General features: G+C 68.7%; 106 protein-coding genes and 1 pseudogene (2 of these 107 only partly in view). 59 read left to right on the top strand and 48 right to left on the bottom strand.

The window, feature by feature from the left end; translation table 11 throughout:
• Window positions 1–376, bottom strand: partial view of a hypothetical protein gene (locus tag ACQE3C_RS03335; RefSeq protein WP_434537781.1) — the 5' end (the start) only. It extends 404 nt beyond the left edge of the window; only the first 376 of its 780 coding nucleotides appear in the window; its start codon is at window positions 374–376; its stop codon lies off the left edge, out of view.
• Window positions 377–528: 152 nt separating this feature from the next.
• Entirely contained in the window at window positions 529–1,893 is a 1,365-nt protein-coding gene (gdhA, locus tag ACQE3C_RS03330; protein WP_434537780.1) for an NADP-specific glutamate dehydrogenase, read from the bottom strand.
• 182 nt (window positions 1,894–2,075) lie between these two features.
• Between gdhA and ACQE3C_RS03325 the strand changes: the two genes are divergently transcribed.
• From ACQE3C_RS03325 to ACQE3C_RS03315, 3 genes are all read left to right on the top strand, one after another.
• On the top strand, window positions 2,076–3,161 hold the full coding sequence (locus tag ACQE3C_RS03325; RefSeq protein ID WP_434537779.1) for a branched-chain amino acid aminotransferase: 1,086 nt from the start codon (window positions 2,076–2,078) through the stop codon (window positions 3,159–3,161).
• Window positions 3,162–3,224: 63 nt separating this feature from the next.
• The gene (locus ACQE3C_RS03320; RefSeq protein WP_434537778.1) at window positions 3,225–3,413 is read left to right on the top strand and encodes a DUF5302 domain-containing protein; all 189 of its coding nucleotides are present in this window, start codon (window positions 3,225–3,227) and stop codon (window positions 3,411–3,413) included.
• A gap of 176 nt (window positions 3,414–3,589) precedes the next feature.
• A complete protein-coding gene (locus ACQE3C_RS03315) occupies window positions 3,590–4,906 on the top strand; it encodes a hypothetical protein (protein WP_434537777.1) in 1,317 nt (438 codons plus the stop codon).
• Between the two features lie 76 nt (window positions 4,907–4,982).
• Here the strand turns inward: ACQE3C_RS03315 and ACQE3C_RS03310 are convergent, their stop codons facing one another.
• The gene (locus ACQE3C_RS03310) at window positions 4,983–6,248 is read right to left on the bottom strand and encodes a CapA family protein (protein WP_434537776.1); all 1,266 of its coding nucleotides are present in this window, start codon (window positions 6,246–6,248) and stop codon (window positions 4,983–4,985) included.
• Window positions 6,249–6,502: 254 nt separating this feature from the next.
• Between ACQE3C_RS03310 and ACQE3C_RS03305 the strand changes: the two genes are divergently transcribed.
• A complete protein-coding gene (locus tag ACQE3C_RS03305; protein ID WP_434537775.1) occupies window positions 6,503–8,740 on the top strand; it encodes a 6-phosphofructokinase in 2,238 nt (745 codons plus the stop codon).
• 166 nt (window positions 8,741–8,906) lie between these two features.
• Entirely contained in the window at window positions 8,907–10,196 is a 1,290-nt protein-coding gene (locus ACQE3C_RS03300; protein WP_434537774.1) for an FG-GAP repeat domain-containing protein, read from the top strand.
• A gap of 70 nt (window positions 10,197–10,266) precedes the next feature.
• Here ACQE3C_RS03300 and ACQE3C_RS03295 read toward each other — a convergent pair whose 3' ends face one another.
• The 4 genes from ACQE3C_RS03295 to fumC form a co-directional block, all read right to left on the bottom strand.
• Window positions 10,267–10,521: a FeoC-like transcriptional regulator gene (locus ACQE3C_RS03295; RefSeq protein ID WP_434537773.1), complete on the bottom strand. Its 255-nt coding sequence runs from the start codon at window positions 10,519–10,521 to the stop codon at window positions 10,267–10,269.
• Entirely contained in the window at window positions 10,518–12,521 is a 2,004-nt protein-coding gene (feoB, locus tag ACQE3C_RS03290) for a ferrous iron transport protein B (protein WP_434537772.1), read from the bottom strand. The genes ACQE3C_RS03295 and feoB overlap by 4 nt, the downstream gene beginning before the upstream one ends.
• Entirely contained in the window at window positions 12,518–12,769 is a 252-nt protein-coding gene (locus ACQE3C_RS03285) for a FeoA domain-containing protein (protein WP_434537771.1), read from the bottom strand. Before ACQE3C_RS03285 ends, feoB begins: the two co-directional genes overlap by 4 nt.
• 122 nt (window positions 12,770–12,891) lie before the next feature.
• Complete coding sequence (fumC, locus tag ACQE3C_RS03280) at window positions 12,892–14,292, bottom strand: class II fumarate hydratase (RefSeq protein WP_434537770.1); 1,401 nt, start codon at window positions 14,290–14,292, stop codon at window positions 12,892–12,894.
• A gap of 162 nt (window positions 14,293–14,454) precedes the next feature.
• Here fumC and ACQE3C_RS03275 point away from each other — a divergent pair, with 162 nt between their 5' ends.
• The 3 genes from ACQE3C_RS03275 (at window position 14,455) to ACQE3C_RS03265 (ending at window position 17,885) form a co-directional block, all read left to right on the top strand.
• Window positions 14,455–15,090, top strand: coding sequence for a TetR/AcrR family transcriptional regulator (locus ACQE3C_RS03275; protein WP_434537769.1), 636 nt, complete (start codon window positions 14,455–14,457; stop codon window positions 15,088–15,090).
• Window positions 15,091–15,204: 114 nt separating this feature from the next.
• A complete protein-coding gene (locus tag ACQE3C_RS03270) occupies window positions 15,205–16,488 on the top strand; it encodes a citrate synthase (RefSeq protein WP_434537768.1) in 1,284 nt (427 codons plus the stop codon).
• A gap of 116 nt (window positions 16,489–16,604) precedes the next feature.
• Complete coding sequence (locus tag ACQE3C_RS03265) at window positions 16,605–17,885, top strand: hypothetical protein (protein WP_434537767.1); 1,281 nt, start codon at window positions 16,605–16,607, stop codon at window positions 17,883–17,885.
• A gap of 192 nt (window positions 17,886–18,077) precedes the next feature.
• On the opposite strand, the gene ACQE3C_RS03260 is transcribed toward ACQE3C_RS03265, so the two are convergent.
• Window positions 18,078–19,463 carry an ATP-binding protein gene (locus ACQE3C_RS03260; protein ID WP_434537766.1) on the bottom strand — a complete coding sequence of 462 codons (1,386 nt, stop codon included), beginning with the start codon at window positions 19,461–19,463 and terminating at the stop codon, window positions 18,078–18,080.
• Window positions 19,460–20,125 carry a response regulator transcription factor gene (locus tag ACQE3C_RS03255; RefSeq protein WP_434537765.1) on the bottom strand — a complete coding sequence of 222 codons (666 nt, stop codon included), beginning with the start codon at window positions 20,123–20,125 and terminating at the stop codon, window positions 19,460–19,462. Before ACQE3C_RS03255 ends, ACQE3C_RS03260 begins: the two co-directional genes overlap by 4 nt.
• Before the next feature lie 145 nt (window positions 20,126–20,270).
• Here ACQE3C_RS03255 and ACQE3C_RS03250 point away from each other — a divergent pair, with 145 nt between their 5' ends.
• The gene (locus tag ACQE3C_RS03250; protein WP_434537764.1) at window positions 20,271–22,241 is read left to right on the top strand and encodes a penicillin-binding transpeptidase domain-containing protein; all 1,971 of its coding nucleotides are present in this window, start codon (window positions 20,271–20,273) and stop codon (window positions 22,239–22,241) included.
• Window positions 22,242–22,304: 63 nt separating this feature from the next.
• On the opposite strand, the gene ACQE3C_RS03245 is transcribed toward ACQE3C_RS03250, so the two are convergent.
• The 5 genes from ACQE3C_RS03245 to ACQE3C_RS03225 form a co-directional block, all read right to left on the bottom strand.
• The gene (locus ACQE3C_RS03245) at window positions 22,305–22,427 is read right to left on the bottom strand and encodes a hypothetical protein (RefSeq protein WP_434537763.1); all 123 of its coding nucleotides are present in this window, start codon (window positions 22,425–22,427) and stop codon (window positions 22,305–22,307) included.
• A 115-nt stretch (window positions 22,428–22,542) separates the two neighbouring features.
• Window positions 22,543–23,691 carry an ABC transporter ATP-binding protein gene (locus tag ACQE3C_RS03240; protein ID WP_434537762.1) on the bottom strand — a complete coding sequence of 383 codons (1,149 nt, stop codon included), beginning with the start codon at window positions 23,689–23,691 and terminating at the stop codon, window positions 22,543–22,545.
• Window positions 23,688–24,443, bottom strand: coding sequence for an ABC transporter permease (locus ACQE3C_RS03235; RefSeq protein ID WP_434537761.1), 756 nt, complete (start codon window positions 24,441–24,443; stop codon window positions 23,688–23,690). The genes ACQE3C_RS03240 and ACQE3C_RS03235 overlap by 4 nt, the downstream gene beginning before the upstream one ends.
• 52 nt (window positions 24,444–24,495) lie before the next feature.
• Entirely contained in the window at window positions 24,496–25,251 is a 756-nt protein-coding gene (modA, locus tag ACQE3C_RS03230) for a molybdate ABC transporter substrate-binding protein (protein ID WP_434537760.1), read from the bottom strand.
• 3 nt (window positions 25,252–25,254) lie between these two features.
• Window positions 25,255–25,641 (bottom strand): TOBE domain-containing protein, encoded by a 387-nt coding sequence (locus ACQE3C_RS03225; RefSeq protein ID WP_434537759.1) that lies wholly within the window; start codon window positions 25,639–25,641, stop codon window positions 25,255–25,257.
• A 112-nt stretch (window positions 25,642–25,753) separates the two neighbouring features.
• Here ACQE3C_RS03225 and ACQE3C_RS03220 point away from each other — a divergent pair, with 112 nt between their 5' ends.
• From ACQE3C_RS03220 to moaA, 3 genes are read left to right on the top strand one after another with little or no spacing between them, the layout of a single operon-like run.
• Complete coding sequence (locus ACQE3C_RS03220; RefSeq protein WP_434537758.1) at window positions 25,754–26,230, top strand: MogA/MoaB family molybdenum cofactor biosynthesis protein; 477 nt, start codon at window positions 25,754–25,756, stop codon at window positions 26,228–26,230.
• Entirely contained in the window at window positions 26,230–26,709 is a 480-nt protein-coding gene (locus ACQE3C_RS03215) for a molybdenum cofactor biosynthesis protein MoaE (RefSeq protein WP_434537757.1), read from the top strand. Before ACQE3C_RS03220 ends, ACQE3C_RS03215 begins: the two co-directional genes overlap by 1 nt.
• Window positions 26,709–27,704 carry a GTP 3',8-cyclase MoaA gene (moaA, locus tag ACQE3C_RS03210; RefSeq protein WP_434537756.1) on the top strand — a complete coding sequence of 332 codons (996 nt, stop codon included), beginning with the start codon at window positions 26,709–26,711 and terminating at the stop codon, window positions 27,702–27,704. The genes ACQE3C_RS03215 and moaA overlap by 1 nt, the downstream gene beginning before the upstream one ends.
• 19 nt (window positions 27,705–27,723) lie before the next feature.
• On the opposite strand, the gene ACQE3C_RS03205 is transcribed toward moaA, so the two are convergent.
• Window positions 27,724–28,239 (bottom strand): hemerythrin domain-containing protein, encoded by a 516-nt coding sequence (locus ACQE3C_RS03205; RefSeq protein ID WP_434537755.1) that lies wholly within the window; start codon window positions 28,237–28,239, stop codon window positions 27,724–27,726.
• On the bottom strand, window positions 28,212–28,511 hold the full coding sequence (locus tag ACQE3C_RS03200) for a DUF2249 domain-containing protein (protein WP_434537754.1): 300 nt from the start codon (window positions 28,509–28,511) through the stop codon (window positions 28,212–28,214). The genes ACQE3C_RS03205 and ACQE3C_RS03200 overlap by 28 nt, the downstream gene beginning before the upstream one ends.
• Before the next feature lie 56 nt (window positions 28,512–28,567).
• Here ACQE3C_RS03200 and ACQE3C_RS03195 point away from each other — a divergent pair, with 56 nt between their 5' ends.
• Window positions 28,568–29,311 carry a helix-turn-helix transcriptional regulator gene (locus ACQE3C_RS03195; RefSeq protein WP_434537753.1) on the top strand — a complete coding sequence of 248 codons (744 nt, stop codon included), beginning with the start codon at window positions 28,568–28,570 and terminating at the stop codon, window positions 29,309–29,311.
• Between the two features lie 15 nt (window positions 29,312–29,326).
• On the opposite strand, the gene ACQE3C_RS03190 is transcribed toward ACQE3C_RS03195, so the two are convergent.
• The 10 genes from ACQE3C_RS03190 to ACQE3C_RS03145 form a co-directional block, all read right to left on the bottom strand.
• Window positions 29,327–29,566 carry a MoaD/ThiS family protein gene (locus ACQE3C_RS03190; RefSeq protein WP_434537752.1) on the bottom strand — a complete coding sequence of 80 codons (240 nt, stop codon included), beginning with the start codon at window positions 29,564–29,566 and terminating at the stop codon, window positions 29,327–29,329.
• Entirely contained in the window at window positions 29,567–30,499 is a 933-nt protein-coding gene (locus ACQE3C_RS03185; protein ID WP_434537751.1) for an NTP transferase domain-containing protein, read from the bottom strand.
• Window positions 30,489–30,968, bottom strand: coding sequence for a cyclic pyranopterin monophosphate synthase MoaC (gene moaC, locus ACQE3C_RS03180; protein ID WP_434537750.1), 480 nt, complete (start codon window positions 30,966–30,968; stop codon window positions 30,489–30,491). Before moaC ends, ACQE3C_RS03185 begins: the two co-directional genes overlap by 11 nt.
• Window positions 30,968–32,200, bottom strand: coding sequence for a molybdopterin molybdotransferase MoeA (locus ACQE3C_RS03175; RefSeq protein WP_434537749.1), 1,233 nt, complete (start codon window positions 32,198–32,200; stop codon window positions 30,968–30,970). Before ACQE3C_RS03175 ends, moaC begins: the two co-directional genes overlap by 1 nt.
• Window positions 32,193–32,957, bottom strand: coding sequence for a HesA/MoeB/ThiF family protein (locus ACQE3C_RS03170; RefSeq protein ID WP_434537748.1), 765 nt, complete (start codon window positions 32,955–32,957; stop codon window positions 32,193–32,195). The genes ACQE3C_RS03175 and ACQE3C_RS03170 overlap by 8 nt, the downstream gene beginning before the upstream one ends.
• A 138-nt stretch (window positions 32,958–33,095) precedes the next feature.
• Window positions 33,096–33,866: a respiratory nitrate reductase subunit gamma gene (gene narI / locus ACQE3C_RS03165; RefSeq protein ID WP_434537747.1), complete on the bottom strand. Its 771-nt coding sequence runs from the start codon at window positions 33,864–33,866 to the stop codon at window positions 33,096–33,098.
• Window positions 33,863–34,588: a nitrate reductase molybdenum cofactor assembly chaperone gene (gene narJ, locus ACQE3C_RS03160; protein ID WP_434537746.1), complete on the bottom strand. Its 726-nt coding sequence runs from the start codon at window positions 34,586–34,588 to the stop codon at window positions 33,863–33,865. The genes narI and narJ overlap by 4 nt, the downstream gene beginning before the upstream one ends.
• The gene (gene narH / locus ACQE3C_RS03155) at window positions 34,585–36,360 is read right to left on the bottom strand and encodes a nitrate reductase subunit beta (protein ID WP_434537745.1); all 1,776 of its coding nucleotides are present in this window, start codon (window positions 36,358–36,360) and stop codon (window positions 34,585–34,587) included. Before narH ends, narJ begins: the two co-directional genes overlap by 4 nt.
• A 28-nt stretch (window positions 36,361–36,388) precedes the next feature.
• Window positions 36,389–40,099: a nitrate reductase subunit alpha gene (locus tag ACQE3C_RS03150; protein WP_434537744.1), complete on the bottom strand. Its 3,711-nt coding sequence runs from the start codon at window positions 40,097–40,099 to the stop codon at window positions 36,389–36,391.
• Window positions 40,096–40,911, bottom strand: a complete 816-nt coding sequence (locus tag ACQE3C_RS03145; RefSeq protein WP_434537743.1) for a helix-turn-helix transcriptional regulator — start codon at window positions 40,909–40,911, stop codon at window positions 40,096–40,098. The genes ACQE3C_RS03150 and ACQE3C_RS03145 overlap by 4 nt, the downstream gene beginning before the upstream one ends.
• Window positions 40,912–41,159: 248 nt before the next feature.
• Between ACQE3C_RS03145 and ACQE3C_RS03140 the strand changes: the two genes are divergently transcribed.
• Window positions 41,160–42,566 carry an MFS transporter gene (locus ACQE3C_RS03140; RefSeq protein ID WP_434537742.1) on the top strand — a complete coding sequence of 469 codons (1,407 nt, stop codon included), beginning with the start codon at window positions 41,160–41,162 and terminating at the stop codon, window positions 42,564–42,566.
• Between the two features lie 2 nt (window positions 42,567–42,568).
• On the top strand, window positions 42,569–43,975 hold the full coding sequence (locus ACQE3C_RS03135; RefSeq protein ID WP_434537741.1) for an MFS transporter: 1,407 nt from the start codon (window positions 42,569–42,571) through the stop codon (window positions 43,973–43,975).
• Window positions 43,976–44,205: 230 nt separating this feature from the next.
• Here ACQE3C_RS03135 and ACQE3C_RS03130 read toward each other — a convergent pair whose 3' ends face one another.
• Window positions 44,206–47,304, bottom strand: coding sequence for a VWA domain-containing protein (locus ACQE3C_RS03130; protein ID WP_434537740.1), 3,099 nt, complete (start codon window positions 47,302–47,304; stop codon window positions 44,206–44,208).
• Window positions 47,305–47,676: 372 nt separating this feature from the next.
• Here ACQE3C_RS03130 and ACQE3C_RS03125 point away from each other — a divergent pair, with 372 nt between their 5' ends.
• From ACQE3C_RS03125 to ACQE3C_RS03110, 4 genes are all read left to right on the top strand, one after another.
• On the top strand, window positions 47,677–48,558 hold the full coding sequence (locus ACQE3C_RS03125) for a mechanosensitive ion channel family protein (RefSeq protein ID WP_434537739.1): 882 nt from the start codon (window positions 47,677–47,679) through the stop codon (window positions 48,556–48,558).
• A 326-nt stretch (window positions 48,559–48,884) separates the two neighbouring features.
• Window positions 48,885–49,628, top strand: a complete 744-nt coding sequence (locus ACQE3C_RS03120) for a PadR family transcriptional regulator (protein WP_434537738.1) — start codon at window positions 48,885–48,887, stop codon at window positions 49,626–49,628.
• Window positions 49,629–49,742: 114 nt separating this feature from the next.
• Window positions 49,743–50,231, top strand: a complete 489-nt coding sequence (locus ACQE3C_RS03115) for an RNA polymerase sigma factor (protein ID WP_434537737.1) — start codon at window positions 49,743–49,745, stop codon at window positions 50,229–50,231.
• Window positions 50,228–51,430 carry a hypothetical protein gene (locus ACQE3C_RS03110; protein WP_434537736.1) on the top strand — a complete coding sequence of 401 codons (1,203 nt, stop codon included), beginning with the start codon at window positions 50,228–50,230 and terminating at the stop codon, window positions 51,428–51,430. The genes ACQE3C_RS03115 and ACQE3C_RS03110 overlap by 4 nt, the downstream gene beginning before the upstream one ends.
• Before the next feature lie 196 nt (window positions 51,431–51,626).
• Here the strand turns inward: ACQE3C_RS03110 and ACQE3C_RS03105 are convergent, their stop codons facing one another.
• Complete coding sequence (locus tag ACQE3C_RS03105; protein ID WP_434537735.1) at window positions 51,627–52,913, bottom strand: O-acetylhomoserine aminocarboxypropyltransferase/cysteine synthase family protein; 1,287 nt, start codon at window positions 52,911–52,913, stop codon at window positions 51,627–51,629.
• Window positions 52,914–53,065: 152 nt separating this feature from the next.
• On the opposite strand from ACQE3C_RS03105, the gene ACQE3C_RS03100 reads away from it, so the two are divergent.
• Together ACQE3C_RS03100 and ACQE3C_RS03095 are read left to right on the top strand one after the other, a co-directional pair.
• Complete coding sequence (locus ACQE3C_RS03100) at window positions 53,066–54,820, top strand: PQQ-binding-like beta-propeller repeat protein (protein WP_434537734.1); 1,755 nt, start codon at window positions 53,066–53,068, stop codon at window positions 54,818–54,820.
• Window positions 54,817–56,739 (top strand): hypothetical protein, encoded by a 1,923-nt coding sequence (locus ACQE3C_RS03095; protein WP_434537733.1) that lies wholly within the window; start codon window positions 54,817–54,819, stop codon window positions 56,737–56,739. Before ACQE3C_RS03100 ends, ACQE3C_RS03095 begins: the two co-directional genes overlap by 4 nt.
• Window positions 56,740–56,853: 114 nt before the next feature.
• Here the strand turns inward: ACQE3C_RS03095 and ACQE3C_RS03090 are convergent, their stop codons facing one another.
• Window positions 56,854–57,675, bottom strand: coding sequence for a sulfite exporter TauE/SafE family protein (locus ACQE3C_RS03090; RefSeq protein WP_434537732.1), 822 nt, complete (start codon window positions 57,673–57,675; stop codon window positions 56,854–56,856).
• A gap of 130 nt (window positions 57,676–57,805) precedes the next feature.
• On the opposite strand from ACQE3C_RS03090, the gene galE reads away from it, so the two are divergent.
• Together galE and ACQE3C_RS03080 are read left to right on the top strand one after the other, a co-directional pair.
• A complete protein-coding gene (gene galE / locus ACQE3C_RS03085) occupies window positions 57,806–58,795 on the top strand; it encodes a UDP-glucose 4-epimerase GalE (RefSeq protein WP_434537731.1) in 990 nt (329 codons plus the stop codon).
• A 72-nt stretch (window positions 58,796–58,867) separates the two neighbouring features.
• Window positions 58,868–58,996: a DLW-39 family protein gene (locus ACQE3C_RS03080; RefSeq protein WP_434537730.1), complete on the top strand. Its 129-nt coding sequence runs from the start codon at window positions 58,868–58,870 to the stop codon at window positions 58,994–58,996.
• A 47-nt stretch (window positions 58,997–59,043) separates the two neighbouring features.
• Here ACQE3C_RS03080 and ACQE3C_RS03075 read toward each other — a convergent pair whose 3' ends face one another.
• The gene (locus ACQE3C_RS03075) at window positions 59,044–60,969 is read right to left on the bottom strand and encodes a hypothetical protein (protein WP_434537729.1); all 1,926 of its coding nucleotides are present in this window, start codon (window positions 60,967–60,969) and stop codon (window positions 59,044–59,046) included.
• A gap of 393 nt (window positions 60,970–61,362) precedes the next feature.
• Between ACQE3C_RS03075 and ACQE3C_RS03070 the strand changes: the two genes are divergently transcribed.
• From ACQE3C_RS03070 to ACQE3C_RS03050, 5 genes are all read left to right on the top strand, one after another.
• Window positions 61,363–62,793, top strand: a complete 1,431-nt coding sequence (locus tag ACQE3C_RS03070) for a sensor histidine kinase (protein ID WP_434537728.1) — start codon at window positions 61,363–61,365, stop codon at window positions 62,791–62,793.
• The gene (locus tag ACQE3C_RS03065; protein WP_434537727.1) at window positions 62,790–63,449 is read left to right on the top strand and encodes a response regulator transcription factor; all 660 of its coding nucleotides are present in this window, start codon (window positions 62,790–62,792) and stop codon (window positions 63,447–63,449) included. Before ACQE3C_RS03070 ends, ACQE3C_RS03065 begins: the two co-directional genes overlap by 4 nt.
• Window positions 63,450–63,788: 339 nt before the next feature.
• A complete protein-coding gene (locus tag ACQE3C_RS03060) occupies window positions 63,789–64,580 on the top strand; it encodes an ABC transporter ATP-binding protein (protein WP_434537726.1) in 792 nt (263 codons plus the stop codon).
• The gene (locus tag ACQE3C_RS03055; RefSeq protein ID WP_434537725.1) at window positions 64,580–66,997 is read left to right on the top strand and encodes an ABC transporter permease; all 2,418 of its coding nucleotides are present in this window, start codon (window positions 64,580–64,582) and stop codon (window positions 66,995–66,997) included. The genes ACQE3C_RS03060 and ACQE3C_RS03055 overlap by 1 nt, the downstream gene beginning before the upstream one ends.
• A 241-nt stretch (window positions 66,998–67,238) precedes the next feature.
• The gene (locus ACQE3C_RS03050) at window positions 67,239–67,853 is read left to right on the top strand and encodes an RNA polymerase sigma factor (RefSeq protein ID WP_434537724.1); all 615 of its coding nucleotides are present in this window, start codon (window positions 67,239–67,241) and stop codon (window positions 67,851–67,853) included.
• Between the two features lie 189 nt (window positions 67,854–68,042).
• On the opposite strand, the gene ACQE3C_RS03045 is transcribed toward ACQE3C_RS03050, so the two are convergent.
• The 4 genes from ACQE3C_RS03045 to ACQE3C_RS03030 all read right to left on the bottom strand — a co-directional run bounded on the left by ACQE3C_RS03045 (window position 68,043) and on the right by ACQE3C_RS03030 (window position 71,062).
• Entirely contained in the window at window positions 68,043–68,423 is a 381-nt protein-coding gene (locus ACQE3C_RS03045) for a hypothetical protein (RefSeq protein WP_434537723.1), read from the bottom strand.
• 123 nt (window positions 68,424–68,546) lie between these two features.
• Window positions 68,547–68,999 (bottom strand): hypothetical protein, encoded by a 453-nt coding sequence (locus tag ACQE3C_RS03040; protein WP_434537722.1) that lies wholly within the window; start codon window positions 68,997–68,999, stop codon window positions 68,547–68,549.
• A gap of 12 nt (window positions 69,000–69,011) precedes the next feature.
• Complete coding sequence (locus ACQE3C_RS03035) at window positions 69,012–69,635, bottom strand: FMN-dependent NADH-azoreductase (protein WP_434537721.1); 624 nt, start codon at window positions 69,633–69,635, stop codon at window positions 69,012–69,014.
• A 47-nt stretch (window positions 69,636–69,682) separates the two neighbouring features.
• The gene (locus ACQE3C_RS03030) at window positions 69,683–71,062 is read right to left on the bottom strand and encodes an MFS transporter (protein ID WP_434537938.1); all 1,380 of its coding nucleotides are present in this window, start codon (window positions 71,060–71,062) and stop codon (window positions 69,683–69,685) included.
• 388 nt (window positions 71,063–71,450) lie between these two features.
• Between ACQE3C_RS03030 and ACQE3C_RS03025 the strand changes: the two genes are divergently transcribed.
• The gene (locus ACQE3C_RS03025) at window positions 71,451–73,253 is read left to right on the top strand and encodes an FG-GAP-like repeat-containing protein (RefSeq protein ID WP_434537720.1); all 1,803 of its coding nucleotides are present in this window, start codon (window positions 71,451–71,453) and stop codon (window positions 73,251–73,253) included.
• Window positions 73,254–73,344: 91 nt separating this feature from the next.
• On the opposite strand, the gene ACQE3C_RS03020 is transcribed toward ACQE3C_RS03025, so the two are convergent.
• The gene (locus ACQE3C_RS03020; RefSeq protein WP_434537719.1) at window positions 73,345–73,962 is read right to left on the bottom strand and encodes a DNA-3-methyladenine glycosylase I; all 618 of its coding nucleotides are present in this window, start codon (window positions 73,960–73,962) and stop codon (window positions 73,345–73,347) included.
• A 467-nt stretch (window positions 73,963–74,429) separates the two neighbouring features.
• On the opposite strand from ACQE3C_RS03020, the gene ACQE3C_RS03015 reads away from it, so the two are divergent.
• The 9 genes from ACQE3C_RS03015 to ACQE3C_RS02975 all read left to right on the top strand — a co-directional run bounded on the left by ACQE3C_RS03015 (window position 74,430) and on the right by ACQE3C_RS02975 (window position 82,658).
• Window positions 74,430–74,723, top strand: a complete 294-nt coding sequence (locus ACQE3C_RS03015) for an META domain-containing protein (protein ID WP_434537718.1) — start codon at window positions 74,430–74,432, stop codon at window positions 74,721–74,723.
• Complete coding sequence (locus ACQE3C_RS03010; RefSeq protein WP_434537717.1) at window positions 74,684–74,833, top strand: hypothetical protein; 150 nt, start codon at window positions 74,684–74,686, stop codon at window positions 74,831–74,833. The genes ACQE3C_RS03015 and ACQE3C_RS03010 overlap by 40 nt, the downstream gene beginning before the upstream one ends.
• Window positions 74,834–74,862: 29 nt before the next feature.
• The gene (locus tag ACQE3C_RS03005; protein ID WP_434537716.1) at window positions 74,863–75,357 is read left to right on the top strand and encodes a GNAT family acetyltransferase; all 495 of its coding nucleotides are present in this window, start codon (window positions 74,863–74,865) and stop codon (window positions 75,355–75,357) included.
• A gap of 11 nt (window positions 75,358–75,368) precedes the next feature.
• On the top strand, window positions 75,369–76,856 hold the full coding sequence (locus ACQE3C_RS03000; RefSeq protein WP_434537715.1) for a CCA tRNA nucleotidyltransferase: 1,488 nt from the start codon (window positions 75,369–75,371) through the stop codon (window positions 76,854–76,856).
• Between the two features lie 37 nt (window positions 76,857–76,893).
• Window positions 76,894–78,939 carry a DUF6049 family protein gene (locus ACQE3C_RS02995; RefSeq protein ID WP_434537714.1) on the top strand — a complete coding sequence of 682 codons (2,046 nt, stop codon included), beginning with the start codon at window positions 76,894–76,896 and terminating at the stop codon, window positions 78,937–78,939.
• A gap of 69 nt (window positions 78,940–79,008) precedes the next feature.
• Complete coding sequence (locus ACQE3C_RS02990; protein ID WP_434537713.1) at window positions 79,009–81,105, top strand: protein kinase family protein; 2,097 nt, start codon at window positions 79,009–79,011, stop codon at window positions 81,103–81,105.
• Window positions 81,102–81,686 (top strand): RNA polymerase sigma factor SigM, encoded by a 585-nt coding sequence (sigM, locus tag ACQE3C_RS02985; protein ID WP_434537712.1) that lies wholly within the window; start codon window positions 81,102–81,104, stop codon window positions 81,684–81,686. The genes ACQE3C_RS02990 and sigM overlap by 4 nt, the downstream gene beginning before the upstream one ends.
• Window positions 81,683–82,261, top strand: a complete 579-nt coding sequence (locus tag ACQE3C_RS02980) for a hypothetical protein (RefSeq protein WP_434537711.1) — start codon at window positions 81,683–81,685, stop codon at window positions 82,259–82,261. The genes sigM and ACQE3C_RS02980 overlap by 4 nt, the downstream gene beginning before the upstream one ends.
• A gap of 121 nt (window positions 82,262–82,382) precedes the next feature.
• Window positions 82,383–82,658, top strand: coding sequence for a hypothetical protein (locus tag ACQE3C_RS02975; protein WP_434537710.1), 276 nt, complete (start codon window positions 82,383–82,385; stop codon window positions 82,656–82,658).
• A 192-nt stretch (window positions 82,659–82,850) separates the two neighbouring features.
• On the opposite strand, the gene glpK is transcribed toward ACQE3C_RS02975, so the two are convergent.
• Entirely contained in the window at window positions 82,851–84,365 is a 1,515-nt protein-coding gene (gene glpK, locus ACQE3C_RS02970; RefSeq protein WP_434537709.1) for a glycerol kinase GlpK, read from the bottom strand.
• Window positions 84,366–84,581: 216 nt separating this feature from the next.
• Between glpK and ACQE3C_RS02965 the strand changes: the two genes are divergently transcribed.
• On the top strand, window positions 84,582–85,532 hold the full coding sequence (locus ACQE3C_RS02965) for a sugar-binding transcriptional regulator (protein WP_434537708.1): 951 nt from the start codon (window positions 84,582–84,584) through the stop codon (window positions 85,530–85,532).
• A 4-nt stretch (window positions 85,533–85,536) separates the two neighbouring features.
• Here the strand turns inward: ACQE3C_RS02965 and ACQE3C_RS02960 are convergent, their stop codons facing one another.
• Window positions 85,537–86,472: an LppM family (lipo)protein gene (locus ACQE3C_RS02960; protein ID WP_434537707.1), complete on the bottom strand. Its 936-nt coding sequence runs from the start codon at window positions 86,470–86,472 to the stop codon at window positions 85,537–85,539.
• A gap of 95 nt (window positions 86,473–86,567) precedes the next feature.
• Here ACQE3C_RS02960 and ACQE3C_RS02955 point away from each other — a divergent pair, with 95 nt between their 5' ends.
• From ACQE3C_RS02955 to ACQE3C_RS02945, 3 genes are all read left to right on the top strand, one after another.
• A complete protein-coding gene (locus ACQE3C_RS02955; RefSeq protein WP_434537706.1) occupies window positions 86,568–86,780 on the top strand; it encodes a hypothetical protein in 213 nt (70 codons plus the stop codon).
• Entirely contained in the window at window positions 86,777–87,376 is a 600-nt protein-coding gene (locus ACQE3C_RS02950) for a hypothetical protein (protein ID WP_434537705.1), read from the top strand. The genes ACQE3C_RS02955 and ACQE3C_RS02950 overlap by 4 nt, the downstream gene beginning before the upstream one ends.
• Before the next feature lie 63 nt (window positions 87,377–87,439).
• Window positions 87,440–88,333, top strand: coding sequence for a GTP-binding protein LepA (locus tag ACQE3C_RS02945; protein WP_434537704.1), 894 nt, complete (start codon window positions 87,440–87,442; stop codon window positions 88,331–88,333).
• Window positions 88,334–88,352: 19 nt separating this feature from the next.
• Here the strand turns inward: ACQE3C_RS02945 and ACQE3C_RS02940 are convergent, their stop codons facing one another.
• A complete protein-coding gene (locus ACQE3C_RS02940; RefSeq protein ID WP_434537703.1) occupies window positions 88,353–89,294 on the bottom strand; it encodes an NADP-dependent oxidoreductase in 942 nt (313 codons plus the stop codon).
• Between the two features lie 113 nt (window positions 89,295–89,407).
• Between ACQE3C_RS02940 and trxB the strand changes: the two genes are divergently transcribed.
• From trxB to ACQE3C_RS02925, 3 genes are read left to right on the top strand one after another with little or no spacing between them, the layout of a single operon-like run.
• Window positions 89,408–90,388 carry a thioredoxin-disulfide reductase gene (gene trxB, locus ACQE3C_RS02935; protein ID WP_434537702.1) on the top strand — a complete coding sequence of 327 codons (981 nt, stop codon included), beginning with the start codon at window positions 89,408–89,410 and terminating at the stop codon, window positions 90,386–90,388.
• 41 nt (window positions 90,389–90,429) lie between these two features.
• Window positions 90,430–90,753, top strand: a complete 324-nt coding sequence (trxA, locus tag ACQE3C_RS02930; RefSeq protein ID WP_434537701.1) for a thioredoxin — start codon at window positions 90,430–90,432, stop codon at window positions 90,751–90,753.
• Between the two features lie 4 nt (window positions 90,754–90,757).
• A complete protein-coding gene (locus tag ACQE3C_RS02925; protein ID WP_434537700.1) occupies window positions 90,758–91,453 on the top strand; it encodes a hypothetical protein in 696 nt (231 codons plus the stop codon).
• Here the strand turns inward: ACQE3C_RS02925 and ACQE3C_RS02920 are convergent.
• Complete coding sequence (locus ACQE3C_RS02920; RefSeq protein WP_434537699.1) at window positions 91,440–92,045, bottom strand: hypothetical protein; 606 nt, start codon at window positions 92,043–92,045, stop codon at window positions 91,440–91,442. The genes ACQE3C_RS02925 and ACQE3C_RS02920 overlap by 14 nt on opposite strands.
• Window positions 92,046–92,129: 84 nt before the next feature.
• Between ACQE3C_RS02920 and ACQE3C_RS02915 the strand changes: the two genes are divergently transcribed.
• From ACQE3C_RS02915 to ACQE3C_RS02900, 4 genes are read left to right on the top strand one after another with little or no spacing between them, the layout of a single operon-like run.
• Window positions 92,130–93,500, top strand: a complete 1,371-nt coding sequence (locus tag ACQE3C_RS02915) for a PLP-dependent aminotransferase family protein (RefSeq protein ID WP_434537937.1) — start codon at window positions 92,130–92,132, stop codon at window positions 93,498–93,500.
• A 36-nt stretch (window positions 93,501–93,536) separates the two neighbouring features.
• The gene (locus ACQE3C_RS02910) at window positions 93,537–94,520 is read left to right on the top strand and encodes a D-alanine--D-alanine ligase family protein (protein WP_434537698.1); all 984 of its coding nucleotides are present in this window, start codon (window positions 93,537–93,539) and stop codon (window positions 94,518–94,520) included.
• Window positions 94,517–95,251: an SURF1 family protein gene (locus ACQE3C_RS02905; RefSeq protein ID WP_434537697.1), complete on the top strand. Its 735-nt coding sequence runs from the start codon at window positions 94,517–94,519 to the stop codon at window positions 95,249–95,251. Before ACQE3C_RS02910 ends, ACQE3C_RS02905 begins: the two co-directional genes overlap by 4 nt.
• A gap of 25 nt (window positions 95,252–95,276) precedes the next feature.
• Complete coding sequence (locus ACQE3C_RS02900; protein WP_434537696.1) at window positions 95,277–95,711, top strand: DUF3817 domain-containing protein; 435 nt, start codon at window positions 95,277–95,279, stop codon at window positions 95,709–95,711.
• A 42-nt stretch (window positions 95,712–95,753) separates the two neighbouring features.
• On the opposite strand, the gene ACQE3C_RS02895 is transcribed toward ACQE3C_RS02900, so the two are convergent.
• The 8 genes and pseudogenes from ACQE3C_RS02895 to rpmH form a co-directional block, all read right to left on the bottom strand.
• The gene (locus tag ACQE3C_RS02895; protein ID WP_434537695.1) at window positions 95,754–96,677 is read right to left on the bottom strand and encodes a ParB/RepB/Spo0J family partition protein; all 924 of its coding nucleotides are present in this window, start codon (window positions 96,675–96,677) and stop codon (window positions 95,754–95,756) included.
• Window positions 96,677–97,642 carry a ParA family protein gene (locus tag ACQE3C_RS02890; protein WP_434537694.1) on the bottom strand — a complete coding sequence of 322 codons (966 nt, stop codon included), beginning with the start codon at window positions 97,640–97,642 and terminating at the stop codon, window positions 96,677–96,679. Before ACQE3C_RS02890 ends, ACQE3C_RS02895 begins: the two co-directional genes overlap by 1 nt.
• 115 nt (window positions 97,643–97,757) lie before the next feature.
• Window positions 97,758–98,384 carry a 16S rRNA (guanine(527)-N(7))-methyltransferase RsmG gene (rsmG, locus tag ACQE3C_RS02885; protein WP_434537936.1) on the bottom strand — a complete coding sequence of 209 codons (627 nt, stop codon included), beginning with the start codon at window positions 98,382–98,384 and terminating at the stop codon, window positions 97,758–97,760.
• A gap of 74 nt (window positions 98,385–98,458) precedes the next feature.
• Window positions 98,459–99,025, bottom strand: coding sequence for a protein jag (locus tag ACQE3C_RS02880; RefSeq protein WP_434537693.1), 567 nt, complete (start codon window positions 99,023–99,025; stop codon window positions 98,459–98,461).
• A 96-nt stretch (window positions 99,026–99,121) separates the two neighbouring features.
• Window positions 99,122–100,192 (bottom strand): membrane protein insertase YidC, encoded by a 1,071-nt coding sequence (yidC, locus tag ACQE3C_RS02875; RefSeq protein WP_434537935.1) that lies wholly within the window; start codon window positions 100,190–100,192, stop codon window positions 99,122–99,124.
• A 91-nt stretch (window positions 100,193–100,283) separates the two neighbouring features.
• Window positions 100,284–100,533: pseudogene (gene yidD, locus ACQE3C_RS02870) on the bottom strand (membrane protein insertion efficiency factor YidD); the annotation flags it as partial.
• 11 nt (window positions 100,534–100,544) lie between these two features.
• Entirely contained in the window at window positions 100,545–100,937 is a 393-nt protein-coding gene (gene rnpA, locus ACQE3C_RS02865; RefSeq protein ID WP_434537692.1) for a ribonuclease P protein component, read from the bottom strand.
• A gap of 10 nt (window positions 100,938–100,947) precedes the next feature.
• The gene (rpmH, locus tag ACQE3C_RS02860; RefSeq protein WP_434537691.1) at window positions 100,948–101,085 is read right to left on the bottom strand and encodes a 50S ribosomal protein L34; all 138 of its coding nucleotides are present in this window, start codon (window positions 101,083–101,085) and stop codon (window positions 100,948–100,950) included.
• 434 nt (window positions 101,086–101,519) lie between these two features.
• Between rpmH and dnaA the strand changes: the two genes are divergently transcribed.
• From dnaA to ACQE3C_RS02820, 8 genes are all read left to right on the top strand, one after another.
• Complete coding sequence (gene dnaA / locus ACQE3C_RS02855) at window positions 101,520–102,974, top strand: chromosomal replication initiator protein DnaA (RefSeq protein WP_434537690.1); 1,455 nt, start codon at window positions 101,520–101,522, stop codon at window positions 102,972–102,974.
• Between the two features lie 464 nt (window positions 102,975–103,438).
• Complete coding sequence (gene dnaN / locus ACQE3C_RS02850) at window positions 103,439–104,599, top strand: DNA polymerase III subunit beta (protein WP_434537689.1); 1,161 nt, start codon at window positions 103,439–103,441, stop codon at window positions 104,597–104,599.
• Window positions 104,600–104,633: 34 nt separating this feature from the next.
• The gene (gnd, locus tag ACQE3C_RS02845; protein WP_434537934.1) at window positions 104,634–105,563 is read left to right on the top strand and encodes a phosphogluconate dehydrogenase (NAD(+)-dependent, decarboxylating); all 930 of its coding nucleotides are present in this window, start codon (window positions 104,634–104,636) and stop codon (window positions 105,561–105,563) included.
• 51 nt (window positions 105,564–105,614) lie between these two features.
• Window positions 105,615–106,826, top strand: coding sequence for a DNA replication/repair protein RecF (gene recF / locus ACQE3C_RS02840; RefSeq protein WP_434537688.1), 1,212 nt, complete (start codon window positions 105,615–105,617; stop codon window positions 106,824–106,826).
• A gap of 35 nt (window positions 106,827–106,861) precedes the next feature.
• Window positions 106,862–107,473: a DUF721 domain-containing protein gene (locus tag ACQE3C_RS02835; RefSeq protein ID WP_434537687.1), complete on the top strand. Its 612-nt coding sequence runs from the start codon at window positions 106,862–106,864 to the stop codon at window positions 107,471–107,473.
• A 6-nt stretch (window positions 107,474–107,479) separates the two neighbouring features.
• Window positions 107,480–108,928 carry a hypothetical protein gene (locus tag ACQE3C_RS02830; protein WP_434537686.1) on the top strand — a complete coding sequence of 483 codons (1,449 nt, stop codon included), beginning with the start codon at window positions 107,480–107,482 and terminating at the stop codon, window positions 108,926–108,928.
• Window positions 108,928–109,500 carry a hypothetical protein gene (locus tag ACQE3C_RS02825; protein ID WP_434537685.1) on the top strand — a complete coding sequence of 191 codons (573 nt, stop codon included), beginning with the start codon at window positions 108,928–108,930 and terminating at the stop codon, window positions 109,498–109,500. Before ACQE3C_RS02830 ends, ACQE3C_RS02825 begins: the two co-directional genes overlap by 1 nt.
• The gene (locus ACQE3C_RS02820; RefSeq protein WP_434537684.1) at window positions 109,497–110,012 is read left to right on the top strand and encodes a hypothetical protein; all 516 of its coding nucleotides are present in this window, start codon (window positions 109,497–109,499) and stop codon (window positions 110,010–110,012) included. The genes ACQE3C_RS02825 and ACQE3C_RS02820 overlap by 4 nt, the downstream gene beginning before the upstream one ends.
• Before the next feature lie 19 nt (window positions 110,013–110,031).
• Here the strand turns inward: ACQE3C_RS02820 and ACQE3C_RS02815 are convergent, their stop codons facing one another.
• Window positions 110,032–110,730: a hypothetical protein gene (locus ACQE3C_RS02815; RefSeq protein ID WP_434537683.1), complete on the bottom strand. Its 699-nt coding sequence runs from the start codon at window positions 110,728–110,730 to the stop codon at window positions 110,032–110,034.
• Window positions 110,731–111,057: 327 nt separating this feature from the next.
• Between ACQE3C_RS02815 and gyrB the strand changes: the two genes are divergently transcribed.
• A complete protein-coding gene (gyrB, locus tag ACQE3C_RS02810) occupies window positions 111,058–113,091 on the top strand; it encodes a DNA topoisomerase (ATP-hydrolyzing) subunit B (protein WP_434537933.1) in 2,034 nt (677 codons plus the stop codon).
• A gap of 47 nt (window positions 113,092–113,138) precedes the next feature.
• Window positions 113,139–113,515 carry the 5' end (the start) of a DNA gyrase subunit A gene (gyrA, locus tag ACQE3C_RS02805; RefSeq protein ID WP_434537682.1) on the top strand. It continues 2,278 nt past the right edge of the window, so the window shows 377 of its 2,655 coding nt (coding positions 1–377); the start codon lies at window positions 113,139–113,141; the stop codon falls past the right edge of the window.

Raw genomic sequence — 113,515 nt, 5'->3', positions numbered from 1 at the left:
GGGTGGGGGCGGCCGAGATGGTCAGCGTGTTGTTGACCTTGGCGCGGGTCAGGTTGACGTAGTCGGTGCAGCTGACGGCGTCGAGGGTTTCCCACACGATCTTGACCATGGGCCGGTACTCGCGCTCGGTCCACCAGTCGCCGACCAGGTTGATGCCCCAGTTCTTCTGCAGCAGGTTCTTGATGTGCGCCAGCGACGCGTCGGCCGGCCACGGGTGAGTGGCCACGCACGGGTCGGGAATGCCGGTCACGGCCACTGCCTTCTCGGGCGCCACGGGCAACGACGGCAGCGCGGCGGCCCGGCCGGGCGTCACCACGGTCGCGAGGAGGACAAGTACTGGCAGCACGACCCCGACCAGCCAGCGGCGCAGACGCATCTCAACTTCTCCTCATGGTGACCCAACACGCCAAGTCTAAGAGATTCTCAGACTTTCTTCAAAGTCGGGTCGTCCCGCACACCATTGTCCTCGCGCTGCTGCCCGGGGACAAGGTGTCCGGTTCAGATCGTCCAGCCCCCGATAACCCTGGCTCAGATCACACCGAGCGCGAGCATGGCGTCGGCCACCTTGATGAACCCGGCCACGTTGGCGCCGGTGACGTAGTCGCCCGGGCGGCCGAACTCCTCGGCGGTGTTCACCACGTCGTCGTGGATGTCGATCATGATCTGGCGCAGTCGCTCCTCGGTGGTCTCGAAGTCCCACGAGTCACGGCTGGCGTTCTGCTGCATCTCCAGGGCGCTGGTCGCCACGCCACCGGCGTTGGAGGCCTTGCCGGGGGCGTACAGCACGCCGGCCGACTGGAACAGGGCCATCGCGCCGGGGGTGGTGGGCATGTTGGCGCCCTCGGCCACCAGCTTCAGGCCGTTCTTCACCAGGGTGCGGGCATGGGATTCGTCCAGCTCGTTCTGGGTCGCGCACGGCAGCGCGACGTCGGTGGGCACGTCCCAGATCGAGGAGCCCTGGCCGGTGGGGGTGTGCACCGCGTGGGGCCGGCCCTCGACGTACTCGTGCAGGCGGCCGCGGTTGACCTCCTTGAGGGTGATCAGCGCCTCGAGGTCGAGGCCGTCCTCGTCCACCACGAAACCGGACGAGTCGGAGCAGGCGACCACCTTGGCACCGAGCTGGGTGGCCTTTTCGATGGCGTAGAGGGCCACATTGCCGGAGCCGGAGACGACCACCCGCTTGCCCTCGAAGGAGTCGTTGACCCGGCGCAGCATCTCGTCGGCGAAGAAGACGGTGCCGTAGCCGGTCGCCTCCTTGCGGGCCTGGGAACCGCCCCAGGTGATGCCCTTGCCGGTGATGACCCCGGCCTCGTAGCGGTTGGTGATGCGCTTGTACTGGCCGAACAGGTAGCCGATCTCACGCCCACCCACACCGATGTCACCGGCCGGCACGTCGGTGTACTCACCGATGTGGCGGTACAGCTCGGTCATGAACGACTGGCAGAAGCGCATGACCTCGCCGTCGGAGCGACCCTTGGGGTCGAAGTCCGAGCCGCCCTTGCCGCCGCCGATGGGCAGGCCGGTCAGGGCGTTCTTGAAGGTCTGCTCGAAGCCGAGGAACTTGATGATCGACAGGTTCACCGACGGGTGGAAGCGCAGGCCGCCCTTGAAGGGGCCGAGCGCGGAGTTGAACTCGACCCGGAAGCCACGGTTGATCTGGATCTCGCCCTTGTCGTCGACCCACGGCACCCGGAAGATGATCTGGCGCTCGGGCTCGCAGATGCGCTGGACGATGGAGCGCCCGGCGTAACGCTTGTGGGTGCCCACGATCGGGCTCATGCTCTGCATGACCTCGAAGACGGCCTGCTGGAACTCGGCTTCGCCCGGGTTGCGCTGCAGCACGGTCTCGAAAGTGGGCTGCAGGATCGGGTGCAGGCTACTGGTGTCGTTCATGGTCATCCTCAGGACGGGCCCCGCGACAACGCCCAAGGCATCGAGAGGGCCATGGTCGGGACGCCGTGGGGCTGCGGTCAGACCTGCTCACAATACCCAGCGCCGGTCTGTGGCGAAATCATGGCCGGTCAATGGATGATCGTGCGACGGCTGGTGCGGCAGGGAAGACTAGCCTGTCCCTCATGGCACATTCCCCTGCAGGCGCTTTCCCGGTCACCACCAACTCCTCTGCCGTGACTGAGGCGCAGCTCTGCGAGATCATGACCAACCCGGGCTTCGGCGCACACTTCACCGACCACATGGTGCTGATCGACTGGGAAGAGGGACGCGGCTGGCACGACCACCGCATCGTCCCCACCGGGCCGCTGCCGATGCACCCGTCCTCGGCGGTGCTGCACTACGCCCAGGAGATCTTCGAGGGGTTGAAGGCCTACCGCCACGATGACGACTCGGTCTGGCTGTTCCGGCCCGAGATGAACGCGGCCCGCATGTCCCGCTCGGCCGAGCGGATGAGCATGCCGGCGCTGCCGGAGGCGACCTTCCTCAACGCCGTGCGCCAGCTGGTCGACCTGGACCGGCGCTGGGTACCGGGCAACAAGCACGAGGAGAACCTCTACATCCGTCCGTTCACCTTCGCCACCGAGCGGCTGATCGGGGTGCGCCCGGCGAAGTCGTACACCTTCTGTGTGCTGATGACCCCGGCCGGCGCCTACTACAACGAGCCGATGAAGCTGTGGCTGACCCCGAACTACTCCCGGGTCGCCCCCGGTGGCACCGGCAAGGCGAAGACCGGCGGCAGCTACGCGGCGTCCCTGATCGCGGCGGACGAGGCTGCTGAGCAGGGCTGTGGCCAGGTGCTGTGGCTCGACGGGGCCGAGCACCGCTGGCTCGAGGAGTGCGGCACCATGAACATCATGTTCGTCACCTCCGACGGCGAACTGCTCACCCCGAAGTCGCCCTCGATCCTCGATGGGGTCACCCGTGACTCGATCCTGCAGTTGGCCGGCGACCACGGCCTGACCGCGGTCGAACGTCCGATCGAGGTGGACGAACTGCGCACGCGCCTGGGCGACCAGACGATCACCGAGGCCTTCGCCTGCGGTACCGCGGCCGTGGTCACCCCCATCACCGGCTTCAAGGCCCCCGACTGGGAGGCCGACGTCGCCGACGGGCAGGTCGGCCCGAAGACCCAGGCGATCCGCGCGACCCTGCTCGACATCCAGTACGGGCGCACCCCCGACACCCGGGGCTGGACGCAGCGAGTCTGAGCACCGCCGGTCGGGCCGCAATAATCCCTTCCCACGCCGCGGCGGGGGTGGCAGGGTTGCTTCATGAGTGATCCGCAGACCCACCAGGACAGCCCCGACCCGCGCGAGGCGATGCGTGAGGCGCTGGAGCGCAAGAAGCAGCACCACCACGGCTCGCCCGCCGCCGGCCCCACCAAGGGTTCATCGGTGCCCGGCGGCCCCCACGGCCAGGCCGGTGGCAAGCGCACCTTCCGCCGCAAGAGCGGCAGCTGACCCCACCCGCCCCGAAACCCACCCATCCCCGAAACCCACACGATCCACAACATTGTTGCGGGGCGTCGCAACCCGGCGCCGCCCCCCGACGTATCAGTGTGCAAAGACTCCGTTCCTGCTAGGTACCGGCTCCCCTGTGGGCCCGGTCCCAGCACCCCACAACCAGGAGTGGTCCGATGCACGCAACACATTCACGTCCCGCCGCCCAGCCCCTCCCCGACGGACGACGTCGTCCGCTGCGCCTGTGGCGCCGAGCCCTCGCGCTCGTCGCCGGCGCAGCCCTGGCCCTGACCAGCCTCGCGGCGTCACCCGGCACCGCCACCGCTGCCGTGCCACAGCCCGGCACAGTGCCCTGGGTCAACTTCGGTGACCCGGCCACCCGCAGCGGGGTCTACCTGAACGTGGGCTACCCCCAGGCCTACTCGGGGCACTGGCGCACCAGCGTCACCGTGTGCAACTACACCGGTGCCCCGCTGCCGGTGGGCCCGTACACGTTCAGCTACACCAACTACAACTTCGGCACGTTCTTCTTCACCGACGGCTGGACCGGCGCGATGCCGAACCAGACGATCAACAACTCCGCCTGCACCAGCGGCTACCTGCACAGCTCGGCCGAGCCCATGCAGATGGCCTTCCACTTGATCCTGCTGGGCCAGACCCGCATCGACATCCTGCCCGCCACCGAGTGGGGGGCGATCTTCAACATGCGCGAGCCGAAGTCCTCGGGCACCAGCGGGGTCTACGGCGACTACAACAACGACAGCCGCGCCGACATCAACGGCTCCTTCGGCTACCACTACTACGCCTTCCGCACCGTGACCGGGCCGAACACCGCCCTGCCGAACATCGCGCACCAGACCATTCCCGGCACCACCTGGAACTGGATGTCGAAGGTGCCCGACCTCGACCAGAACGGCTCGTCCGACCTGCTCGTGCGGCGCATCGACGGCACGATGGCCTACCAGCGGATCATGGAGAACGGCAGGATCGGGTTCTCCAACACGGTCGGCACCGGCTGGAACAGCATCACCCTGATGACCGTGGTGCCCAAGGCCCCGCTGGATGCCGACCCGTGGATCCTCGCCAGGGCCGCCAATGGTGACCTGATCAGGTACCAGATGGCCCCCACCGGCATCTACGGCGCCGCCAAGATCGGCCAGAACTGGAACAGCATCAGGCACCTGTTCAGCGTCGGTGACTTCTCCGGCGACGGCGTGCCCGACCTGATGGCCATCGGCACCAACGGGCTGCTCTACCGCTACAACATGACCAGGACCGGCGGCATTTCCTCGGTCAACGTCGTCGGACGCGGCTGGAACAACTTCGCCACCGCCTTCAGCCCCGGTGACATGAACGGCGGTGGGCGTTGGGACATGATCGGGGTCCGCAACGACGGCCTGATGTTCTTCTACTCCAACAACGGCCCCGGGCGGTGGAGCGCTGCTCGCCAGCTGAGCGGCACCAACTGGAACGCCCTGCAGGCGATGGGCTGAGCCCGACCCGCTGAGCCCACCCTGCCACTCACCACCCGAACCGGGGCCCACGCGGTCCCGGTTCGGGTGTGGTCGCTCAGGCCTCCACCAGGCCGGCCGGGGGCTGCAGTGACAACACGGCCTGCCGGGTCCGCTCGAGCGCGGTCTGCAGCCGGGCGGTCGGGCCGGTGCCGACGCGCAGCGCCTCGTTGACCGCGTACAGCCTGGCCGCACCATCGCTGAGGTGGCTGGTCACCAGGCTGGGGATGTACTCGGCCTTGCTGACCTCGAATCGCCCGAGTTTGCCCGGCAGGGGCTCGTCGCGTTCGGCCCAGGTGAAGCGCACGGTGATGCCCTCGTAACCGCGCGGCACGCTGGCCAGGTGCTGGGCGACCATGTTGCCCATGCCGTAGACCACCCAGGTGCCGTTGATCATGGTGATCGGCTGCACCACGTGCACGTGCTCCCCGAAGACCAGGTCGATCTCCGGGGCCCCGGCCAGGGTGGTGGCCCGGCTGACCTGCTCCTGGCTGGGCGCCACCTGGTACTCCTCGCCCCCGTGCAGGTGGGCCAGCACGATCTCGGCCCCGGCCGCCCGGGCGGCGCGCGCGTCGGCGAGCATCCTCTCGACCTGCCACATGTCGACGCACCAGGGCTTGTCCTGGGGCAGCGGGATGCCATTGGTGCCGTAGGTGCCGCTGACCACGGCGACCTTGACGCCGGCCTTCTCGACGATGACCGGGGTGTTGGCCGCGGCCTCGGTGGCGTAGGTGCCCACGACGGCGAGTCCGGCGTCCTGCAGCAGTTCGGTGGTGCGGGTCAGCCCGGTGAAGCCCTGGTCGAGGCTGTGGTTGGACGCGGTGGTGGCCATGTCCCAGCCCATTGTCGCCATCCAGGCGGCGATCTGCGGTGGGGCGGCGAAGGTCGGGTAGCCCAGGTAGGGGCCGCCGGGCTTGGCGAAGGGCACCTCGTTGTGGGCGATGGCCAGGTCGGCCCCACTGATGATCGGCTTGACGGCCGCGAACATGGGGTCGAAGTCAAACTCATCGCCCTTGCCGGTGCGGCGATGGTCGTTGGCGGCGGTGAACCACAAGGTGTTGTGCCACAGCAGGTCACCCGACATCACCGTGGTCAGCGAACGCTGCCGGTTCACCGGGGCCGTGGATGTGGGGCTGCTGGACGGGCTCTCGCTGGGGCTGGCAGTCGTGGCGGACGAGGACGCCCCGCCGCTCGGCGAGGACGACCCGGTCGGTGAGGACGAGCCGCTCGGTGGGCCTTGCCCGAAGTCCGACTGGGCGCACCCGGCCAGACCGGCCACGGCGGCGGCACCGAGCAACCCTCGTCGGGACAGCGGACCGGTCATGGTGGTTCCTCCTGCTGCCCCGTGGGTCGGGAGCGCTGGCCTCAGCTTAGGCCCCCCCCGGGCACCGGCACACCGCAGGGCCCCGATTCGCCACTGGTGGCCGGCAGTGTGCATCGACCGGGGTCGCAAGCCCGATCGCAGCCGCGGTGGGCCCGGTCGATGCACGTTGCTGGGTGGGCGTCGATGTGTTCCGACGTGAACCCCGGTGGAACTTCTGGCAACCCCTGTGGTCGTCCCATGGGGCCGGTGTTTGAATGGGTCACGTGACTGAAGACCTCTCCTCACGTCCACGACTCGGCATCCTCACCAGCGGCGGCGACGCCCAGGGCATGAACGCCGCCGTGCGCGCCGTGGTGCGCAGCGCCCTCACCCTCGGGGCGCAGGTGTTCGCCATCTACGAGGGCTACCAGGGCATGATCGACGGCGGTGACGGCATCCGCGAGTTCGGCTGGGACGATGTCGGCTCGATCCTGAACAAGGGCGGCACCGTCATCGGCACCTACCGCTCCCCCGACTTCCGTGAACGCGACGGACGACGCCGCGCCGCCCGCAACCTCGTCGAACGCGGCATCGACCACCTGGTCGTGATCGGCGGCGACGGGTCACTGTCCGGCCTGGACCTGTTCCGGCAGGAATGGCCCGAACTGCTGGCCGAGCTGGTCGAGGCCGGTGACCTGTCACAGCACCAGGTCGAGGCACACCCGAGCCTCAAGATCGCCGGCCTGGTCGGCTCGATCGACAACGACCTCGTCGGCACCGACATGACGATCGGCGCCGACACCGCACTGCACCGCATCGTCGATGCGATCGACTCCCTCACCAGCACCGCCGCCAGCCACCAGCGCCGGTTCGTGGTCGAGGTGATGGGCCGCCACTGCGGCTACCTCGCCCTGATGGCCGCGATCGCTGGCGGCTGTGACTACGTGTTCATCCCCGAGAACCCCCCGGCCGAGGGTTGGGAGGTCTCGATGTGCGAGGGCCTGCGCAAGGGCCGCGCCGCCGGACGACGCGACTCGATCGTCCTGGTGGCCGAGGGGGCGCGCGACCTGGCCGGTGAGCCGATCACCGGTCAGCGGGTCGCCGATGCCATCCAGGAACAGACCGGTGAGGACGCCCGGGTCACGATCCTGGGCCACGTCCAGCGGGGTGGTGCTCCCAGTGCCTACGACCGCTGGTGCAGCACCTGGCTCGGTTACGAAGCCGCGCGCACCGTGCTCGAGGCGACCCCCACCAGCGAGGCGAAGGTGCTCGGCATCGGCGGCAACCGGGTGAAGACCCTGAGCCTGCAGAAGTCGGTGGCCGACACCCGCCGGGTGCCCGACCTGATCAAGGCCGGCGACTACACCGGTGCGATGGCGCTGCGCGGATCGAGCTTCGCCACCTGTGCCCAGATCCACTCCGAACTGATCTCCACGAAGATCACCGAGGCGGCCCCGGGCTCGAAGCGGATCGCGATCCTGCACGCGGGTGGCCTGGCCCCCGGCATGAACACCGCCGTGCGGGCCGCGGTCCGGTTGGGCATCTCGCGCGGCTTCACCATGCTGGGTGTGCGCAACGGCTACGAGGGCCTGCGCAAGGGCGACATCCAGGAGATGACCTGGCGCGAGGTCGAGGGCCTCAGCGGTGAAGGCGGCTCGGTGCTCGGCACCCGCCGCACCGTGCCGACCGTCGAGGAGATGTACGCCATCAACCGGGCCCTCGAGGACCACCAGGTCGATGCGCTGCTGGTCATCGGCGGCTTCAACGCCTATGAGGGTGCCTGGCAGTTGCACAACGAACGCAGCCGCTACCCCGCCTTCAACCTGCCGATCGTGTGCATCCCGACCAGCATCGACAACAACCTGCCGGGCTCCGAACTGTCGATCGGTACCGACTCGGCCCTCAACGCGATCGTCGACTCGATGGACAAGATCAAGATGTCCGGGTCTGCCGCCCAGCGCTGCTTCGTGGTCGAGACCATGGGCCGCTACTGCGGTTACCTGGCGATGATGGGTGGCCTGGCCAGCGGCGCCGAGCGGGTCTACCTGCACGAGGAGGGCATCACCCTCGATGCCCTGACCGCCGACGTGCACTGGCTCAAGGACGAGTTCGAGAACGGACGACGGCTCTTCCTGGCCGTGCGCAACGAGAACGCGAACGAGCACTTCACCACCGACTTCCTCACCCGCCTGCTCGAGGAGGCCGGCGGCGACGCCTACGACGTGCGCCAGTCGATCCTCGGCCACATCCAGCAGGGGGCCAACCCCTCGCCGTTCGACCGGTTGCTGGCCACCCGGCTGGTGAGCCGCGGCATCGACATCCTCAGCGAGGAACTCGCGTCGTCCGAGCCCGCCGAGAGCTGGTACATCGGCCAGGTCAGCACCGGGATCGAGAAGGCGCCGCTGCAGCACATGCACGACCTGCTCGACCCGAAGTTCCGCCGGCCCAAGAAGCAGTGGTGGATGGCGCTGCGGCAGGTCCACGAGGCGGTCTCGGAGGGCCCGGCGAAATAGTCCCAGGAGGGCTGGGCCACCGGGCTGCTGTTCGCCTGATCCCAAGAAGTTTTAAGGATGCAAATTGTCACAAGCTATTCCCCGTGGAGGCGCGGGGGTGTGATGATTGGCCGCGGGATGCCCATCAGCTGGATCCCCTCGAAGATTCCTCATGGGAGTGTGTGTCATGCTGCTGACTTCCCTTCGCGACCGGCGCCCGGGGCGCTCGTCGATTCTCCGACTTTTCACGTCGGTCACGCTCACCCTTGCCGTGATGTGTGGGCTGACAATCACCGCGCCCGCGCAGGCCAGGGCCGCCGTCCCGCAACCGGGACAAGTGCCTTTCATGAACTTCGGTGGGGTCAAAACCTGGGCCGGAGTGACCCTGCGGGTCGACTACCCCGAGCGGGAGGGCTCCAATTGGCGCATCTGGGTTTCCGTCTGCAACTCCACGGGTTCCCCCCTTCCAGTAGGCCCCCACGCCTTCAGCTATACCAACCAGGACTACCTGACCTGGTACTTCGAGGCGGGCTGGCACGGCGCGCTGTCGGACCAGGTCCTGCAGAACAACGGTTGCGCCTCTGGTTTCCTGAAGAGCAATGAATCGCCGTGGCAAATGGCCTTCCACAAGGTCTTTACGGTTGACCAGCGCATCGATATCCTGCCTGCCACAGAATGGGAGGCTATCGCCAAGGTAAGCGAGCCCAGGTCGTGGACGAACTCGGGCCGGTTCGGCGACCTCAACGGCGATCTGGTGGCCGACCTGATGGCCTCGACGGGAACCACCCTGCACACCTTCAGCACGACCCTGCCCAATCAGACCCCACAGCTGCTTCTCACGCAGAGCACGACGACCCGGTGGACGTGGATGTCAAAGGTGCCGGACCAGGACAGGAACGGCGTCTCCGACCTGTTGGTCCGCAAAGCAGATGGGACGATGAGCTTCATCAGGATGATGGAGTTCGGGCGCCTCGGTTTTGAGAACCGGGTCGGTACCGGGTGGAATGGCATCACGTTGATGGGTGTCGTCCCGAAGGAGGGGGACTCCCACCTGCATCCGTGGCTGGTGGCCCGCGCCGCCAACGGTGACCTCATCCGGTACCAGGTCAGCGCACAGGGCATCTACAGCGCCTCGAAGATCGGAAAGAACTGGAACAGCATCAGGCACCTGTTCAGCGTCGGTGACTTCTCCGGTGACGGCATTCCCGACCTGATGGCCATCGGCACCAACGGGCTGCTGTACCGCTACAACATGACCGCGACCGGCGGCATCTCCTCGGTCAACGTCGTGGGACGGGGCTGGGGCAACTTCACCACCGCCGTCTCCGCGGGGGACCTGAACCGGGACGGCTTCTGGGACATGGTCGGCATCCGCAACGACGGGAACGTGTACGTCTATTTCAAGCTGGGCCCCGGGCGTTGGGGCGCCGGCCGCCTGGTCGCCAGCAACTGGTCAAGGTTCGAACTCTTCGCCTGACCCCCCACAGCACTGACTCCGCACTGCTGCCACAGCGGCAGCAGTGCGGAGTCACGTGGTTCGTCCGGGTTCAGCTGCTGGCCCGGGGCGATTGTGCGCACCGCCCCGTTCGTCCGGGCGAGGCGGGGGCGAGCGGGCAGGAGCCGCAGCCCTGCGCGGGGCAACCCGCCACCAGCGGCAGGGTGGCGACCCGCCCGGTGCGGACGAGGTGCTCCAGCGCCGCCGCGACGACATCCGGCGCGAGCCGGGTGTCGGCGACGACCTCGCCCTGGGTGCGGGCGCCCGCCTGAACGGCCCGGTGCACCAGCAGCAGCGGGCCGCTCACCAGAACAACCTTCCGACCTGGAAGATGGCCACCGCGAGACCCCAGGCCACAACCAGCTGCAGGGCGACGCCGAACAGGGTCCAGCGCCAGCCGATCTCGCGCCATTGCGCCGCCAGGGTTGCCACGCAGGGGGTGTAGGCCAGCAGGAAGACCATGAACGCCCACACCGCTGGCAAGGGGTGCCCGCCCGACGACTCGTCGAAGGCCCGGGTGATCTCGGCGCCCAGGGCGCTGCCCCCACCGGTGGCCCCCGGGTCGTCGGTGGAGTAGGTCTGCGCCCACGACGAGATCACGGCCTCCTTGGCGACGAAGCCGGTCACCAGCGCGCCGGTGGTCTGCCAGCTGTCGAACCCGGCCGGGGCGAAGACCGGGCTGATCGCGCGGGCCACCGACGCGTAGGCCGAGTCCTCGACGGGTGCCTCACCGAATGCCGAGTCGCCCTGCACCGGCCAGGCCTGCAGGGCCCAGACCGCCGCGACCGTGACCACGATGATGCCGGTGGCGGTGCGCAGGAAGCCCTTGAGTCGCACCCAGGTCGAGGCCGAGACCAGCCGCAGCGTGGGCCGCTGGTAGGGCGGCAGGTCGATGATGAGGGGCTCCTTGCCCATGGTGCGCCACAGGGTGCGGCGCAGCAGCGTGCCCGTGCCCACCACCAGCAGGATCGAGGCCAGGTACATGACGAACACGGCGGTGCCGGCATGGTGGGGGAAGAAGATGCTGGCCATCATGACGTAGACGGTCAGCCGGGCCGAGCAGCTGGTGAACGGCACCAGCAGGCAGGTCAGCACCCGCTGGCGCCACGAGCCCATCACCCGGGTGGCGCTGATCGCCGGCACGTTGCAACCGAAGCCGACGATCAGCGGCAGGAAGGCCTTGCCGGGCAGCCCGATGGCCCGCATCAGCCGGTCGGTGACCACCGCGGCGCGGGCCATGTAACCGGAGTCCTCGAGCAGGGCCAGCAGCACGAACATCAGGGCCATCAGCGGCACGAAGGTGAGCAGCATGCCGACGCCGGCGACCAACCCGTCGACGATCAGGCCCTGGCTGATGGGGTGGTCAAACGGGGTCGCCGCCAGCAGGCCGGCGATGCCGCTGCTGAGCGGCCCGGCGACCAGCGTGTCGAGCCCGTCCTGCAGGGGGGCGGCGACCGTGGTGGTGATCTGGAAGACGAGCCACATCACCGCCAGGAACAGCACCGGGCCCCACAGCCGTGACAGGGCCCAGCGGTCGATCAGCGCCGTCCAGTCCCGGGCGCTGCTCGGCTGCTGGGCCACGGCCCGGTCGACGGCCTCGGCGACCCAGGCGAAGCGGGCATCGGCGGCTTGGAGGTCGTCGAGGCCACGCTCGTCAGCATCGTCCGTCACGGGGACGGCAGCGGGGCAGCAACCCTGCAGGACGGCGTCGACGGCCACGCCGAGCTCGGCCAGGCCGCGGCGGGCCCGCGGGTCGACCGGCACCACGGGGCACCCCAATGCCTCGGCGAGCGCGGCGGCGTCGACCAGCAGGCCACGGCGGGTGGCGACGTCACCCATGGTCAGGGCCACCACCATGCGGTAGCCGTGCTCACGCACGTGGGCGACCAGGTAGAGGCTGCGGGCCAGGTGGGCGCTGTCGACCACGACCACCACCAGGTCGGGCCCCTCGCCAACCGGCACCTCGACGAGCAGGGCCCGGGTGAGTTCCTCATCGGGTGAGGCGGGATCGAGTGAGTAGGTGCCGGGCAGGTCGAGCAGGTCGACGGTGCGTTCGCCCCGCCAGACACCGCGGCCGACATCGACGGTGGTGCCCGGCCAGTTGCCCATCGTCCGCCGTGCCCCGGTCAGGGCATTGAACAGGGTCGACTTGCCCACGTTCGGTGAACCGAGCAGGGCGACCACCGGGGAGCCGGGCGGTGCGGTGGCGCCGGTGCGGTCGTCGTGGCAGCTGGGCACCCCGGGCTTGCTGGGCGTGGCGGGCTTGCTGGGCGTGACGGGCTTGCTGGGCGTGACGGGGGCAGTCATGGCCGCACCCGCAGCAACCGCAGCAGGTCTGGGTCCAGCGCCAGCCGGGTGCCGTCGACACCGATCACCCTGCCGCCTCCGGGGGTGTTCTGGCCGACCACGATGCTGGCGCCGCGGCGAAGTCCCAGCTCCGCCATCCGGCGCAGCGGGGCGCCCAGGCCGGGGGCGGGCAGCACCTCGGTGATGGTGCCCTTGACTCCGGTGGCGCAGTGGCGCAGGTCGAGCAGGGGGGAGGCGGTTTCGCGCATGGCAAAACACTAGGCTCGCAGGTTAGGCAACCCTAACCCAGGGGTGGCAAATAAGCTCCCGGTCTGCTGACTCTGTGTCAGCAGACCGGGAGCAGCAGCAAAGCCCCTCGTCCGGCGGCGGTTCAGCCCTTCGACGGGTGGGTCATGTCGGCGGGCACCACCCAGGCGTCGAACTCCTCGGCGGTGAGCGCACCGGAGTCCAGCGCCGACTCCTTGAGGCTGATGCCCCGCTTGTGGGCATTCTTCGCGATCGCAGCGGCCTGGTCGTAGCCGATGTGGCGGTTCAGCGCGGTCACCAGCATGAGGTTCTTTGACAGGTTCTCATCGATCACGGCCTGGTTCGGCTCGATGCCGACCGCGCAGTTGGCGTGGAAGCTGCGGCAGCCGTCCGAGATCAGCCGGATCGACTCGAGCACGGCGTGGGCCATCACCGGCTTGAAGACGTTCAGCTGGAAGTTGCCCTGGCTGGCGGCGAAACCGACGGTGGCGTCGTTGCCGAACACCCGGGTGGCGACCATGGTCAGCGCCTCCGACTGGGTGGGGTTGACCTTGCCGGGCATGATCGAGCTGCCCGGTTCGTTCTCGGGGATGACCAGCTCACCGATGCCGTTGCGGGGGCCCGAGGCGTACCAGCGCACGTCATTGGCGATCTTCATCAGCGCCATCGCCAGGGTCCGCAGCGCCGAAGAGACCTCGGCCAGCGCGTCGTGGGCACTCAGCGAGGCGAACAGGTTCGGCGCCTGGACGAACTCGGTGCCGGCCTCCTCGCTGATCTTCTTGGCGGCGAGCTTGCCGAAGTCGGGGTGCGAGTTCAGCCCGGTGCCGACGGCGGTGCCGCCGATGGCGAGTTCACGCACGCCACCCTCGGCCTGCTTGACGGCGTTGATGGCGAAGTCGATCTGGGCGACCCAGCCGCCGATGACCTGGCCCAGCAGCACCGGGGTCGCGTCCTGCAGGTGGGTGCGCCCGACCATCACGATGTCGGCGAACTGTTCGGCCTTGCCGGCCAGGCCGTCCCGCAGCTCAGCCACGCTCGGGTACAGCTTCTCGACCAGGTCGAGCACCACGGCGATGTGCATCGCGGTGGGGAAGGTGTCATTGGACGACTGGCCGCGGTTGACGTGGTCGTTGGGGTGGACGGGGCTCTTCGAGCCCATCTCACCGCCGGCGATCTCGATCGCCCGGTTGCTGATGACCTCGTTGGAGTTCATGTTCGACTGGGTGCCCGACCCGGTCTGGAAGACGACCAGGGGGAAGTGGTCGTCGAGCTTGCCGGCAATCACCTCGTCGGCGGCCTGGCTGATCAGGTCGGCGACGTCGGCGGGCAGCTCGCCCAGTTCCCCGTTGGCCTGCGCGGCGGCCTTCTTGAGGATGCCCAGGGCACGCACCATCGAGCGGCCCCACACGAAGGTGTCGCGGCCGATGTCGAAGTTGTGCAGGGAGCGCTCGGTCTGTGCGCCCCAGTAGCGGTCGGAGGCCACATCAATGGGGCCCATGGAGTCCTTTTCGACACGAGTAGTCATGGGGCTGAGCCTATTGCGTGGGGGTTGCCCCCACAGCAGCGGGGCCCACCTCCCGGACCCTCACCACCCCCCTCGGCAACCTGAGGAAACGCTGAGACAGAACACCGTTTTTCTTCGTTCCGCGCCTGAGGTCCTTGGGAAGGGTGACTAGACTAACCAATTATGGCCCGACCGAAACTGCACGACGAGAACCTCCGCCAGCGCCTCCTCGAGGCGGCGACCGACCTGGTCGCCGAGAAGGGTGACACGTTCGCCCTGCGCCCCCTCGCGGAGTCCCTCGACACGTCGACCACCGCGATCTACTCGCTGTTCGGCTCCCGCGACGCCCTGCTCGAGGCCGTCGCCGAGCAGGCCGCCAAGAGCTTCGCCGACGCCCTGGAGGCGGTCCGCCACGACGACTCGCTGACCTGGATCCTGAGCCTGGGTGTCGGTTACCGCCGCTGGGCGCTGGAGAGCCCGTCCCGCTTCCACATCGTCTCGACCGCCCAGGTCGATTCCGAGGACCTGCGCTCGGTGCGTGCCATGTCGCTGCGACCGCTGGGTGAAGCAGTGCAGCAGGCGATGGACGAGGGCTACGTCCAGGGCAACGTCGAAGACATCTGCACCACCTGGTACGCCGGCGTGCACGGATTCATCCTGCTCGAGATCAGCGGCATCCTCACCGGCGGGGACGAGCAGTTCCTGCGCCTGGCCGACAGCCTGTTCCTCGCCCACGCCACCCCCAAGGGAGTGGAGCGCCTGCGCGAACAGTCGTTCATCGACCTGCACCCGAAGGTCGTGGCCGTCGAGCTGGTGTGAGTTCGCGAGTTTGAGCAATTTTTCACACGTGAGGGCCTGCGCGATAGTGTGTGCACCACGTGACCCGTGGGCGTTCCCGTGCGGGTCGTCTCGTTTCAAGGAGGACTCGACCCCATGACAGAAGCAACTCTCCAGTTGGGCGACGCCACCGTCCAGATGCCCATCATCCCCGCCACGGCGGGACAGCACGGTTTCGATGCTTCCAAGGTGCTCGCCAAGACCGGTCACGTGGCCCTGGACGTCGGCTTCGTCAACACCGCCTCGTGCGCCTCGTCGATCACCTTCATCGATGGTGACGCCGGCATCCTGCGCTACCGCGGGTACCCGATCGAGCAGCTGGCCGAGAAGTCGACGTTCATCGAGGTGGCCTACCTGCTCATCTACGGTGAGCTGCCCACCGCCGAGCAGCTGGAGACCTTCCAGGGCAAGGTGTCGCGCCGCATGATGCTCGACGAGCGCCTCAAGGAGGTCTACCGGGCCTTCCCGCGCGGCACCCACCCGATGATGGTGCTGGCCGCCGGTGTCATCGGTCTCGGCGCCTACAACCGCAGCACCCTCGACCCGCACGACCCCGAGCACATCGAGGAGTCGACCCTTCGCCTGCTCGGCTCGATGCCGACCCTGGCCGCCTACGCCTACAAGAGCTCGGTGGGTGAGCCCTACCTCTACCCGAAGACCCAGCTCAGCTACGTCGAGAACTACCTGCGGCTGTCGTTCGGCACCCCGCAGGAGGAGTACGAGCTCGACCCGGCCGTCGTGCGCGCCTTCGAGACCCTGTTCATCCTGCACGCCGACCACGAGCAGAACTGCTCGACCTCGACCGTGCGCATGGTGGGCTCCTCGGACGCCAACATCTACGCCTCGATCAGCTCCGGCGTGAACGCCCTGTCCGGCCCCCTGCACGGCGGTGCCAACCAGGCCGTGCTCGAGATGCTGGCCCAGATGCGCACCGAGGGCATCGACACCAAGACCTTCGTCAGCCAGGTCAAGGACAAGAAGTCGGGCCGCAAGCTGATGGGCTTCGGTCACCGCGTCTACAAGAACTACGACCCCCGCGCCAAGATCATCAAGGGCCACGCCGACGAGATCCTGCGTGCTTCGGGCAAGTCCAACGCCCTGCTCGACATGGCCCTGGAGCTCGAGGAAGCGGCGCTGAACGATGAGTACTTCATCGAGCGCAAGCTGTACCCGAACGTCGACTTCTACACCGGCCTGATCTACGAGGCGATGGGCTTCCCGGCCCAGTTCTTCACCGCCCTGTTCGCGCTGGGCCGCCTGCCCGGCTGGATCGCCCAGTGGCGTGAGCAGCAGGCCGACCCGGCCCGCAAGATCGGTCGTCCGCGTCAGGTCTACACCGGCGAGGTCCTGCGCGACTACGTCGAGATCGAAAACCGCTGATCGCACCCAACGGGTCCCGCGCCGCACGGCCGGGGCCCGTTGGCGTTCCCGGACGAGTACCGGCGACACCGGCGCTGGGTAGCCTTGGGGCAGATCAGCCGGGGTGGAGGAGTGAGATGAAGTCGTGTGGATCGATCCTGTTGGTCGGCGCCATCGTCCTGGGGATCGGTGTCGCCTTCGTCGGCGGTGAGACCCCCGGCTGGTTCATCACCGTCCTGGTGGTGATGGGCGCAGCCGGCCTGATCATCCAGAGCGCCGGCAAGAAGAAGCCGGACGCGGCCGGCTCGGGTGCAGGGCAGTCGAAGCCGGCCCTGCGGTCGGGTCGTGGTCCCCAGCTGCCGGGCGGCTGGGCCTACACCGAGCGCAGCGATGCGCTGGCCTCGGAGTGGAAGAACAACCACCCGATCCTGCCCAACAACGGCCTGTGGTCGGTGCGCACCGGCAAGGCCCACCGTCGCCAGGTCTCGGTCTTCCAGTCCTCGCGGTTCCCACCCACCTCGACCTTCATGGTCTTCCGGATGCCCGAGTACAACGGGCCGCAGTTCACCGCCACCAGTGACGGGCGCAGCGAGATCACGGTGAGCGGCACCATGGCCAAGGGCCTCTCGGAAATGCTGACCTCGATCGGGCCCAGGGCGTTCAAGCGGCTCGGCGTGACCGGGCGCCTGTTCTGGGTCGACCTGGGCACCATGGCCGAGGCCGAGGTCGACACCTTCATCTCCAAGCGCCTGCCCGGCTTCGTCCACCAGGTCACCGAGCACCTCACCCCCGACCGTGGCTCCGGTGCTCAGGCCGACACCCCCCAGCAGGCCGCCCCGGCGCCGGCCCAGCGTCCCACCCAGCAGGCGCCGCGCCAGCCCCAGCCCGCGCAGCGCGTGTCGTCCGGACGACCGCAGACTGCGCAGCGCCAGCCGGCCCAGCGCCCAGCGGCCCAGCAGCCCCGGCAGCCCCGGCAGCCCCGGCAGCCCCGGCAGCCCCAGCCCACGATGCGCCAGGCCCCCGCTCGCCCGCAGACCGCCGCCGGCGGGGTGCCACCGACGATGCCGACCACCAAGCTGCCGCATGACCTCGGCCCCGACCCGGACGACATCCTGCAGACCGGGCCGATCGAGCTGAACGAGCGCCCGGCGCTCAAGCCCGCCCAGGCCGACCCGATCTCGCGAAGCCTGGAGAACCCGGAGCTGGTCGCCGGCTGGGCGCCGATCGAGTGGACACCGACCCCCTTCGAGCTCACCGCCCCGATGGGCCTGGGCGAGACCCCGTCCGCCAGCCAGGAACTGGCCGGCGGGTGGAAGCCGCGGGAATGGTCGGCCCCCGACTACGGCTCGTCCCAGCTCGGTGAGTGGAAGCCCGCGGAGACCTGGCAGCCGAACTACAACACCACCAGCAGCGACTAGCCCCACTCACCCTCTCCGCGGATGCGCAGGTTCCTGCCTGGAATCTTCACTGGTGGCAAGGATTTCGGGACGAAACCTGCGCATCCGCGAGTTCGGGGAGTGTGTTGGGTCGCTCGGACGATCGGGGCCCTGCGCATCCGGCGGTATGCGGAGCACTGCGCGCTCGGACGATCGGCTACCAGCCGGGTCGGGTCACTCGGCCAGCGGCGCCCAGGCGAGGAAGACCGCGCCGACGGGGCCGGGCAGTTCGACGCCCTCGGGCACCTCGGCATGCCTCACGTCGCCGCCCATCGCCCGCGCATACCCGCGGGCGATCGCCAGGCCGAGCCCGGACCCCTTGGTGGAACTGGCGGTGCTGGGCAGTCGCACCAGCCGGTCGAAGACCCGTTCCCGGTCCTGTTCGGGGATACCCGGCCCGGAATCCATCACGTAGACCTCGACCATGGGATGACCTGCATCGCCCTCGCCCTCACGGCACAGGACCCTGACCCAGGCGGGGGTGCCGGCGACGGTGGCGGCGGTCGCTGCGTTCTCAATGAGGTTGCGCAGCACGCTGGTGTAGCCGTTGCGGTCCCCGAGCACGGTCAGGTCGTCGCCTGAGACCTGCACGTCCAGGGCCGGACGAGCCAGTTCCACCCGCCGACGTTCGGCCTCCAGCAGCGGCATCACGTCCAACTCCACCGGTCGCAGCCGCAGGCCGGCATCGACGTGGGCGGCCTCGAGCAGGCTGGTGACCAGGTGGCCACCCCGGTTGGCCTCGCGGGCCAGCAGGTATTCCAGGTCCTCCCGCTCACTGCTGGGGGCGTCGTCGGGCAGGTGCATGAGCGCTTCGGCGGCGGCCTGGATCCCGGCCAGCGGGGTCTTCAGTTCATGCGCCGCGTCGGCCAGGAAGGTCTGCATCTGCGCATGGGCCTCCACCGCGTCCATCTCGGCCGACATCGCCCGGGCCTCGGACTGCTCAAGCTTGTCGAGCATGGTGTCGATGGCCTCGACGGTCTTCATCACCTCCGGCGGGCCGGGGGTCTCCCCCATCCGGATGCCCCGCTCCCCCGAGCCGATCCGGCGGGCCCGGTCAGCCATTTCGTCCAGCGGCCGCAGGGCCGCATTGGTGACCAGGATCATCAACAGCACCGAGGCGATCAGGGCAGCAGCCCCCACCACCGCCAGGATCCGCTGCAGCCGGTAGTGCTCGGCGAGCACCAGATCGGCCGACACCCACAGGGTCGCGGTGGCCTGGTGCAGTTCCCCACCGCCGTCGATGTTCACGATGCGGTAGCGGTAGTCGACGCTGTTCAGGTCCGGCGGCAGGGGCACCCCGAGCTGGCGGCCGTCAACGGTGGTGATGCTGACCTGGATGATGTTCTGCCCCAGCCGCTCGGCCAGGGTCGCGTAGTCGGGTGACTCGGCAGCGGTCTCGACCACGTTCTCGGCGCGCGCATCAAGCGTGGCGGCAATGGGTCGTTCGATCGCCGCGGCATGGGTGCGGGTCGCGGCATACATCACCAGGGCATTGGTGATGACCAACACCGTGCACATCGCGACAAGGATCCGGGCCCGCATCGAGGCCCGGCGGGTCACGGTTGCTCCAACTTGTACCCGCGCCCGCGCACGGTGTGGATGATGCGGGGCCCGTGGGCTTCCAGGCGTCGCCGCAGTGACGAGATGTGCACCTCGACGATGTTCTCGTCGTAGCCGTCGTAGCCCCAGATGGCGGTCAACAGGTGGGTCTTGGACACCACCCGGCCCGGGAAGCGGGCCAGTTCGGCCAGGATCTTGCGTTCGGTCTCGGTGAGGCTGACCTCGACACCGTCGCGTTCCACCTTGGCGGCGTCGTCGGCCACGGTGAGGTCACCGATGGTTATGGCGTGCCCGCTCTGGCCGACCCGGCGCAGCAGCGATTCCACCCTGGCCAGCAGCTCGGCCATGTTGAACGGCTTGGAGATGTAGTCGTCTGCCCCCTGGGTGAGGCCCCGGACGCGGCTCTCGACCTCGTCGCGGGCGGTCAGCATGATCACCCCGGTGCGGCTGAGCCGCCGCACCACCTTCAACAGTTCGAAGCCGTCGCGGCCACCGGGCAGCATCACGTCCAGGATCACGACGTCCGGACGACCCTGCACCAGCACTGATTCCAGGTCGGTGCCGTCGGGCAGCGCCTTGACCAGGTGGCCCTGGGAACGCAGTGCGGACGCCACGGCAGCTCGGATCACGTCCGAGTCCTCGACGACCACTACCCTGCTCACGGCCATCATTCTGCCCTGCCGCCCGTGATCGCGCCACGCCCGGGCATTATCCGGTTCGCCGACGCCCCCGGGGCTCGGCGGGGTCGTCCACGAGCTTGCCCGGCGGGAACTATCGTGGGGGTCACACATGACGAAGGGGCCACCGATGCCTGCTGCCGTTGCCGTTCGGACGACCGCCCGCCTGCGCTGGGTGGCGGTGCTCGTCGCGCTCGCCGTCGTGCTGGGCAGCTGTTCCCGGATCGGGCTCGACCAGCCGGACGAGGAGACCTCGACCACCGGGGTCACCCACGGCCAGCCCCCCGAGGGGGAACCGGATGCCGTCGCGGTGGCCGAGGCCCTGGCCCAGGCCTTGCAGACCGGTGACCTGTCCACCGTGCCGTTCGTGGGTGACCCGGCCACGGCCCCGAAGGCGGCCGCCGACGACTACGCAACCATCATGTCGGGCATGGACGGGTTCACCCCCGAGGTCACCCTGCAGCCCATCGAGTACAAGGGCAACGGCGTCGCCCAGGTCAGCCTCGAGCAGACCTATTCGATGGGCACCGAGCCGTGGACCTTCACCTCCGTCGCCGGGCTGAACCTGGTCGCCGGGCAGTGGCGGGTGGTCTGGCGTCCGTCGATCGTCCACGAACAGGTGACCGCCACGACGCGCCTGCGGCACACCCGCGAGTTGCCGGCCCGGGCGCCGATCCTCGATGCCCAGGGCAAGGCCGTGATGGAGTCCCGTGACCTGTCCCAGGTCGGCCTGGACAAGCAGAACACCCCGCCGAACCAGTGGTCCGACTCGGCCCGGCGCATCGCCGAGGCGATGGGCATCGACGTGGCCGCCTACCAGCGCAAGGTGGCCGCCCACGGCCCACGGGCGTTCGTCCTGGCGGTCACCGTGCGCCGCAGCGAGGTGCCCGAGGCCATCGCCACCATCCCGGGAGCGATCACCCTCACCGAACAGGGCACCGTCGCGGTGACCAACGGGTTCGCCGCCTCCCTGCTGGGCACGGTCGGCAAGGTCACCGAAGAGCAGGCCAAGGCCAGCAACGGCGCCCTCGAGGTCGGTGACCAGATCGGCCTGACCGGGCTGCAGGCCCGCTACGACGAACAGCTGCGCGGCACCGCCGGCCACCTGGTGATGCTGGTCAAGCGTCGTGACGCCCCCTCGCCGGGCCCCTCGGACGAACCCCATGTCGACCTCACCCTGTTCGCGCAGGACCCGGTCGAGGGTGAGCCGTTGCAGACCTCGCTGGACACCGGCTGGCAGCACCGGGCCCAGGGCGTGCTGGCCAATGAGACCCGGGTCGCCGCGATCGTGGCCGTCAACTGGAAGACCGGTGGGGTGCTGGCGGCCGCCGAGTCACCGGCCGCGAAGGGCCAGCCCTACTCGACCTTCGGCCAGTACGAACCCGGCTCGACCTTCAAGACGGTGACCGCGCTGGCGATGGTGCGCCAGGGACTGAGCGCCCAGACCATGGTCGACTGCCCGGCCACCACCGTGGTGAACGGACGAAGCTTCAAGAACTACAGCGACTACCCCTCGTCCAAGATCGGACGAATCACCCTGGCCGATGCCTTTGCCCACAGCTGCAACACCGCCTTCATCCGGGCCGCGGCCGACCTGCCCGACGGCGCGCTGGCTGAGGCGGCCGCCTCGCTCGGGTTCGGCGTCGACTTCGATGCCGGGTTCCCGGTGTTCTACGGGCAGGTGCCGGCCACTGACGACCCGGTGGTCAACGCCGCCAACGCCATCGGGCAGGGACGCATCCTCGCCTCGCCGCTGGCCATCGCGGGCATCGGCGCGTCCATCGCCGGCGGGAAGACCGTCATCCCGTGGCTGGTGGCCGGCCACGAACCGACCTCGACGGCGCCTCCGTTGAGCCAGAACGAGACCGCCCAGCTGCAGGCGCTGATGAAGGCCACCGTGGCGAGCGGCTCGGCCTCGTCCCTGGCCGGGGTGGTGACCGGCGCCAAGACCGGCACCGCCGAGTGGGGCAACCAGAACCCACCGCAGACCCACGCCTGGATGGTGGTCTACCAGGGTGACCTGGCGATCGCGGTGCTGGTCGCCGGCGGCTCATCCGGCTCCGCCGACGCGGCCCCGCTGGTGCGGGCATTCCTGCGCTGAGCCCGACTGCCCGTGTTGGGCTCAACCATGCTCAACGTCGGTTCCTGGGCAATCAGCGGCGCGTCACCGGGCGAGGCCCAGAAAGACCATGGTCGCGCGTTCGACCTCGACCAGGTTCTCCGGAGTCAGGCTGCCGATGCGGGACCCGACATTCTCCCGCCTCACCGTGGTGATCTTGTCGACCATCAGTGCAGTGACCCAGGCGAATGCGTTACCAGCCCCAACTGGCGTTCAGTCGCGACCGCTTGGCCCGGTCTCTTGCTGGTGATCGCAGGCGTCGGCCTCTTGGCTGCGGGGTTGGTCAGGCCGCGCCGTCGCCAGCCTCGGCCCGGTGGGCATCGGCTACGCAACTGACCTGGGCGGCCTTCACCGCCGCCAGCAGCCGCACCGACCCACCGGACGACCCGGCGACCCCGTCGGCGACGGTGCCGATACCGAGCTCCGCGACGCTGCGGGCGGTGACATCGGCGGCCACCAACTGCCCGTCGTCCAGCTGGGTGCGCACCCGCACCAGCGCCCCGCGGGGTTCGACCCCGATCACCTCGACCGGCCACACGTTGCGGGCACTGCCCTGGGGCTTGTCGTCGGCCGGGTGCAGTACCACCGCCGAGGGGTCGAACAGCGCCATCGCCGCAGAACCGTCCCTGGGCGGGTCGGCCTCGGAGGCCACCCCCACCACCTCGAGGTCACCCACCCGGACGACCTCGGGCGAGGACGCCACCCCGAGCAGGCGGTTGGTGCCCAGCAGGCCGGCCAGGAAGCCGGTCGCCGGCCGCTGGGCGACCTCGTCCAGTGAGCCGCGCTGGCGCACTCGTCCGGCCTCGATCACCAGCACGTCGTCGGCCAGGGTCCACAGGTCGAGCGGGTCGTGGGTCACCAGCAGCGCGGTGCGCCCGCGCAACCGCTGGGCCAGCAGGGCACGCATGTGCAGCGCGGCATCGACGTCGAGCGCGGCCAGCGGTTCGTCCAACATGACCACCGACGGGTCGGTCGCCAGCGCCCGGGCCAGCGCCACCCGTTGCGCCTGACCACCCGAGAGGTGACGCGGACGACGGCCGGCCAGGTCGGCCAGGCCCACCGCCCCCAGCTCGACCATGGCCCGTTCGGCCGCTTCCTTCTTGGGGGTGCCCTGCGCCCGCACGCCGAAGGCGACGTTGTCGAGCACGCTGAGGTGGTCGAACAGCAGTGAGCGCTGGGTGAGCAGGCCGACGCCGCGCTTGTGCACCTCGACCATGGTCCCGGGCCCCGACACCGTGCGCCCGGCGATCTCGACGCTGCCCTCGTCGGGGCGGACGAGGCCGGCGACCAGTTGCAGCAGGGTCGACTTGCCCGACCCGTTGGGCCCGACCACCGCGAGCGTGCGGCCCTGGTCGAGGTCCACGTCGAGCTGGACGTTGCGCACCGCCACGGTGGCGGCCACCCGCAGCGTGGGGGTGGTGCCCGCGGTCATCGGGTGCTCCAACGGCGTTGCACCAGGGCCGAGGCACCCATCAGCACCACGGCCACCGCGATCAGCACCATGGCCAGCGCCAGCGCGGCGTCCATGTCGTCCTCACGTTTGAGGTAGATCTCCAGCGGCATCGTCCGGGTGGTGCCCTGCAGTGACCCGGCGAAGGTCAGCGTGGCCCCGAACTCACCCAGGGAGCGGGCGAAGGCCATCGCGGCCCCGTTGACGACCGCCGGCAGCACCATCGGCAGGGTGACCCGCCGCAGCACCGTGGTCGGGCGGGCACCCAGGGTGGCGGCGACCACGTCATGGTCGGGGTCGAGGGTGCGCAGCGCCCCCTCGACGGCCACGATGAAGAAGGGCATCGACACGAAGGTCTGGGCGATCACCACGGCGGTCGTGGTGAACCCGATCTGGATGCCGATCAGGTCGAGGTAGCGCCCCAGCAGGCCCCGGCGCCCCAGGGTGACCAGCAGGATCAGGCCGGCCACGACCGGCGGCAGCACCATCGGCAGCAGCGACAGGGTGCGCACCAGGAACGCGGATCGTCCCGATGCACGGGCCAGGTAGAGCGCCACGGGCAGCCCGAGCACCACCGAGAGCAGCATCGAGACCGCGCTGGTGCGCAGGCTCAGCCACAGCGCAGCCTGCGCAGATCCGGCCGACAACAGTTCGGGCAGTTCGGTCCAGGGCAGCCGGACGAGCAGCCCGATCAGGGGAATCGCGAGGAAGGCGATCCCGAGCAGGGCCGGCACCGCCAACCATCGCGGTAGTCCAGGTCGCACGAGGTGGGTTCCCCCTCGCCGATCAGGGCTTGGCGAAGCCGTACTTGGCCAGCACCGCCTGGCCCTCGTCGCTGAGGACGAAGTCGACGAACTCCTGCCCGGAGGCACTGTTGGCAGGCTCGGCGGTCAGCGCGATCGGGTACTTGTTGACGACCTGGTCGGCGCCCTCGATCTGGATGGTCTCGACCTCGGAACCCGCGTTGCTGGCGTCGGTGGCGTACACGACGCCGGCATCGCCCTCACCGGTGGTGATCTTGGCGAGCACGTCGCTGACCTTCTCCTCCTTGGAGACGGGGTTCAGGGTGACGCCGAGCTGTTCGGCCAGGGTATTGGTGGCGTTGCCGCAGGGCACGACCTCGTCGCAGATGACCAGCTTCTTGCCCTCGAGTGAGGAGTCCAGGCCGGTGATGCCGGCCGGGTTGCCGGGCGGGGTGACAATGACCAGGGTGTTGGCGGCGAAGATCTTCGACTCCCCGACCAGGTTCTGCTCGGTGGCGCTGGTCATCGACTTCTCGTCGGCGGTGGCGAGCACGTCGGCCGCGGCGCCACCGGCGAGGTTCGAGACGAGATCCTGCGAGCCGAGGAAGCTGAAGGTGACCTCCGTGCCGGTCTTCTCCTTGAACAGCGGGGCCATTTCCTCGAAGGAGCCCTTGAGCGAGGCCGCGGCGAACACGGTGATGGTGCCACCACCGGTCGAGTTGGAGCCGGTGGTGTCGTCGGAGCCGCAGCCGGTCAGCAGCAGCGCGAGGCCGGCGACGAGTGCGATGAGTCGTTTCATGGTTCAGTCCTGACGGTCGACGACCACATTGGTGGCCTTGATGCGGGCGGTGGCGATGGAGCCGGGTGCGAGCCCGAGGTCCTTGACGGCTTCGGTGCTGACCAGGGCCATCACCCGGTAGGGCCCGCACTGCAGTTCCACCGAACTCATCACCTGGTCGCTGACGACCTTGGTCACCAGGCCGGTGAAGGCGTTGCGTGCCGAGGTGCCGTGGGGGCGCTCGCTGTTGGCCCGCTCCTGGGCGAAGTGGGCCAGCTCAGCCCCGTCGATGACCTGACGTCCCGAATCGTCGGGGAAGGCGGTCAACTGGCCCTGGTCGATCCACCGGCGGACGGTGTCGTCGCTGACCCCGAGCAGGTCGGCGGCATAGCTGATGCGAATCTGCGTCATGGACGAGACACTAGCACCGCGTTTGCGGATCATTCACCCAGGGTTCTCCGTAGGCTCGGGGCGCCTCGGGGAGCCACGTTTTCCACAGGCGCCGCACGGTAGGTTGGGGGGTATGTCCAGCACCCCCGCGACGGTGATCACGGTGTCGGACCGCAGCGCCTCGGGACAGCGCGAGGACCGCTCCGGCCCGGTGGCCGTCGAGCGCCTGACCGATGCCGGGTACCGGGTCGAACTGCGCGTCGTCCCCGATGGCGTCGAGTCGGTGGCCGAGGCCCTGCGGGCCGCAGTGGCCGCCGGGTCGCGGCTGGTGATCACCTCGGGTGGCACCGGCATCGGCCCGCGTGACCTGACCCCGGAGGGCACCCGGCTGGTGGTCACCCGCGAGGTGCCCGGCCTGGCCGAGTTGCTGCGACTGCGGGCCATCGAGGTGGCCCCCCATGCCGCCCTCGGACGAGGGGTCGCCGGGGTGGTCGGGCAGTGCCTGGTCGTCAACCTTCCCGGCAGCCCGACTGCGGTGGGCGAGGGCCTCGACGTGCTGGTGCCGCTGCTGCCCCATGCCCTGTCCCAGTTGAGCGGAGGAGACCACTGATGCCCGTCGTGCATGCCCAGGTGAGTGAGGACGCCATTGACCCGGAGGTGCTGCGCCGCCTGGTCGACTCCCCCGCTGCCGGCGCCGTGGCCGTGTTCGTGGGGCAGATCCGCAACCACGACGCCGAGGCCACCGGCGAGGTCGAGAGCATCGACTATTCCGGCCACCCTGACGCCGACGCCATGATCGGCCCGATCGTGTCCAGCCTGCTGGACGAACTGGACCCGGCCGGCGAGACGCTGGTCGCCGCCCAGCACCGGGTCGGCCACCTGCTGGTCGGGGAGGTCGCCATCGTGGTGGCGGTCTCGTCCGGGCACCGTGAACTGGCCTTCAGGGTCTGCTCCCAGGCCGTTGAACGGATCAAGGCCGAACTGCCGATCTGGAAGCACCAGAAGGAGGTAGGCGGGCGGAAGGTCTGGTCGAACCTGGGCCTCGACGACACCGCGGCCGACCTGAGCCCGGACGGGGGTGGGGCGTAGTGGCGCTGGAGGACAACTACGGTCGCATCCACCGTGACCTGCGGATCTCGCTGACCGACCACTGCAACCTGCGCTGCACCTACTGCATGCCCGCCGAGGGCGTGCCGTGGCTGCCGCGGCAGTCACTGCTGAGCCCCGAGGAACTGATGCGGATCGTGCGCATCGGGCTGAACGAGGGCATCACCGAGGTGCGCCTCACCGGTGGGGAGCCGCTGCTGCGCCCCGACGTGGTCGAGATCGTCGCCCGGATCGCGGCCCTGCGCCGGCCCGACGGCAGCCATCCCGAGGTGTCGATCACCACCAACGGCATCGGCCTGTCGAAGATCGCACCGGCGCTCAAGGACGCCGGGCTGACCCGGGTCAACATCTCGCTGGACACCCTGGACGCCGAGCGCTTCCACAGGCTCACCCGCCGCAACCGGCTCGCCGACGTGATCGCCGGGATCGATGCCGCCATCGCGGCAAACCTTCGTCCGATCAAGATCAATGCGGTGCCGATGCGCGAGGTGAACCTGGACGAGGTCGGCGCACTGCTGGACTGGTGCCTGGCCCGCGGCCTGGAGCTGCGCTTCATCGAGCAGATGCCGCTGGATGCCGGCAAGATCTGGGACCGACGCACCATGGTCACCCAGGCCGAGATGATCGAACTGCTGTCGAGGGACCACGAACTGACCCCGATCCAGGACCGTGGCGCCGCCCCCGCGGAACGGTTCCTGGTCGACGGCGGGCCGGGCGTGGTGGGCATCATCGCCTCGGTCACCGCCCCGTTCTGCGGGGCCTGCGACCGGCTGCGGCTGACCGCCGACGGCCAGCTGCGGTCGTGCCTGTTCGCCCGCGGCGAGAGTGACCTGCGTGGCCCCCTGCGCGAGGGGGCATCGGACGAGGAGTTGGCGCAGGTCTTCCACACCTGCCTGGCCGGCAAACTGCCCGGGCACGGCATCAACGAACCCGGCTTCCTGCAGCCGGATCGTCCGATGAGCGCCATCGGCGGCTGAGCGGACCTGCTCGTGTGACTCAGTGAGACGTCAATCCGGGACCATGATCGTGAGCGATGCCCATGCGGTGATCATGGTCGTGGGTGAGGGCGTCGACCTGGTCCCAATCCGGGCCCACCAGTGACACCGCGGCGGCCGGGAACAAGGAGTTGTCCTCCCGGTCGATGTGTTCGCGCAGGGCATCCTCGAAGACCCCGACCAGGTCGCGTCGTCCCTCGGCGACCTGCGCGAGCAGACCGTCCAGGGTGACGTGTTCGCCGCACAGCTGGGTGATGTAGTCGACGAACTCGTCCTGCTGCTTCATCACGCTGAACAGGCCCACCTCCTCAGCGCCGGTGTGCGGGCCCAGCAGGCCCGCCACCGTGGCGGCGTGCGCGCGCACCGACTCGTCCGGCTCACCGGCCTCGACTGCGCGGCGCAGCTGGCCGGTGGCGTTGATGATCTCGACGTGTTCGTTCATGAACCGCCCGATCACCTCGATGGCGTCACAGCCGCAGTAGCTGCACATCAGCCGCGCACCAGCTTCAGGCGCCACACCTCGGGGCCCTCCTCCACATAGCTGACCTCGACGGTGCCATTGAACTGCTGGTCGATCTGGCGCAGCAGCGGCAGCGGGTCGTGCGGGGCGGCCAGGATCATCGCGGCACCCGGGCCGAGCTGGCCCAGGGCGCCCAGGATGGCGCCGTGGCGAATCGCGTGCGGGATCGTCCGCGCATCGAGTTCGGGCAGCTGGTGGTCGTGGTCGCCGCACCCGCAGGAGTGCTTCTCGGTAATGGACAGGGGGCTGGTCAGGGAGTCATTGCTCATGGGCGTATATTAATTAAGACCACATGTAGTAACTCCGGGGGGTAGGGGTCATGGCCATGCAGACCGAGAGCGCGCCACGGCGCCGGGTTGGGCGACGGATGTCAGCGGCCCGGGAGCGCGTGCTGCGCGCCGTGGCCGACCTGGGCGCCCGGAACTCCGGCGCACACGATGGCGACTCCGGCGCACCCCCGGGGTGGGTCAGCCTGGAGCAGGTGGCCGAACACCTGGGTGGCCACCCGAACACCTCACGCCAGCAGCTGACCGCACTCGCCGACGACGACATGGTCGAGATCTCCACCTTCCCCACCGGACGACCGGGTCGGCGACCGCAGGGGTTCCGGGCCACCTCACGGGGGTGGGCGGCGCTGGCCGACCATGACCAGGTCAACGAGTATCGAGACCTGGTGGGCGCTTTCGCGACCTTCCTGGTGCAGGACGACCAACACCGGGCCCCGGAAAAGGCCCGCGCAATCGGACGCATCTGGGGTGACCAGCAGGCAGAGCAATTGCCCGAGTTCACCCACCCCACCGACCACCAGCCCCTCGACGGCCTCGTCGAGGTGCTCGACATGCTGGGCTTCTCACCCACCCGCGTCGCGACCGAGCAGGGCGAGACGCTGACGTTGGGCACCTGCCCGCTGATTGACCTGGCCGAATCCCACCCGAATGTCATCTGCGAGATGCACCAGGGCATGATCGACGCCGTGCTGCACAATCTTGGTGCCCGCGAGGGCGTCGAACTGCTGCCCATGGCCGACGCCGAGGGCTGCCGGGTGCAGCCCCGAGGACGCGGCGCCTGACCAGGGCGAAAGGCCCTACCCCCCGGCGAAGGGCGGCAGCACATCCAGCTTGGCATTGGCCGCCACCGGCGTCTCGGGGTCGCTGACCTTGGCCCCGTCGAGCAGCAACGAGCAGCGGGTGACCACCTCGGCCAGACGCTCACCGTGGCGCTCGGCCATGGCGGCCAACACCTCGGCCAGGGTGCCTGGCTCCAGGCTCTCGGCGGTGGTGCCCGCAGCATCGGCGGCGGCAGCGAAGTAACGCACGGCAATCATTCATGACTCCTTGTCAGGATCGGTTTCGGGTTCATTCTCGGCGCCGTCCCCGATGGCACCGCCACCCGGCGGCATCGGCGCGGCGGTGGCGGCATCCTCGACCACCCGCGCCAGGTAGTCCGGGTCACCGCCGGCCCCCACGGCCACCCCCAGGATGTAGGCGCTCACCGGCGCCATCGCGCGGGCGCCTGCGTGGGCGACCTCGCGGGTCAGGTCGAGCACGGCGTCCTCGTCGACCAGGTCGGGGTCGACCCCCACCGCGGCGCAGACCCGCTCGATGAACGGGCGCCACGGGGTACGGTCCTCCGGCGGGGTGCCGGTGCGCAGCCGGATCGCGGCATTCCACCGGGCATGGTCACTCCAGGTGTCCAGGTCATGGGCCGCATTGGGCAACTCGGGTTCGACCACCACCGGGTTCAGCGGGCCCACCATGCCGCGCACCGACCGGTCCCTCGGGTCGCCATAGGCCTCGACCGCAGCCAGCAGCGCCGAGGTGCGGTAGATGCCGAACAACCACTCCGGCTGGCCCGACTCCCGGGCCAGGCAGTAGGCATCGGCCTCGGCCGAACCCTCGACCACCAGGGCCAGCAGCTGGTGCACAGCCAACGGCGCCCCCGGCAGGTCACAGGCCAGCAGCAACGTCCATTCGGCGTGTTCACCGACCACCGCCAGCCCGGCGGCGATACCAGCCGCAGGCCCGGTGCCGGGCGGGTCCTCCCGGGTGACCAGCACTCCTGCGGGGGCGTCGACCGGGCCGACCACCACGGTCGTCCGGGCCCCGGCGGCGGCCTCGAGCACCCGGTCGAGCAGTCGCACGCCACCGACCTTGAGCGCAGCCTTGTCGACCCCACCCAACCGGGAACCCTTCCCCCCGGCCAGGACGACAGCGTCGAAGCCCGCCTGCCGGCTCACGACCGCGAACTCACTGGTCACGGCGCCAGACCCCCGATCGTCCGCCCTCTTTCGACAGCAGGCGCACATTGCTGATCGAGGCATACCGATCGGTGCCCTTGACCATGTCGATGACCGCCAGCGCGGCGACCGTGACACTGGTCAGCGCCTCCATCTCGACACCGGTGCGATCAGCGGTGCGCACGGTTGCGGTGATCTCGACACCATGATCAACAACTTCCAGGTCGACCACCGCCCCGTGCACCCCGATGACATGCGCCAATGGCAACAGCTCGGCGGTCTTCTTCGCGGCCTGGATGCCGGCCACCCGCGCCACGGCGAGCACGTCGCCCTTGGGCACCCGGCCCGAGCGCAGCAGGTCGACCACTTCGGGGCTGCACAGCACGGTGCCAGCGGCGGTCGCGGCGCGCACGGTCGGCTGCTTGGCGGTGACATCGACCATCCGCGCCGACCCGGCGGCGTCGAGGTGCGTGAACGGGTGCTCAGCCATCACAGCCCCCTGACCCGGACGATGTCGCCGGCCTCGACCCGATCGACCTCGGTGGGCACGTCAACGATTCCGTCGGCCCAGGTCAGCGCACTGACCATGTGGGACGCCGAACCGCGGCGGTGGGCCGGGCGCACCAACCGCCGACCGGTCTGGTCGTGCTCGACGCTCACCGGGATGAACTGGCGTCGTTCGGGTGGGGCGTCCCAGCCCTCGGCGGCGACCGCCGCCGACCACGGCCGCTCGGGCCGGCCCAGGAACTTCTCGATGATCGGCCGGACGAACAGGTGGTAGCTGATGGCGGTGCTGAGCGGGTTGCCGGGCAACCCCAGCACCGGGGTGCCGTTCCAGCGCGCCCAGCCCTGCGGTTTGCCCGGCTGCATCTGCACATGCCGGAAGGTGCCCTCGGCGCGCTCACCCAGGGCGATCCGCACGACGTCGTGGTCGCCGGCGCTGACCCCACCGCTCATCACGATCAGGTCGGCATCACCCGCCGCACCATCGAGCCCGGCACTGAACGCCGCCGGGTCGTCGGGCAGCCACAGCCGCTGGACGACCTCGGCCCCGTCAGCCTGCAGCGAGGCCGCCAGCTGGGTCAGGTTCGACTCATGGATCTGCCCCGGCCGCAGGTCACCGCCGGGGGGCACCAGTTCGTCGCCGGTGGCGACCACGACCACCCGCGGACGACGCACGACCTGCACCTCGCCGGCACCACTCGAGGCGGTCAGCGAGACGTGGTGGGGCCCGAGCAGCGCGCCGGGTTCGATCAACACCTGGCCGACCTGGAAGTCCTCCCCGGCGTGGCGCACATGCAGGCCCCGGCGCGCCGGCAGCTGGTTGACCAGCACCCCGGGTTGGCCGGGGGCGAAGGCGTCGGGCAGTTCGGTGACGAACTCACGCTGGATGATCGTGTCGGCCCGGCTCGGTACGGGGGCGCCAGTCATGATCCGCACGCACTCCCCCGGCCCCAGGTCGGGGTCGAGCCCCGACCCGGCGGGCACGTCACCGACCTCCCGCAAGGTGTCGCCGACCCTGATGCCGTCGAACTGCACCGCGAAACCATCCATGGCCGAGTTGTCGAAGCCGGGCACGTTGACCCGGGCGGTGACCGGCTCGACGAGCGTGCGCCCCGCCGCCGCGGCAATGGGCACCGACTCGGGCTCGTCCAGCGGGTTGACCAGGGCCAGCACCTCGGCCAGGTACTCCTCGACCTCGAGGCGCACCCGCTCAGCCATGGTGGGCCACCAGGGGCACGACCTGGGGGTCGGCGGTGAGCGCATCGAGGTAGAGCACCCGCCCGATCAGTGGGTCACCGATGCCACAGATCAGCTTGACGGCCTCCACGGCCATCCAGGAACCGGCGATGCCGGTCAACGGCGCGAAGACGCCGACATCGTCCAGCTTGGTGACGCCGGGCTGCTGGTCCTCGTCGAGCAGGTCACGCAGGCCGATGCCCCACGACTTCCGGAAGACGGTGACCTGCGCGCGGGTGCTGCTGACCGAGCCGTAGACCACCGGCAGGTCGAGCTGTTCGGCGGCGTCGGCCATGGCGAAGCGCACGGGCAGGTTGTCGGTGGCGTCGACCAGCAGGTCGTGCCCGCCGAGTTCGGCCAGCGCATTGGTGGGGTCGAGCCGCAGGTCGCGTTCGACGATCTCGACCTCGGGGTTGAGGTCACGCAGCCGGTTGGCGGCGCTGGTCACCTTCGGCACACCGACGGTGCCGGTGCCGTGCACGACCTGGCGCTGCAGGTTGTGCACCTCGACCACGTCGTTGTCGATGATGGTGAGCCGCCCGATGCCGGCACCGACCAGGTAGGTCAGCACCGGGGATCCGAGCCCACCGGCGCCGACCACCGCCACCGAAGCGGCCCGCAGCCGGGCCTGGGCCTGCTCACCGAACGCGGGGATCGCGATCGTCCGACTGTGCCGGTGGAGTTCGTCGGGGCTCAGCGCGCGCGCCTCGGCGACCAGCGCCTCGGGATGTGTCTTCACCGTGGGTTCTCCTGTGTCGTCGCTGACGGGGTCGTCCCGGCCAGCCTACCGATGCCCGGCACCTGCCTCAGTTGGGAGGCGCTGCCCCAGTTCGAAGCAGGGCAGGGCGTGGAACTGAGGCAGACGGCGCGGCCAAGGTCAGGACCCGGTCTTCTCGCCCTTGCGGGTGCCCGGGCGCTGCCCGTCCCAGCCCGGCTTGTCCCACAGGTGCTCCGGCGTCGATCCGAGGGCGCCGCCGCGGTGGCCGGCCGAGCGGTAGACGATGTAGGGCCGGGTGAGGTAGCCGATGGGGGCGCTGAACACGTGCACCAACCGGGTGAACGGCCAGATCAGCACCAGCAGGAAGGCCGAGATGCCGTGCAGCTTGAACTGCAGCGGGGCGTCGGCCATCAGCTCAGGCTGCGGGTTGAAGGTGAAGATGCTGCGGAACCACGGCGAGACGCCCTCGCGGTAGTTGTAAGTGTCGTCGAGGGTGGTGCCGATGGTGTTCCACATGCCGGTGACGATCACGATGCCCAACAGCAGGTACATGATCTTGTCGTTCCAGGTGGTGGCGTTGAACACCGCCTTGGTGGTGCGGCGGCGGAACACCAGGATCGCGAAGCCCACGACGATCATCACGCCGGCCACCAGCCCACCGACAACCGCGACCAGGTGGTAGGTGTGCTGGTCGATGCCCATCCAGTCGGTCCACGACTTGGGAATGAGCAGGCCCATCGCGTGCCCGACGACTGCGAACAGGATGCCGAAGTGGAACAGCGGGCTGCCGATGCGCAGCAGCTTCGACTCGTACAGCTGCGAGCTGCGGGTCGTCCAGCCGAACTTGTCGTAGCGGTAGCGCCAGACCAGGCCGACCACGAAGACGGCCATGGCGATGTAGGGGAAGATGGCGAACAGCAGGGTATTCATGACAGCACTCCCTCGGCGTCGAGGTCGGGGTGGGGGTTGAGCCGCGGGTCGAGGGAATAGGCGTCGAGCCCGACTTCCTCGTCCGGCGGGCCCTGGATCATCAACTGGTGCACGGCCTGTTCCTGCTCACCGGCCAGAGGCGGCATGGTCGCCAGCAGTGATTCGACGGCATCGACCCACGGTGAGGGTCGCGAGACCAGCCCGCGGTAGAGCAGTTCCAGGCCGGCCCGGTGGTCGTTCAGCAGCTTCCAGCAGGTCTGCGGGGCATTGCCCAGCGACCCGAACTCGAGGACGACACCGAGGTGGTCGGGCAGTTCGTCCTCGGTGACCTCGAGGCCACCGCGCCGGAACGCCTGCTTGAACTGGACGAGCGCGATCCCGCGCTTGCGGGTGTCGCCGTAGGAGTAGTACGTCAGGTGCAGGGCGCAGCGCCGGGTGGTGTCGAAGGTGTCGACGTAGTCACTCTGCAGGGCCTTCAACTCACCGGCCTCGAGGTGGTCCATCAGCCGGCCCAGCGGTTCCCGCACCGGCCCGGGCAGCCCGGAGGCAGCCCGGCGCAGCAGCGGGATGCGCGTGATGCCCTCACTGGTGGGGTAGTCGAGCAGCAGGGAGATGACCTGCCAGGCCGTGCGCAGGTCGGCCTCGCCCAGCTCGGGGTCGGGGTGCTTGCGCCGGGGTGCGACCGCCTGGCGGCGGCGCAGGGTGGGCAACCATTCCTTCATCGCGGACCACCCTCGTCCAGGCCGCGGCGGGCACCGTTGGCTCCGGCGGTGCCGGGGTCACCGTCCAGCCGTGGGGCGCCGGCCATGAAGGGGTGGCTCTCGCTGGAGGGCACCGCGCCGGGGATGCCCTGGCGGTGGGCGACCTGCTCGGGGCTGTCCTTGCCGGGCATCCCGCGCCCGTCCCATTCCAGGTAGGAGACCGAGCCGGGCACCTGCGACATCTCGTCGGCCTGCATGCGGGCCTTGGTCTCGCGCAGGGTCTGGATGGCCACCGGCACCGGGCCACCACCCGAGCCGCCGCCGAACAGGCCCGAGCGACCGGACTTGCCCTCACCGACCGGGCAGTCGGTGGCCAGTTCCTCGAGCGAGTGGGCCTGCTCCTTGTGGGCGCTGGGAATGACGTAGCGGTCCTCGTACTTGGCGATGGCCAGCAGCCGGAACATGTCGCGCATCTCGGCGCCGGTCATGTCGACGGCGTTGGCGATCTGTTCCTGGGGTTCCCGGTCGAGGTTGATGTCGCGCATGTAGCTGCGCATCGCCGCCAGCTTGTCGAGCACCGCCCGCACCGGCTTCACGTCACCGGCGGTGAACAGGTTCGCCAGGTACTCCTGGGGAATGCGCAGCGCATCGATGGCACCGAACAGGTTGCCGGCGTCCTCGGCGTCGTGACCGGTGTTGCGCAGCGCGTCGACGACCGGTGACAGCGGCGGGATGTACCAGACCATCGGCATCGTCCGGTACTCGGGGTGCAGCGGCAGCGCGACCTGGTAGTCCTGGATCAGCTTCAGCACCGGCGACTTCTTCGCGGCCTCGATCCAGTCCAGCGGAATGCCCTGGCGTTCGGCCTCGGCGGCGATCGCCGGGTCCCGGGGGTCGACGAAGACGTCGCGCTGGGCCTCGTAGAGCTTGGCGTCATCGCGGGTCGAGGCCGCCGCCAGCACCCGGTCGGCGTCGTAGAGCATCAGCCCGATATAGCGCAGCCGCCCCACGCAGGTCTCTGCGCACACCGTGGGGATGCCCACCTCGATGCGGGGGTAGCAGAACGTGCACTTCTCTGCCTTGCCGGTGGAGTGGTTGAAGTAGATCTTCTTGTACGGGCAGCCCGAGACGCACATGCGCCAGCCGCGGCAGCGGTCCTGGTCGACCAGAACGATGCCGTCCTCGGAGCGCTTGTAGATCGCCCCCGAGGGGCAGGACGCCACGCAGCTGGGGTTGAGGCAGTGCTCACAGATGCGGGGCAGGTAGAACATGTAGGTCTGCTCGAACTCGAACTTCACCTTGTCCTCGATGCCCTTGAGCATCGGGTCGTCGTGACCGGTGGCGTAGGTGCCGCCGAGGTCGTCGTCCCAGTTGGCACCCCATTCGGGCTTCATGGGCTTGCCGGTCAGCATCGAATGCGGACGAGCGACCGGGAAGTTCGGCTGCGCCGGGGCGTTGAGCAGGTTCTCGTAGTCGTAGGTCCACGGTTCGTAGTAGTCGTCGATGTCGGGCATCTTCGGGTTGGAGAAGATGTTCAGCAGCTTGTTGAACCGGCCGCCGCCCTTGAGCTTGAGGCGGCCGTTCTTCTTGAGTTCCCAGCCGCCCTTCCACTCGTCCTGGTCTTCGTAGCGGCGGGGGTAGCCGAGCCCGGGTCGGGTCTCGACGTTGTTGAACCAGACGTACTCGGTGCCGGTGCGGTTCGTCCAGGCCTGCTTGCAGGTCACCGAACAGGTGTGGCAGCCGATGCACTTGTCGAGGTTCATGACCATCGCCATCTGGGCCATGATGCGCATGTCAGTGTCTCTCTTCCCGGTCGGTGTCTCAGTAGGTGACGTTCTGCGAACGGCGCCGAATCATGGTGACCTCGTCGCGGTTGTTGCCGGTGGGCCCGGTGTAGTTGAACGCGTAGGCCAGCTGGGCGTAGCCGCCGATGATGTGGCTGGGCTTGATCAGGATGCGGGTCATCGAGTTGTGGATGCCGCCGCGGCGACCATTGGCCTCGGTCAGCGGCACGTCGATCAGCCGGTCCTGGGAGTGGTACATGAACACCGTGCCCTCGGGCATGCGGTGCGAGACGATCGCGCGGGCGTTGACCACGCCGTTGCGGTTGACCAGTTCGACCCAGTCGTTGTCGCCGATGCCGACCTTCTCGGCGTCCTGCACGCTCATCCACACCTGCTGGCCGCCACGCGAGAGCTGCTGCATGAACCAGTTGTCCTGGTACTGCGAGTGGATCGCCCACTTGAAGTGCGGGGTCAGGTAGCGCACGCTGACGCCGAGTTCGTTGGTCTGCCCGATCGGGGTCTCGTCGAACATGCGGCTCATGTTCAGTGGGCCGCGGTAGGTCGGCAGCGTCTCACCCAGCGCCTGCATCCAGTCGTGGTCGACGTAGAAGTGCTGGCGCCCGGTCAGCGTGTGCCAGGGCTTCTTGCGTTCGACGTTGATCGTGAAGGGGCTGTAGCGCCGGCCCCCGGACTCGGAGCCGGACCATTCCGGTGAGGTGATCACCGGGGTCGGCTGGCCGACGATCTCGTCGAAGGTGATGATCTTGCCCTCGTGCTCGGCGGCCAGGTCGTGCATCTGGTGGCCGGTGCGCTTCTCGAGGGTCTTGAAGCCCTGGGTCGCCAGGTGGCCGTTGGTGGTGCCCGACAGCGCCATGATCGCCTCGGCGACATTGATGCCGGTGACCAGCTTCGGGCGCCCGGCGTTGACCCCGTCACCGCCGTGGACCCCGTTGCGGCCCTTCAGGTACTCGACCGCACCGTTCACGTCGACGGTGACCGCCTTGGTGGTGGTGCCGAGCTTGTCGAGCAGCGGGCCCACCGAGGAGTACTTCTCGCCGATCCTGGTGTAGTCACGTTCGACCAGTGCCAGCTTGGGCATGGTCACCCCGGGGACCGGGTCGACCTCACCCTTCTTCCAGTCGGCGGCGATGCCGTGGGCGTTGGCCATCGCGTCAGGGCTGTCGTGCATCAACGGCGTGGCCACCACGTCGGTGCGGGTGCCCAGGTGGGTCACCGCCAGTTCGGACAGCTTGTCGGCGAGCAGGCCGAAGATGTCCCAGTCGGTCTTGGCCTGCCAGGGCGGGTTGATCGCCGGGGTGAAGGGGTGCACGAACGGGTGCATGTCGGTGGTGTTGATGTCGTGCTTCTCGTACCAGGTGGCCGCCGGCAGGATCACGTCGGACATCAGCGTCGAACTGGTCATCCGGAAGTCGAGGGTCAGGACCATGTCGAGCTTGCCCTCGGGGGCCTTCTCGCGCCACTTGATCGAGGTCGGACGGAGGTGTTCCGGTGCCTCGGCGGCGGTCACCGCGCTGTCGGTGCCCAGCAGGTGCTTGAGGAAGTACTCATCACCCTTGGCGGAGTTGCCGAACAGGTTGGCCCGCCACAGGGTCAGCGCGCGGGGGAAGTTGTCCTCGGCATCGGGGTCGTCGACGGCGAAATTCAGCTCGCCGCTCTTGAGCTGTTCGCTGACGTAGTCGCCGACGCTCTTGCCGGAGGCGGCGACGTCGTCGCCCAGCTGCAGGGAACTGCGGTCGAAGGTCGGGTAGGAGGGCATCCACCCCGAGCGGGCCGACTGCGCGAACAGGTCGGCGGTGACGCAGCCCTTGAACAGGTCGTTGCCGACGGCCTTGGCCGACAGCGACTCGGCCGAGAAGGTGTCGTGGCGCCACTGGTCGGTGTTGATGTACCAGTAGCCGGTCTGGATCATCTGCCGCGGGGGGCGGCTCCAGTCCAGCGCGAAGGCCATGTTCGCCCACCCGGTGATCGGACGAGCTTTCTCCTGCCCGACGTAGTGCGCCCAGCCGCCGCCGTTGCGGCCCTGGCAGCCGGTGATGGTGGTCAACATGATCATGGTGCGGTAGATCACGTCGGAGTGGTACCAGTGGTTGGTGCCGCCCCCCATCAGGATCATCGAGCGGCCCTTGGTGTCTTCGGAGTTCTGCGCGAACTCGCGGGCGATGCGGGCGACGACCTCGGCCTTCACACCGGTGATCGGCTCCTGCCAGGCGGGGGTGTAGGGCACCGTCGAGTCGTCGTAGTCGGCCGGCCACACCCCGGGCAGCCCCGGCCGGGCGACCCCGTACTGGGCCAGCAGCAGGTCGAAGACGGTGGTGACCACGCGGTCACCGACCCGGCGCACGGGCACCCCGCGGCGCAGTTCCTGCACATCGCTGATCGAGTCGTCGAAGGCGGGCAGCACCAGTTCGGCGGTCTCGGTGGTGCGCTCGGCCAGCGTGAGGCTGGGCTGCAGGTCACCGAGGTCGAGGTTCCACCTGCCGACGCCCTGTTCACCGAAGCGGTCACCCAGGGTGCCGCCGGGCACGGCCGGGCCGTCGGTCGCGCCGTCCCACAGCGCCGGCTTCCACATCGCGTTCTCGCCGGCCTGCTCCGGGCCCTGGAAGTCGCCGGCGACCAGGAACTTGCCCGGCTTGTAGGACCCGTCGTCCTGCGGGTCGAGGGTGACCAGGAAGGGCAGGTCGGTGTACTGCTTGCAGTAGCCGTCGAAGAAGTCGACGGTGCGGTCGACGAAGAACTCCTTGAGCACGACGTGGCCCATGGCCATGCCCAGGGCGGCGTCGGTGCCCGGGGCCACCGGCAGCCATTCGTCGGCGAACTTCACGTTCTCGGCGTAGTCGGGGCTCATCACCACGACCTTCTGGCCGCGGTAGCGGGCCTCGGTCATCCAGTGGGCGTCCGGGGTGCGGGTCAGCGGCACGTTGGAGCCCCACATCAGCAGGTAGCCGGCGTCCCACCAGTCACCCGACTCGGGCACGTCGGTCTGGTCACCCCAGATCTGGGGGCTGGCCATCGGCAGGTCGGCGTACCAGTCGTAGAAGCTCAGCATCGAGCCGCCGATCAGGCTGGTGTAGCGGGCGCCGGAGGCGTGCGAGACCATGCTCATCGCCGGGATCGGGGAGAAGCCGGCGATCCGGTCGGGGCCCCAGCGCTTGATCGTGTAGGTGTGGGCGGCGGCCACCATCTCGATCGCCTCGTCCCAGCTGGAGCGCACCAGGCCGCCCTTGCCGCGGGCACTCTTGTACCGCTTGGCCTTGGCCTCGTCCTGGACGATGGAGGCCCAGGCCAGCACCGGGTCGCCGTGTTCGGCCTTGGCGGCGCGGTACAGCTCGAGCAGCACCCCGCGGATGTAGGGGTAGCGCACCCGGGTGGGCGAGTAGGTGTACCACGAGAAGGCGGCACCGCGGGGGCAGCCCCGCGGCTCGTACTCGGGCTTGTCGGGCCCGGTGGAGGGGTAGTCGGTCTGCTGCGCCTCCCAGGTGATGATGCCGTCCTTGACATAGACCTTCCAGGAGCACGACCCGGTGCAGTTCACGCCGTGGGTCGAGCGGACGACCTTGTCGTAGGCCCAGCGGTCACGGTAGAAGGCGTCGGAGCGCCCGCCCTCGTTGAAGATGGCGCGCTTGTCCTCGGAGACCTCGGCGCGGGTGAAGAAGCGCCGGGTCGAGACCAGTGCCTCGGTCAGCGGGTCGTCCAGGCCCTCCGGGCGGCGTGACTGGATGTCGGTCATGATGACTGGCCTTTCTCGGGGGAAGCCGGCTTCTCGGGGGTGGCTCGGTGCTGGGTGAGGTCGTGACGGGTGGTGATCCGGGCGAGGCAGACGTCGGGGGCCGCCATCGGGGTCAGCCTGAGTTCGGCGTCACCCTCACCGATCGCCTCGAGGGTGCCCTGGATGATGCCGCGGTGGACCCCGCAGGCGACATCGGGCTGGGTGTCGACCAGGTCACGCAGGGGGCAGTTGTGCAGCTGCAGTTCGGCGGTGTGGCCGGCGTTCAGGGTGGCCAGTTCGGGGGCGTACCCCCACTCGTCGAGCACGTCGACCAGTTGGCCGATCTTGGAGAACCACTCGGCGCGGTTGTGGGCGGGCTCCTGGGCGGGGGCGTTGATGATGTCGGTGGCGTGGGTGGCCAGCCAGAAGCGGCCGGCCTCCTCGGCGGTGGCCAGGTCACCCTCGGTCTGCAGGGCGCTGGAGAGCATCTCCTCCAGCCGCTGGTAGGACTCGGTGCGCTGCACGTCGGGCAACAGGCCGGGACTGGCGGTGTAGCGGCGCTTGGGTCGTCCGACCTGGCCGCGTTCGTCGTGGCACGAGACCAGGCCGACCTCGACCAGCTGGTCGACGTGGAAGCGGACGGTGGTGACGTGCAGGTCGAGCCGCTGCCCCAGCTCGGCGGCGGTCAGCCCGCGGGTGCGGGTGAAGGACTCCGAACCGGTGGGAACCCGCGGCAGGTTCGCCAGCACGTCGAGGATGTCTCGACGCACCGGCGAGGACAGCACACCGAGCGCATGCGGGGCGGACTGGCCGCCTGGGTTGCCTGCGCTCATGCCCTGCTCCACTCCGTCGGGGTGCGGATGATTTGACGACGTTCAACAGTATTTAGCGGAACGTCTGTGCGATGATGCAATCACATCACAGGATCGCCCTGCAATCCGTCGAATCCTTCAAATTCCGTGGTCACGAGGGCATCGCGGATTTAGCACCCCCCGCCGGTCGGAACCCTCGGGCTGTGCCAAAGTGGCCGCAGTCATGCCGATTTGGCGGAAACCGCCCGTTGACGATTCAAGGACCCTCAATGACCGCTCCAACATCCCCCTCGTCCCCATCGTCCGCGCCGACTGACGTGGCGACGAACGGCCCCGACGCTGCGCCTGCAGAACTGCCCGGCTCCGGCCGGGTGCTGGCATGGTCGACGATCGCCTTCACCGTGATGTTCGCGGTGTGGCTGATGTTTGGCATCCTCGGTGTGCCCATCAAGGAGGAGTTCGGCCTCACCAACTCGCAGCTGACCTGGATCAGTTCGCTGGCCGTGCTGAACGGGTCGATGTGGCGGCTGCCGGCCGGCATGCTCGCCGACCGGATCGGTGGCCGCAAGGTCATGCTGGGGCTGCTGCTGTTCGGTGCGGTGGCCTCGCTGGCGGTCTCGTTCGCCCAGACCTACTCGATGCTGCTGGTGCTGGCCTTCCTGGTCGGCTTCGTCGGCAACAGCTTCTCGGTGGGCGTGTCCTGGAACTCAGCCTGGTTCAGCCACCGCCGCAAGGGCTTCGCCCTGGGCCTGTTCGGGGCCGGCAATGTGGGCGCTTCGGTGACCAAGTTCATCGGCCCGGTCATCATCACCGCCACCGCCGGCACCACTTTCTTCCTCGGCATCCAGGGCGGCTGGCGACTGATCCCGGTGATCTACTCGGCGCTGCTGCTGGTCCTGGCGGCGTGCATCTTCTTCGGCACCCCCCGGCAGGACCGGGTGCCCGGCGAGGCCAAGCCCGTCCGTGAGATGCTCCAGCCCCTCAAGGACGTGCGGGTGTGGCGGTTCAGCCTCTACTACGTCGTCGTCTTCGGCGCCTACGTGGCGTTCTCGGCCTACCTGCCGAACTACTACGTGAGTGTCTTCGGGGTGAGCCTGCAGACCGCGGCACTGCTGACGGCCACCTTCATCTTCCCCGCCTCACTGCTTCGTCCGCTCGGTGGCTGGGTCAGCGACAAGTGGGGTGCCCGCCGCGCGATGTATGCCACCTTCGCCGTGCTGCTGGTGACCTCTGGAATCCTGATGATGCCCAACGGGCACCTGGTGGTGGCCATGCCCGACGGCAGCGAACGGACCTTCCTGCCCTGGACCATGAATGTCTGGCTGTTCGTGGTGCTGGTCTTCTTCATGGGCTGCGCGATGGGCATCGGCAAGGCCGCGGTCTACAAGCACATCCCCACCTACTTCCCCGACAATGTCGGCTCGGTGGGTGGATTGGTCGGAATGCTGGGCGGCCTGGGCGGATTCTTCCTGCCCCTGATGTTCAGCTACGGGCAGGAGCTGACCGGCATGTGGTCAAGTGCCTTCGTCGTCCTGTTCGGCTTCACCCTCGTGTCGCTGCTGTGGATGCACTGGACGATCCACCGCATGCTGCACGACCAGTCCCCGCAGTTGGAGGACGAAATCGACATCCGCGTTGCCGAGGAGCCCGTCCTCGCCACGACTGAAAAGGCATGACGATGAGTACATCAACCAACCCGGCCGCCGGCCGCAGCAGCGAATGGCTGGAGTCCTGGGACCCCGAGAACGAAGAGACGTGGGACAGCAAGCTGGCCTGGCGGACGCTGTGGATCACCACGTTCAGCCTGACCATGTGCTTCGTCACCTGGTTCCTGCCCAGCGCGATCATCCCCAAGCTCAATGCCATCGGCTACGACTTCACCAAGGGCCAGCTGTACTGGCTCGCGGCCACCCCCGGCCTGGCAGCAGGTCTGCTGCGACTGGTCTGGATGGTGCTGCCGCCCATCATGGGCACCCGCAGGATGGTCGCCCTGACCACCCTGCTGCTGTTCTTCCCGGTGCTCGGCTGGGGTGTGCGGACGATGCTGCCGGGTACGGCCCCCTACTGGGAACTGCTGGTGCTGGCCTTCCTGGCCGGTATCGGCGGCGGCGCGTTCTCGGGCTTCATGCCCTCGACGTCGTACTTCTTCCCCAAGCGCATGTCGGGCACCGCCCTGGGCCTGCAGGCCGGCATCGGCAACTTCGGTGTGTCGCTGGTGCAGCTGCTGACCCCGTGGATCATCGGCTGGGGCATGTTCTGGTGGATGGGCATCAGCCAGCAGATGTCGTTCCCCGGCCAGCCCGACCAGGAGGTCTGGTACCAGGCGGCGTCGTACGTGTGGCTGCCGTTCATCCTGATCTGCGCCTGGCTGGCCTGGAAGTACCTCAAGTCGGTGCCGATCAAGGCCAACATCAAGCAGCAGTTCGACATCTTCCGCAACCAGGACACCTGGTGGATGACGATCCTCTACATCATGACCTTCGGCACCTTCTCGGGCCTGTCTGCCCAGTTCGGCCTGCTGATGAGCAACCTGTACGGCTCGGGCAACCCCGACATCGTCGAGGGCAGCGGACCCACTGCGCAGATCCTGGTGGCGGGTTATGACCTGCCCGACCCGGTCAAGTACGTCTTCCTGGGCCCCCTGATCGGGGCGGGTGCGCGGGTGCTGTTCTCACCGTTGACCGACCGCATGGGTGGGGCCATCTGGACGCTGATCTCGGGCGTCGGCCTGATCGGCTCGATCTGGTGGACGATCGGTGGACTCACCCCTGACACGTCCTCGGCCGAGGCCCTGTCGTCGGGCTTCAACCAGTTCCTCTGGGGGATGCTGCTGATCTTCCTGTTCTCGGGCATCGGGAACGCGTCGACGTTCAAGCAGATGCCGATGATCTTCGAGAAGCGCCAGGCCGGCGGTGTCATCGGCTGGACCGCCGCAATCGCCGCCTTCGGGCCGTTCCTGTTCGGCATCGGCCTGACCACCATGGGCGTGGTGCCCTTCTACATCATCGGTGTCGTGTGGGCCGTGATGTGCGTGGTCATCACCTGGGTTCGCTATGCCCGCCCCGGAGCCCCCAAGCCCGGCTGATCCCCCGCCTAAGCCCCTCGTCCGCCGACAGGAACGGGGGGCTGGGTTCAGCGCCTGCCTCAGTTCGACGCCTTGCCCCGCGTTGAACTGAGGCAGCAATGCACAAGCAGGGCAGACGGGGCAAGCCGAAGGGCTGAGCACAGGGGAAGGCGGCCCGGTGTGATCACCGGGCCGCCTTCTTGGTGTTGCGGCAGCTACTGCGATTCAGCTAGCTGCTGGTCGCTCCCTCCTCAGGCCTGGTTGCGACGCAGGCGGCTACCGAGGATCAGCAGCCCACCGAGCACCAGACCGCCTGCCAGGCTGGACAGGCCGATCGGGTTGCCGGTGTCGGGCAGCTTGACCGGCTTCTTGATGGCACACACCTTCACCGTGGCCGTGTCGGTCACCGCAACCCCGTCATCAGTCAGCGATGCGACGTTCGGGTAGTCCACACAGCCGGGCGCGGTGGGCGTCCAGACCAGGTCGTAGGTGATCACCGTCTGGCCGTCAGTGGCCTTCAGGGTCTGGGTGAGGTTGCCCAGGTCATCGGTCAGGACGACCTCGGCGTCGGTCTCGGTCGGGGTGACCGTGGTGAAGTCGACATCAGCCGATTCGTCCGCGGACTCGACCGTGGCCGGGTCGGGGTCACCCTCCCACACCACCGTGGCCACGGTGGTGACGGTGTCACCAGCGCTGACCCCGGTCAGGGTGCAGGTGTAGTCCAGGGTGACCGAACCACCGGCCGGGATGGTCAGGCCGTCACCGTCGACCACCACACAGGTGCCCTCGGGCAGGGTGACCGTGACCGTGACCCCGTCGATGTCGATCGCGTTGTCGTTGGTCACCACCGTGGTGCCGGTCAGGCGGAAGTCGGAGTCGATGGTCGACGGGGTGGCGGTCAGCGTGTACTTGGCCACCCCTTCCTCGCCCACCGTCACCAACAGGTTGGTGGTGTTGACGTCCTTGGTCAGCGTCCAGTCGTGGTCACGGTCGAAGTCACCGGTCACCGTGTTGGTGATGGAGACGTCGAGGGCGGTGCCACAGACCGTCACCGTCCGCGAGACTGGGTCGGGCACGCTCGCCGCACCCAGTCCGGTCGGCACCAGCTGGATGCCGGTGATCGTCGCGGTGTTGGTGTACGGGACGCACGACAGTTCGGTCGCCTCGTGGGCCAGCGTGTAGGTCACGGTGAACACACCGTCGGCCGCCTGGATCGTCCACGTGGTGCCGGCCAAGTCGTCCTCGACCGTCACCTCGGGGTCGGTCTCGTACGGGGCCACGGTGGTGAAGTCCACGCTGGTGTCGGAGTCAGCCGCGTTGGGTGGGTTGGTCGGGTCGGTGTCACCCTCCCAGGTGACCACTGCCGTCGTGGTGAAGGTGTCACCATCGGTGGCACCCGGCAGCGAGCAGGTGTAGCTGACCAGCAGGGAGGCCCCCGCCGCGATGGTCAGGTTGCTGCCACTGGGCACCGTGCAGGTACCACCGGGCACCGTCACCACCACATCGATGCCACTCAGCGAGATGGTGTTCGAGTTGGTCACCGTGGCGGTGCCGTGGATCTCGAAGTCCGAGTCCACCGAGGTCGGGGTCGCGGTGATCGTGTACTCGAAGTCAGCCGTGGACCCCACCGGGATGGTGGCGCTGTCCTGGTCGACGTCCTTGGTCAACGACCAGTCCCAGTCACGCTCGAAGGAACCGTTGGCCGCATTGGTGATGCCCACGCCCGTCGCGGTGCCACAGACCGTCACCGTCTGGGTGTCGGTCAGCGCCGGCACCTGGGTCTGCAGTTCCTTCAGGGTCGCGGTGTTGGTGAACTGCTGGCAGGCCAGCGCGGTCGACTTGTGCTGCAGGGTGTAGTTCTTGGTGAACACACCATCGGCGGCATCGGCCGTCCAGGTCTGCCCGGCGAGGTCGTCACTGACGGTGATCTGGGAACCGACGGTGCTCGGGGTCACCCCTGCGAAGTTGAACGGGTCGGTGTCGGAGTTGCTGCCACCCGTCCAGGTGACCAGCGAGACGATGTTGCCCGATCCCGGGTTGCTCGCCGCCGTGCAGGTGAAGTTCAGGTTCACCGACGCGAAGGCGGCCACATTCACGTTCTGCGGCGCAGAACAGTTCACCCCGGGCGGGGCACCATGACTCACCGATCCCGCCACCGCGGCAGCCCCGGGGTTGGTCACCGTCACGGTGCCGTTGATCAGCCAGCCCGAATCGGTGTGGGTGGGGGTCGCGGTCACCACATAGTTGAACGAGGCGCTGCTGCCCACCGGCACGGTCTTGGTGGCCTGTTCACCCGGCGCCAGCGACTTGTCCAGCGTCCAGTCGTAGTCCCGGACGAACGTCGGCGTGATTGTTTGCGCGATCGTCAGCGACGGCGGGTCCAGCTTGTTGACGACCTTGCAGGTGACCACGTCATTGCGGCCGACCGAGACGGTGAAGCCATTGGTGACGTTCGCGGTGGTGACCGTCGCACCGGTCTTGTTGTTGGTACAGACGGCGTTGCTGCCCGATTGTTGCTGCATCGTCCAGCCCGGCTTCTGGGCCTCGGTGATGGTCGTCGAAGCGGTGTTCGCGCCGTCGGGGATGTCCACCTCGAAGTTCAGCGCACCGTTGGCGTCGGTCTGCCCGCTGGCCGGGGTGCCGTTGCTGTTGTTGAAGGCCCAGTTGGCGTGCTGGTTGATGACGGTGCCGTTGTGGTCCTGGGTTTCCTTGATGACACTGACGGTGCCTTCACAGGCCTTGTAGGCGATGGTCTCCAGGGCCGCCGTCAGGGCCTCGTAGTTGCCGATCAGGTACCAGTCCGTGTTCTGCACCGGGCCCGAGATGGCCTGCAGGTTGACCTGGTTGACCCCACTGCCGACCCCGAGCCCGATGATGAACGTGCCCGCAGCCTTGTGGGCGTCGGCCTGGGCAATGGCCGGGCTCAGGTGGTCACCCCCGGTGCCGCCAGTGTTCGGGTAACCGTCGGTGACGAAGACGATGATGTCGTACTGGCTCTTCGGTACCTGGCTGAAGCCCTGCACCCAGTTCGTCAGACCGTTGGTGTAGGTGAGGCCATCGATGTGGTTGCGTACGGTGTTGGCCCCGGCAGTGTTGGCCACCGAGGTCTTGGCGAGCTCGTTGCCGGGATCAGCCGTGGTCGAGAACGTGTAGATACCGACCGACGACGGGGTTCCCTCCAGGGCGCTCACGAAGTCCTTGGAGGAATTCTTGGCGGTGGTGAAGGCGCCGCTGCCGATGGAGCCCGACGCGTCCAGCACGAGGGCGATGTCGACGCCACATCGGTCGGGCAGCGGCGGCTGCGGCGCGGCGGCCTGGGCGGTGGCGGGGTTGAGGACAAGTCCCAGCATCGCCAACAGGGACATGATTGCTGTGAGGGCCGCAGCCCTGACAGCTCTGGTAGGTGGTCTCTTCATGGTCTCCAGCTCCAGTGGTTGAGGGGCACCGCGCTCATGGCACCCAGGTGGCCGGCCTGCCGACCCGTGCCGGGGCCGACTGACCCCGATGCTGCTGACACTATTGATGACAGCGTTGCAATTGAAGACTTCACAGCCGATTCTTAGTCGTCGCTAGAGAGGATCTGACTCTTTTGGCACATCGTTCTGTAACGGCGTTGACCACAATCTAGGCCCGGGCGGCCACTTTGGGAAGGGGGCACACGCTCCCACTCGTTCGGGATGGGCTGGGCGCTCACAGTCGGTGGGCGCGGCAGAATGGGGCGCATGATCAGTTCCTGGACCTGGCCCGACACCCTCATCGAAGTCGGGGTCATCATGGCGGTCATGGCCATCACCTGGCAGCTGGCCAGGGTGCTCTCGCGCCGCCTGGTCCGGATGGCACTGGTCAACCAGCAACGACACCTTCCCCTGCCGGGCCTGTCGAACACCCGCACCCGCCGCCTGCTGGGCCTCGACCACCCCCGCCAGGCCCAGCGGACGAAGACGCTGGGCTCGATGGTCAGCTCGGTGGCCGGGTTCCTGATCGTGTTCATCGGGACGATGATGATCCTGTCCACCCTGGGCTTCCCGATGGGGCCGCTGCTCACCTCGGCCGGCATCGGTGGTGTGGCCATCGGTTTCGGCGCGCAGACCCTGATCAAGGACTTCCTGTCGGGGCTGTTCCTGATCGCCGAGGACCAGTACGGCGTCGGTGACATCGTCGACCTCGGTGAGGTCAGTGGCACCGTGGAAGAGGTCGGCCTGCGCGCCACGAAGGTGCGCGACGCCAATGGCCAGGTCTGGTACGTCCGCAACGGCGAGATCGTCCGGGTGGGGAATGTGAGCCAGGGCTGGTCGAACGCCGTGGTCGACATCCCGGTGGGCTACCAGGCCGATCCCGACCGGGTGATCGAGATCATCACCGGCGTGGTCACCGGCATCGCCGAGGAGGACCAGTGGAAGGAGACCCTGCTGGAGACCCCGACCGTGCTCGGCGTGGAGTCCCTCAGCGGCACCTCGATGACCTTCCGGGTGACGGCCAGGTGCGTGGCCAACCAGCAGTGGGGCGTGCAGCGCGAGATCCGGGAGCGCAGCAAGGTCGCCCTCGACAAGGCCGGCATCCCGGGCCCCGCCGTCCCCTTCGGCGGCTCGGGCGGCCTGACCTAGGTCGGCCCCGCTGCGGGCCCCTCGTCCGCTCAGCCCCCTCGTCCGTGCAGGCCCGTCGTCCGCCTCGAGCCCCAACCCCGCGGATGCGCAGGTTCCGTCACGGATCCTTCACTGGCGGCGTGAATTCCGGGCAGAAAGCTGCGCATCCGCGGGATTGGGGGGCGGGATCGCGGGGGCGGGGACGGGGCCGCGGACGGGAACGGGGCGGGCCGGCTCGGGGTCCGGGCCCCGAGCACGGTCAGGGTCGAGTCAGGGTCCCACTGCTTGGCACCAAGACTTCTTTCGATATATCGTTGAGCTATCGAGCGATCTACCAAGGAGTCATCATGACCTACGACGAACACGAATCACACGAACCTCGCGGACGACGCGGCCGCGGACCCCGCGGCGAACGACGCGGCGGCGGACACGGTCGTCCGCACCACCACGGCCCCGACCAGGGCTTCAACCCCGATCAGGACGACCGCGTCCCCGCCCCGGGCTTCGGCTTCGGCGGTTTCCCGATGCCGCCCGCCCCGCCCTTCGGCGGTCCGCACCCCGGCGGGCACAAGGGCTTCGGACGACGCGGTCGACGCGCCGGCCGAGGAGACGTCCGGATGGCCGTGCTGCACCTGCTCGGTGAGCAGCCCCGCAACGGCTACCAGATAATCCAGGAGCTGGCCGAACGCACCGACGGACTCTGGAAGCCGAGCCCCGGTGCGATTTACCCCGCGATGTCCGCACTCGAGGACGAGGGACTGATCGTCCCCGATGCCGACAACCCGAAGGTGTTCACCCTGACCGACGCCGGCCGTGACGCCGTCGCCGCCTCTCCCGAGGCACCCTGGGCCAGTTTCCAGGATGCCGGCCGCGACTTCCGGGCCAGTGAGCACGGAACCCTGTGGAAGGAGTTCGGCAAGCTCGCCGATGCCCTGCGTGCCGTGGCCACCAATGCCACCGGCGACCAGGTCAGCGCCGCCGCCGACATCCTCGCCCGCACCCGCCGCGACCTGTTCAGCCTGCTCGCCACCGAGCCGGCCGGGTCCGCGGAGGCGTCCGAGCCCGTCACCGACACCGACGACATCAGCTGACCGGCTGACGTGGGGCCGGCCCGACCACGGCCGGCCCCGCACCCCGTGGGTGCACCCCGCAGCAGAATCACGCACGCCTGCAACACCGGGGGCCTCGCGTGCGTGAATAGGGGTATGCAGGCATTCGACGACTGGGTTGCCGCGCACCAAGCGCGGCTGGTCTCCTACGCCTACCTCGTCTGCCACGACCGCGAAGATGCCCGCGACATCACCCAGGACGTGCTCATCGCGATGCTGCGCCGCTGGGACGAGCTCACCGGTGACCCGCTCGCCTATGCCCGCCGTTCGATCACCAATGCCGTCATCGACCAGTGGCGTCGCCACGGACGACACCGCTCCGGCACCCCGGTCGGTGACGATCCCCCCACCACCGATGCCACCCCGGACGACACCACCCGCAGCACCGACGCCGCCCTCGCCTGGCAACTGTGCCGCGAGCTGCCGCCCCAGCAGCGGGCCGTGGTGGTGCTGCGGTACTGGGCCGACCTGCCCCACCGTGACATCGCCGACCAGCTCGGCATTCCCGAAGCCACCGCCCGTTCCCACCTGCGCCGCGCCCTGGCCGCCCTGGCGCCGCGACTCACCGCCGAGGACCTGTCATGACCGACCACGAGACCCCGCCCGCCGACGCCGTCAACCCAGCCGACGCCGCCAGCCCAGCCGACCCTGACGATCCCGGGTTCGCCCGGGCCGAGAGCGCCCTGCGAGCAGCCCTGGCCGAGCACGCCGGCGATGTCGACGCCCCCGATGCCACCCAGAGCCCGACCCCGCCCGCACCCCGCCGGCAGTGGCGTTGGTGGGCCGTGGCGGCCATCGTCGTGGTCACCGCCCTGCTGGTCGCACTGATCGTCCAGCAGGTCGGCCGGGACACCGAGCTGACCCCGCCGGAGGTGGGCAGCGGCCTGCCTGAGCCCGAACCGGGGTTCCAGTGGGTCTCCAGCAGGGATGTCGCCGTCCAGGTGCCCACCGAGTGGGGCTACCGCGGCGCCCCGGGCCCCGACTGGTGCGCCGGCACCCAGGACCACTACCCCACCAGCCCCTACTACGACTCGTTCACCGGCGACCGGGTCATTCTGTCCATCGGCTGCCCGGGGCCCTTCCCCCGCAACCAGGACGTCATGCACCTGTCCATGTACGACGCCACGACCGGTGCCCCCGAGCTGCCGGAATGGCACCAGACCCGCCGGCTCGGCAACGTGGTCGTGTCGGTGTCAGTCCCCAGCGGCACCCCGGACGACGAGGCCCTGGCCCAGCAGGTCCTCGCCAGCGCCACGGCCTTCACGATCGACCAGGCCGGCTGCGCCCCCAACTCCCCGATCGAGAAGTGGGACTGGGTGAGCCCCACCGACAGCTTCGACCTGGGCACCATCGACCAGGTCAGCGCCATCAGCCTGTGCCAGTACGAGAAGTCCCAGCTGCCGGAGGCCGAGGCGGTCCCCGGCCCGAGGTTGGTCGTCTCCCGCCAACTTGTCGACCAGGACGCCCGACAACTACTGCTGGCCCTGAAGCAGGCACCGATCGGGGGTGGCCCGAACGACCCGGAAAACTGTTCGGAGGACTACCACGATGCCCAGGCGATCGTCGTCCGGTTGTGGACGCAGCAGGGTGTGCGCGACGCGTTCGCCCATGTCGGCAACTGCCGGCACAACGGCATCGACGACGGCACGAACGTGCGTACGGTCACCCGCGAGTGGTGCCTGCCCCTGTTCACCCGACCCGTGCAGTGGACGAGCATGAGCGGCAGCGTGGCCGGGCTGTGCTCACCCGCCGACCAGGTGCCCAGCCCCACCACCACCAAGTGAGCGCCCGGCCGGTGACAGCAGCACGCGCAGCAACTAGGTGCCGTCGACCGCGGCGACGGCGAGGGTTCTTCGTGGTCAGCATCACCTGCAGCACGACCAGGTAGGCGACCACCCCGAGGACGAGGACGCCGAGCGCCCCCGGGCCCAACCAGCGGTGGAGGCGGGTGTCCCGGGGGCGCTCTACGGTGTGCTCACCTCAGGAGAGCTTCGCCAGGGCCTGGTCGAGGTCGGCGATCAGGTCGTCGACGTTCTCGATGCCGATCGAGAGGCGCACCATCTCCGGCGGCACCCCGGCCGCCTGCAGTTCCTCTTCGCTGAGCTGCGAGTGGGTGGTGGTGGCGTTGTGGATCACCAGCGACTTCGCATCACCGATGTTGGCCAGGTGGCTGAACAGTTCCAGCCCCTCGACCACCGCCTGACCGCCCTCACGACCCGACTTCAGGCCGAAGGCGACCAGCCCACCGAAGTAGCCGTCCTTCAGGATGCGCTTGGCGACCTCGTGGTAGGGGCTCGACTCCAGGCCGGGGTAGTTGACCCATTCGACGGCCGGGTGCTGCTCCAAGTACTTCGCCACCGCCAGGGCGTTGGACGAGTGGCGCTCCATGCGCAGGTGCAGGGTCTCGATGCCCTGCAGGAACAGCCACGAGTTCATCGGGGTGATGGCGGCACCGGTGTTGCGCAGCAACACGGTGCGAGCCCGCAGGATGTAGGCGGCGGCACCGGCGGCCTCGGTCCACACGACGCCGTGGTAGGCGCCGTCGGGGCCGGTCAGGTTCTTGAACCGGTCGGCGTGCGCGGCCCAGTCGAACCGGCCGGAATCGACAATGATGCCGCCCATCGAGGTGCCGTGCCCGCCCAGGTACTTGGTGGCGGCGTGCACCACGACGTCGACCCCGTGGTCGAAGGCGCGGGTGAGGTAGGGGGTCGGCACGGTGTTGTCGACGATGAACGGCAGGCCCTGCGCGTGGGCGGCGTCCGACCAGGCGTCGAGGTCGACGACGTTCAGGTTCGGGTTGCCGACGGTCTCACCGAAGACCAGGCGGGTGTTCTCGTCGACGTGCTGGGCGAGTTCCTCGGGCTTGTTCGGGTCGACGAAGCGGGTCTCGATGCCGAACTGCGGCAGGGTGTGGGCGAACAGCGCGTAGGTGCCGCCGTACAGGGTCGACAGGGCGACGATGTTGTCGCCGGCGCCGGCCAGGTTCAGCACGGCGTAGGTCACCGCCGCAGCGCCCGATGCGGTGGCCAGTGCCCCGATGCCGCCCTCCAGGGCGTTCACCCGCTCCTCGAACACGCTCTGGGTGGGGTTCATGATGCGGGTGTAGATGTTGCCCGGCTTGCGCAGGGCGAACAGGTCGGCAGCGTGCTCGGTGCTGTCGAAGACGTAGGAGGTGGTCTGGTAGATCGGCACGGCCCGGGCATTGGTCACCGGGTCGGCGGTCTCCTGACCGGCGTGGACGGCAAGGGTTTCAGGACGAAGAGTCATGCGCCCCATCGTTGGGCCAGTTCGGGGCGGCGCGCCAGTGGGGTCCACGATTTGGCTGTTCGCCGGTGGCGAAGCCACCCCGGCCGGACGACCGCGGACGATCCCTTCCAGAACACTGTTCCGCTAGACCGCTACGGCGTTACCCTTGGCCCATGTCGCAGCCGCCGCAGTACTACCCGGTGCACCACGAGCCGCCGGGCATCGCGGCGGCGCCACGCCCCCGGCGGATCTCGCAGTGGTGGGGGGTGATCGGGGTCAGCCTGGCCACGGTCGCCTCCCTGGGCCTGGCCAGCTCGGTGCGGCCGGCACCCCTCTACCCCGACGTGCCGGTCTCGCAGTACGTGGCCGCCTCGGGGCACCGCGCCGTCCTCGAGGGCGAGGAGGGCACCATCGTGGTCGAGACCTCCCACCTGGTCGGCGGGCAGGCCTGGGCCGACCAGACGCCGGCCGGCTGGGCGTCCGTGCTGGACCTCGAGTTCGAGGACGTCACCAGCCGCCACTGGGTGACCGAGACCGAGGTCGGCGACGGGCTGACCAACCGGACGCTCTACCACCTCGGTGAGCAGGGGTTGGTGGCCTACAGCGGGCAGGGCGGGACGATTGACTTCGCCCTGTCCCCGGCGCTGGTCGAACTGCCGCCCGACCCGAGCCCGGGCACCACCTGGGAGCAGGAGTCGAGCATGTTCGTGCCCAGCCTGCAGATGTCGCTGCCCCTGAAACGCAAGGCGTCCATCGAGGCCTCCGCGCTGGGTGAGGGGTGCATCACCGTCACCTACGACGACGTGATCGGTGAGGAGCCCAGCCAGACGGTGATCACCCGCTGCCCCGGCCGGGGCATCGTCGCGTCGAACTCGGCGCAGCTGTCCACCGGGCCGTTCAGCTGGGCCGACAAGGCCCTGTCGACCACCGGTTCCCAGGTCGGGCTGACCGCGCTGACGCCGTTGCCGACCACGATCCGCAACGGCTCACTCGAGTACACCACCACCATCAACTCGCCGGCGGTACCGCTGGGCAACGGGTTCGCCTTCATCAACCAGTTGAACCAGCACCTCACCTTCCTGGCCCCGCAGGTGGTCGACGGGAACGATTCCGGGATGAACCTGGCCTGGGTGCGTCGCCCCGGTGAGGCCACCATCGCCCTGCTCGGGGCCGGCGACCTGGTGGTCGCCGCCACCAGTGAGCGCCGGCTGGTCGCCTATGACGTGGACGGGCTGCTGCGCTGGCAGGTCGACACCTCTGACATTGCAGGGTTGGCGCCGATCCAGTTCGACGAGGACACCCTGCTGCTGCTCACCCTCGACGGCTTCCTGACCGCCTTCAACCTGCACACCGGTGAGCAGGAGTGGCGCACCGCTGCCCCCGCCGGGGAGGCGCCGCTGGGCTGGGTGGAGGTCGAGGGTCGCCGCATGGTGCTGCTGGCCGCCGATTCCGACCTGTACCTCTACGACGGGCCCGAGCTCTACCTGACGATCTCGATGCTCGACACGATCTCCTCGGTGGCCCAGACCCCCTCGGGGCTGGTGGTGGCCGACGCCGGTGGCCTGCTGACCCTGGTCGACCTCGGCGGCCGGGCCCACTGGTCGACCTGGAGCGACAACTGCACCACGGTGGTCAGCATCGGTGACGTGGTCTTCTGCCCGCAGACCGACGACGTCCTCGCCCTGTCGGCGCGCACCGGGGAGACCCTGTTCACCCGGCCGTTGAAGGCCCAGCAGATGTTCACCGACGGATCTCTGCTGGCGGTGCTGACTGATGCGGGCTACACCATGCTCAACACCCACGGCGCCACCCAGTACGAGCTGCCGATGACCAAGCGAGAGGGTGTCTCGACCTTCACCGTGTGGGGCGGGCAGAACTTCTTCCTGATCACCAACCTCGGCGAGTTCCACCGGTGGGGGCGGCCATGACCACCCTCGACCCGGCCTTCGACCCCCAGGCACCCCGCGACCCGGACGCGACCGTCCGGCGTCCTCGTCCGACTTCGCTGCCCGCCCAGTCACCGCCCACCCAGGCACCGCCATCCCAGTCACCGCCGACCCAGACCCCGCCCCAGCGAGCCGGGGCGCCGGTGGCCCAGCCCCCCGCGAAGCCGTTCGTCCCGCCCCGACCGGGGCTGTGGACGGTGGTGAAGCAGATCTTCGACAAGGTCATCATCGAGCCGATCAAGGACGGCTACCCCGAGCCGAAGCAGTGGCCCCGCGGGCTGGTGCCGGCCGTCGTCCTGGGTTCGATCGGCATCCTGGTCTGCGCCGTGATGATCCTCGCCTCCCCCTGGATCCGCGAGGCGGACATTCCGATCGCGGTCGGCGGCCAGCAGGTCATCGGCAGCTGGTCGGTGGGGGTGCTGATGTGGCTGTCGGTGCTGACGCTGGCCCTGGGCATCACCGCGAACCTGCACATCCACCTGGTGGCCCGCTTCATCGTGCTGCCGCTGCTGCTGACCCCCTTCCTGTCGGCGCTGGCCATGTCGCTGTACCCACCCAGTGCACCGGCGATCGGGGGGGCCGTGGCGATCCTGGGCATCGTGGCGTTCACCGTGGTGCGCATCGGGCGCAAGTTCGCCTGGTTCGAGTTCCCGGTGGTGCTGGTGCTCTCGACGACAGCCGTGTTCATCCCGATCGGGTCGGGGGTGTTCTACAGCTTCGACTTCCGTGCCACGGTGCTGTTGACCATGCTGGTCACCTTCACCACCTTGGCGGCACCCTCATTGATCGTGCTGGGCTATTCGGCCGCGCAGGTGGCGGTGAACCTGTCGGAATGGACCGCGGACCGGTTCAACCGGATGCTCGAGGGCCCGGCCACCATCGCCCTGGCCCTGCTTCTCGGCGCCGCGGCCATCTGGCGCGGGGTCGACCTGACCCTGGCCGGTGACCCGTCGTGGACGCCTGCGGTGTGGATCACCTCCATCATCGTCCTGGTGGTCGCCGTGGCACTGTCCCTGGGGTTGCTCGCACTGCGTCCCGACAAGGGCCTGCACCCGGTGCCGCCGGAGGCACTCGAGAACTCGTGGACGCCACTGGCCTACCCCCTGGCCTTCCTGATCGTCCCGCAGCTGCTGGTGAACCTGCTCGCCATCCACGGCAACATCTTCTTGACCGTCTTCAGGCTGGGGAGCCTCGAGTGGCTGATCGACTGGACGGCCGGCGACACCGCCAACTCGATCATGCGCCTGGTCTCGGTGGGGGCGGCGCTGTGGCTGGCGGTGGTCAGGGCACGGCGCAACGACCGGATCACCCCGGTGGTGCTGGCCTGCTACTGCACGGTGATGCTGGTCTCGGCCGTGCGGCTGGTGGCCACCGGGCCGCTGCGGGTGATCTGGACGATCGACGCGCTGGCTGTCGCGCTGGTCGTGCTGGTCTTCGTGATGGTCACGGTGCTCTGGATCCGCGAGGGCCACAGGGAAGTGATCTGGAAGCAGGTGCTGCTGGTCTCGATCCTGGCGACGCTGTTCCGGTTCCGCGAACCGCTCTCGGAACCCAGCATGGTCTTCGCCGGGGTCTCGGGCACCGTGGTGATCCTGCTCAGCCTGGCCTGGCGCGTCCTCACTGACGGTGGCATGACCCGGCACGATTCAGCGATGCTGCCTCGCGCCTCACGGGTGCTGTTCTTCGTGACCAGCATCCTGTTGTCGGCGGTGACCCTGGCATGGGTGGCCCAGACCCGCATCGTCGGCGGCGCCAACCACGCGGTGATCAACGCGCTGGGTGATCACATGCTCGGCAAGCCCCTGATGATGGGCGCCGGCATCTGCGCGCTGATCGCGATCGTCGGCCGCCTCACCGATGACGACCCCGGCATCAACCGCACCGGGAGCAAGGCGGATTGAGGCCCCGCCGATCCCACAAACAAGTAGCCAGCGGCCTCACCTGGCGGCAAAACGCCCGAATCGGGTCGTCCGCTACTTGTTTCCTCAGATCGCCCCCCAGCGGGATTGCACAGCTCAGCCCAGCAGGGCGGGCAGGGCCTGGACGGCGGTGTAGATCGCCACGGCGCACACCAGCACGGCGAACCCGATCGACAGCTGCCGGTTGTTCGCCTTCGCCGCCAGCCCATCACCGACCAGCAGGCCCACCACCGCCAGCACGGCCAGCACGCCGATGGTCGTCCACTGGGGCTGCACCCCGGCGGGTGCCGAGACCAGCCGGGTGAGCAGGGCGGCCGCGCAGCTGATCGTGATCACCATCAACGACGTGCCGCCGGCGCGCCACATCGGCACTCCCAGCACCAGGGTCAGGGCCGGCACGATCAGGAATCCGCCGCCCACCCCCAGGAAGCCGGTCAGCAGGCCGACCACGGTGCCCAGCGCCACGACCTTGCCGACCTGGGGCCAGTCCACCTGCCCGGCAGCCCAGACCGGACGAGCCTCCCGCGCGGCGGCCGCCTCCTTGGGAGTGCGGCGCAGTCGGCGCACAGTGGTGACGGCGACCACCAGCATCAGCACCGCGAAGCTGGCCATCAGCACCTCGGGAGCGACCCAGTGCGCCCCGATTGCCCCGATCGACGAGCCGACCACCGCGACCGCCCCGAACACCAGGCCCTGACCGATGTCGAGCCGGGCCCGGCGGTGGGCCAGCAGGGTCCCGAGCAGGCCGGTGGCGCCGACCACGATCAGCGACCCGGTGGTGGCCTGCAGGGGGGGCTGCCCGAGGGCATAGACCAGCACCGGCACGGCCAGGATCGCCCCACCGCCGCCGACACTGCCCATGCTGAACCCGATGGCGAAGCCCGCGATCACGGCGATGACAATGTCGACAGGGCTCACGCGCCCCACGATAGGCCCATGCCGGGGCCGACTCGCTAGCATGGACCGTGCTCGGCAGCCGGGGTCTCACCGCAGAACCACCCCGCGCGCGGCAGGGGGTCGACCCCACCAACAGGAAGGGGCCCCAACCATGCGAGTCCTCATCACCGGCGGCGCCGGGTTCATCGGCAGCACCGTCGCCTCGGCCTGCGTCGATGCCGGCCACGAGGTCATCCTGCTCGACGACTACTCCACCGGACGACCCGAGTACGTGCTCGATCGTCCGATCTACGTCGGTGACGTGGGCGACCGGGAACTGCTCGACCAGCTCTTCACCGAGAACCGGGTTGATGCGGTCGTGCACTGTGCCGCCCGGATCGTCGTCCCCGAATCGGTGAGCGACCCGCTCGGCTACTACCGCAACAACGTGGCCAAGACGATCACACTGCTGCAGGCGATGGTCGAACACGGGGTGAACCGGTTGCTGTTCAGCAGTTCGGCCTCGATCTATGCCACTGACGAGAACTTCCAGGTCACCGAGCAGTCACCGCTCGACCCCGGCAGCCCGTATGCGACCACCAAGTTCATGGTGGAGTACATCCTGCGCGACGCCGCGGCGGCGAGCGACCTGCGGGTGATGAGCCTGCGCTACTTCAACCCGATCGGCGCCGACCCGCAGTTCCGCACCGGTCTGCAGACCGCCCAGCCCTCGCATGTGCTCGGCAAGATGATCGAGGCCTGGCAGGCCCAGCAGACCTTCACCGTCACTGGGGTCGACTGGCCCACCCGCGACGGGTCGGGCATCCGCGACTACATCCATGTCTGGGACCTGGCCCGCGCCCACGTCGCCGCCCTGGAGAAGTTCGACACGGCCACCGCTGCGGAGGCCTACCAGGTGGTCAACCTGGGCACCGGCAAGGGCGCCACCGTCAAGGAACTGGTGCGCGCCTTCGAGGCGGCCACCGGTTCGCCGCTGAAGTCGGTCGACGGCCCCCCGCGCCCCGGTGACGTGGCCGGCGCCTACACCGTCAGCTCGAAGGCCCGCGACCTGTTGGGCTGGCAGGCCGAGCTGACCGAGGCCGACGGCATCCGCGACGCCATCGCCTGGCTGCCCCGTCGTCAGGAGCTGCTGGGCTACTGAGCGCTGGGCTGCTGGGCGCTGGGCTGCTGGGCGTCGGGCTGCTGGGCGTCGGGCGGCGCATAGGCTGGGGCCATGAAGAAGGTGATCCTGGTCGTGCTGGCCGCCCTTGCGGCGGCAGGTTTCATCGCTGCCCGGCGCGAGGTGCAGCGCGCCGAGGCCGAGGCCGCACTGTGGGCCGAGGCGACCGACCCGATCGAGTAACCCGGACGAACGGCTCTCCCGCCTCCCGCCCCCGGCCTCCCGCCGGATCAGGACTCTTCGCGGGTGCAGGTCGTCCATTCCAGACGCAGCGTCTTGTCACGGCCACGGACCAGGATGCGGTCGGCACCCCGGGCTGCGGCCACCCAGTCGTTGTCGTGGCGCCAGTAGTGCGGGTTCTGGGCCACCTGGTCGACGAGGAAGCCGCCCTTCCATTCCAGCCGGTACTCATGGGGTGCTGGTGGGGCCACCGAGGAGTTGGAGTGCTCGAGGTTGAACACCAGCGCCCCGCGCAGGTGGTGCAGGGTGGCCTTCTTCAGGGTCGTCACGAACCCCTGCAGGCTGCTGAACTCACTCAGGTCGGAGGCGACCAACGCCCAGCCGGTGACCTGGCCACGCTGGACGACCTCGGTGGGGCTGACCATCTCCATCCGCTGCAGGGACACGATGCCGACCAGGCTGGTGCCGATGCGCCCGGCCAGTACCCGCGTGCCGAGGGTGGTCTCGTCGAACTTCACGAACGGGAAGTACAGGTGGCTGTACAGGTGGCGGCGAGCCTCCAGGTAGCCGCGCCGCACCCGCAGGTCGTGCAGCGCCAGCACCACATTGTTGAACTGCCCCACCGCGGGGTTGACCCCGTTGCCGACCCACGCCGAGGGCGAAGGGGGTCGTCCCTCACCGGGCAGGTTCGTGGAACCCGGGTGGGTCGCGAAGATGTTGATGTCACGCGGGAAGGCGGCGTGCCACAGGTGCTGCTGGTCGCCGAACTGGCCGACCTGGTACTGCTGCGTGCTCGAGACCAGGTAGTTCGGGGTGCGGTAGGTGAACACATTGGCCCGGTTCAGCGCGGTGCCCTGGATGACGGGGTTGAGCGTGCGCAGCAGTGCCCGCTGGGCTGCCGGTTGGCGGACCTTGTCGAAGGTGGCCAGCGGGGCCATGAAGCGGTTCTCCTGCAGCTGGTAGCGGCGCAGCGCCTTCATGGTCAGGCTGATCGACTCCGGGGTGACGTAGGCCTGCTGGCCCCAGGCGGTGCGCACCAGGGCGGCGAACCGTTCGTCCTCACCGGCGCGGTAGAGGCGACGGTCGACGTCGGCCAGGGCCTCACCGATGTCGCGGCCCTGGCTGGTGCGGATCTGGCGGGCACCGTCGGCGGCCGCGATCTCCTGGATGACATCGGGCACCCGGTACTTCTGCCGGGCGACGAAGACCCCGGCGAGCTGGTCGTGGTTGAACCGTGGGGGTGAGGTGAACGCGGAGGCGAGGATCGACTCGACCTCGGCCCGTGCGGGGTTCATCTTCTGGTGCTTGTGCACCCGCCCGCCGCTGGCCTGGAAGTGGCCCTCGAAGCGGTGCAGCGCGAGGTCGAGCATCAGCAGGTCGAGCACCATGGCGGCCCGGGTGGCGAGGTCCTGGTTCTCGGCGTGGTCGACGAGCATGACCAGGGCGCAGGCCATCAGTTCGTAGTAGGTGTTCGACAACCACTCGCTGAAGCCGTGGTGGTAGCGGTCGTCGAGCCAGGCCAGCAGCGCCACGTGGGCGCTGGCGCGGTGCATCGACCCGGTGCGGCCGTCGTTGGTGAAGGTCTCGTCGGGGTAGAACTGCCCGGCCAGGTACTCACTGGTGGCGAACAGCAGCTGGTGGTTCTCGGTCCAGGTGCACATGCTGTCGCGCCCGGGTTCGGCCATGGAGTAGCGGAACCCCAGCACCGCCCGGCGGATCTGCTCACGGGCATCGTCGGGCAGCACGTCGTCGCTGGTCAGCAGCAGTTTGAGCAGCACCAGCATGCGGTGGTCGGACAGGTCGAGCCGGGCGTTGACGAAGTCGGTCATCTGGGTGAGCCACGCCCGTTGAATCGGGTCACTGCACATCCGGGCGGCCAGTGCCCGGTATCCCCACGCGTCGCTGGGAGCGAGCGCGTTCAACTCAAGACCCACGACGCGATCAGGTTCGTCCGCCGGGGCCGGCAGAACAGTCATCGGGGCCAACGCTAGTGCGCAGGCGCCGCCCGCGCGCGGGAATTGCAGGGATGGGTGGGCGGTGGGGGGCCGTGGTCCGCGGACCCGGTCGTCCGATCCGGCCCTCGTCCCGCTGGGCCCCTCGTCCCGCCCGCCGAACTCGCGGATGCGCAGGTTCCGTCATACATCCATGACTGGCAGTGAAGCTTCCCTGCAGAAACCTGCGCATCCGGCTGTCGGGAGGGGCTCGGGAGGGCTCGGGGCTCGGGCTGTCGGCGGGGGTTCAGGGGCGGACGGGGGCCGGACGATGCAGCGCCCCGAGGTACCGGCCCGCCGACAGGCGGACGACGGTGGCCCGACGGCATCCCCTGGTCTGACCCGATCGTTGGGGGCGCCGTCCTAGGCTGGGTGGTGATGAGTTTCCCAGCCAGACCACACCCCGGCACCGAGGAGTCCGCGTTCCGACTGAATGCGGCGCTGGTCGGCGTGGCCAGCCTCGTGCTGGGCGTGCCCCACCTGGCCATGCTCAACTTAGGCCTGGAAGGACTGATCGCCTACCTGACCGGGCAGGCGATGATGTTCGGCCTGCTGTGGCGGCGACGCAACCCGCGGCTCATGCTGCTGATCGTGACCGTGGCCGGCATCGTGCAGATGCTGCTGGTGAGTTGGCCGACCGGTTTCCTGATCGCCATCCCGATTGCGGTCTACTCCTACGCGCGCTGGGTCGAGGGACGACCGCGGATGGTGCTGGTGATCGGGTTCGCGGCGGCTGTGCTGGGCCCGCTGACCTGGTTCCCGAACCTGATCCGCTCGCTGACCGGCCAGGGCGAGGCCTTCAGCGGCGAGCTGACCGCCTTCATCCTGTTCGTGCTGGTGTGCGCCGGCCTGGTGGTCACCCCGTATGCCTTCGGGCGCCGGGTGAGGGATGCGGCGATGGTCAAGGAGCAGCGCATCCGCGCCCAGCAGGAGCACTACCAGTCGGTGATGCGCGGCCGCGAACACGCCGCCCGCATGGCCGAGGTGAACACCCGCAACCAGATCGCCCGGGAACTGCATGACATCGTGGCCCACTCGGTCTCGGTGATGATCGTGCAGGCAGAAGGGGGTCGCGCCCTGGCCGCGAAGAAGCCCGAGGCGGCAGCCGAAGTGCTGACCACCATCGCCGAGACCGGCCGCGATGCGCTCACCGAGATGCGCCGCCTGGTCGGGGTGCTGCGGGCCGGGCCCGACGAACAGGCCGACTACAACCCCACCCCCGGCGTCGAGGACCTGCCGAACATGGTCGAACGCGCCGGTGACCGGGTCTCGCTCGAGGTCACCGGGCAGCCGCGGGCCCTGTCCCCGGCGATGGAGCTGACCATTTTCCGCGTCGCCCAGGAGGGGGTCACCAACTTCCTCAAGCACGCCGGGCCCGAGGCGCACTGCGTCGTCCGCCTGCACCACGGCCCCCACCACGTGCAGGTCGAGGTGGCCGACGACGGTCTCGGCGCCGCCGCCACCAGCGATGGTGAAGGCCACGGCCTGCAGGGCATGCACGAACGGGTCAGCGCCATGGGTGGGCGGCTGTCGGCCCGCCCGGGCGAGCAGGGTGGGTTCGTGGTGCGGGCGGTCTTCCCGACCGGCTCGGGCGACCACCACCCAGGCGGACGACCGGCTACCGCCCAGCGGCCTCGTCCGGGGGGTGCAGCTGAGGTGCATCCTGGGTTCCCGAGCCCCGGGTCACCGCCGTCGCCAGGTCCGCAGACCTCGCCCACCCCACCGACTGAGCTGCCGGCCCAGCCGCCGTACCGCCGCGACGCCCCGATCCCGATCCCGGGTGACCCACGAAAACTGGAGGAACGATGAGCCCGATCCGAGTCCTGCTGGTCGACGACCAGTCCCTGGTGCGCAGCGGCTTCCGCATGCTGATCGACTCCGAGGACGACATGGAGGTCGCCGGGGAAGCGACCAACGGGGCAGAGGCGCTCGACCAGTTGCGCACGATCCAGGTGGACGTGGTGCTGATGGACATCCGGATGCCGGTGATGGACGGGGTGGAGGCCACCCGGCGGATCGTCGGCTCGGGGCTGGACACCAAGGTGCTGGTGCTGACCACCTTCGACCTGGACGAGTACGTCTTCGCGGCGTTGAAGGCCGGCGCGTCCGGGTTCCTGCTGAAGGATGCCCGGCCCGACGACCTGCTCAGCGCGATCCGCAATGTCGCCGCCGGTGAGGCGGTGGTGGCGCCCTCGGCGACCAAGCGCCTGCTCGAGCACGTGGTGCCGATCCTGCCGAACCGACCCGGCGCCGAGGACGAGCGGCTCGGGCTGCTGACCGACCGGGAGCGCGAGGTCCTGGTCGAGATCGCCGGAGGCGCGACCAATGCCGAGATCTCGGCCAACCTGTACATGGCCGAGGGCACCGTGAAGACCCACATCGGCCGGCTGCTGTCGAAGCTGCAGTGCCGCGACCGCGTCGGGCTGGTGCTGTTCGCCTACGAGGTCGGCCTGGTCCAGCGCTGACGGCTGCGTCCAGCGGGGCGTCCGTCCGCACAGCCTCCCCCAGGTTTGCAGCGCCACCAGTCGTCCGCAGAGCCTCCCACCGTCTGCAGCGCGAACCTGCGTCTGCAAGTCGTACAGACGTGCAGACTCATGCTCGGGCTGCAGAGAAGGGCTCGGAGCTGCAGACAGGGGCTACCCCTCCCCCGAACGGCGGAGAAGATCAGACCGATGGACGAGGCTGCCGGGGCAGGTTCAGCCATCCGGCTGACGCACCCTGCCCCGGTGCATCCGTAGGCTGAGGCCCGTAACCCGCCAATTTGCGCGCACCAGCGAGCAAGCACCTGCGAGAAAGGCCGTCCCGTGACCCAAGCGCCCATCCTCCCCCAACAGGGTCAGCACCCCCAAGGACCCGGCACCCCCGCCGGTGAACCGCCTGTCGCCGAAGCAATCGACCTGGTCAAGGTCTACGGCTCGGGCACCGCGCAGGTGGTGGCCCTCGATCGCGTCAACGTGCGCTTCCAGCGCGGGTCCTTCACCGCCATCATGGGCCCCTCGGGTTCGGGCAAGTCGACCCTCATGCACACCCTGGCCGGCCTCGACCGGATCACCGCCGGTCGCGTCTTCCTGGCCGGGCTCGAACTGAACACCCTGCCCGACTGGAAGCTCACTGAAACCCGCCGCGACAAGGTGGGATTCGTGTTCCAGGCGTTCAACCTGCTGCCCACCCTGACCGCCCGCCAGAACATCGTGCTGCCGCTCGACCTGGCCGGCAAGAAGGTGGACGAACAGTTCTTCAACCAGATCGTCGACTCCCTCGGGCTCGCTGAGCGACTCAGCCACCGCCCCTCCGAGCTGTCGGGTGGCCAGCAGCAGCGCGTGGCGATTGCCCGCGCCATGATCACTCGTCCGGATGTGATCTTCGCCGACGAACCGACCGGTGCCCTCGACACCAAGACCGGCACCCAGCTGCTGGAGTACCTGCAGCGGTCGGTGCGCCAGCTGGGCCAGACGATCATCATGGTCACCCACGACCCGAAGGCCGCCGCCTACGCAGACCGTGGCCTGGTGCTGGTCGACGGCAACATCGTCGACGACATCACCAACCCGACCGTCGATTCGGTCAACGCCGCCCTGGCCCGACTGGAGGCCTGATGCTTGCCGAAGCCTGGCGGGAAGTCCGCTACCACCCAGGTCGTGTCGTCGCGACCCTGATCGCGATCGCCATCAGCGTCGCGTTCATCGCCGGCGGCGCCGTCTTCCTGGGCACTGAACAGTCCGCGATCGGCAAGCAGGGGTCGATCCAGTACTCGGCGACCGACATCGTCGCCACCCCCGACTGGACCCAGGAGCAGGAACCCCTGCCCGCCGACGAAACGATCGCCAAGCTGCGCGCCGTCGACGGCGTGCAGGACGTCGACCCGACCTTCTTCACCACCGGCCTGTTCAGCAAGGACGGTTCCAACCCGCAGCTGATCACGCTGCTGAACGTGCCCGCCGATGGCTTCCGCTGGGCGGGCCTCGAGGACGGCACCTGGGCGCAGAAGGCCGATGAGGTCACCCTGACCAAGCAGGTCGCCGACCGGTTCGGGGTCAGCGTCGGCGACACCCTCACGATGGACGAACAGGACGTCAAGGTGGTCGGCATCTCCGACGACCCCACCACGCGGCTGAACGTCTACTCCTACATCGGCGCCCAGCGGTTCGCCGGCCCGGAGGAGACCCCGCAGGGCTACAACATCAACCTCGAGGACGGCGCCGACGCCGACGCGGTGATTGCTGCCGCGAAGTCCGCCCTGCCCGGCTTCGACGTGCTGACCGCCCAGGATGCCCAGGATGCCTTCGTGAAGGACCTGGCCACCGGCATCGATGTGTTCCGTTACCTGTTCGGGGTGTTCCAGTTCATCGCGGTGCTGGTCGGCATGATCATCATCGCCAACACGTTCACCATCCTGGTCACCCAGCGCCGCCGCCAGATCGGCCTGCTGCGGGCCGTTGGTGCCTCCAGCGGGCAGGTGCAGCGCAAGTTCCTGGCCGAGGCCGTGGTGCTCGGCGCGCTGGGTTCGCTGGGTGGCATCCTGCTCGGCTACGTGATCGCCGCCGCCGGGTCGGCCTGGACCGGGTCGCTGCAGTTCGGCATCTCGTTCCCCTGGCTGTGGTTGCTGCTCTCGTTCGTGATCGGTGTGGTGATCACCGTGGCCGCAGCGTTCATCCCGGTGATGAAGACCACCCGGGTCTCCCCCCTGGAAGCGCTGCAGCCGGTGCTGAATGCCGATGCCGAGAAGCGGATCTCGCGCATCCGCACCGTGGTGATCCTGGTGTTCGCCGCGATCGGTGTAGCGATGGCCCTGATGTCGTTCTTCGGCCCCGAGGACCCGGCCCTGTGGTGGGCACTGGGGGCGACCTTCTTCCTGGTCATCGCCGTGCTGTTCGGTGCCCCACTGTACGTGCCGACCCTGCTGCGGCTGCTGGGCCGGTTGGTGTCGTGGCGCGGCCCGACGGCACGCCTGGCCGTGATGAACTCGGCCCGCAACCCGCAGCGCGCTGCGGCCACCGCCGTGGCGCTGATGCTGGCCATGGGCCTGATCGTCACCATGCAGGTGGGCACCGCCACGATTCGCACCACTCTGGTCAGCGAGATCGAGGAGCAGTACCCGGTGGACCTGACGGTCCAGAGCTACGGCCAGCCGCTGACCACTGCTGACCAGGACCTGGTCAAGAACCTGGACAACGTCGACCAGCTGGCTGAACTGCGCGGCGGGTTGATCGAGACCGACACCGGCAGCGTCCTCCTGCTGGCAAGCCCCGACCTGTCCAAGGTGACCCCGTTGATGCCGACCCCGATCCCGGACGACGTGGCCTACACCGGCGGCGACTTCCCGGACGGCTCCACCGTCACGCTCACCACGACCTCGGGCGAGTCGGTCACGCTGACGATCCGGACGTTCAACGACGTCGGCTTCGGCAACCTGATGGTCTCGGAGTCGACCATGGAGAAGCTGGTCGACAGCCCGCAGGTCTACGGCTACTGGATCAAGGTCGTCGACCGCGGTGAGATGGCCGGCATGATGTCGGCGCTGACCCCGGTGCTGGCCACGGGTAGTTTCGGGCTCGGCGGTGGCGCGATGATCGCCGACCTGATCAACACGGTGCTCGACGTCATCCTGCTGGTGGTCACGGCCCTGCTCGCCGTCGCGGTCACGATCGCGCTGGTGGGTGTGGCAAACACCCTGGGCCTGTCGGTGATCGAACGGACGAGGGAGTCGGCGCTGTTGCGGGCGCTCGGCATGAAGCGCGGTTCGCTGCGGATCATGTTGCTGATCGAGGCGGTGCTGCTGGCCGTGGTTGGCACGGTCGTTGGCCTGATCGGTGGCAGCTTCCTGGCCTGGATGGGCATTCGCGGTGCGTTCCGGACTGTCGGCATCCCCGTCTCGGAGTTGAAGTTCGACATCAACCTGTGGCAGACGCTGATCCTGCTGGCGGTGGCCGTCGGGTTCGCGGCCCTGGCCTCGATTCTGCCGGGTCGTCGGGCAGCCATGGCCAGCCCCACCGAGGCCCTGGCCACCGAGTAAACCACCGCGGATGCGCCAGTTTCTACCTCGTCCCACCACCACCAGTGATGGAACGGGGAGGAAACTGGCGCATCCGCGTCTTTGGGGTCGGACGAGGGGGCTGGGCGCCACGGGGCTGACCACCCCGTCCCGCGGTCACCCGGGGGTGGAACTGCACACGGACAACACTTCGGGCGTCCGGACAACACCTGCACCCGGTCGGGCAACACCTACGACAACGGGCACCGCGTGGACTGGGGTCATGCCCCTCACCCGCGATGACCGCCTGCTGCTGACCCGACTCACCCGACCCGACCGGGCCACCGTCACCGACGACGCCGCCCTGGTCGTCCTTGTGACCATGGCCCAGGGCGGCGACGAAGAGGCGGGCGAACGCGTGCTGTCGGCAATGGCCTTCCGCCTGGCGGCGATGGCGCGGGCCAGCCAACAGACCACGTTGGCCCAGTTCGTGTCGGCGGCCTGGTTCGTGATCAGCGGGTTCAACCCGGCACGGAACCACAAGGTGCTCACCAACCTGGTGCTCGACTGCCTCAAGCAGGTCACCCGTGACCGGGTCAGCCGGTGGGACGAACGGACGATCAGCCATCCCGACCCGGACCTGTGGGACCTGCCCACACGCCCCTCACCCACCGGACGACCCGAACGCGCTGAGGCCCGCGCGGCGCTGGACGAGGCCAGGCACCTGCAACTCATCGACGAGCGCACCCATCAGGTGCTCGATGCGGTCTATCTCGGTGGGCTGTCCAGCCGGGAAGCAGCCGCCCGGCTCGGGGTCAACCCAGACCAGGTGCGCTACCGCTGCAGCCGAGCGCTGCGCACCCTGCGGGAACACCAGCGGGAGCTCTGCACACAATGAGCCGGCCATGATCTTGTTACGGAATGATCACACTTGTCCGAGTTTCGCAGAGTCTAAAAAATCCCTGATACTGTCTTCAACAGAGCACCGGGCCAGTCGCAACGAGGCGATCCCGCGTGGATCTCCGTATTCGCCCGGGGGGTTGCTGGGGGTGACCAGCAGCCCCTTGGTGCATTTTCTGGGACTTTCTCAGTCTTCGACTCCCACCTCAGGGCCCAACGGCTGCCCCGTGTCCGCGGCCCCGCCTGCAGGCTGCCCCGCCGAACGGGGGGCTGGTTCCTTCAGTTCGACCAACATCACGTGCGTGGGGGTGGTGCCGATGTTCTCCCCGTGATGGGTCTGCGCCGGCAGCCACACCGGGGTGCCGGCGCCGAGCGACACCTCGACGTGGCGCTCCCCGGAGACGAGCCTCCGGTCGAAGCTGCTCAGGGTCACCATCACGCTGTCGGGGTGGTGGTGGGGCCGGCTCACGGTCCCGGGGGTGTCGCGGTACTCCAGCACGCGCACTCGTTCGTTCTCAAAGACCACGTGGTACAGGTCGGGGTTCGACTCGACCGGATCGATGTCCATCACCTCACGCTACGCCGCTGCGTCCCCTTGAAGAAGGGGCGGACGAGCCGGCTGTCAGGCAGTATGCGCCACGCCTGCCTGGGTCAACCGCGTCGGTCAACCAGCGGGGCCAACCAGCGTGGGTCAACCTTGCGCGAGTCGCCAGGCCAGGAAGGTGGACAGGTCACCGGAGTCCCCGTCGCGGGCGCCGCGGCCCACCACCAACGGGGGTGGGCTGGCCTCCAGCCGCACACCGCGCAGGCGTTCGCGCCACCCCCCGGGCACGGTCAGCACGTAGTAGCTGCCGTCCTCACCGACGGCGACCGACCGGTTGGCACGGATGTACCAGCCCCGCTTGTCGGTCCGGACCTCACGGCCGTCCATCAGGCGCGCGACCAACCGTTCGGTGAGGATGCCCTTGGCCACGGCCTGCGCCACGAAGTCGTCCACAAGTACCTGGGCGCGGGCAGACTCGTTCAGTGCGCTGCTGCGGCTCAGCTGGTCGCGCAGCTCGGCATCGCGACGACGCCGGCTGCCCGCATCCTGGGGATCAGCGGGGGGATCGGTGTCGCGCGGCTCGTCGGCCGGGGTGCTCATGGCGGTGGCCGGCTAGAAGGTGCGGGCGAACTCGGTGACCCGGTCGATCGCCTCGGCCATGATCGCCGCCGCATTGTCCGGGTCGTGGTCCATGCCTTCGGCGTACATCGACTGGTAGTCGCTGACCCCGATGAACCCGAAGACCCGGCGCAGGTAGTCCGAGGCGGGGTCGGCGCCGCCGAAGAAGCCGCCGTTGGTCTGCAGGTGCAGGCCCCGCTTGCCCTTCACCAGGCCCTCGGCCCGGCCGTCCGAGGTGTAGCGGAAGGTGCGCCCTGCCCGGCAGACGGTGTCGATCCACGCCTTCAGCCGGGTGGGGACCGACAGGTTCCACAGCGGGTTGGCCACCACGAACTTGTCGGCGCCCATGAACTGGTCACCGAGCTGGTCGAAGATGGTCAGCTTGGCCTGCTCGCTGGGGTGCAGGTGGACGAACGGCTCTCCGGCGGCCAACTTCTTCCACCCGTTGAGCAGGTCGAGGTCGATCTCGGGGACCGCCACGTCGTAGAGGTGCAACTGCTCGACGCGGTCGTCCGGGTGAGCCTCGGTGTAGGCGGTGACGAAGGCGTCGGTCAGCTGCATCGAGCGAGACGAGGACGAGTCGAGCGGGTGGGCGCGGACGACCAGGAGTTGGGCCATGGGATCGATCCCTTCGTGGGGTGGTGCCCCCATTCTTGCCGACCTGTTCAGGCGTCGCTGCGCCGCTGCCCTGATTGTTCGCCCGGCTCGGCCTCGATCAGGTCGGCGGCGAGCTGGCCGCCGTGCACCACCGGGTCGAGGGCGACCGAAACCTCCGGGTGGGCACCGATGTGGGTACCCCGGTTGAACCCCTCGTCGCCGTAGCGGGCCGAACGCCACCAGAACAGCAGGGCCATCAGGATGTAGAACACACCCATGCCCACGAAGACCACCGTGTCGAAGCCGGTCGGCGGCAGGATCCACACGGCCAGGAAGGCCGAGGCAACCAGGGCGGCGTTGAACAGCATGTCGTAGATGACGAACACGCGGCCCTTGTACTGGTCGGCGACGTGGGCCTGCACGACGGTGTCGATGCAGACCTTGACCGACTGGGCGAACAACCCGAGCAGGAAACCGGCGACCAGCAGCGGCACCCGGTGGAAGATCGAGCCGGGAATGATCTGGGCGATGCCCGAGGTGATCAGCAGCACGAAGATGGTGCGGCGCACCCCGATCTTGTGGGCCAGCGGCGGGACCAGGGCCGCCGACAGGACGAACCCGACCCCGGTGAAGCCGCCCCACACGGCGAGGTCGGCCAGCGCAGCGTTGGCGTCCTGCACCTCGTGGAAGTAGTTGCGGTAACCCAGGATCACGCCGACGCTCATCAGGCCGAACGCGAGGCGCTGCAGGAAGATCATCAGCAGTCCGAGCGCCGAGGGGCCCTGCTCGTTGAGGTGGACCAGTCCCTCCTTCAGTCCGGAGGCGACCTCGCGGGCGGTGACCCGGTGGTCCACCGGTTCGGGGCCCAGCTCGTCCCTGCCGAACCGCATCGCCAGCGCCACCGCCGCCAGGAACAGGACGAAGGCGACCACGAAGACCAGTGCGTCCGCCTGGTGCGCCTCGAGCCAGTGCGGGGTCAGGCCGAGCCGCAGCCCGCCCACGATCGCGCCGCCGATCAGCACCCCCGCGGGGCCGATCATCGGCATCACCGAGCTCGCGGTGAGGTATTCGCCCTTGTCAATGGTGTAGGGCAGGCCGGCGGTGAGCGCGGCCATCAGGAACCGGTTGAGGCTCATCGCCACCAGCAGCAACAGCATCATCGACAACTGGATGCCCGGTGATCGGTCGCCGGTGAGCACCAAGGCGGCCAGGGCGAGGGCGATCAGTCCGCGGACGGCGTCAGTGACCGCCAGCACCCGTTGCCGGGGCCACCGGTCGAGCACCACCGAGACGAACGGCCCGATCACCGAGAACGGCAGCAGGGTGATGGCGAGCACCATGGCGATGGCCCAGGCGTTGGGTTGCTGCTGGGGTGAGAACAGCACGTAGCTGGCCATGCCGACCTGCAAGGTGCCGTCGGCCGCCTGGGTGGTGACCCGCACCGCCATGAACTTGCGGAACTTCGGGTGTCGCCACAGTCGCTTCAGGCTGTGCCACCACTCCACCAACGGCCCCCTCGGTCGTGGCCCGCATGGGTGCGTGGGCCTTGGTCAAGGTTACCCAGCGGGGGTCCCCTGCTCCTACACGTTGGCCGGCACCACCCCGGGTAGGACAGCAATCAGGGACCGCGGTCGTACCCGGGGAGTGCGCCCTTGCCCGGTGAGGAAGATCACCGGTTCAGAAGGGGGGCTCTCCCTTGTGGAGGGGGGTGGGGCGGCGATAGCCTCACGCACGAGGTCGACGATGACCTCATCTCGTCCGCAGGACGGCGACTCCGTCCTCCGGGCACTGGCCGGGCGAGGGTGCACCTGACTGCACTCCAGAAAGGCCACGCACATGCGTTCACGACTTGGGTTCGTGCTCGTTTTGGCCCTCATCGCCGCACTGGCGATCACGCCCACCACCGCCCACGCCGACAACCGCACCCTTCCTGCCAACCCGGCCGCGGTGGTCACCATCCCCGATGCCGGGTTCAAGGCCTGCCTCGCCGCCGAACTCGGCGTTCCCGCGTCCAGCCCCATCAACCAGGGACAGCTCGCCGGCATCGTCTACCTGGAATGCAGCACACCCGGGACGATCACCTCCCTGACCGGCTGGGAGTACCTGGTCAACACCGTCGACCTCTACATCTCGGACCAGAACCTCGGTGCCGTCTCGGTGCCGGCGTCACTGACTGCGCTCGAATGGTTGTCCCTGCCCGGGAACGCCATGACCAGCCTGAGCGTGCCGTCGACCCTGACCGGGCTGATGGGCCTGGACGCCAGCCACAATGAGCTCACCAGCTTCAACGTGCCGGCCACGTTGACCCAGCTCATGTTCCTGCAGCTGGGCTTCAACCGGCTCACCAGCTTCACAGTGCCGTCCACGCTGAGCGAACTGGTCGTCCTTGAGGTGTCGGTGAACCAGCTGACCAGCCTCACGATCCCTGCCGGCGCCACCCAGCTGGGCGCCCTGGAGGCCTATGACAACCTGCTCACCAGTCTGGCGCTGCCCAACACGCTCACTGAGTTGGGGTACGTGGACCTCACGTGGAACGACCTCACCAGCATCACCGTGCCCCCGACCCTGACCCAGCTGGAGTACCTCGGCCTGGGCAGCAATCGGCTGGCAGACCTGTCCACCCTGGCCTTCCTGCCGCCCTCGGTCGTCGAGGCCCCGGGTCAGCGGCTGATGGGCCCGGACGTGCAGCTGGGCTACCCCTACGCCCCCTACATCCGTGACCACCGTGGTCAACCGGTCACCATCACCGCGGTGGCAGGCAGCACCGTCAGCGGGGGCATGATCACCTACCAGGCTCCCGGCAGCTACCAGCTCAGCTTCACCAGCCCCAATGGCTACAGCGGCACCATCAGCCAGAAGGCAGTCGGGGCGATCGGGGCCTCTGGGGTCTTCGGGGACCACACCGGCGACGGGATCGGTGACCTGTTCGCCATCGACTCCGCCGGCAGGCTGCAGTTCTACCAGGGCTCGACCACCGGGGCGGCGGTCCACGTCGGCGTCCGCGGCACCGGGTGGGGCTCGATGACCTACCTGACCCAGCTGGATGACATCGACGGCGACAAGCGCTCCGACCTGCTCGCCCGTCGTGGCAACGACCAGTCGCTGTGGGCCTACCGCGGCCTGGGCGGCGGAAACGTGACCGGGTTCAAGCAGATCGGCAAGAACTGGGGCGGCATGGACCAGATCGTCCCGGTCGGCAACCTGGACGGTGGGTCGACCCAGTACGTGGTGGCCCGACGCGCCGCGGACGGGAAGCTGTTCCGCTACACGCTGACCCAGAACGGGCTGACCGGCATCACCGAGATCGGCCAGCACTGGAACGGGATGAAGCAGATCCTGTCCGTGGGTGACTTCAATGGTGACGGGCGTTCCGACATCCTGGCGATCCGCAAGGACGGCACCCTGTGGTCCTACCTGGGAACTCCGCAGGGACGGATCGGTGCCGGCAAGCAGGTCGGCCATGGGTGGGGCAACTTCACCCGCGCCTTCACCGCTGGCGACCTCTCCGGCGACCGGTTGCGCGACCTGGTCGGTCAGCGCGCCGACGGCGTGGTGTTCACCTATCCGAATCAGCAGGGTTCCTGGGGGCCGGCGCGCCAGATCCTGACCGGCACGCGGACCCATCTGTTGATGGCCTGAGTCATCCGCCAGGGCCCCGGGACCTCGTCCCGGGGCCTTGGTGCGTGGTTCGTCGGCCGGTGAGCCCTCAGTGCGGCCCCCGTGACCCAGGTCACCCCGCGCGCCAGCAACCGGCGAAATGGTCGTCCACCATGCCGGTCGACTGCATCAGCGCGAACATGGTCGTCGGACCGACGAACCGCAGGCCCCGCTTCTTCAGGGCCTTGCTCATCGCGGTCGACTCCGGGGTCACTGCCTGGACCTCAGCCCAGGCGCTCGGACGAGCCCAGCTGGTCGGGGCGAACGACCAGAGCAGCTCGTCCAGTTCACCAGGGGCGAGCCCGACCACGACGCGGGCGTTGCCGATGGTGGCCTCGATCTTGGCCCGGTTGCGGATGATGCCGGGGTCGTCCATCAATCGGCTCACGTCGTCCGGGGTGAACCTGGCGACCAAGGCAGGGTCGAAACCGGCGAAGACCTCGCGGAAGCGTGGGCGCTTGCGCAGGATCGTGATCCACGACAGGCCGGCCTGGAACCCCTCCAGGGCGATCTTCTCGAACAGCGCCCGGTCCCCGTGCAGGGGGACGCCCCATTCCTCGTCGTGGTAGCGCCGGTAGTCGGCGTCGTCGGCCGCCCAACTGCAGCGGACCAGCCCGTCCTCACCGACCACCACGTGAGCGGCAGCCGCCAGCCCACCAGGAACAGCGTCGTCCTCAGCAATCTCGGCCATGCGCACACAGTAGGCCCACACCGCGACAGCTCCTGTTCACAGCCGGCCGACAGCCCGCTCATCAGCCGCCGACCAAGGCATCAACCGGCTGGCATTCCACCGCTCCGGCTGGCGCCACGCCCCTGTTCGGTGCATCCCGCACCCCCTCTCGTCCATGGCGCCCCTGCTCGTGGCACGCCGCCCCTCTCCGGCCCGGGTTTACGAGGGGCGGCGTGCACCGACGAGGGGCGCGACGGATGGAACGGGGTGCGGCGCGGACGGAAGAGGGGCGCGCCGGATGGAAGGGGGGCGCGGCACCAACACACGCAGCAGCGCACCCAGTGAAGCCCGGCACACCCAGTGAAGCCGGCACACCCAGTGAAGGCGGCACACGGGTGAAGGCGGCACACGGGTGAAGGCGGCACACCACGAACCCCACGACCCACCCCTTCACCACCGCCACCACCCCGCTGCCCAACGATGCAGCCATGGACAACGACGTTCTTCTGACCACCCACGTGTGGGGCTCCCCGGAACCACGCCCGCCCCACCTTCGCTTCGGCACCGACGGCCGAGTCACCGGCTCCGACGGCTGCAACCGGCTGATGGGCCGTTGGGCCTTCGACGAGGACGACATCGACATCGTCACCCTCAGCCAGATGGCCTCCACGATGATGTTCTGCGAGGGCGTCGACGACTGGCTCAAGCGCGCCGACCAGGTGCGGCTGCACCCCGAAAGATCGTGGTCTCCGATGCCGAGGGCAACCACCTCGGCGAGCTGACCCGCACCGATGACCCGGACACCGAGACCGGCGACAACAACACCGACTCCGAGAACACCGACGATGAGGGCCCCAGCCACGGGGAATCCACCGAGGCGCCCCACGCCTGACCATCAGCACCGGACCCTACGATGGGGCGATGAGTTCCGTCCGCATCCGGCCCTTCACCAGTACCGACGCCGACGCAGTGGTGGCGCTGTGGCAAGCGGCGGGTCTGGTTCGTCCTTGGAACGATCCGTACCGCGACATCACCCGCAAGCTGTCACAACAGCCAGAGCTGTTCGTGGTCGCCGTGGACGAGCAGGATCGTGTGGTCGGTTCGGTCATGGCGGGCTTCGACGGGCATCGCGGGTGGATGAACTACCTCGCCGCGGCCACCGACACCCGCGGGCTCGGCATCGGGCGAGCCCTGGTCGAACACGTCGAGCACGAACTGCGGGCCGTCGGCTGCCCGAAGCTCAACCTCCAGGTGCGCACGTCGAACAGCGAGGTGATCGCCTTCTACCGACACCTGGGCTACCAGGTGGACGACGTCGTCTCGATGGGCAGGCGCCTCATCGAGGACCCGTCACCCTCCGCCCTCCCCACTGCGGACTCCACCGCTGGCCCCACCACCCCACCGGCGCCCCGGTAGACTCGTCGTTCGTGCCGCCCACTGATTCACTGACCCGCGACCAGCGCCGGGCCCTCGACGACCTGCTCACCGCCACCCCCGTGATCGGTGAGCTGGGCGCGTTGTACCGCCGGGCCGGCCACGACCTGTACCTGGTCGGCGGGTCCGTGCGTGACGTGCTGCTGGCCACGCTGGTCCACGACCTCGACTTCACCACCTCGGCCGACCCGGAGACCACCGAGAAGCTGCTGGCCGGCTGGGCCGACTCGGTGTGGGACATCGGCAAGGACTTCGGCACCATCTCGGCGGGCAAGAAGACCACCGCCGATGCCTATGACAACCCCGTCGAGTGGGTCATCGAGGTCACCACCTACCGCGCCGACAACTACCGGGGTGACTCCCGCAAGCCCGAGGTGAACTTCGGCGACTCGCTCACCGACGACCTCATCCGGCGCGACTTCACCATCAACGCGATGGCCATCAACGCCAGCACCGGTGAGTTCGTCGACCCCTATGGCGGCCTGGACGACCTGCGGGCCGGGCTGTTGCGCACCCCCTTCGAACCCGAGCGCAGCTTCAGCGACGACCCGCTGCGGATGATGCGCGCCGCGCGCTTCTCGTCCCAATTGGGGTTCGGCATCGAACCGGGCACCTTCGCGGCGATGACCGCCCTGGCCGAGCGCATCGAGATCATCAGCGCCGAGCGGGTCCGCGAGGAACTGTCGCGGCTGCTGCTGACCGACAACCCGCGACCGGGGCTGAGTGCGCTGGTCAGCAGCGGCATCGCCGAGCGCGTGCTGCCCGAGCTGCCGGCCCTGCGGCTGGAGACCGACGAGCACCATCACCACAAGGACGTCTACGAGCACAGCCTGACCGTGCTCGAGCAGTCGATCAGCCTCGAGAAGGCCCGCGGCCACGACCCCGACCTGGTCGGACGACTGGCCGCGCTGCTGCACGACATCGGCAAGCCCGCCACCCGCCGCTTCGAGGAAGGTGGCCGGGTCAGTTTCCACCACCACGACGCGGTCGGCGCGAAGCTCACCCGCAAGCGGATGAAGGCGCTGCGCTTCAGCAAGGACGAGATCGACGCGGTCTCGAAGCTGGTCGACCTGCACCTGCGGTTCCACGGCTACGCCGACGTGATGGACGCCGACGGCACCGGCTGGACCGACTCGGCGGTGCGCCGCTACGTCCGCGATGCCGGCGACCAGCTGGAACGCCTGCACATCCTGACTCGCAGCGACTGCACCACCCGCAACCAGCGCAAGGCCACCCGCCTGCGCCGCGCCTACGACGACCTCGAACAGCGCATCGAGGTGCTCGCCGAGCAGGAAGAGCTCGACGCGCTGCGCCCCGACCTGGACGGCACCCAGATCATGGAACACCTGGGCATCGGCCCCGGCCCGGTGGTCGGCCAGGCCTACAAATACCTGCTCGAGCTCCGGATAGAACGCGGCCCCCTCGACGAGCAGGCCGCCCGCGAGGCGCTGGACCAGTGGTGGGCCGCCCGCCCCTCGTGACCCGCCCGCGCCCCGGCACTGCTGCAAGAATGGGACGGTGACCACCACCGCCCCTTTCCGTGCGCTCATGCTGGCACTGGCCTGCATGCTGGTGCTGGTGGGGGCCTGGGCCGACCCGCCGAAGGCCCACGCCGCCGAGGGGCTGGTCACCATCACCCTCGACACCGTCACCCCGGACACGCTGAGCGCCGACGCCACAGTCACCATCACTGGCACGGTCACCAACACCAGCGACCGGCCGATGACCCACGTGCAGGTCTCGTTCTGGCGCTCCACCGACCCGGTCAACACCGAGGGCGACTTCCAGCTGCTGCTCGACTCGCCCTGGGACGTGCCGATCGGGGCCCGCGGCACCGCCGAGCACAACCTCTACAACCTCACCGATGAGCAGGCGCCGACCTTCGAACCCGGCCAGACCCGCGGCTTCACCGTCCAGGCCACCGTGGCCGAACTGGCGCTCACCAACCCGTCACCGGGCACCGTGTACCTGATGGGTGTCCACGTCCGCGGCATCCCCGAGGGTGACGGCAACCAGACGGTGGGCCGCTCCCGGGTCTTCCTGCCCTGGCAGCAGGCACCGGGCCAGGCGACGGTGGTGCCGGTCGTCCTGCTGACCAGCGCACCGGCCCTCACCCTCGACGGCAGCCTCACCGACGACCACCTCGCCGGCGAACTGAGCGGACGACTTGAGACCCTGCTGCGAGCCGCCGAGCTGCCCGCCGCCACCGTACTGGTCGACCCGAACCTGGTCGACGAACTGCGCACCATGGCCGACGGCTACCAGGTGCAGGGTGAGACGGTCACCCCGGAAGACCCCCGCGCGCGGGCCGCCGCCGCGTGGTTGCAACGCTTCGACGCGCTGACCGCCGCCCCGGACCGAGCGGGGTCGGTCTACCGGCTGCCCTACGGCAACCCCAACCTGGCCGCCGCCGCCTCCGCCAACCGCATCGAGGTCGTCCAACGAGCCGGGCGGGCACTGCCGGGCAACCACGAACTGGCGCAGCTGCCATTGGCGGTCTGGCCGCAGGACACCGGCCTCACCCCTGCGGGCCGGGAGTTCCTGGCCGGGCTCGACCCCGACCTGTGGGTCGAACCGTCCAGCCTGGACGGCCTCTACGCGCTGACCGAGACCTCATCGCTGGTCACCTACGACCCGACGCTGACTGCCGGTGGCCCGGGACCCGACCCGCGCGGCAGCGTGGCGCAGCGCCGCGGACGACTGCTGAGCCAGTTGGCGCTGACCCCTCGTCCGACGGTGCTGGTGGTGCGCGACGCCCCCGATGCCGCCGCGGCCCTGGCGCTGCCCAGCTGGGTCACCACCGCGGGACTGGGTGAGCTCGCCACCAACATCTCCGGGCCGCCGCCAGCCACCCGCCTGCCGGCCGGCTCCTCACCCGACTGGGCGGCCATCAACCGCGCGCACCGCCGGATGACCTCGTGGTTCGACCTGACCGGCTCCCCCGATGCGGGTGCGCTGGCCTCGGCGCAGGTCAGCAGCCGCGCGGCGAACCCCCGGCTGGGGGAACGGGGCGCGCAGTGGCTCGACCAGGCGATGGCCTCCATCCCGACGAACCTGCAGCAGGCCGGCATCACCCTGCAGATGGCGGACACCTTCGTCCTCGGTGATTCCAGCGGCACCCTGCCGATCACCATCACCAACTCGTCCAACGTGGCGGTACGGGTGAAGGTGCGCATGGAATCGGACAACGCCCAGCGCATCAACATTCCCGACACCGAGGTGGTCACGGTGCCGGCCAACTCGTCGGTCTCGGTGCAATTCACCCCGCAGGCACGCACCAACGGGGTGGTCGGGTTCACCGCCCAGGCCCTCACCGAGGGCAACCTGGCCGTGGGGCCCCCGCGACGGTTCAGCGTCAATGCCACCAACTTCGGGCAGGTGGGCTGGCTGATCATCATCGCCTCCGGGGTGGTGGTGCTGGGTGGCACCGCGATCAGGATCAAGCAGGTCCAGCGTGAGCGTGCGAACCAGGCCAGCTCCGCCCCGGAGGTCGGTTCGGCGACCTCGGGCGCACCAAGTTCGGCGACGCCCCGCCAGGACACGAGTTCTAGTCCACACCCCTGAGTAGGCTGCTGGGAACCATCGACTCGGGCAGACTGGGGTCTGTCAGGCAGGACCAGGTGAGGGGCTGGGATGCACCACGACGGCTTTGAGGAGCAATCCTCGCGCTCGCGGTGGAGCGACCCCGAAGCCCCCTCCCCCGACGAGGTCTTCGACCAGGACGAGTACACCGCGCCGGTCTGGGACAGTTGGTCCGACTCCCCCGACACCTTTCCCGAACCGGCCAGCCCTGAGCCCGTCAGCCCTGCGCCATCGTCCGCGTTCACGCGGGTGGCCCAGTCCGGTGACATGTACGGACGACCGCCGGCCGCGACCAGCCCCGACGTGGACGACGAGTCGACCCAGACCTGGACCCTCGACGACGAACTCCTGGGCCCCGAGCCGACCACCCCGGGCACCCCCGACCAGGCCCCGGACGACCCCGACGAGAGCTACGCGGACGACCTCGGCACGGACGAGGGGGACGACGACGAGGACGACGACGAGGAGGACACCTCCCCGATCACCGAGGAACTCTCGGTCGGCCTGGTGGTGACCGATCGCTACCGCCTCGAGGAACGCATCATCACCCGCGGCCACACCCACAGCTGGCGGGCCTTCGACCAGAAGCTGTCCCGACCGGTGATGCTGCACCTGCTGGAGGCCAACCGCGACCAGAACAGCCTGGTGCTGGATGCCGCCCGCCGATCAGCGATCGCCACCGACTCGCGGTTCCTGCGGGTGCTCGATGCCATCAACGCCCATGACGTCGCGATCCCCGGGGTGGGGGCCTGCATCGTCTCCGAGTACGTCCCGGGCCAGTCGCTGGAGGCGCTGCTCGCCTCAGGCCCCCTCAGCGGCACCGAGGCGGCCTGGGTGGTCCGCGAACTGGCCGACGCGCTGGTGCCGATGCACGCCAAGGGACTGTTCCACCAGCAGCTCAACCCCGACACGGTCGTGGTGACCGCCACCGGCAACGTGAAGATCGTCGGCTTCCTCATCGAAGAGGCGATGTACCCGGGCACCGATCGTCCGCACCATGACGTCGACTCGTGGGCCGCCATGCAGGAAGCGGACGTCCGCGCCCTGGGCCAACTGCTCTACGCCACCTTGGTCAACCGCTGGCCGGCACCGCATTCCCAGGCCGACCGACTGCACTGGGGCATGGCTGCCGCCCCGATGGACGGCCACGGCTGGCTCACCCCACGCCAGGTCCGCGCCGGGGTCGCGCCGGCCCTCGACGTGATCTGCGACCAGGTGCTCAGCCATGTGCCGCGCACCGGCGCCGCCCCGATCACCACCGCCGCCCAACTCGAGGAGGCCCTCTCGCGGGTGCTCGGCACCGCCGACGCATCGGCCGACCTGGAACACCGGGTGCGCTATCCCGTGGTGGCCGAACCCACCGGCCGCACCCCCCAGGTGGCCTCGGCCACCTCGTCCGCGAGCGCCAACGCCGCGCCGGCCACCCCCGCAGCAGTCGTCACACCACCCCTCGTGAAGAAGCCCAACGCCCCGCTGGACCCGATCGACGCCCGGGTCGGTGGGCTGGCCCGCCCACGGCCGGCACCCCGCCACTGGCTGACGATCCTGGCGGCGGTGGTCGCCCTGACCCTGGTCGGCAGCCTGATCGCGGTCGGCATCAACAACCGTCGCGGCACCGCCACCCCACCGTCGTCGAGCACCGCCACCCAGGCCGACGGGCAGCCCGTCTCGCACCCGTTCGCCACCGTCGACGACTTCGACCCGGAGGCGGACGGCGGCAACAACGAGGAGAACCCCAACCAGGTCGCGCTGGCCCACGACGGCGACCCGGCCACCGCCTGGACCACCCTTCGCTACATCGGCAACCCCGCTTTGGGCGGGCTCAAGCCCGGGGTCGGCCTGGTCATCGACCTCGGCCAGGTCGTCGACGTCGGACGAGTCACCCTGCAGTTGCAGGGCAGCCCCTCCAATGTCCAGGTGCTCCTTCCCACTGAGAACCCGGACGACGCCGAGGCCGACCCGCCGATGACAAGCGTCGAGGACTGGACCGTGCTCGTGCAGCAGGACGGCGCCGGGGAATCACTGACCCTCACTCCCCCAGCGGTGGCCAAGACCCGGTATCTCTTGGTGTACTTGACCTCGTTGCCTAGCATCGGGGGTGACGGCTACCGCGGCGCCATCGCCGAAATGGAGGTGTTCGACAGGTGACGACGGGCTCGGCAAGGGTGTTCGGCGAGCGCACCGACGAGGAACTGTTGCGCCTGCATGTCGACGGCGACGACCAGGCCTTCTCGGAGCTGTTCCGCCGCCACCGACACCGCCTGTGGGCCGTTGCCCTGCGCACCCTGCGTGACCCCGAGGACGCCGCCGATGCCCTGCAGGAGGCGATGATCTCCGCCTTCCGCCGCGCCGGCAGCTTCCGCGGGCAGTCGGCGGTCACCACCTGGCTGCACCGCATCGTGGTCAATGCCAGCCTCGACCGGATTCGCCGCAACCAGGTGCGCCGCACCGATGCCCTGCCCGAAGACCTCGACCGTGACCTCGGCCTGGCCAGCGACGAGGACCTCGACGAGATCGTCGCCCACGCCGAACTGCGCGTCGACGTGGCCGAGGCCCTGGGCCGGATCAACCCCGACCAGCGGGCCGCGCTGGTGCTGGTCGACATGGAGGGCTACTCGGTCGAGGAGGCCGCCCACATGCTCGGCTGCGCCGAGGGGACGATCAAGAGCCGCTGTTCACGCGGCCGCAGCAAACTCGCCCAGCTGCTCGCCCACACCCGCGTCCCATGACCGCGGCGACCCCGGCCGGGCCCGAGGTGCTCGCCGACGGGTCGTCCAGCGCCCCCGGCGGACGCACCGACGACGGCACCCCGCTGCCCCGCATCATCGCGCACCCCGAACTGCTCGACGCCGGCCCGCTGCCCCCGCTGTCGACGGGCCGCTGGAAGCTGGTCGTGGCGGCCCTGCCGGCGGTGGTGCTGTTCGTGATCGGCCTGCTCATGGGCGGCAGCAACTGGACGATGGCCGTGGTCGGGGTGGGGTTCTGGCTGTTCATGGCGCTGCTGGTGTGGATGGACCGGCGGGCCCTGCTGCGCACCGAGGCCGACACCCTGGTGGTGCGCAACGTGCTGGCCACCCGGTCGGTCTCCGGAGCCGGGGTGCAGCGGGTCGTCCACCAGTTCAACGGGCGCAGCCCCGACTTCCAGCTGGTCACCACCGCGGGCAAGGTGTGGGTGCCCACCTCGCGGCTCGAGCGTGGCCATTCCACCCTGTTCAGCTGGCTCGACGTGCACGCCCCGCAGGCGGTGCTCGACCCGAAGGCGACCCGCTGGCGCCAGGCGCTGGTCGACGAGGGCCACCTGTAGAGTTGGCTGGAAGTTCTTGGGAACCGACGTGCACGGTCGCGCGTCACACCGCTGTCAGCGCCCGGTTGGGCCTGATGTTAAGACGTGCCATCCGCACGGACCACGTCCAAGGAGGAGGACCATGACCGGCGAGAACCACGACTGGGTCAGCGACATGCTCAGCGCCGAGGTTGACGTCGCGATGCCCGAGTGGGTCAGCGAACGCATCGAGACCGCACTGGCCGCCGAGGTCGCCCGCAGGGCCACCACCGACGCCGCCGACGAGGCCAAGCGCAGCTACCTGGAGATGCAGACCCGCTCGGCACTGGGCACCTTCGGCGGCAACGCCCCGGCCCACTACGACCCCTCCGGCGTGGGCATCAGCGTGCACCACCCCGGCGCGAACCAGCCCCACTGACCCCCCACCCCGCGTCTGCAGCCCGAACCTGCGTCTGCACGTCGTAGCAACCCGCAGACTCAGGTTCACGCTGCAAACCTGGGGTGGCTTGGACGAGGGTGCGGCGCAGCCCCGGCAGAACAACAGCGGGTGGCCCCCTGGGGGGACCACCCGCTGCTCTGTTCATCCCGGGCTCAGGCGGCCCGGGTCAGATCACTCGACGACGTCCTCGTCGACCCAGTCGAAGGTCTTGGTGACGGCCTTCTTCCAGTTGCGGAACAGACGATCGCGCTGGGCGTCGTCCATTTTCGGGCTCCAGCGCTTGTCCTCGGCCCAGTTGTCGATGACGTCCTGCTCACCGTTCCAGAAGCCCACGGCGATACCGGCCGCGTAGGCGGCACCCAGCGCGGTGGTCTCGGCCACCACGGGACGGACGACGTCCACCCCGAGCTGGTCTGCCTGGAACTGCATCAGGATCTCGTTGGCGATCATGCCGCCGTCGACCTTGAGCTCGGCCAGCTGCACACCCGAGTCAGCCTCCATGGCCTCCAGCACCTCACGGGTCTGGTACGCCGTGGCCTCCAGCACCGCGCGGGCGATGTGGTTGCGGTTGACGTAGCGGGTCAGGCCGACCAGGGCGCCACGGGCGTCGTCACGCCAGTAGGGGGCGTACAGGCCCGAGAAGGCCGGCACGAAGTAGGCGCCACCGTTGTCCTCGACCTGGCCGGCGAGCTCGGAGATCTCGGGGGCGTCGGTGAAGAACTTCAGGTTGTCACGCAGCCACTGCACCAGCGAACCGGTCACGGCGATCGAACCCTCGAGTGCGTAGATCGGCTTCGAATCGCCGATCTTGTAGCACACGGTGGTCAGCAGGCCGTTCTTCGACGGGACCTGCTCCTCGCCGGTGTTGAGCAGCATGAAGTTGCCGGTGCCGTAGGTGTTCTTCGCCATGCCGGGCTCGAAGCAGGCCTGGCCGAAGGTGGCCGCCTGCTGGTCGCCGAGGATGCCGGAAATCGGCAGGCCCTTCAGGCCGCCGACGGTGGCCTCACCGTAGACCTCCGAGGAGGACTTGATCTCGGGCAGCATCGACAGCGGGATGGTCATGTCCGCCGCGATCTCCTCGTCCCACGCCAGGGTGCTCAGGTCCATGAGCATGGTGCGCGAAGCGTTGGTCGGGTCGGTCACGTGGATGCCGCCATCAACACCGCCGGTCAGGTTCCAGACCAGCCAGGTGTCGATGTTGCCGAAGGCGAGCTTGCCGGCCTCGGCCTTCTCGCGGGCACCGTCGACGTTGTCGAGGATCCACTTCACCTTGGGGCCGGAGAAGTAGGTCGCCAGCGGCAGGCCGACCTTGGCCTTGTACTTGTCCTGGTTGCCACCACCGAGTTCCTCGATGATCTTGCCGGTGCGGGTGTCCTGCCACACGATCGCGTTGTAGACCGGCTCGCCGGTCTCGCGGTCCCAGACAACCGCGGTCTCACGCTGGTTGGTAATGCCAATCGCCACGATGTCCGCAGAGGAGATGCCGGCCTTGGTGATTGCCTCGGCTGAAACGGCTGCGGTGCTCGAGATGATCTCCTTGGGGTTGTGCTCAACCCACCCCGCACGCGGGAAGATCTGCTCGTGTTCCTTCTGACCGGAGGCGACGACCTGACCGGCATGGTTGAACACGATGGCGCGGGTCGAGGTGGTGCCCTGGTCGATGGAGAGAACGTACTTGTCGGACATGGGGATCCTTCCAAAATGGTCGACACTGACCTGCCCCCACCGTCGTGGTGGGGACATCACCCCTCACCAAACCAGATCTGCACGAATGAAGCGATAGTGTGAACGCACGTGCAGATGGAGTATCCACAATTTGCACGAGTGTGATGTGATAGACGTCACAAATCGGGGGAAGTGGGCGCTCAGATGGACGGTGCAGAAAGGTCACGGGTGCACGTCATGAATGAATGGTCCGAGGAACTGGTGACGGCCGCCAGCATGTACTACGCCCAGGGCGAGACGATGGAGACCATCGCCCGCCACCTTGGCACCTCGCGCAGCACCGTGTCACGCCTGCTCAAGGAGGCCCGCGAGACGGGTCTGGTGCGCATCTCGATCAACCGCAACGCGCAGGACCAGTCCTCGATCGGCGCAACCCTGGAGCGGATCTTCGGGCTGAACGTCACCGTCGTCCAGGTGCGCGACACCGCCTCGGAGCTGCACCGGCTCAACCAGGTGGCCCGCATCGCCAGCCAGGTCCTGTCCGAGCAGGTCAGCGACAACTCGATCGTCGGCGTGGCCTGGGGCACCACCTTGGCCGCACTGGTGGAGCACATCACCCCCCGTTCCCTGCACGGGGTGCGGGTCGTCCAGCTCAACGGTGGTGCCAACGGCACCGACACCGGCATCCCCTACGTCGGGGCGATCATCGGGGCCATGGCCCAGGCCTGGTCGGCCACCCCGATGCTGTTCCCGGTGCCGGCATTCTTCGACTACGCCGAGACGAAGAAGGCGATGTGGCGCGAACGCAGCGTCCAGTCGGTGCTGGCCATGCAGCGCCACGTCGACATCGCGGTCTTCGGGATCGGGTCGCTGACGGCCTCACTGCCGTCCCACGTGTACAGCCAGGGCTACCTCGACGAGGCCGACATGGCCGAGATCCTCACCGAGAAGGTGGTCGGTGACGTGTGCACCGTGCTGCTGCGCGCGGACGGTTCGTGGCGTGACGTCGGGCTCAACGCGCGGGCCACCGGGCCCAACCCCACCGAACTGCAGGCGCTCAAGCGGCGCCTGTGCGTGGTCGCCGGCACCGCCAAGGCGGTCCCGCTGCTGGCCGCACTGCGCGCGAAGGTGGCCACCGACTTGGTCGTGGACGATGCCACCGCGCGCGCCGTGCTGGAACTGATGTAGGGGCTCAGCCCCAGCCACCCTGCGGCGGACCACCCTGGTTCCAGCCGCCCTGCTGGCCCTGCGGCGGGTACTGGTCGGGCTGCTGTCCCTGCGTCGGCTGGCCGTAGTCCTGCTGGCCCTGCAGGTCCCAACCACCCTGCTGACCATAGGACTGCTGCCCATAGCCCTGGTCGTAGGACTGCTGGCCGTAGCCCTGCTGGCCCGACTGGTCCCAACCCTGCTGCTGGCCGTACCCCTGCTGGCCGTACCCCTGGCCCCACTGCTGCGCCTGGGCAGCCTGCGCGGCCTGGGCCGCGGCGGCCTTCTTCTTCTGGTTGTTGTTGTAGAGCAGGAACCCGCCGACCGCGGCGGCCAGCACCACCGCGCCGAGCACCAGCCACAGCACCATGGAGCCGCCGCCGTCCTCACCGGTGGCCCGCAGCCCGTCGGGGCTGAACAGGTCGTTGGGGTTGGTCCAGGTGACGGTCCGGCCGTTGGCGGTGGACGACCCGTTGTGGCTGAGCACCTTGCCGGGGAAGGTGACGGTGACCTCGAAGGAGTCGAACATCGCCGCGCTGCCCTCGGACTCGTCCTCTTCACTGCCCTTGATGTGGAACAGCCAGGTGCCGTCGTCCTGCTTGGTGATCGTCAGGTCCTCACCCAGCTGCGAGGTGGGTGCGCTGCCGCTGATCCGGCAGCCGATGTAGGTGCCGTCGTCGTAGGGCTCTCGCTTCTCGTCCTTGAGGGTGGGTGCGCCCGTGCCCTGGGTCTCGCACATCTCCTCCTTGGTCGTGTCGGCGGCGACCTCGGACGACTTGTCGAGGCCGATGTCGGTGACCAGACGAATCTCGTCCTCGCTGACGATCTCGTAGTCGGCCTTGTACTTCACGCAGCCGGACAGCACGACCAGGATCGGCACCAGCAGGGCGGCCGCCAGCCGCCGCGAGGAAGACATTCTCATGCGAGAAGCGTAGGGCGCTGCGGGCCCAGTTGACAGCCCCGGAGCACCACCCGACAGCCGCCGTTTCGGTCGAGCTGCCCAGTATCATTACCACCATGGTGACCCAACCCACCGACGAGGACGACAAGGTGGGCAAGCGCTGCCTCTACGTCAAGCGCCTGGCCGACGTGGACGAGGACGTCCTCGCGCAACTGATCACCCGCTCGCTCGACCACCTTCGCCAGACCGAACAGGCCACTGCCGGGGTGCCCCGCCTGTCGGACATGCCGGCACCGCAGGACTCCCCCGAGGAATCGAGGTCCAGATGACGCTGAGCATCGACACCGCCACCTTCTTCGACGACCGGGTGCTGAAACTGGCCGTGCTGGTCAAGCAGTCGCTGGTCCGGCTGGTCTCCGACACCCCCGCCGAGGACATCCTCGGGCTGGGGCTGTTGACCGACCCGGCCGCCGAGCACCTCGCCCCGGCGATCTACCGCCGGGGCGACCACGAGGCGAACCTGCGCTCGGCCCATGTCCGCTACCCCGACGACCCGGTCGACTGGGACCTGTACCTGCGCTGGAGCCCGGTGGAATGGCCCCACTCCACCACCAATGTGCCGACCGCGGCGGTGCCGGGCCTGGCCACCCTCTGGGACGAGCTGCTGGCCAGGCGCGCCACCGCCAGCGGGGTCGACCGCACCTACTGGCCCTCGATCATGTTCGAGTTGGCCGCCAATGCCCTGGTGGTGCTGCACCGTGACGGCTGGTTCGAGGAGTACCCGCATTCGGTGCACCGGCTGCAGGTGGTCAAGGGCCGCACCGACAAACCCACCCGCCGCCGCTGGGCCGAACAGATGAACACCCCCGAGCACTACGCCTCCTACCTGAGCCACGAGAAGCAGTTCGTCGGGCCCCGCCGCTGAACCGGCGTCCACGCCTTGGCTTCAGGGCCTGACACGCTTGGGAGCCCCGCCTAGGATCAAGGTGTGGCCAAGTTGATAACTGACCAGTCGCTGATGGACTTCGTCCTGAAGCTCGGGGATGAACACCCGCCGATCCAGATGTCCTCGGTCGACCGGCAGATCAACAACGCCGAGCTGGTCAAGGAGCGCTTCGCCGGCACCATCGACTACCTGGCCCGGGTCGAGCTCGAGGTCGACCGCAATGTGCTGGAACTGCTGACGATCCTGCCGCAGGCCTCCGAGGTCGACACGATCTTCTACCAGGACGTCTGGTCCGACCAGGAGATGGCCCACGGCTACATCCTCGACCAGCTGCAGACCGACCTGGGCATGCCATCGGCCGAACCCTTCCAGACGATCCCGGTGCGGATGAAACTGCTCGGTGCGCTGGCCCACTGGGAACCGATCCACGACATCTCCCGGATGCTCTACTACCTCACCGGTGCCTCCACCGAACGCCAGGCGGTGCTGGCCTACTCGAGCCTGACCAAGGAACTCGACCAGATGGGCGAGCGGGCGATCAGCGAGACGATCATCCAGCCGATCAAGCGCCAGGAACCCGGCCACTTCGCCTTCTACCGCATGTCGGCCGAAAAGATGGTGCAGGACGAGGTCCTCAAGCCCTGGCAGGTCTACGTCACCCGGCTGCTGCGCAGCCAGTCCTTCACCATGGTCGGGGTCGACTACGTCAACGCCTACAAGGCCCACTTCGGTGGAGTGCTGACCGAGCTGGGCATGGCCGAGGAACTCGAGATCTACGCCAAGGAGATCGGGCGCCTCGAGGCGAAGCTGCTGTGGGCCAACCGCAACGGCATGGAGTTCCCGCCCTACTTCCTCAAGGCACTGCGCGAGTCGATCGAGCTGTACCAGTCCCAGGGCAACTTCGATCGTCCGAACCCGCACCAGTGGGTCTTCTGAGGCCGCGGCCCAGCAGGCCTCAACGCAGGTCGAGGACGATCTTGCCCCGCGTGTGACCGGTCTCGAGCCGACGGTGCGCCTCGGCGACCTGGTCGAGCGGCAACACCTGGGAGACCTCCAGCGAGACCCGGCCGTCGGCGACCAGGCCCGCCAGCTGGGCCATCTCGTCGGGCATCGGGTGGATCGCGGGAATGTGCACCTCGATGCCCCGCTCAACTGCCGGTGAGGTGTCGGCCAGGGTCGGCAGCACGACGATGCGTCCGCCCTCGACCAGCTGGTCCAGGCTCTCGACGAAGGTGTTGAAGTACACCGAGTCGATCACCACGTCGACCAGCGGGACGACCTCGCGGAAGTCGGTGGTGGTGTAGTCGACCGCGGTCGCGCCCAGGTCGCGCAGCCGGTCCTGGTTCGCGGTCGAGGCGGTGGCCCAGACCTCGGCACCGGCGTCGCGGCACAACTGGACGACCAGCTGGCCCACTCCCCCGGCCCCGCCGTGGACCAGCACCTTCTCACCGGCCTGCACCTTGGCCTGCTCATGCACCGCCACCCAGGCGGTGGAACCGGCCAGCGCCAACCCGGCCAAGGTCGTCACCTCGACACCGGCCGGGGCGACCGACAGGCTGCCCTCGGGGAAGATGACGTACTCGGAATAGCACCCGGGCACCAGTCGACCGAACGGCAGCACCCCGAAGACCTGGTCAGCGACCCCGACCCGGGTGACCCCCTCGCCCAGCGTCTCGACGATGCCCGCCGCCTCCCGGCCCAGCACCAGCGGGAAGTCATCGGCGGTGACGCCCTTGACCGCACCGGAGGAACCGTCGCGCATCTTGTAGTCGATGGGGTTGGTCCCGGCCGCCTGCACCCGGACGAGCACCTCACCGGGGCCCGGCTGCGGTACCTCCACTTCACGCACCTGCAACTCGTCCGCCGTCCCGAACCGGTCAATCTGTACCTGTCGCATGCCCCCAGTCTTGCGCACGCTGCCGCGGAATCTTCCGTCCGGGCCGGACGTTCCCACCCAGTGAACCCGCCGACTAGACTCGGCGATGCCCAATCCACTGCGAAAGTCAGGTCATGTCCGACGACATCCGCGACGTCATCATCATCGGTTCCGGCCCCGCCGGCTACACCGCTGCCATCTACACTGCCCGGGCCATGCTCAAGCCGCTGGTCTTCGAGGGTGCGCTCGACGCGGGTGGTGCCCTGATGAACACCACCGAGGTCGAGAACTTCCCCGGCTTCTCCGAGGGCATCATGGGCCCCGAGCTGATGGACCAGATGCGCAGCCAGGCCCTGCGTTTCGGCGCTGAAATCATCACCGATGACGTCACCGAGGTCGAGCTGACCGGTGACATCAAGGTGGTCACCGACTCCGACGGGGTGCAGCACCGCGCCCACGCGGTCATCCTGGCCACCGGTTCGGGCTACCGCCGCCTCGGCCTGCCCGACGAGGACCGACTGTCTGGCCGCGGGGTGTCGTGGTGCGCCACCTGTGACGGGTTCTTCTTCCGCGACAAGAACGTGGCCGTGGTCGGCGGTGGCGACTCCGCCGCCGAGGAGGCGACCTTCCTGACCCGGTTCGCGAAGAACCTGACCATGATCCACCGTCGCGACGAGCTGCGCGCCTCGAAGATCATGGCCGACCGGGTCGCCCAGGACGAGAAGATCGACATGGCCTGGAATTCCCAGATCGTCGGCCTCGAGGGTGACACCAAGCTGGAGGGCATCCGCGTCCAGGACACCGTCACCGGTGAGGAACGCGTGATCGACGCCGACGGCCTGTTCGTGGCCATCGGCCACGAGCCGCGCAGCGAGCTGTTCGTCGGTCAGGTCGACCTCGACGACGCCGGTTACGTGCTGGTCGAGCACCCCAGCACCCGGACGAACCTCTCGGGTGTCTTCGCCTGTGGTGACCTGGTCGACCACACCTACCGGCAGGCCATCACCGCGGCCGGCAACGGCTGCCAGGCCGCGCTGGACGCCGAACGCTTCCTGGCCACCCTGGCCGACGCCGCCCCCGCGGTCGACGCGGTCTCCGAGCCTGCCCTGGCCTGAACACCGCCCCACTAGACTCCATCCCCGTGGAAAGGACACCCATGTCGAACGTTGTTGAGGTCACCGACGCCACCTTTGACGAGGTCGTGCTGCAGTCGTCCAAGCCGGTGCTGGTCGACTACTGGGCCGACTGGTGCTCTCCGTGCAAGCAGATCGCCCCGATCATCGAGGAGCTCGCCAACCAGCACGGTGACAAGGTGACCTTCGCGAAGATGGACACCAACGCCAACACCGAGGTGCCCGCCGCGCGCGGCATCATGAGCCTGCCCACCCTGCAGGTCTACGTGAACGGCGAGGTCGTCACCCAACTCACCGGCGCCAAGTCGAAGGCTGCCCTGACCAAGGCCCTGGCCGAATACCTCTGAGCCCATGGCCAAGCGCGGCTACGACGATCCCACCCCGGACGAGGACGCCCCGGCCGACCAGGACGGCAGCGGCTGGCAGCACGTCTCCAGCCCCGCGTCCTCGGACTCGGCCGACAAGGTCGAGCCCAGCGACGGCCTGGTGCGTGAGCGCCGCCGTCGCCGGGGCCCCTCGCGTGCCGCCGAGCCGGTGCCCAGCCGCACACGGCTGCTGGTCATCGCCGGCATCGTGTCGCTGCTGCTGGTGGCCACCGCGGCCGGGGTCGGGTGGATCTATGCCCGCTCCCAACCGGCGGCGGTGACCACCCAGACCCAGGTGGCGACCCGTCCGCCCTTCGAGCTGGTGCTGCCGCTGGAGATCGGGGAGTACTCCCGCGACGCCAACCAGGGCAACTCCCCCAATGTCGGCAGTGACGGCAAGACCACCATCTCGGCCACCTACGCCCGCGGCGGGCAGCCGGCCTTCGTGCTGCTGCTGGGTCGTCCTTATGACGACAACCGCGAGTTCATGCGCGACCTGAACATGAACGCGGTCAGTGAGGTCGAGGACGGGCTGTGCGGCATCTCGGGTGACAACCAGAACAACGGCTGTGCGCTGATCCGCGACAACACCGGCATTCTGGTGCTGTCGACCGTGGACATGTCCCGCGCAGACCTGATGGCGCTCACCAAGCAGGCCGCCACCCAACTCACCGGCGAGTAGTCAGCACGCGCCCGGCACCCTCGGGGGCCGCCGGGTCGGGCCGCGCCCGCAACCCGCCCAACCGTCGGGCCGCCCACCGCCACGGTTCCTGCCAGACCAGGGTCGCCGTCAGGTCCAGTCGCATCCGGCGGGCCCCGCCGGGCAACCATTCCATGTCTGGCGAGGGGTGGAACCCGACATGCTGAAGCCACGTGGCCGAGGGTGCCTGGCAGGACGAATGCCCCCGCGACCCGGCCGCCTCGATCGCCTGCACCCGCCCGACCAGCTTGCCCGCCAGGCCGGTGACCGCTGCCCGCGAAGAGGTGTTGACGGCCACCAGGATCGCGACGTCCGGGGCTGGTTGCCCCGGCAGCACCAGCGGGTGGTGCGGGGGCAGCAGTTCCGGCAGGCCGACCAGCGCATAGGCCGGCGTGCCGCTCGGGCCGGCGAACTCGACGCCCACCATCGCCCAGCGGTCCTGGGCCGCGCGCGCCCACTCCAGGTCGTCGGCGGGGCTGAAGCCGCAGTCGGCGCACCTGGGCAGTGCGGGCAGGTCGGCGGGGCTCAGCAGATGCGCCCGCGGCAAGCCCAGCACGACCCCTCCCCACCTCATGCTCCTGGTGGCCATCCTATGGAGTTCGCCCCCATGCGGCAGTATTGGACCGTGAACCAGTCCGAGACGCCGTCCCCCGACCAGATGCCAGCGACTCCCGAGCCGACGGCAGCAGCAGCCACCACGGCCGACGCCGCCGCCATCGCACGGGCCACCGGGCAGCGTTTCGACACCCGCCTCGACCACTACGTCGACCACTACGCCGCTCGGGCCAATGCCTTGACCGCCTCGGCGGTGCGCTCACTGTTCTCGGTCGCCGCCCGGCCCGAGATCGTCTCGCTGGCCGGCGGCATGCCCAACATCGTCGACCTGCCCCTCGACGTGGTTGCCCGCTCACTCGACTCGGTCGTGATGAACAGCGGCGCCATGGCGATGCAGTACGGTTCGGGGCAGGGTGAGCCGTTCATGCGCGAGCACATCTGTGAGGTGATGGAGCTCGAGGGCATCTCCTCCCACCCCGACGACATCGTGGTGACCGTGGGCTCCCAACAGGCGCTCGACCTGGTCACCCGCATCTTCTGCGACCCCGACGACGTGATCATCGCCGAGGCGCCGAGCTATGTCGGGGCCCTGGGCACCTTCGCCAGCTACCAGACCCGCGTCGTCCATGTCGCGATGGACGACGAGGGCCTCGACCCGGTCGCCCTGCGCGAGGCGGTCACCGCGGTGCGCGCCTCAGGCCGCAAGGCCAAGTTCCTCTACACCATTCCCAACTTCAACAACCCCTCGGGCATCACCCAAAGCCTGGCGCGCCGCCGTGAACTGGTCGAGACCTGCCGTGAGCTCGACCTGCTCATCGTCGAGGACAACCCCTACGGCCTGCTCACCCTCGACGGTGACCCAATGCCGGCCATGCGCGCCATGGACGCCGACCGGGTGATCTACCTGGGTTCGTTCTCCAAGACCTTCGCCCCGGGCTTCCGGGTCGGCTGGGTGCTGGCCCCGCACGCCGTCCGCGAGAAATTGCTGCTCGCCCAGGAGTCGGCCGTGCTGTCGCCGCCGGTGTTCAGCCAGTACGCCATCTCGGCCTACCTCGAACAGCACGACTGGCAGGCCCAGATCGTGACCTTCCGCGACATGTACCGCGAACGCCGCGACGCCATGCTCGCCGCGCTCGAGGAGTTCATGCCCGAGGGCACCAGCTGGACGAGGCCGGGCGGCGGGTTCTTCGTCTGGCTGACCCTGCCCGAGGGGCTGGACTCGCAGTCGATGCTGCCGCGCGGCATCAGCGGACGAGTGGCCTTCGTGCCCGGCACCGCCTTCTACGCCGACGGCTTCGGCACCCGGCACCTGCGCCTGTCGTACTGCTACCCCACGCCGGCGAACATCCGCGAGGGCGTGCGGCGACTCGCCTCGGTCATGCGCCAGGAGCTCGACCTGCGCGCCACCTTCGGCCTGCACGAGACCGCCCGGCTCCATCGCGACCGTGGCGTCCCGGCCTCGGACGTGTTCTGAGGGGTCACTAGAGTGGAGCCAGCGAAAGGAGCGCCGATGTCCGACCAGCCAACCGCCCAGGGGGTGCCGGCCGGGCAGGGCCTGCCACCGGTGATCGTGCTCTCCGGGGGCCTGTCCCACGAGCGTGACGTCTCGATCCGCTCCGGTCGCCGGGTGGCGACCGCACTGCAGGAGTTCGGCCACCACGTCATCGAGGCCGACGCCAACCAGAACATGATCCCGCTGCTGACCGAGCACCCCGGTTCGGTGGTGCTGTCGATGCTGCACGGCGGCATCGGTGAGAACGGCGCCCTGCGGGAGGTGCTGCAGCTGCTCGGCACCCGTTTCGTGGGTGCCTCGGGCACGGCCGCCCGGCTGACCTTCGACAAGTCCATCGCCACCCCGCTGGTGGCCGCCCGTGGCATCGCCACCCCGCGGCAGGCCGTCCTGCCCGCCGAGATCTTCCGGGAACTGGGTGCCCAGGGACTGGTGGAGGCCGTGGCGACGTCCATGGGCTTCCCGGTGATGGTCAAGCCCACCCGCAGCGGGTCGGCGCTCGGCTGCACCAAGGTCGACCGCCCTGAAGACCTGCCCGCCGCGATGGTCTCGGCCTACGCCTACGGTGAGGACGCGGTGATCGAGGAGTTCATCGAGGGCATCGAGGTGGCAGTGGCCGTCGTCGATTTCGGGGACGAGGCCCGGGTGCTGCCGGCAGTGGAGATCCGCCCCGAGTCGGGGGTCTACGACTACACCGCCCGCTACACCGCCGGGGCCACCCGCTTCGTCACCCCCGCCGAAGTACCGGACGAGGTCGCCGAGGCGGCAGCCGAGCTGGCCCTGGCCGCGCACCGGGCGCTCCACCTGTCCGGGATCACCCGGATGGACATCATCATTCGCGAGGGTGAGCCGGTGTTCATCGAGGGCAACGTGGCTCCGGGCATGACCGAGACGTCCCTGGTGCCGCTGGCCATGGAGGCCGCGGGGCTCGACTTGGGTGAGGTGCTGAGCGAACTCGTGGTGCGCACCGCTCGAACGGCATGACCCGGCTCAAGCAGGCGGGCATCATGGCCCTCGGGCTCGTGGTGGCGGTCCTGATGGTCGTGCTCGGGCTGTGGCAGGCGAACACCGCCCGCACCCACGGCCAGGCCGCCACCCAGGAGCGCGCCGCGATGCCGGCAGTGGCGCTGCCCGACGGCGCCACCGGCGATGCCGTCACTGAACTCTACGGACGCCAGGTCAGCGTCACCGGTGAATACCTGCCGGAGCTGCAGTACTACGTCGGTAACAAGCCGCCGCTGCGGATCGTGACGGCCTTCCGGACGCAGTCGGGGCAGGTGGTCCCCATCGTCCGCGGGCAGGTGGGTGACGGCCAGACCCCCGCCGATGCGCCGATCGGGCTGGTGCAGCAGACAGGCTTGCTGCTGCCCTCGGAGAAGGATTTCCACGGCCAGCTGGGTGACGACCTGCCCGAGCCGGTGATCCCCACGGTGAAGCTCGAGCGGCTGGCCCAGGAGTGGCCGACTCCCCTGCTGAACGGGTTCATCTCCTTGTCAGAAGCCGATTCGCAGGCCCAGTCGATGCAGGTGGCCACGGTGGTGCTGCCTGAGGGTGAGGGCAGCGAGCGCAACGCCGGCTACGCCCTGCAGTGGTGGGTCTTCGCCGCCTTCGCGCTGGTGATGTGCGGGGTGTGGGCCCGCCAGCTGGGTCGCAACGCCAAGCGCCAGGCCGCCCGCGCCGCTGCGCTCAAGGCCCGCAGCCAGTCCGAGTCCTGAAGGGGCGCTACCTATACTGGTACGCGTGACTGATGCAGGACAGCCCCGTACCGACAACCCCACGACCGAGGTCGACCCTCTCGACGAGTTCGGCGACGTGGCCGATGACCAGGTGCTGGTGGAGGACATTGCGTCCATCAAGGGGGCCCTGCTGCGCTACCGCGTGATGGCCTACGTCGTCGGCGTGCTGCTGGTGGTGCTGGTACTCATCGGCATGCCCCTGAAGTACATCTGGAACGACGGCCGGGTGGTCACCTGGACCGGTGTCCCCCATGGCTGGCTCTACATGATCTTGATCATCACCGCATTTGATCTTGGTCGGCGGGTCAAATGGTCATGGACCCGACTGGTGGGCATCGCCCTGGCCGGCACGGTCCCCTTCCTGTCCTTCGTGGCCGAGCACTTCGCCACCAAGAACGTGCGCCAGACCATTGCCGAAGTGGAAGAGCGCGGCATATAACCATATGTCGACAAATAGCTCTAGCGCTTTACGGTCTTATTGCTAGAGCGATGGATCGATGATCCGCAGCACGCGGCCGAGGTCCTCCTGGTCGCCGAACTCGATGACGATGCGTCCCTTGTTGCGCCCCATCGACACCTTCACCTTGGTGTCGAAGTGGTCGGTGAGCTCCTCCTGCACCTGCAGGGCCCGCTCCGAGGGCGGGCGCGGGGTGCGCCGGCGCCGCTCAGGGCGCTCACTGCCGTGCAGCGCCACCAGCTCCTCGGTACTGCGCACCGACAGCCCCTCGGCCACGATCCGCTGGGCCAGCCGTTCTTGCTCAAGGGCGTCCGGCAGCCCCAGCAACGCCCTGGCATGACCGGCTGACAGCACCCCGGCGGCCACACGCCGCTGCACAGGGGCCGGCAGCCTCATCAGCCGCAGGGTGTTGGAGATCTGCGGTCGTGACCGCTTGATCCTGGTCGACAGCTCCTCCTGGGTGCAGCCGAAGTCGTCGAGCAGCTGCTGGTAGGCCGCAGCCTCTTCCAGTGGGTTCAGTTGGGCGCGGTGCAGGTTTTCCAGCAGCGCGTCACGCAGCATGTCGGTGTCGTCGGTGCCACGCACGATCGCGGGAATCTCGGTGAGTCCCGCCTGGGTGGCCGCTCGCAGGCGCCGCTCCCCCATGATCAACTCGTAGGACTCCCCTGCCGGGCGGACCACGATGGGTTGCAGCAGTCCGACTTCCTTGATGGAGTCGGAGAGCTCGTCCAGGGCCTCCTGGTCGAAAACCTGCCGCGGCTGGCGCGAGTTGGGGTTGATCAGCGTGATCGGCAGTTCCAGGTACCGTGAGCCGTCCTCGAGCGCACGCGTGGGCTGTTGCGCGGGCTCAGTCTTGACCGCCCCGCTCGCGGTGTCCGCGGGTTCGGAGGCTTCCGTGGGGCGGAACAGCTCGCCGAGTCCGCGCCCGAGTGCATTCTGCTTTGCCATTATCGCTCCCCTGCGTCTCTGGTGGCCATTTCCTTCGCGGCCTCCCGATAGGCCACTGCCCCGGCGGACCGGGCGTCGTAACTCAACACGGTGGACCCATAACTGGGTGCCTCCGACACCCGAACCGATCGCGGGATGACCGTGTCGAGTGTTTCCCGCGCAAAGTGCTGCCTCACCTGGTCGGCGACCTCACGGGACAGGTTGTTGCGCTTGTCATACATGGTCAGCAGCACGGTGCCGAGCTTCAGTGAGTTGTTCAGCTCGCCCTTGACCATGCCGATGGTGCGCATCAACTGGGTGACGCCCTCGAGTGCGTAGTACTCACACTGGATCGGGACCAAAATGTCGGTGGCGGCCACGAGTGCGTTCAACGTGAGCAGCCCCAGTGACGGGGGGCAGTCGAAGAAGATGTAGTCGACGTCGTGTTGGCGGATGTAGCGCTGAATGGCCTTGTCGAGGCGACGTTCACGCCCCATCATCGACACAAGTTCCAGCTCGGCCGCGGCGAGGTCGATGGTCGCCGGCACCACCCACAGGTCACCTGGTTCGGGGGAGGGGACCGCCACATCGTGGATGGAGGCCCCTTCCAGCAGCACCTCGTAGGTGCCCTCCGTGCCCTGTTCATGGTCAACACCCAGCGCGGTGGACGCATTGCCCTGCGGGTCGACATCGACGACCAGGACCTTCAAGCCACCCAGGGCCAGGGCACCGGCCAGGTTCACCGCACTGGTGGTCTTCCCGACGCCGCCCTTCTGGTTGGCCACCACGATGATTCTGGTGGTCAGCGGCCGGGGGAGCGTGAGGGGCAGTGGCTCCGTTTCACGTGAAACATCATCGGTCGACTCGTCCGTCTGGTCGGTCGGGCCGGGGAGGTCCTCGCTGGTGTCGTAGAACGCACGCCGTGGGCGCTGTACCGGATCCGGGGCCGTTTCACGTGAAACATCGGGCTCAACTGTCTTCGCCATCAGACTCCTCACCAGTCAGGGGACGCCGTACATGCTAGCTGCATCCAGGGACAGAAACGCCCGGGCACTCGGGGTGCCCAGGCGAAACTCACCACGGTGTCAGTCGGACCCAGGATCAGAATGCGCGACGTACCACGATCGCCTGGGTGGCTTCGGCCTCCTGGTCGGCCCGGATGCTGACCACCTCGGCGACCAGCTTGTGCCGGCGCAACTCCTGAGCCGCAGCCGCCACCTCCTCGGGGGCGCTGGCGCCCTTGAGGGCCACCAGCCGGCCGTGGGGGAGGAAGTGCGGGGTGGTCCACTTGAGCAGCTTCTGCAGTGGCGCCACCGCCCGGCAGGTCACCACATCGGCGGTCACCTTCTGCTCTTCGGCACGGCCCCTGACCACCGACACCCTGGGGGAGAGGCCGAGCTCGTCGACCGCGAGCTCCAGGAAGGTGGCCCGGCGCAGCAACGACTCGACCAGGACGACCTCCAGATCGGGGCGCAGGATGGCCAGGACCAGCCCCGGCAGTCCAGCGCCGGACCCCACGTCAATGACCCGGGAGCCCTGGGGCACCAGGCCGTCCAGGGCCGCGCAGTTAAGGATGTGCCGGGACCAGATGCGCTCGGGCTCCCGGGGCCCCAGCAGGCCCCACTTGACTCCACGACTAGTCAATATATCGACATATCGTTCTATCGTTTCAGATTGATCCCCGTACACTCGGCGCGCAATGTCGCGCGCCGCCGCTTCCGCGCCCACGTCCTTGTTGGCCGAAGCAGCGGAGCCGCCACCAACCACGGTTGGGGACGGCTCCGAGCTGTGGTGCTGATCGTTCACGGCTGGATGACCACGCGACGATTGGGCTCCACGCCCTCGGACTCCGACACCAGGCCGGCCGAAGCCACGATGTCGTGCACGATCTTGCGCTCGAACGGGTTCATCGGCGCCAGGCGGGCCGGGGCACCGGTCTGCTTGACCTCCGCGATGGCATCCTGGGCCAGCGCGGCCAGCTCCACCCGGCGGCGCTCGCGGTGCCCGGCGATGTCGAGCATCAGGCGCGAGCGGTGGTCGGTCTCGGTCATCACGACCAGGCGAGCGAGCTCCTGCAGGGCATCGAGCACCTCACCGTTCTTGCCGACCAGCTGGTCGCCCTCGGTGACGATCGAGACGTGTGCCCGGCCGCCCTCGACGTAGGTGTCGATATCACCATCCAGGTCGGCGATGTCGAGCAGTTCCTCGAGGTAGTCGGCCGCGATGTCGCCCTCGGTCTCGAGGCGGCTCGCCGGACGCTCGTCGCCCGACGACTCCTCGGCGGCGGCCGTTTCCTCGACAGGGGCGCTCACCGCAGGCTCCAGCTCTGCAGTCTCGTCCTGGGGGTTCGCGATGGTGTTGTCAGTCATTGTTCTGCTCCTGGGTGCCGCGTCGCGCACGCCGTGGCGCGTCCTGCGGGCTGTTGGTCGGGGGAGTGGGTCGTGTGGGGGAATGCGAGTGCGCGGCTACTTCTTCTTGCGCGCCGCACGGGTCTGACGTGCCGGCTGCTGCCGAGTGACCACCTGCTTGGCGCCCGAGGCGTCGGTCTTGACCACGCTGCGGGTGCTGCCCTGGCGCACCACGGTGACCTTGGTCTCACCGTCGGCAGTGGTGGTGGTGCCGGCCGGGGTCGACTTGGCCTTGCCCCGCAGCTTCTCGCGGCGGCGACGCTCGATCTCGTCGGGGTCCTTGCCCTTGGCCCGCATGCGCTCCTGCCAGTCGACGTGCGCCGGGGTGCCGGGGGTGGGGTTGTTGTGGATCAGCAGGTACTGCTGGCCCAGGGTCCACAGGTTGGTGGTGAACCAGTACAGCAGCACGCCGATCGGGATGAAAGCACCGCCCACGGCGTACATCACCGGGAACATGTAGAGCATCATCTTCTGCTGCTGCGCCATGGGGCCGGTGAGTGCCTCCGGGGGCATGTTCTTGCGCATCAGCTGCAGCTGGGTGATGAACAGCACCGCGGTCATGCCGATGATCAGCAGGATCGCCATCACGGCGGTCGGGCCGAAGCCGTCGGTCAGTGGCCAGGCTCGTCCGGACAGCTCGGCGCCCAGGAAGGTGGCGTTCTGCAGCGAGTGCAGCAGTTCGGGATTGTCCCGGAAGAAGGCGCCGCGCGGCACACCGCGGGAGGCTCCCTCGAGCACCCGGAACAGGGCCAGGAAGATCGGCATCTGCAGCAGGATCGGCAGACAGCTCGACAGGGGGTTCACGCCCTCCTCGGCCATCAGCTTCTGGGTTTCCATGCCGAGCTTTTCGCGGTCGCCGGCGTACTTCTCCTGCAGGGCCCGCAGCTTGGGTTGGACCAGCTGCATGTTGCGCGAGGCGTTGATCTGCTTGACGAACAGCGGGATCAGCAGGGTCCTGATCGCGATCACCAGAGTGATGATCGTCAGCACCCAGGTGACACCCGAGTCATAACCGAAGACCGGGGTCCACAGTGCGTGGAAGACGTACAGCAGACCGGACAGGGCCCAGTAGAGCGGCTGGATCATGGAGGACAACAGCCCCATGAAACTGCTCCAGAGGGACTCCATGGCGATGATGTTCACTGCTCACCTCGTGGTTGGTGATCGGTCCCGGCGAGGTGCTCGTCCGGGTTTGAATGGGGGTGTGAGTGGCGCTGCTCCTCGGCCCACTCGCGGGCGGCCGGCGTACCCGGCACCGGGTCGTAGCCACCGCGTGACCAGGGGTTGCACCGCAGGATGCGCCAGATCGTCCGGGCGCCACCGCGGAATGCCCCGTGGACCCGCAGGGCCTCCAGGCCGTAGGCCGAACAACTCGGGTAGTACTTGCAGACATCGCCGTACAGCGGCGAGATCACGGCCCGCCAGACCTTGACGAAGCCGATCATCAGCCAGGTCAGCGGACGAAACTTGCCGTTGACCATCAGCCCAGCCTCCCCAGCACGACGCGCACGGCCGAGTGCAGGTCAGACTCCAGGCTTTCGGGCTGGTCGGCCGCCGCTGGCAGGGCGCGCACCACCATGTGGACATCCTGTGGAAAGCCGGGCAGCAACGGGGCCACCAGGTGACGCAGGCGGCGCTTCACCCGGTTGCGGGTGACGGCATTGCCGACGGCCCGGGACACAACAAAGCCCACCCGGGGACCTGCCGTGGGAGACACGGCATCCTGAGACCTCGGGGGGCTGGGGGTCATCGACTGGGCTGTTCCGGCAAGTCGTGCGTGCACGACGAGTGTCGGACGTGCTGCCCGCACGCCACGGCGGGTGGTGGCCCGGAAGTCGGCCGCCGACCGCAACCGCGCCCGCGCGGGCAGCATCGTTGGCCGGTCAGGCCGACAGTTCCGCGCGTCCCTTGCGCCGACGGGCGGCCAGGATGGCGCGGCCGGCGCGGGTGCGCATGCGGGTGCGGAAGCCATGGGTGCGGCTGCGACGCCGGTTGCTGGGCTGGTACGTGCGCTTGGTCACGGCAATATCTCCGTCTGTACTCGTCAAAGGTGGGCGCCGATGAAGGCGCGGGGGAGCGGACACCGACAAACGGTGACTTGCCAACAATACGTAATGATGCCCGGTCCTGCCAAACCGCCCCGGCCCCGGCGACGGATCGCAGACGAATTACACCCATGTAGTCCAATCGACACGCCGTGAACCCTGAGATTTTCCCCACGAAGGTTTGCTGTTGACCATGGTGTGCGACTAGCGTCGCGGGAATCATCAGCACGATCTGGGACCCGTCCTGCACGTCGTGTCGAAGCAGTGCCCGTTGGGTTGTCCACAGCCAGTGTTCTTGGGGACACATCTGTGGAAAACTGGCTGTTCTCGACTCATCGGCCGGGTCCCGGACCGGGCCGCAGGCATCGACACGCGGACGGCCACGACGGCGCCGCCGGGAGGATCAGCACATGGGACAGCCCGCTTCAGGGGAGGCCACGCCGGCCGTTGAGGGTCCCGGGCACCAGGCAGTTTCCCTCGAGCAGGCATGGGCCAAGATCCTCCGCGAGGCCGACAACCCGACCCGCGCCTGGCTGGGCAGCACCAAGCCGCTGACCGTGGTCGACTCGACCGTCATGGTGGCCGTGCCGAACGAGTTCACCCGCGAACGCATCGAGTCGCGGCTGCGCACGAACCTGGAGGAGTCACTCTCCGACGTCTTCAACAAGTCGATGCGCCTGGCCATCACGATCGAGCCCGACCTCGAACTGAACCTGCAGGTACCCGATCGTCCCGACCCCGACGACCTTGCCGACGACGACCAGGCCGACGAACCCCCCGCTCGCCTGGTCGATGCGGGTGCCGCGGTGCAGGTCAATGAGAACGACGCCAGCCGGCTGAACCCGAAGTACACCTTCGACACCTTCGTGATCGGCCCGTCGAACCGGTTCGCGCACGCCGCGGCCGTCGCGGTGGCCGAGGCACCCGGCAAGTCGTACAACCCGCTGATGATCTACGGCGACTCGGGGCTGGGCAAGACGCACCTGCTGCATGCCCTGGGCCACTACGTGCGCAACTTCTACAGCCGGCTGCGGGTGAAGTACGTCAGCACCGAGGAACTCACCAATGAGTTCATCAACGCCATCTCCGAGAACCGCACCTCGGCGTTCCGGCGCACCTACCGCGACGTCGACGTGCTGTTGATCGACGACATCCAGTTCCTGGAGTCGAAGATCCAGACCCAGGAGGAGTTCTTCCACACGTTCAACACCCTGCACAACGCGCAGAAGCAGATCGTGATGACCTCCGACCGCCCACCCAAGGCCCTGGAGGCCCTGGAACCGCGGCTGCGCAGCCGCTTCGAGTGGGGCCTGATCACCGACATCCAGCCGCCGGACCTCGAAACTCGCATCGCGATCCTGAAGAAGAAGGCGGCCGCCGACGACCTGAGCACCTCACCGGAGGTCTTGGAGTTCATCGCCAGCCGCATCCAGACCAACATCCGCGAGCTGGAGGGCGCCCTGATCCGCGTGACCGCCTTCGCCTCGCTGAACCGCAAGCCGGTCGACCTGGAAGCCGCCGAGCAGGTGCTGAAGGACCTGATTCCCCAGGGCGGTGACGCCCCGGTCGATTCCGGCCTGATCATCAGGACCACCGCCGAATACTTCGGCATCAGCGTCGACGACCTGACCGGCACCTCACGCACCCACGTACTGGTGACTGCCCGCCAGATCGCGATGTACCTGTGCCGCGAGCTCACTGAACTGTCGCTGCCCAAGATCGGCCAGCAGTTCGGTGGCAAGGACCACACCACCGTCATGCACGCCGAACGCAAGATCAAGGGATTGATGAGTGAGCGGCGCAGCGTCTTCAACCAGGTCACCGAGCTGACCAACCGCATCAAGCAGGAGTCCCAGCAGCACTGAACCGCACCCATCGCTCCACCCGGACTGCCCCGCGCCACCACGGCGCGGGGCAGTCCTGCGTCCGGACGAGGGAGTTGGCCTGTGGACCGGTCGGCCCGGGCCTGTCGGCAGGCTTGGGGACGGGCTGTGGACAACCCGGGACCGTCGGACGATCCGCCGAACCGTCCACAGCCGGGCCCGGTTCGTCCCCACCCGGTGCACAGCTGGTGTGGATCTCGTTTCATGTGTAGCGACAAGGGGAGATGGTGGTTCTCCACAGAGTCCACAGCAGTGATGACCATGACTGGAACACAGATGTCATTCACTTGTCCAAGTACCCGCGCCCCCCAATTGGGGACGGGCGAATCACAAGAACCCTCGAGTCGGAGTGAAGGACGCCGCCGGGGGCAGGCCCGGAGGGCCTGCAGGGATGGCTATGATGCCCTTGCGAACCATTACACAGTCTCAGCAGAGGGGAACCCCGCGTGAAGATTCGCCTCGACCGCGACGTCATGGCTGAAGCGGTGGCCTGGGCGGCCCGCAGCCTGCCGACCCGGCCCTCGTTGCCGATCCTGGCAGGGTTGCTGATCAAGGCCAGTGGCAGCGGTGTCACCATGTCGGCCTTCGACTACGAGACCTCTGCCGAGATCGAGGTGCCCGCCACCGTCGTCGACGAGGGTGAAGCCCTGGTCTCCGGCAAGCTCCTGGCCGACATCGCCCGCTCGCTGCCCAACAAGCCGGTGGAACTGACCAGCGACGAGTCCAAGGCAGAACTCGTCTGTGGCTCGGCCCGGTTCACCCTGCAGACGCTGCCGGTCAACGAATACCCGAACCTGCCCGAGATGCCGGCCGCGACCGGTGCCGTGGTCTCCAGCGAGTTCGCCCAGGCCGTGGCCCAGGTGGTCGTGGCGGCCGGGCGCGACGAACTGCTGCCGGTCTTCACCGGCGTGCGCCTCGAGATCGAGGGCGACAAGCTCTCGCTGCTGGCCACCGACCGCTACCGGATGGCGCTGAAGGAACTGACCTGGAACCCCGCCAACTCGCAGGCCTCCGGTGCTGCGCTGGTGCCGGCCAAGGTGCTCAACGAGACCGCCAAGTCGATGACCTCGGGTGAGACCATCACCATGAGCCTGTCGTCGGGCTCCATGGGAGACGGCCTGATCGGCTTCGAGGGGGATGGCGCCGGTGGCACCCGCCAGATCACCACCCGCCTACTCGACGGTGAGTTCCCGAAGGTTCGTCACCTGATGAACATCACGCCGAAGCTGTCGGTGCGCGCCAACACCGCCGAGATCATCGCGGCCGTCAAGCGCGTGGCCCTGGTGGCCGAACGCAACACCCCGCTGCGGATGGTCATCAACTCGGGCGACATCGCCCTGGAGGCCGCCACCGGTGACCAGGCCCAGGCCTCGGAGGCCATTGAGGCCAGTGTCGAGAACCACGAGGGTGGGGAACCGGCCATCACCGCGGCCGGGTTCAACCCGCACTACCTCTCCGATGCGCTCTCGGCGGTCGACGCGCCCTTCGTCCACTTCTCGTTCACCGCGCCCGGCAAGCCCTGCCTGGTGACCGGCCTGGACAGCATCGACGGCGAACCGCGGGCCGACTACCGCCACGTGATCATGTTGATGCGTCTGCCGAACTGACCGTCGGAGTTCTATCGTTGAGGCGTCCGCAGCCCTGGGCTGTGGGCGCCTCACTCATTCGTCCACGGAAGGACGCGCCATGGAACTCGGTCTGATCGGTCTCGGCAAGATGGGCGGCAACATGCGCCAACGGCTGCGGGACAAGGGGCTCACCGTCGTCGGCTATGACCGCAACCAGGAGATCAGTGACGCCACCTCGAGCCAGGACATGGTCGACCAGTTGACCCAGTCGCCGCGCGTGGTGTGGGTGATGGTGCCCGAAGCGGCCGTCGACTCGGTGGTCGCCGAACTCAAGCAGCAGCTGTCACCCGGCGACATCGTCATCGACGGCGGCAACTCGAAGTGGACCAATGACCCGCGCCATGCGGCCGACCTGGCCGAGGCCGGCATCAAGTTCCTCGACTGCGGGGTCTCCGGTGGCGTGTGGGGCCTCGAGCTGGGTTACGCGCTGATGGTCGGTGGCGACGCGGACGACGTGGCCACCTGCCAGCCGATCTTCGATGCGCTGAAGCCCGAGAGCACCTACGGCTTCGTCCATGCCGGCGGCCACGGGGCCGGGCACTACTCGAAGATGGTGCACAACGGCATCGAGTACGCGGTCATGCAGGCCTACGCCGAGGGCTGGGAGCTGCTGGAGGCAGCCGATGAGATCGTGGCCGACGTGCCGCAGATCTTCACCTCCTGGAAGGAGGGCACCGTGATCCGCTCCTGGCTGCTCGACCTGCTGGTCAACGCGCTCGAGAAGGACCCCGACCTGAGCGCCATCAAGGGCTACGCCGACGATTCCGGTGAGGGCCGCTGGACGGTGCAGTCGGCGATCGACCTGGCCGTGCCGGTACCGGCGATCTCGGCTGCCCTGTTCGCCCGGTTCGTCTCGCGCCAGGAGGACTCGCCGGCGATGAAGATGATCGCGGCGATGCGCAACGAGTTCGGTGGGCACGCCGTACTGCCCGAGGACGCCTGAGCCGACTGCCGGGGCGCCGCTGTTGTCGGGGTGGTCGGCTACGGTAGCCCCGTGTATGTCGAGCACCTCAGCCTGGTGGACTTCCGCAGCTATCGCAGCGCGGAAGTCCCCCTGCAGGCCGGGGTGAACCTGTTCATCGGCCAGAACGGCCAGGGCAAGACGAACCTGGTCGAGGCGGTGGAATACCTCTCGACGTTGTCCTCGCACCGGGTCAGCAGCGATGGGCCGCTGGTGCGCCAGGGGACCGAGCAGGCGATTGCCCGGGCGCGGGTGCGGGCCAGTCGGGACGACGGCCGCGTGCTGCTGCTCGAGCTCGAGATCAACCCGGGCCGCACCAACCGCGCCCGGATCAACAAGAACCCCCAGCCCCGCACCCGTGACCTGCTCGGGGTGCTGCGCACGATCACGTTCTCACCGGAGGACCTGGCCATCATCAAGGGCGACCCCGCCGACCGGCGCCGGTTCATCGACACCGTGGTGGTCACCCGCTGGCCCAGGATGGCCGGGGTCAAGGCCGACTACGACCGCATCCTCAAACAGCGCAACATGCTGCTGAAGCAGTTGGCCCAGCAGGGCCCCCGCGGGCAGGACGAGGACGCCCTGTTCACCCTCGAGGTGTTCACCGAACAGCTCAGCCAGGTCGGCGCCGAGCTGCTGGCCGCCCGCCTCGACACCCTGAGCGACCTGATGCCGCACACCACCGCGGCCTATGCCGAGATTGCCCCGGTCAACAACAGCGTCCACGCGAGCTACCGCACCGGCATCGACCTGGCGCCCGGGACCGAGAGTGAACCGGTCGGGCGTGACGAGCTGGCCCGACGGCTGGCCCTCGCGATGACCGAGCGCCGCCGCGACGAACTGGCCCGGGGGGTCAGCCTGGTCGGCCCGCACCGCGACGAGATCGTCCTGTCGATCGGTGAGCTGCCGGCCAAGGGCTACGCCAGCCACGGGGAGTGCTGGTCGTTGGGGCTCTCGCTGAAGCTGGGCGCCTTCCAGCTGGTGCGCGATGACGGGGTCGAGCCCGTGCTCATCCTCGACGACGTGTTTGCCGAGCTGGATTCCACCCGCCGGGAGCGGCTGGCCGGTGCCATCGAGGGGGCCGAGCAGGTGCTGGTCACCGCGGCCGTGGGCGCCGACGTGCCCGAGCGGCTGGTCGGCAGGCGGTTCCGGGTCGCAGCGGGTGAGGTCGAGTTGTCCACAGAAACTGTGGACAGCCTGGGGACAACCCTGCCCGCGCACAGTGGCGGGGGGAGCGCTCAATGAACCCACCACCAGCAGGTTCAGGCGAACACGAGCCTGTGGACAACCGTGATCCGGTCGCTGACGACGCCGATTCCGAGGCGGCCGCCGAGCAGGCCGCGCTCGATCAGGAGTTGCTGGCCGGGCACGACCCCACCGGACTCGACCTGGCCACCGCCGTGGCCCAACAGGTCCGCAGCAGCGGTGGGCCGGTCGTGCTGCCACCCCCACGCGGGGTGCGCACCGGCCCGGCCCAGCGCCGCGCCACCACCCGCCGCGCCGGGGTCACGTTCTCGTCCGCGCGCCCGGACGACCGCGACCCGCAATCGGTGCAGTCGGTCCTCGGTGAGCTGATCCGCCGCCGCGACTGGACGACCCAGCTGAACGTGCGCACCCTGCTGGTGCAGTGGGCCGAACTGGTCGGGCCCACCAACGCGGCGCATTCCCACCCCGAGGGCTTCCAGGACGGCGTGCTGACCATCCGTGCCGAGTCGACCACCTGGGCCACCTCGTTGCGCTCCTTGGCCCCCAACCTGGTCGCCGAACTCAACCGCCAGCTCGGCGACGGCTCAGTGAGCCGCGTCGTCGTCCTCGGCCCCCAGGCCCCCACCTGGAAGCACGGCATCCGCAGTGTCCGCGACGGCCGAGGACCCCGGGACACCTATGGTTGAGCCATCATGAAGGAACTGCGCATCTGGTGGGACCACGTGTGGACCATGGGCCACGATGCGGTGACCCTGTGGTGGCGGGTGCTGCCCAAGGTCGTCGGCGTCACCATGGTCGGCTACGTGCTCAGCCAGGTCTGCATGGTGGTCGCCGCCAAGCAGACCGCTGACCACCCCTGGGTCGCCCTGGTGCTGCTGGCCCTGGGGCTCATCTTCACCCTCAGCGCGGTGATCATCAGCCTGCAGATCATGGGCCGTGACCTCGGCATCCACCAGGAGCTGCCCCCACGTGAGGACGGCGAGGAGCGCGAGCAGTCGCTGAGCCGCTCGGTCGCGGTCACCCTGTTGCCGTTCTTGGGCATCTATGCCGCCTTCGACTACATCCAGGACATCGCCAGCCTGCTGATTGCCTACGAGATCATCCTCAACGGCCTGTTCAGCGGCGGCATCCTGCAGAGCATCCAACCCGACACCGCCGAGGAGACCCGGCGGATGATCATCATCATCGTCGGGGCCTACATCGTGCGCCGCCTGGTCGACCTGCTGCACGAGAAGACCGGCTTCCGCCCGCTCGGCCTGGTGGCCGCGATGATCGAGGCCTTCTTCCTGTTGCTGCTGGTCTTCCTCGGCCAGTCGCTGTTGTCGCAGTGGCTGTGGCGGTTGCGGACGACCAGGCTGGCGGCCTGGTGGGCCGAGACCTGGGAGGGGTTCACCGGGGCGCTGGGACGCGTCCACGCGGTGTTGCCCGCGCTGGCCGACTGGGTGGTCGGGTTCTTCACCTGGCTGTGGCCGGTGTTCACCCACGCCTTCGTCCAGCCTGTGATGTGGCTGGCCGTCGCCGCACTGGTCTTCGGTTCCCACGTGCTGAGCTTCGCCGAGATGTGGCGCAAGGGTGAGCCGCTGACCGCGCATCTGGACGCCGAGTCCGAGCTGGTCATCGACAAGCGCGGCCGGCGCCGGGCGAACGCCGGCACCACGGGGCGCGCGGTGATCGTCGAGGTGCAGGAGGCCTTGTTCGGCGACCTGAACGACAAGTACCTGCCGACCTTCCAGTCGCTGCGGCTGGTGCTGCGCGGCGGGGCACTGTTCCTGGGTGCCTACGTGTTCATCTACTCCCTGTTCAGCGTGGTCTCCCGGGGCTTCAAGGACACCGTGCTCGAGGTCTTCGGTGGCCGGGCAGCCACCTTCTGGGTGGCCTGGGACGACCTGATCACCGGTCTGACCCAGCCCTTCGGGGAGACGCTGCGCCTGGCCCTGCTGGCGGTGGCCTTCCGGCGTGTGCTGACCCACTTCCGCACCTCCGCCGACCCGTCGGCGGTGCGCCCCGAGCACCGCGCGCCGCTGATCGAGGCCCAGCAGGCGGCCACCGCGGCCGGGGTGCCGCTCGACCAGATCCCGCAGGGCCAGCCCCCGGCCCAGCCCCAGGGAGTCGGCGCCTGGCCGGGAACAGGGGGCCGCTGATGCGCCCCAGCTTCCCCACGGTCGTCCTGCTGGTCGTCTCGATGGTCGCCGCCGGCCTGCTGGGCCAGTTCCGCGATTCGGCCATGGACGACTTCCAGAAGCACGGCGAACTCGGCCGGGTCACCGAGATGGACGCCGGCCAGACCATCCAGCCCCTGGAGCAGAGCTTCGGCCAGTTCGCGGTGAGCCCCAGCGGCAGCAACTCGCTGCAGTCACCGGTGCGACTAGTCAGCCTGCGCTTCGAGTTCACCACCCCCGGTCGCAAGGACCTGCACGGGGTGCGCTGCTTCCTGAGGTTGTCGGGCGACACCATCGCCGAAGCCCTCGAGGACGATGCCCTGCGCTTCCCGGCACCGGGGTTCCGCAGCACCGGGACGGTGCTGTTCGAGGTGACCCGCGAGAACCTGGTCGGCGCCAAGGTGGCCTGCGTGCCCACCGGGGTGATCGTCTACCGCGAACCGGAGCTGCTGATGGACCTGGGTGTCACCTCCCGCAACATCGAATCGATCTGGACCAACTCCGCCTTCAAGCGCGTGAACTGGAGCGAGTCGAGCGAGGAGGCGCTGCCATGAGCCGGGCGAGTCGTCCATGGATCGGGTTCGCGCTGGCGGTGCTGTTGGTGTTGGTCTGGGGCATCGGCTGGGGGCTGTTCACCCACGTGCGCACCCAGGCCTATGTCGGCGGCAGCGTCCCGGCGGGGCAGCCCTGGACCGACCCGCTGACCGGCACCACCTACACCGTCGTCGAGACCGAGACCCACAAGCGCATCCAGCGCACCGAGTCGACCGCCGAGGTGGCCCCGGACGGGGCGATCTTCCTGCTGGTGCACATGACCCGCGTGAACGTGACCGAGGAATCGGTCTGCTACCTCGACCTGATCGGGCCCGAACGGATGCGCTGGACCGCTGAGGTGTTCGGCCTGCCCGAGTCCTACGGGCGCTGCTCGTACGAGGAGGCCTCCACCGACTACTGGATGACCTACGTGGTGCCCGAGCGGCTGGTGGACGAGGTACTGGGTGTGACGATCCACTTCACCACCTGGAACCACAACCCGGCCATGGAACTGCCGCCGCCCGGCAACTGACGGCAGCCGCGGACCCCGCTCAGCGTTCGGGGACGACGCTGACCGGCAGCGTCATCAGTGCGCCACCGCGGACGACCACCCACTGCTTCTCGCCGGCGGCCACGAACCCGCGTTCGACGTACTGCTGGTTGAACACCAGCAGTTGCACCGTGGCGGTGGGGGCGGAGTTGGCGGGCAGGGTGGCCTGGATGTAGCAGGGGGTGGGTTCGACGCCGGGGGACAGCTCGAACCGGTTGGTGGCCGCCGAATTGTTGGCCCCGAAGGCGACATACAACTCACGGGAACCGCTGATGGTCTGCCCGTCGACCCGCACCGCCAGGCCGTCGCGCACACTGCTGGTCTGCACGCGGGTGGCGGATTCCACTGCCAGTCGGCAGCGGGCCTCAATGATGATGCGGGGGTCGCGGTACTCAGAACCGGGCTCGAACAGTGCCCGTTCCAGGGTCAGCTCGACCGGCCCGGCGACCACGGGGGTGCGCCAGTCCACCGGCTTCACGGTCGCCTCGGGCTTGAACCCGCCGACCAGCCAGGCCAGGCCGACCAGCAGCGCCAGCGCCACGACCAGGGCGAGCACCTTGAGGCGCAGGGGGAGGCGGTCGTGCCAGGTGGGCGGGTCCCAGTCAGTGTCCAGCGGGCCATGGTCGATCCAGACCTGTCCCGCGGCAGGACCCGGGAGGGGGCCCACCCCGGGCTGCTGGGGCGCGAACTGGTCACTCACACCGGCATCCTAACCAGCAACGGTGGCGCCACCGGGCAGCTCAAACCAGGATTTTCGCCGCTGACCGATCCGGACCCCGTGCCAGTGGCATCCCACCGGGATGCCCATTGCGGGCCGTGGCGGGCCGAAATTCGGCCTCTGGCGTGAAAGCTGCATCGTCGCGGGCCCAGGAATGCGGGGAAACACGCCCGGGGTTGGTAGAGTTGGAACGCTGGTCACAGCGCCCCTGCAACCGATGAGGAGAACGTTCTCTTGAGCGACGCCGACAACTCCGTCACCGAAGACGTCACCGACCCCACCGAGCCGCTCGAGGACTTCGGTGACGACATGTCCGGTTCGGGTGACCACCGCGTCGACGAGGGCAGCTACGACGCCGACAACATCACGGTGCTCGAGGGGCTCGAGGCCGTCCGCAAGCGCCCGGGCATGTACATCGGCTCGACCGGCTCCCGCGGCCTGCACCACCTGGTCTACGAGATCGTCGACAACGCGGTGGACGAGGCGCTGGCCGGCTACTGCGACACCATCACGGTGGAACTGCTCGACGGCGGCGGTGTGCGGGTCATCGACAACGGCCGTGGCATCCCGGTCAAGGAGCACCCGGTCGAGAAGATCCCGACGGTCACGCTGGTGCTGACCGTGCTGCACGCCGGCGGCAAGTTCGGTGACGGCGGCTACAAGGTTTCCGGTGGCCTGCACGGTGTCGGTTCGTCGGTGGTCAACGCGCTGAGTGACCGGCTGACCGCCGACATTTACCGCGACGGGTACCACTGGCGCCAGGAGTTTGAGCTCGGCACCCCGGTCGGTGACCTGCAGCAGCTCGAGGCCAGCGACGAGACCGGCTCCACGATCACCTTCTTCGCGAGCCCCGACATCTTCGAGACCACCACCTACGACTTCGAGGTGCTCTCCACCCGATTCCGCGAGATGGCCTTCCTGAACAAGGGCCTGGCCATCAGCCTGGTCGACAGGCGCAGCAAGGTCGAGGCCACCGACGAGGCGGGTGCCGAGGCCGAGGCCGGCCTCAAGCACGACTTCGACGAGGCGGACGAGGCCGGTCGCCGCGAGGTGCACTACAAGTTCGACCGCGGGCTGATCGACTTCGTCGAATACCTCAACGCCTCCAAGGACCCGGTGCACCCCACCGTGATCGCCGTCGAGGCCCACCGCCCCGAAGAGGGCATCGGTGTCGAGGTGGCCATGCAGTGGAACAGCTCCTACACCCCCTCGGTGCACACCTTCGCCAACACTATCAACACCCAGGAGGGCGGCACCCACGACGAGGGCTTCCGCGCCGCCATGACCACCACGGTCAACAAGTGGGGCGAGACCTGGGGAATGATCAAGAAGCGTGAGGACCGCGTCTCGGGTGACGACATCCGTGAGGGCCTGACCGCGATCGTCTCGGTGAAGCTGGCCAACCCCCAGTTCGAGGGCCAGACCAAGACCAAGCTCGGCAACACCGAGGCCAGGTCCTTCGTCCAGCGGGTGGTCAACGACCGCCTCGGTGACTGGTTCGAGCGCAACCCGAACGAGGGCAAGGACATCGTCCGCAAGTCGCAGGCGGCGGCCGCGGCGCGGATCGCGGCCCGCAAGGCCCGCGACATCGCCCGCAACCGCAAGGGCCTGCTCGGCGGCGGCGGCCTGCCCGGCAAGCTGTCCGACTGCTCCTCGCGCAACCCGGAGGAGTGCGAGGTCTTCATCGTCGAGGGTGACTCCGCCGGCGGCTCGGCCAAGGGTGGGCGCAACCCGCGCACCCAGGCCATCCTGCCGATCCGCGGCAAGATCCTGAACGTCGAGAAGGCGCGCATCGACCGCATCCTGCAGAACCAGGAGGTCGAGGCGATCATCAATGCCCTCGGCACCGGTGTGCACGAGGACTTCGACATCGACAAGCTGCGCTACCACAAGGTGGTGCTGATGGCTGACGCCGACGTCGACGGCTCGCACATCCGCACCCTGCTGTTGACGCTGCTGTTCCGGTTCATGAAGCCGCTGATCGACGCCGGGCACGTGTACCTGGCCCAGCCGCCGCTGTTCCGGCTGCGGTGGACCAACTCGCCCCACGAACTGGCCTACAACGACGTCGAGCGGGACGCGCTGCGCGAGGCCGGCCTGGCGGCCGGCAAGAAGCTGCCGACGGTCAACCCGATCCAGCGCTACAAGGGCCTGGGTGAGATGGACGCCTCCGACCTGTGGGACACCACCATGGACCCGGACAACCGGATCCTGATGCAGGTGACCCTGGAGGATGCCGTGCGCGCCGACGAGATGTTCTCGGTGCTGATGGGTGAGGACGTCGAATCGCGGCGTGCCTTCATCCAGAAGAACGCGCGCGACGTGCGCTTCCTCGACATCTGACCCGCCGGCCCACTCGCCTTCTTCGAACTTTCCACTAGGGGATATCCATGGCAGACGACGACAACCAGGTCGAGCCCACCGAGTCGACGGTCGACGAGATCGTCCAGCCCCAGAAGGGCACCATCCAGCAGATCGACCTCAACAAGGAGGTCGAGAGTTCCTACCTCGACTACGCCATGTCGGTCATCGTCGGGCGTGCGCTGCCCGACGTGCGGGACGGTCTCAAGCCGGTGCACCGCCGCGTGCTGTACGCCATGTACGACGGCGGCTACCGCCCCGACCGCGGCTGGAACAAGTGTTCCCGCGTGGTCGGTGAGGTGATGGGCCTGTACCACCCGCACGGTGACTCGGCGATCTACGACACCATGGTACGCCTGGCCCAGCCGTGGGTGATGCGCGCCCCGCTGATCAGCGGCCAGGGCAA

The sequence above is a fragment of the Aestuariimicrobium sp. Y1814 genome (assembly GCF_050113895.1).
GTDB lineage: Bacteria > Actinomycetota > Actinomycetes > Propionibacteriales > Propionibacteriaceae > Aestuariimicrobium.
The sequence above is the reverse complement of the archived record's forward strand: the minus strand, read 5'-3'. Positions and strand labels throughout refer to the sequence as shown.

Bases quoted from the DNA above. Each gene is read 5' to 3' on its own strand.
- ACQE3C_RS03045 (WP_434537723.1), bottom strand. From the start codon at position 68,423: ATGGACATCGATCCGGTCGAGTCGAACCCCGACCTGTACCACGTGGTC.
- ACQE3C_RS02975 (WP_434537710.1), top strand. From the start codon at position 82,383: ATGACCGGCGAGAACCACGACTGGGTCAGCGACATGCTCAGCGCCGAG.
- rnpA (WP_434537692.1), bottom strand. From the start codon at position 100,937: ATGCTGCCCGCGCGGGCGCGGTTGCGGTCGGCGGCCGACTTCCGGGCC.
- modA (WP_434537760.1), bottom strand. From the start codon at position 25,251: ATGAAACGACTCATCGCACTCGTCGCCGGCCTCGCGCTGCTGCTGACC.
- dnaA (WP_434537690.1), top strand. From the start codon at position 101,520: ATGGGACAGCCCGCTTCAGGGGAGGCCACGCCGGCCGTTGAGGGTCCC.
- ACQE3C_RS02920 (WP_434537699.1), bottom strand. From the start codon at position 92,045: ATGAGGTGGGGAGGGGTCGTGCTGGGCTTGCCGCGGGCGCATCTGCTG.
- ACQE3C_RS03220 (WP_434537758.1), top strand. From the start codon at position 25,754: ATGTCCAGCACCCCCGCGACGGTGATCACGGTGTCGGACCGCAGCGCC.
- ACQE3C_RS03075 (WP_434537729.1), bottom strand. From the start codon at position 60,969: ATGACTGTTCTGCCGGCCCCGGCGGACGAACCTGATCGCGTCGTGGGT.
- ACQE3C_RS03245 (WP_434537763.1), bottom strand. From the start codon at position 22,427: ATGGTCGACAAGATCACCACGGTGAGGCGGGAGAATGTCGGGTCCCGC.
- ACQE3C_RS02880 (WP_434537693.1), bottom strand. From the start codon at position 99,025: ATGACTGACAACACCATCGCGAACCCCCAGGACGAGACTGCAGAGCTG.
- ACQE3C_RS03130 (WP_434537740.1), bottom strand. From the start codon at position 47,304: ATGCTGGGACTTGTCCTCAACCCCGCCACCGCCCAGGCCGCCGCGCCG.
- ACQE3C_RS02965 (WP_434537708.1), top strand. From the start codon at position 84,582: ATGAATGAATGGTCCGAGGAACTGGTGACGGCCGCCAGCATGTACTAC.
- ACQE3C_RS02910 (WP_434537698.1), top strand. From the start codon at position 93,537: ATGTCCGACCAGCCAACCGCCCAGGGGGTGCCGGCCGGGCAGGGCCTG.
- ACQE3C_RS03120 (WP_434537738.1), top strand. From the start codon at position 48,885: ATGACCTACGACGAACACGAATCACACGAACCTCGCGGACGACGCGGC.
- trxB (WP_434537702.1), top strand. From the start codon at position 89,408: ATGTCCGACGACATCCGCGACGTCATCATCATCGGTTCCGGCCCCGCC.
- ACQE3C_RS03095 (WP_434537733.1), top strand. From the start codon at position 54,817: ATGACCACCCTCGACCCGGCCTTCGACCCCCAGGCACCCCGCGACCCG.
- ACQE3C_RS03240 (WP_434537762.1), bottom strand. From the start codon at position 23,691: ATGACCGCGGGCACCACCCCCACGCTGCGGGTGGCCGCCACCGTGGCG.
- ACQE3C_RS03195 (WP_434537753.1), top strand. From the start codon at position 28,568: ATGCAGACCGAGAGCGCGCCACGGCGCCGGGTTGGGCGACGGATGTCA.
- ACQE3C_RS03070 (WP_434537728.1), top strand. From the start codon at position 61,363: ATGAGTTTCCCAGCCAGACCACACCCCGGCACCGAGGAGTCCGCGTTC.
- ACQE3C_RS03035 (WP_434537721.1), bottom strand. From the start codon at position 69,635: ATGGCCCAACTCCTGGTCGTCCGCGCCCACCCGCTCGACTCGTCCTCG.
- ACQE3C_RS03310 (WP_434537776.1), bottom strand. From the start codon at position 6,248: ATGACCGGTCCGCTGTCCCGACGAGGGTTGCTCGGTGCCGCCGCCGTG.
- ACQE3C_RS03215 (WP_434537757.1), top strand. From the start codon at position 26,230: ATGCCCGTCGTGCATGCCCAGGTGAGTGAGGACGCCATTGACCCGGAG.
- ACQE3C_RS02925 (WP_434537700.1), top strand. From the start codon at position 90,758: ATGGCCAAGCGCGGCTACGACGATCCCACCCCGGACGAGGACGCCCCG.
- ACQE3C_RS03105 (WP_434537735.1), bottom strand. From the start codon at position 52,913: ATGACTCTTCGTCCTGAAACCCTTGCCGTCCACGCCGGTCAGGAGACC.
- ACQE3C_RS02820 (WP_434537684.1), top strand. From the start codon at position 109,497: ATGAGCCGGGCGAGTCGTCCATGGATCGGGTTCGCGCTGGCGGTGCTG.
- ACQE3C_RS03140 (WP_434537742.1), top strand. From the start codon at position 41,160: ATGACCGCTCCAACATCCCCCTCGTCCCCATCGTCCGCGCCGACTGAC.
- galE (WP_434537731.1), top strand. From the start codon at position 57,806: ATGCGAGTCCTCATCACCGGCGGCGCCGGGTTCATCGGCAGCACCGTC.
- ACQE3C_RS03300 (WP_434537774.1), top strand. From the start codon at position 8,907: ATGCTGCTGACTTCCCTTCGCGACCGGCGCCCGGGGCGCTCGTCGATT.
- ACQE3C_RS02895 (WP_434537695.1), bottom strand. From the start codon at position 96,677: ATGGCAAAGCAGAATGCACTCGGGCGCGGACTCGGCGAGCTGTTCCGC.
- ACQE3C_RS02905 (WP_434537697.1), top strand. From the start codon at position 94,517: ATGACCCGGCTCAAGCAGGCGGGCATCATGGCCCTCGGGCTCGTGGTG.
- ACQE3C_RS03125 (WP_434537739.1), top strand. From the start codon at position 47,677: ATGATCAGTTCCTGGACCTGGCCCGACACCCTCATCGAAGTCGGGGTC.
- ACQE3C_RS03110 (WP_434537736.1), top strand. From the start codon at position 50,228: ATGACCGACCACGAGACCCCGCCCGCCGACGCCGTCAACCCAGCCGAC.
- ACQE3C_RS03200 (WP_434537754.1), bottom strand. From the start codon at position 28,511: ATGAGCAATGACTCCCTGACCAGCCCCCTGTCCATTACCGAGAAGCAC.
- ACQE3C_RS03175 (WP_434537749.1), bottom strand. From the start codon at position 32,200: ATGGCTGAGCGGGTGCGCCTCGAGGTCGAGGAGTACCTGGCCGAGGTG.
- narI (WP_434537747.1), bottom strand. From the start codon at position 33,866: ATGAATACCCTGCTGTTCGCCATCTTCCCCTACATCGCCATGGCCGTC.
- ACQE3C_RS02960 (WP_434537707.1), bottom strand. From the start codon at position 86,472: ATGAGAATGTCTTCCTCGCGGCGGCTGGCGGCCGCCCTGCTGGTGCCG.
- ACQE3C_RS02825 (WP_434537685.1), top strand. From the start codon at position 108,928: ATGCGCCCCAGCTTCCCCACGGTCGTCCTGCTGGTCGTCTCGATGGTC.
- ACQE3C_RS03015 (WP_434537718.1), top strand. From the start codon at position 74,430: ATGGACAACGACGTTCTTCTGACCACCCACGTGTGGGGCTCCCCGGAA.
- ACQE3C_RS03115 (WP_434537737.1), top strand. From the start codon at position 49,743: ATGCAGGCATTCGACGACTGGGTTGCCGCGCACCAAGCGCGGCTGGTC.
- ACQE3C_RS03065 (WP_434537727.1), top strand. From the start codon at position 62,790: ATGAGCCCGATCCGAGTCCTGCTGGTCGACGACCAGTCCCTGGTGCGC.
- ACQE3C_RS03005 (WP_434537716.1), top strand. From the start codon at position 74,863: ATGAGTTCCGTCCGCATCCGGCCCTTCACCAGTACCGACGCCGACGCA.
- ACQE3C_RS03225 (WP_434537759.1), bottom strand. From the start codon at position 25,641: ATGACGCAGATTCGCATCAGCTATGCCGCCGACCTGCTCGGGGTCAGC.
- ACQE3C_RS03050 (WP_434537724.1), top strand. From the start codon at position 67,239: ATGCCCCTCACCCGCGATGACCGCCTGCTGCTGACCCGACTCACCCGA.
- fumC (WP_434537770.1), bottom strand. From the start codon at position 14,292: ATGACTACTCGTGTCGAAAAGGACTCCATGGGCCCCATTGATGTGGCC.
- narH (WP_434537745.1), bottom strand. From the start codon at position 36,360: ATGCGCATCATGGCCCAGATGGCGATGGTCATGAACCTCGACAAGTGC.
- ACQE3C_RS03275 (WP_434537769.1), top strand. From the start codon at position 14,455: ATGGCCCGACCGAAACTGCACGACGAGAACCTCCGCCAGCGCCTCCTC.
- moaC (WP_434537750.1), bottom strand. From the start codon at position 30,968: ATGGCTGAGCACCCGTTCACGCACCTCGACGCCGCCGGGTCGGCGCGG.
- ACQE3C_RS03055 (WP_434537725.1), top strand. From the start codon at position 64,580: ATGCTTGCCGAAGCCTGGCGGGAAGTCCGCTACCACCCAGGTCGTGTC.
- ACQE3C_RS03020 (WP_434537719.1), bottom strand. From the start codon at position 73,962: ATGGCCGAGATTGCTGAGGACGACGCTGTTCCTGGTGGGCTGGCGGCT.
- ACQE3C_RS02830 (WP_434537686.1), top strand. From the start codon at position 107,480: ATGAAGGAACTGCGCATCTGGTGGGACCACGTGTGGACCATGGGCCAC.
- ACQE3C_RS02955 (WP_434537706.1), top strand. From the start codon at position 86,568: ATGGTGACCCAACCCACCGACGAGGACGACAAGGTGGGCAAGCGCTGC.
- ACQE3C_RS03030 (WP_434537938.1), bottom strand. From the start codon at position 71,062: ATGGCGGTGCGGGTCACCACCCAGGCGGCCGACGGCACCTTGCAGGTC.
- ACQE3C_RS03025 (WP_434537720.1), top strand. From the start codon at position 71,451: ATGCGTTCACGACTTGGGTTCGTGCTCGTTTTGGCCCTCATCGCCGCA.
- narJ (WP_434537746.1), bottom strand. From the start codon at position 34,588: ATGAAGGAATGGTTGCCCACCCTGCGCCGCCGCCAGGCGGTCGCACCC.
- ACQE3C_RS03080 (WP_434537730.1), top strand. From the start codon at position 58,868: ATGAAGAAGGTGATCCTGGTCGTGCTGGCCGCCCTTGCGGCGGCAGGT.
- ACQE3C_RS02915 (WP_434537937.1), top strand. From the start codon at position 92,130: ATGCCAGCGACTCCCGAGCCGACGGCAGCAGCAGCCACCACGGCCGAC.
- ACQE3C_RS03150 (WP_434537744.1), bottom strand. From the start codon at position 40,099: ATGACCGACATCCAGTCACGCCGCCCGGAGGGCCTGGACGACCCGCTG.
- ACQE3C_RS03190 (WP_434537752.1), bottom strand. From the start codon at position 29,566: ATGATTGCCGTGCGTTACTTCGCTGCCGCCGCCGATGCTGCGGGCACC.
- trxA (WP_434537701.1), top strand. From the start codon at position 90,430: ATGTCGAACGTTGTTGAGGTCACCGACGCCACCTTTGACGAGGTCGTG.
- ACQE3C_RS03315 (WP_434537777.1), top strand. From the start codon at position 3,590: ATGCACGCAACACATTCACGTCCCGCCGCCCAGCCCCTCCCCGACGGA.
- ACQE3C_RS02940 (WP_434537703.1), bottom strand. From the start codon at position 89,294: ATGCGACAGGTACAGATTGACCGGTTCGGGACGGCGGACGAGTTGCAG.
- ACQE3C_RS03250 (WP_434537764.1), top strand. From the start codon at position 20,271: ATGCCTGCTGCCGTTGCCGTTCGGACGACCGCCCGCCTGCGCTGGGTG.
- ACQE3C_RS03100 (WP_434537734.1), top strand. From the start codon at position 53,066: ATGTCGCAGCCGCCGCAGTACTACCCGGTGCACCACGAGCCGCCGGGC.
- ACQE3C_RS03145 (WP_434537743.1), bottom strand. From the start codon at position 40,911: ATGAGCGCAGGCAACCCAGGCGGCCAGTCCGCCCCGCATGCGCTCGGT.
- ACQE3C_RS03040 (WP_434537722.1), bottom strand. From the start codon at position 68,999: ATGAGCACCCCGGCCGACGAGCCGCGCGACACCGATCCCCCCGCTGAT.
- ACQE3C_RS02950 (WP_434537705.1), top strand. From the start codon at position 86,777: ATGACGCTGAGCATCGACACCGCCACCTTCTTCGACGACCGGGTGCTG.
- ACQE3C_RS03285 (WP_434537771.1), bottom strand. From the start codon at position 12,769: ATGCGCGAAACCGCCTCCCCCCTGCTCGACCTGCGCCACTGCGCCACC.
- ACQE3C_RS03320 (WP_434537778.1), top strand. From the start codon at position 3,225: ATGAGTGATCCGCAGACCCACCAGGACAGCCCCGACCCGCGCGAGGCG.
- gdhA (WP_434537780.1), bottom strand. From the start codon at position 1,893: ATGAACGACACCAGTAGCCTGCACCCGATCCTGCAGCCCACTTTCGAG.
- ACQE3C_RS03305 (WP_434537775.1), top strand. From the start codon at position 6,503: ATGGGTCACGTGACTGAAGACCTCTCCTCACGTCCACGACTCGGCATC.
- ACQE3C_RS02980 (WP_434537711.1), top strand. From the start codon at position 81,683: ATGACCGCGGCGACCCCGGCCGGGCCCGAGGTGCTCGCCGACGGGTCG.
- glpK (WP_434537709.1), bottom strand. From the start codon at position 84,365: ATGTCCGACAAGTACGTTCTCTCCATCGACCAGGGCACCACCTCGACC.
- ACQE3C_RS03325 (WP_434537779.1), top strand. From the start codon at position 2,076: ATGGCACATTCCCCTGCAGGCGCTTTCCCGGTCACCACCAACTCCTCT.
- ACQE3C_RS03265 (WP_434537767.1), top strand. From the start codon at position 16,605: ATGAAGTCGTGTGGATCGATCCTGTTGGTCGGCGCCATCGTCCTGGGG.
- ACQE3C_RS03270 (WP_434537768.1), top strand. From the start codon at position 15,205: ATGACAGAAGCAACTCTCCAGTTGGGCGACGCCACCGTCCAGATGCCC.
- yidC (WP_434537935.1), bottom strand. From the start codon at position 100,192: ATGGAGTCCCTCTGGAGCAGTTTCATGGGGCTGTTGTCCTCCATGATC.
- ACQE3C_RS03135 (WP_434537741.1), top strand. From the start codon at position 42,569: ATGAGTACATCAACCAACCCGGCCGCCGGCCGCAGCAGCGAATGGCTG.
- ACQE3C_RS02890 (WP_434537694.1), bottom strand. From the start codon at position 97,642: ATGGCGAAGACAGTTGAGCCCGATGTTTCACGTGAAACGGCCCCGGAT.
- gyrB (WP_434537933.1), top strand. From the start codon at position 111,058: ATGTCCGGTTCGGGTGACCACCGCGTCGACGAGGGCAGCTACGACGCC.
- ACQE3C_RS02990 (WP_434537713.1), top strand. From the start codon at position 79,009: ATGCACCACGACGGCTTTGAGGAGCAATCCTCGCGCTCGCGGTGGAGC.
- feoB (WP_434537772.1), bottom strand. From the start codon at position 12,521: ATGACTGCCCCCGTCACGCCCAGCAAGCCCGTCACGCCCAGCAAGCCC.